Origin of the sequence: Providencia sp. Me31A (assembly GCF_050487165.1) — a bacterium.
In the GTDB taxonomy this organism is placed as follows: Bacteria; Pseudomonadota; Gammaproteobacteria; order Enterobacterales; family Enterobacteriaceae; genus Providencia.
In genome coordinates this window covers 1-94,016 of record NZ_JBKQGZ010000021.1, presented here as the reverse complement: position 1 = coordinate 94,016, position 94,016 = coordinate 1, and the positions used below count along the sequence as shown (strand labels likewise).

The following is a 94,016-nucleotide window of genomic DNA, read 5'->3' as shown; positions in this document are numbered from 1 at the left end:
AAAGAATGTTTACTGTCGTTTGATTTCCGAAGAAACCAAATTACCTATTAGTTCATATATATGAATTAACGTGTTAGTCACTCTTCAAGACTTAAAATCAAATATTTTTTTGATAGTGTCCTGTGAGCGCCCACACAGATTGTCTGATAAATTGTTAAAGAGCGTTGCAACTCATCTTTCGATGTTCGACACCTAATTTCGTTAACCGGGTCGTTGTTGCGAGGTGTCGTATATTACGTTTTTTATTTAGAAAGTCAAGCATTTATTTTTAACTTTTTCTTTCTCACCTCTGTTATCACGGGGCTTTAAGATTTTCTTCGAGCCGGTTTATCGTGACAACGGATGCGCATTATAGGGAGCCGAAAAAATCTCGCAAGTGTTTTTTTAATATTCTTTATCGACAGCTGGTTTATTAAACAAAAAGCGTAAAATAACTACGTATTGTTGATAATACCACCTATAGACCGTCAAACTCATCGGCAAATATCGCGACACTATCCCAATTGGTATATTCAATTTCAGTGCTAGGGTCAGTGGGGCCATCCGTCATTTTCATGATTAAGCGGATCATTGTCCTATCAAACCATTTATAACGTGGATAAAAGAGCGCTCCAGCGAAAACCGATTTCAATGTTGGCTTCCACGGACAAGCTTCTAAAAACTTACGAGTATATGCGTTAGTTTCTACCGTGTTTTTACCTTCTTTTCTCGCCGTCAGGTTTACAGCAAAAAAAGCCGTTTTCATTGCATTTAGTTGAGTCTGATGCGAAGTTGCAAAACGCAGTAATTTTTTATTGAAATGACCATAACGAATTGATGCGCCCACCAGTACCTTATCATAAGCTGATATGTTAAAACCTTGGTCTGTATTCAAATCACGTATATCACACTCACGCCCTAAGTTACGTAACTGTTCCGCTATTTTTAAAACTATTTTCTTAGTTTGCCCATCCGTACTTGAATGTAAAAGTAAATAACTCATTATCATTCCTAGATTATTATCATTTCTATTATAATTAGAGTGCACTAATAAATAGACTGTATTCAACTATTCACGCCAGAAAGTTGGAGTCAGTAGCACTAATAAAGTAAATACTTCCAAACGCCCAAATAGCATTGTCACCACAAGAATCCATTTACCTGTTGGATTCATGGACGTGAAGTTGTCTGCTACAGTCCCAAGACCTGGCCCCAGATTATTAAGCGTGGTCGCTATCGCTGAAAATGCAGAAAATTCATCGACACCTGTTGCGATGAGCAATAATAAGCTAACGACAAAGACAAGGGCATATGCGGAAAAGAACCCCCAAACGGCTTCGATGATCCTTTCAGGAAGTGCGCGCTGTCCCAATTTGATTGTGTAGACCGCATTTGGATGAACTAAGCGTTTTAACTCACGCGAACCTTGTAAGAAAAGTAATAAGATACGAATAACTTTTAATCCGCCCCCTGTTGAACCCGCACACCCCCCCACAAATGCAGCACATAATAGTAGCATCGGTAAGAAAAGAGGCCAGCCAGAAAAGCTGTCTGTCGTAAAACCTGCCGTTGTCGCCATTGATACAACTTGGAAGAATGCCTGATCAAGAGTTTGTCCAAAGGTTCCATAAACTGAGTGGTACATAAGTACTAAGGTACAAATCACCACTAAAACAAACTGGAAGCTGATAAACATTCTGAATTCAGTATCACGCCAATAAATTCCTAGACTGCGCCCTGTTAATACAGCAAAGTGCAAGCCAAAGTTACACCCTGATATAATAAGAAAGACACCAATGATAGTGTTTATCGCAGGGCTATTAAAATAGCCAATGCTTGCATCATGCGTAGAAAAACCACCAATTGCAATTGTCGAGAAGCTATGAGAAATAGCATCAAAAACGTCCATGCCCGCAATCCATAAAGCTACGGCACATATAATCGTCAATAAAACATAAATAAGCCACAACGTTTTTGCTGTTTCGGCAATTCGGGGGCGCATTTTATTATCTTTCAAAGGCCCTGGCATTTCAGCTCGATAGAGCTGCATCCCCCCAACCCCCAGTAACGGTAAGATAGCAACTGCAAGTACGATGATACCCATACCGCCCAACCACTGAAGCATTTGTCGGTAAAATAATATGGCCTTAGGTAAGGCATCGAGGCCAGTTAGGGTCGTTGCCCCTGTTGTAGTTAACCCTGAAAAAGATTCAAAAAAGGCATCAGTGACAGATAAGTTAGGCCTTTCTGAGAAAATAAAAGGTAATGCTCCAACACTTCCCAATACAGTCCAAAACAAGACAACAATGAGAAAACCTTCTTTTGCTTTGAGTTCATGTCGACTATTTCGAGTAGGTAACCACAGAAAAAGCCCAATCAACAAAGCGGTGATAAAAGTTTGGCTAAAAGCACGCCCTGCACCATCGCGATAAATTAACGCAACAATACCCGGTATGACCATGGTAAAAGAGAAGATAATGACAAGCAGCCCGACTATACGGGTTATTGCACGAAAATGCATTCGGCAGGTTCCTTGCTAAAACAGTTTACTATTGAGGTTCTGACGTAAGCGTTAAAGTACCACGACTTATATCACGTAATTTATCATTAGCCTCCTGCTCAAGAGTAGCAGGAATTGCAATTTGCAAAGAGACAGTTTCATTATAATCACTGTGCAAGATCACGCCATTTACCTGAACGAGTAACTGTTCAATCCCATTAATTAACGAATAGTCACAAACTAGGTTAAATACTTTTTGTGGCACTTTAGTTTGCGTTGGTAAAATTTTCAACGCTTGTTGTGCCCCATTACCATATGCTTTAACTAACCCGCCCGTTCCAAGTTTGATTCCACCAAAGTAACGCACAATTACACAGGTGACTTCTCCTAAATTACTCCCCAGTAATTGAGCAATAATCGGTTTACCTGCTGTTCCTGTTGGTTCACCATCATCAGAAAATCCTAATTGTTGAGAGTCATCAGGTCGACCTGCGACAAATGCCCAGCAATGGTGCCGAGCATCTGGGTATTGAGCTTTGATAGATTGAATATAATCTTTCGCAGCCTCAATACCTTCTGTATGTGCTAAATATGTAATAAACCGACTTTTTTTAATTTCCTCAGTAAAGGAGACTGTTTCGGCCGGCACTAAATAAGGTTTCATTAACGTAAGTGTAAATCTCGTGTCATATTTTCAATACTATCCGAATAGATCACGATATTGTCTTCAATACGGATCCCGCCATACGGTTTGAAAAACTCGATTTTATCCCAATTAAAATGTTGGCTAAACTCCCCGTTTCTCCATTCAGATAACAGAGATTCAATAAAGTAGAGTCCCGGCTCAATCGTTAACACCATTTTAGGTTCTATTACACGAGTGCAACGTAAGAATGGATACATTTTAGGAGCGCTAAGATGTGTACCGCTATCATCTTGCATAAACCCTGCTGCATCATGAACTTGCAAACCTAAAGGATGACCTAAGCCATGAGGAAGAAATGGTGTTGTCAGGCCATTTTCTACCATAGACTCTTCGCTAATGTCTTTAATAATATCATGCTTAGTAAGGATTTTAGCAATTCGATGGTGCATATCCACATGGTAATCGGTATAGCGGACACCTGCTTTGATAGTATCGATAAGTGCAAGTTGTTCCGTATTCATGTCTGCAACTAATTCAGCAAACTCATCTTTACCTTTAGCTGCATACGTTCTAGTTATATCAGCAGCATAACCGTTATATTCCGCGCCTGCATCAATCAAGAAGCTACGGAGTTCATTAGGAGCAGTTTGTTGTAACTTGGTGTAATGTAGTACAGCTGCATTTTCATTCAATGCGATAATGTTGCCATAAGGAACATTCGTATCGCGATGACCAGTTGCTTGCAGGTAGCTAATATTAATATCAAATTCACTCATTCCAGTGTGAAATGCTTCTCGTGCCGCAAGATGCCCATTAACCGCCATTTTTTGCGCTTCACGCATGCAATAAAGCTCATAATCTGTCTTATAAGAACGGTGAAAATGATAATAATCGAGAACAGGTTTTGGATTGATATTATGCAACGAGATCCCTAATGACTCAGCTCTTGCTGTTGCAGAACCAATATATGCCACATTTTCTTTCGGTAGATTTGCTAGGAAGACTTTGATGTCATCCGCATTTTTTAAGTGGATAAGCTCTACATCGTTTGTCCAGAAACTATTAGGTAGCGGTTCAACGCTGTGCCAATAGTCAACAGGGGAATAGAACCAGAGCTTCGGTTTATTGATGCCATCAACAAGTAACCATGAATGAGGAACATCCGTAATAGGAACCCAAGCTTTAAAATGTGGATTAACTTTAAAAGGGTAGTCACTATCATCAAGAAAGATGCGTAGTGGTTCACCTGAATGAATCAATATGGCATCTAATTTGCTGCGCTGTAAAACTTGCTGAGTTCTGTGTTGTAGCGTTTTAATATGATCAGCGTAGAGTGCAGTCAGTTTTTCCATTTCCTTCAACCTTTCAGCATTAATTAGAAAATCCAAGCTTACCACGTTCTATTATTAACGGATATGCACCCTATCATGGATCGTTATTAATTAATTGATATATAATACATTTATCATTTAGACCTTTAATTATTTCACTTAATTGCTGTGACCAATCTTCCATTTTTGTCATTAACCATTTGCAATTAATTAACATTCTAGTCACACTCTTTTCATCTGGTCATACCAGATAATATCATCACGTAAAGGAGAGCAGAATGCTTTATCAAAGTGAAACAATCTATGTTCAATGGTTGAAAAAAGGGATTGCAGAACTGGTTTTTAACTCACCAGGGCCAATTAATAAATTGGATACCCACACCGTTGCTTCACTTGATGAAGCCGTGTCTGTACTTGAGCAACAAACCGATCTGCAAGGTGTTATTTTTCGTTCTGATAAACCCACTTTTATTGTCGGAGCTGACATTAAAGAGTTTTTGTCACTGTTCGATGCATCAAAGGAAACACTCAGTGGTTGGTTAGAATATGCAAATAGTATTTTCAATCGTATTGAAGATTTACCCGTACCAACCATTTGCGCCATTAATGGCTATGCCTTAGGCGGTGGCTGTGAATGTGTCCTATCTACAGATTTTCGTATCGCCTCACCAGATATACGCATTGGACTTCCTGAAACTAAACTTGGGATTATGCCTGGGTTTGGCGGATCAGTACGTTTACCTCGATTAATTGGTTTGGATAGTGCTTTAGAAATTATCACTGCGGGGAAAGACGTCAATGCATCCCAAGCATTAAAGTTGGGTCTTATTGATGCGATTGTCGAGACAGAGGTATTGTCACAATCTGCATTATCAGTCCTTGAATCTGCTATTGCAGGTAAGCTCGATTGGCAGAAGAAGCGCCAACCAAAGCTGTCGGCTCTACAGTTGAGTCCGATTGAGCAAACCATGAGTTTTAATGTGGCTAAAGGCATGGTGTACCAAGTTGCAGGAAAACATTATCCTGCACCAATGGCCGCCGTAAACACCATTGAAAAAGCGGCAAACTGTACACGTGATGATGCTTTAAAACACGAAACGGCCACATTCGTTCCCCTTGCACATAGCGATGTTGCCCGAGCATTAGTCAGTATTTTCTTGAATGACCAATTAGTTAAATCCAATAGCAAGAAAATATCACAACACGTTAGCGCTCCTGCACATGCTGCCGTATTAGGTGCAGGTATTATGGGCGGTGGCATAGCCTACCAATCAGCAAGTAAAGGCGTACCTGTTTTAATGAAGGATATCAATGAGAAATCATTGGACTTAGGCGTTAAAGAAGCACAAAAACTGTTAAATAATCAATTCGAAAGAGGAAAAATTACTGCGGCTAAAATGGCAACCACCCTAGCTGCAATACATCCTTCACTTTCTTATGCAGGTATTGAAAATAGCGAGATCGTAGTCGAAGCCGTTGTTGAGAACCCTAAAGTTAAAGCCACGGTATTGTCAGAGGTCGAATCACTCATTTCACCGGATACATTGCTAGCGTCAAACACATCGACTATCCCAATTTCGATACTCGCCAATTCGTTAAAACGCCCAGAAAATTTCTGTGGAATGCATTTTTTTAACCCCGTACACCGTATGCCATTAGTTGAGATTATTCGAGGAAAACAAACCTCTGACGATACTGTCGCGAAAGTGGTTGCCTATGCAAATAAGATGGGGAAAACCCCAATCGTTGTTAATGACTGCCCTGGATTTTTTGTTAATCGTGTTCTTTTTCCTTACTTTGCAGGTTTTAACCTACTACTGCAAGATGGTGCGGATTTCAGGGAAATTGATAACGTCATGGAAAAAGAATTTGGGTGGCCAATGGGGCCTGCTTATCTTCTTGATGTAGTCGGTATTGATACTGCTTTTCATGCTGAGCAAGTTATGGCTCAAGGTTTCCCTGAGAGAATGAGCAAAACAGGTAAAAACGCCATTGATGTTATGTTTGAGCAACAACGTTTTGGGCAAAAAAATGGTAAAGGTTTTTATCAATATGAAAAAGATAAAAAAGGTAAGCCTAAGAAAATTTATGACCCTAAAACCGATGAGTTGTTAAATACGATTAGCCAAACAAAACGTTCATTTACTAAAGAAGAAATTATTGCTCGCATGATGACTCCGATGATCAACGAGGTCGTTCGTTGTTTAGAAGAAGGCATTATTCAGAGCCCATCTGATGCAGACATTGCGCTTGTTTATGGTTTAGGTTTCCCACCATTTAGAGGCGGCGTATTTTGCTATTTAGATACCTTAGGTAGCCAATCTTACTTGAAAACTGCCGAGTCATTAGAATATTTAAGTCCACTTTATCAAGCACCTGCTGGCTTAAAAGAAAAAGCAGTTACTAATGCAAGATATTACCCACTGCCACCTGTAGTGGCCATCGATGTCAAAAAAGTTGCGAGGGGTTAATTTTATGGAAAATGTCGTCATTATTGATGGAATACGTACACCAATGGGCCGTTCAAAAGGTGGAGTATTTCGCCATGTAAGGGCTGAAGACCTTTCTGCGCACCTCATGAATGCTATTTTTGAACGTAATCCAAACGCCAGTAAAAAAGAGTTAAATGACATCATATGGGGCTGTGTTCAACAAACACTGGAGCAAGGGTTTAATATTGCCAAAAATGCTGCATTACTAACTGATATCCCACATACAGTTCCAGCAGTTACAGTGAATCGCCTTTGTGGCTCATCGATGCAAGCTGTGCATGATGCCAGCCGGCTCATTATGACTGGTGATGCAAACTCGGTATTAATTGGTGGAGTTGAACATATGGGGCACGTACCAATGACCCATGGTATTGATTTCAACTCCAAATTAACATTGCGTGTCGCAAAGGCCGCGGGAGCCATGGGTCTGACCGCTGAGATGTTAGCAAAAATGTACAAAATTAGTCGTGAAGAACAAGATTCCTTTGCCCTACGGTCTCACCAATTAGCAGCACAGGCAACAAAAAATGGAAAATTTAATAATGAGATCGTTTCTATCAATGGACATGATGCCAATGGCAATCTTATTTCGGTTGATTATGATGAAGTAATCCGTTTTGATGCGAGTCTGCAAGGTTTGGCTGCGCTTCGCCCCGCATTTGACCCTGTAAGTGGTACTGTCACCGCAGGAAATTCATCAGCTTTATCCGATGGTGCATCTGCCATGTTATTAACCAGTGAGCATTACGCCAAACAAAACGGAATAAAGCCCAGAGCTAAAATTCGAGCAATGGCCGTAGTAGGTTGCGATCCGTCGATAATGGGTTTTGGCCCAGTACCCGCCAGTGAATTAGCGTTAAAACGTGTGGGGCTGTCACTGAATGACATTGATATCATTGAGTTAAATGAGGCATTTGCGGCACAATCTATCGCCTGTCTAAAAGGGTTGAAATTAACCGAAAATCAATTAGATGAGAAAGTAAATCTTAGTGGAGGAGCTATTGCTTTAGGTCATCCTCTCGGGTGTTCAGGAGCAAGGATCACAACAGCTTTACTCAACCAGTTAGAACAAAAAGACAAGCAATTTGGTTTAGCAACCATGTGTATTGGATTTGGCCAAGGTATCGCCACAATTATTGAACGTGTTTAGCATTAGTTTTCGCAAACATTGCGTTTTGTCGATGTTCCCGCCTAGTCAGGGGCGGGTTTTTTTATCTTTTTCTGACAGAATATCTGTAACTCATTACCCGATTATAGGTAGGCGGCAAACGAAGATATCACTAGGCGCGTAGATAACGACGTGACTAGAAGAGCTGGGTGAAGCTAGCACTCCTACCGTTTGAAATACTTCTATTTTAAACACAACCCAAGCAGGCTTAACCCTCATCGTTCAGATTGTAGGTAGGCGGCAAACGAAGATATCCCTAGGAGCGTAGATAACTACGTGACTAGGGGAGCTGAGTGAAGCCAACAACCCTACAATTTGAAATATGGCTATTTTAAAAACAATCCAATCGCAGGTTTAACCCTCATAGTTCAGATTGTAGGTAGGCGGCAAACGAAGATATCCCTAGGAGCGTAGATAACGACGTGACTAGGGGAGCTGAGTGAGGCCAACACCCCTACAATTTGAAATATGGCTATTTTAAAAACAATTCAATCGCAGGTTTAACCCTCATAGTTCAGATTGTAGGTAGGCGGCAAACGAAGATATAACTAGGAGCGTAGAATAACTACGTGACTAGGGGAGCTGAGTGAAACTAACCCCTTGCAATTTGAAATATGGCTATTTTAAAAACAATTCAATCGCAGATTTAACCCTCATAGTTCAGATTGTAGGTAGGCGGCAAACGAAGATATCCCTAGGAGCGTAGATAACTACGTGACTAGAGGAGCTGAGTGAAACTAACCCCTTGCAATTTGAAATATGGCTATTTTAAAAACAATTCAATCGCAGATTTAACCCTCATCGTTCAGATTGTAGGTAGGCGGCAAACGAAGATATCCCTAGGAGCGTAGATAACTACGTGACTAGGGGAGCTGAGTGAGGCCAACACCCCTACAATTTGAAATATGACGGGCTAAATGAATTCGTAAGCATCACCAAACAACTGCTCAGCTTTAGCATTACGCTCATTACAAAAACGGTCTCTGGCGATTTTAGCCATTTCAAAACGCCCGGCAATATAAATATCATGAGCAGATAAATCACCAAAATCCTCTAATACTGCGCTAAGCACGGTACCTGTTCGCCCCCGCCATAACTCATCTGGCTGTTCAACGACTGGCGTAATTTTTAGGTTTGGATGGTTTTCACTTAAGGCTTGGAGTTCTCCAAGATCATACAAATGCTCTAATTGACGACCACCCCAGTAGAAAGTGATATCACGGTTAGGGTTTTCAGCTAAAGCCGCCAATAGTACTGAATGGGTATAAGAAAAACCTGTACCACCTGCAATTAAAATCATTGCATTAGAGCTGTTTGCTCGAAACCATGCTTTTCCGTGAGGTATATCAATATCAATACGCTTACTCTCTAAAATTCTATCCATGACAGCCATCGCATATAAATTGATTTCGGATGCACCTATATGTAGTTCAATAGTTTCTTTATTATGAGGAGTGGAAGCCATTGAAAATGGTCGCTTATCTCGCTCATCCATCACGACCATTAAATATTGCCCCGCTTTAAAGTGAAAGGGACCATCTGGCAACAAAATAACCCGATAAACCGTATCCGTGATAGATTCGACAGATGTAACTTTACAGCTTAAAGTTGCCATGATTTCCCTCTTATTTTTCAAAAATATTTAATTGTTCCCAAATATCATCAATACGAGATTTAACGCTATCTGTCATGACAATAGGACGCCCCCATTCACGATCAGTTTCACCGGGCCACTTATTAGTAGCATCGAGCCCCATTTTTGAACCTAGGCCTGAAACTGGTGAGGCAAAATCAAGGTAGTCTATCGGTGTATTTTCCATCATGACGGTATCGCGGGCAGGGTCCATCCGCGTTGTAATGGCCCAAATAACATCTTTCCAATCACGCGCATTGATATCATCATCACAAACAATAACAAATTTAGTGTACATGAATTGACGCAGGTATGACCAGACCCCCATCATGACTCTTTTTGCGTGCCCTGCATATTGCTTCTTCATTGTAACCACCGCTAGGCGATATGAACAACCTTCCGGAGGCAAATAAAAATCTACAATTTCAGGAAATTGCTTTTGTAAGATAGGAACCAATACTTCATTTAAGGCTTCCCCCAGCACCGCTGGCTCATCTGGTGGCCTACCGGTATAGGTGGAATGGTAGATGGCATCACGGCGCTGAGTCACATGCGTTACTGTAAATACGGGAAAATGATCTATTTCATTATAGTAACCAGTATGGTCACCATAGGGACCTTCTGGTGCCACTTCACCTGGCTCTATATACCCTTCTAAGATAATTTCAGCACCAGCGGGGACTTCAAGATCATTCGATATACACTTCACCACCTCAGTCTTATTACCCCGTAATAGACCGGCAAAGGCGTACTCAGATAACGTATCAGGTACAGGCGTTACTGCCCCCAAAATTGTTGCAGGATCTGCGCCTAAAGCAACTGCCACAGGAAATTTTTCACCTGGGTGTGCCTGACACCATTCTTGGAAATCAAGCGCACCACCACGATGAGATAACCAACGCATAATGACTTTATTCTTACCAAGTACTTGTTGACGATAAATACCTAAGTTTTGGCGCTCTTTATGGGGACCTTTAGTGACGGTCAGTCCCCATGTAATTAATGGTGCTGCATCTTCCGGCCAACAATGCATTACAGGGATTTTAGTAAGGTCAACATCCTCGCCAGCCCAAATTTGCTCCTGACAAGGAGCCGAGCTTAGGCGCTTCGCAGGCATATTCAAGACTTGCTTGAATTTTGGCAGTTTATCGAAAAGATCACGGAAACCTTTTGGAGGGTCAGGCTCTTTTAGAAAGGCCAGTAACTTGCCAACATCATGAAGCGCTTTTATGTCTTCCTGCCCCATCCCCATAGCAACACGCTTGGTTGTACCAAAAAGGTTACATAACACTGGCATGTTATACCCTTTGGGGTTTTCAAATAATAAGGCCGGCCCCCCTGCTCTTAGTGTACGATCGGCAATTTCAGTCATTTCCAAATAGGGATCGACTTCCATTGTAATGCGTTTTAACTCGCCTTGTTTTTCAAGCTGCGAGATGAAATCTCTAAGGTCACGATATTTCATTATCTTCTTTCATTGTTGCAGAGGGAGTCCTATTATAAGACGTCCGGCCAAGGTTACAAGTTACTGCCTAAAACACCTTAAAATCAATCTTTTTCTCGCTAAACATACTATTTCAAAGGCAATCAAAAGGGACTAATTTTTTTAATGATAATGTGTCGAACTGCTCAGGGAACGTTTTATTGTGCTGGAATAATTTAAAACCTTCACCTTTTCCGCTGAAATAATGAAGTTCATTACCTTTAATTTGTAAGCCACTTCCTTCACGTAAAGCAATAACCACCTCATGGGGATTAATCACACAAAATTCTTGTAATCTTTCATCACGAGTTTCCCCCATATGTCCTGAAATATTAGCATCAATATAGTGGGGGTTAATTTGCATTGGGAATAAGCCAAGTGATGGCATAATCGCAGCATTACTTACTGGCATATCATTTGTTGTACGAATGCTTGGTGTAGCAACATTACATCCAGCACTCCAGCCAATATAAGGTACACTGCGCTCTCTAACAGCTCGTTGGATTGCAACAATTAGGCCATTTTCATGTAAACACTTATTAAGCCACCAAGTATTACCACCACTGACCAGAATACATTCTGCTTGTTCAATCGCTTCAACTGGACTGGAAAAATGCTCAATTGAAGTCACTTTGATACCTAAAGCTTCTGAAAGTTGTTCAGCTCTTTCATCATGTGAACCACGCAGGATAGCATAAGGAACCAAAACCGCTGATTTGATATTTTTACCGGTGATCATTTCGTTAATACGAGGTAAAGCGTAGCTGAGCCATACAGGGTTACCTGGTAGCTTGCCATTACTCAACAAAAAGATATCCATTGTATCTCCTATTAATTGACTTTTATGTTACAAATGTACTTGAACCCATATTAGATTAATATCGATTTAAGGATATAAATAATATTGTGCTACTACGCATTAGTCACACTGTCATGTCGTAATTTGCTATCATAGCTATAATGTTGCCATCTGGAATTAAAATAATGGAAAAGTGGTATCTGCTTTATTGCAAACGAGGTCAAATCGAGCGCGCTATTGAGCACTTGAATCGACAGGATGTTATATGCATGACCCCTATGACAGAAATGGAAAAAATTGTTAGAGGTAAGAGAACAACGGTACAAGAAGCGTTGTTCCCAAACTATTTATTTGTGAAATTTGATCATAACGAGATCCATACCACAACCATTCAATCAACTCGTGGAGTCAGCCATTTTATTCGTTTTGGACAACTGCCTGTAGAAGTCCCTGAAAAAATTATTGAATTGTTACAACAAACACCACTTAGCCATTTTGTTGCTCCTGATATGCCAATGAAAGGTGATAAAGTTACGATTACAGAAGGCATTTATGCAGGGGTTCAGGCTATTTTTGATGAACCTAACGGTGAATATCGGTCAATACTTTTACTGAATATTTTGAATAAAAGTGTACCTAAAGTAGTTGAAAACACGCAATTTAAGAAGAATGTAGATTAAAACCTTTTACCTACAAAAAAGCCCTTCATATCAAGGGCTTTTAATATCCATTGAGATAAACCGTCGTTTAAGACTCTTGGTTCTCTTCTTCGTCACTTTCTTGACGATTCCGCCCTTTACCTACATAGAAATTAGAAAGTAAAACTCCTAGCTCAAACAGTAAATACATGGGAACGGCAAGCAAGGTTTGGGAGAGAACATCTGGTGGTGTTAGGAACATCCCCACAATAAATGCCCCTACTAAAATATAAGGACGCTTACGTTTTAGTGATTCCGGTGTCGTAACGCCAGTCCAACACAATAAGATAATTGCAATTGGAACCTCAAATGCCGCGCCAAAGGCCATAAACAACGTCATGACAAAACTGAGGTATTTACTGATATCTGGAATAAAGTTAACACTATCTGGTGTTGTTTTTACAAAGAAGCCAAAGGCTAATGGGAAAACAACAAAATAGGCAAACGCCATCCCTAAATAAAATAAAAAACTACTTGAAACAAGCAATGGCAACATCAGTTTACGTTCATGCTTGTATAAAGCCGGTGCAATAAACGCCCAAATTTGATAGAGAATAACAGGGATCGATACAAATACCGAAACCATCATTGTCAATTTAATTGGGGTAAAAAATGTTGACGCCACATCTGTCGCACTCATTTGCGAGCCCACTGGCAACTTATCAATCAAAGGAGCAGCTACCAATCGGTAGATATCATTTGAAAAATAAGCAAGCGCAGCGAAAACAATCAAAACTGTAATTAAACAGTTGAGCAGTCGTTTACGAAGCTCAATGAGGTGGCTAATAAGTGGTTGTGTATCATTTACAGCCATGTGTTATTTTTCACTTTCAATTTGATTTGAGTTTTTTGCTTTAGCATCAAGCGGCTCTGCTGCTTTTACGACGGTTGAATCTTCTTCTCTTTCATCCTCAACAACGGCGGCCATTTTAGCTGCATATTCAGGATCGGGGTCAGATTCTTGAGTTTGCTGAGGGTTATCCTTCGCATCTTTTACAGCACTATCGTAACTGTCAGTGAGCTCTTTTGCTTTATTTAACTCTGTTTCAATATCGTTCGTTGTTGCTTGATAGCCACTTTTAAGCGACTGTGCTGCTGTACGCAATTCTTCCATAGACTGCTTAAGTTCAGGAGAAAGCGCTTCAAGATTCGCTTTTTCTTCAACTTTTTTCAGAGTATCTTGCAATTCTTGTAACTTCAGTTCTTGCGATAACTCATTTTGTACATTAGCTGCCATAGAACGCATTGCACGAATCCAACCAGCAACAGTTCTCACTGCCACTGGTAAGCGCTCAGGCCCCAGAACAACAAGACCAATAACCGCAACAAGCAATAGCTCACTAAAACCTATGTCAAACACGGTTTAACCCTGCTCTTTATTTTTGCTCTCAACTGGGCTTTCTTTTTTTTCAGTAGCCTGTTGTTCAGTAATGTTTTTAGTCGCAAAGTCTGCGTCTTGTTTTTCTTGCTCTACTTTTGCTTTTTCATCATCATTCATAGCTTTTTTAAAGCCTTTAAGAGATTCACCCAAGTCAGAACCTAAAGAACGTAATTTCTTGGTGCCGAAAATCAAAATAATAAGCAAAGCAATAATAATTAGTTGCCAAGGACTACCGAAAGCAGCCATTGCAATAGTTGATTCCATTGTTAATACCTCTATAGTTTTGGGATCAATGTTGTTGGATCTATTATATACAACCAACACAAAATACGGAAATGTTCACAGCCTTATAAACTTGTCGCAAAACAAAGTTTACTTAACTTTCCTCTGTTTTACACCAGCCAAACAACCAAGATAAGACACCCGCGGTCATAAACACGACGGCTAACTGCTTAAAATCCGAAATAAAAAACAAACTACCGCATAAGATAAATGTTGCTCCTATTCCTAGAAGGAATTGGGACTTACGCTGTTTATTTCGCTGATTTTTCAATTGTTGCGTTAATTGATCAATATTTGACTGCAAGTATTTATGCTGTCTCAAAGCACCGTATATTAAATCAGGAATTTCTGGCATTTTTTCTGCCCAATAAGGTGCTTTTTCTTTTAATGCTTGGGTGATCGCAGGCAACCCGACTTGGCTATGAACCCAGTCCTCTAAGAAGGGTTTCGCTGTTTTCCATAGATCAAGTTGAGGATATAACTGGCGCCCTAAACCTTCTACGTATAATAGCGTTTTTTGTAATAATACTAGCTGTGGTTGAACTTCCATATTAAAACGACGTGCTGTATTAAATAAGTTTAATAAGACATGTCCAAATGAAATTTCAGCTAGTGGTTTTTCAAAAATAGGTTCACACACGGTACGGATAGCAAATTCAAAATCTTCTACGTTTGTGTCTGGTGGTACCCAACCAGAGTCAACGTGTAGTTCAGCAACTTTCCGGTAATCACGGTTAAAGAAGGCAATGAAATTTTCCGCTAGGTAACGTTTATCTTCTTTATTTAATGACCCAACAATCCCACAGTCTATACCAATATAGAGAGGATCTTCTGGGTGTTCATAACTCACAAAGATATTACCAGGATGCATATCCGCATGGAAAAAACTGTCACGGAAAACTTGGGTGAAAAAAACTTTTACGCCCCGCTCCGCGAGTAACTTCATGTTTGTTCCCTGCGCTTTTAAAGCAGCAATATCAGAAACAGGTATCCCATAAATACGTTCCATCACCATCACATTTTCACGACAGTAATCAGGATAAACTTCTGGTATATAAAGCATTGAACTATTTTCGAAGTTACGTCTAAGTTGAATTGCATTTGCGGATTCACGTAATAAATTTAGCTCATCTATTAATGTTTTTTCATATTCACGTACGACTTCTTTTGGACGTAAACGTCTACCATCTGGTAACAAAGGAACCCAGTTTGCAATACGATACATTAATTTAATATCTGCCTTGATGATCGGTAGGATATCAGGGCGGATCACTTTAATGACAACATCTTTGCCATTTTCTTTTAGCTTAGCAGTGTGGACTTGGGCAATGGATGCCGAAGCTAAAGCTTGCTCATCAAAATCATCAAACCACTGCTCAAGTGGTCCACCAAGAGATTCCTCTATATAACCTCTCGCCAATTTACCATCAAAACTAGCAACTTTATCTTGTAAAAGCGAAAGTTGATCCGCAATTGCGGGGGGGAAAAGATCACGGCGAGTCGATAACATTTGCCCAAACTTAATCCAAACTGGCCCCAATTCTTGTAATGCCAGACGAAGCCTCTCACCTAACTCTTTGTCTTTATGCTTATTTCTGATCCAAAAAAAACCTAAACGCCCAATTCTTAGTGGGAGTGTTAGTTTAATTTTAGGAATTAACTCATCTAATCCGTAAGAGAGAAAAACCCGAACAATGAAGTAAAGTCGTTTTATTTCACTGGGCGTCATTCTTCTCCTCCAGTTGGCTTAAGCGTTGTTCAAGCGCACTCATTGAGCTTTCAACTTGTTCAACCTCATCACTAAAGTGAGCAAACTCAAGTTGGCTCGGCGCCATTTTCCACTCTTCAATTAATGCATCTTTGACATAGTTCTTTTGTCGTTTGACAATATTAGATGCCAAGCAAGCGCCTTTGTTTAACAACTTACTTAGCCCTTCAGCTGCAACATCACCAATATAAGGCGAGAGATAATGGGCGGGGTTCCAAATGGCTAAATCTAACAAAGAAGACCAATGCTGAACTATCTGCATGTCTCCTTCAATTACGATATCACCACAATTGATAAGCTGGGACAGTTGCTGTTTATCTTTCAATTTCACTAACGTAAAGAGTGATGTTTTGATCGTACAGTCTGCGGGTTCATACCACTGACTGAGCACATCAACATGATTTTCAGCAAAAATAAGCGTCAACGTTCTATTGAGTTCTTTAAGTTCAATCGACATTACTTTTCCCGCTAAGCGCATCCTAGCGGGCTGTAGAACTTTTTCTTTGAACAACATGTGATTGAGTGAGGTTTCCATCAATGCTGTAACCAAAGAATACAAAACTGTATTTTGCTTTTCGCTATGTGTTGACGTTGCTTCCATCTTAGAATTTAAACCCTTTATGCAGTGCGACAATCCCGCCTGTCATATTGGTATAAGAAACCTGCTCAAACCCTGCATTTTCCATCATACCTTTTAGCGTTTCTTGGTTTGGATGCATACGAATAGACTCAGCTAAATAGCGATAGCTATCTGGATCGTTCACAATCGCCTGCCCAATACGTGGTAATACATGAAATGAATAAGCATCATAAGCTTTATTCAAAGGCTCAAGAATAGGTTTTGAAAACTCTAATACTAGTAAGCGCCCACCGGGTTTTAACACACGGAACATGGAGCATAGCGCTTTATCTTTATCGGTAACGTTACGCAGACCAAAAGAAATTGTGATGCAATCAAAATAGTTATCGGGAAATGGCAGTTCTTCTGCGTTAGCTTGAACATAATTAACATTACCAACAATGCCAAGATCACGTAATTTCTCACGTCCCATCTTTAACATTGAGTCATTAATGTCTGCCAGTACAACCTCGCCTTTTTCACCAACTAATCTTGAGAATTTAGCCGTCAAATCCCCCGTTCCACCAGCAAGATCGAGTACACGTTGATTACGACGCACACCACTTGCTTCAATAGTGAATCGTTTCCAAATACGGTGAATACCAAATGACATTAAGTCATTCATTAAGTCATATTTTGACGCTACAGAGTGAAAAACATTCGCTACTAGACCGGCTTTATCTTCTTTGCCGACAGTACGGAAACCAAAATCAATGGTTTCTTTAGTTGGTTCAGTCATTTCTCTTGTGCCTGTTTATAGTTCAAACTTTTGTACGAAGTGTAACAGTCTTTGAGGCAAAACCCTATCAGAAGTCTAAGATTCCGCACAATTAGACGTATCTGAACGCTCAACCAATTGAGGTTGAATCGGCTGTTTAATTTCTACCCCAAGCTCTTTAAAACTTTCTGCCTGACTAATTAAATTACCACGCCCTTGAGCAAGGCGTTTCATTGCCGATAGATAAGTATTATTTGCTTTATCAAGACTGGAGCCTAAAACCTGCATATCATCCACAAACAGACGCAATTTGTCATACATTTTTGCTGCCCTGTCTGCAATCTCTTGAGCATTCTGCCCTTGGCGTTCATATCGCCAAATATTATTGATTGTTCGCACAGCCACTAGCAATGTGGATGGGCAAACTAACATAATATTCTGTTTTATTCCTTCATCAAGTAGTTCGGGCGCTTCTTTTAAAGCGAGTAAATATGCAGGTTCAATTGGGATAAACATTAGAACATAATCTAATGAACGTATACCCGGTAATTGATGGTAATCCTTGCGACTTAGCATACGCATGTGGTTACGAATAGAAGCCACATGGTTTTTCAATGCTTGTTGCTGCTCATTAGGGTCTTCGCTATTGAAGTAGTGTTCATAGGAAACCAGTGACATTTTAGCATCAACAACCACATCTTTACCCTCTGGAAGATGAATAATGACATCAGGTTGATACCGGCTATTATATCCCGTATTGATGCTAACTTGGGTTTCAAATTCACTCCCCTCGCGTAGACCAGAAACCTCTAGGATACGAGTCAAAATCGTTTCCCCCCAATTCCCTTGTATTTTGTTATCCCCCTTTAGTGCGCGAGTTAAGTTTACCGCCTCTTTCGTCATTTGATTATTGAGCTGCTGTAGTTGCCTTATTTCAAAGGCCAATGTATGACGTTCTTTGGCTTCCTCACCAAAACTTTGTTGAACTTGCTGACGAAAACCTTCTAATTGCTCGCGAAAAGGTGACAACATCGCCAATAAACTTTTTTGCTGTTGTTCTGAGGCTCTACGCTCATTTTGTTCAAATATTCGGTTCGCAAGATTTTCAAATTGTGCAGTAAGGCGCTGTTCACTATTTTGTAAAATACGTTGTTTCTCTTCGTTGGCAAGTTGATTTTGCTCAAAGCGCGTGATGACCTCACGAAGTTCAGCTTCTTGCTCACGATTGATATCCCGTTGTGTGCGTAGTTCTTGGTCGAGTTTATCGTACTCTTCTTTCCATTGAGCAAGATGGATACTTTTTTCATCACTAGCAGCGAGTTGACGATTCACTTGCTGTAGTTCCTGATCTTTTTGACCTATTTTTTGTGCGATAGAAAACCAAGTCACTAGCCCACCGACTAAAATGCCACTTAATACACCAATAACCGCATATAAAAGAGAAGTATCCACGATTAAATCCTTACTTTACAAAACATAGAGTAAGGTAATTGGATACTGTATAAGTGTCCAGAGGTAATTTTAGCTATCAAGTGAATTTTGTGAAACGCTACGCAAGCTTGGCTACCCTATCCAGCTCGCAAACCACTTCAAACCGAGTGCCCCGGGAGCTAATATACCGAAAGCCCAAATCATAGCGGAGGCAAAGTTCGCAAGTTGAAAATAGCGTTGAGGCATTGCGCAGATCCCTGCAACCAGAGGAACAACAGCTCGCAAAGGCCCAAAAAAGCGCCCAAAGAAAATTCCCCATACACCCCAGCGATCGAAAAAATGCTGTCCTTTATCAATCATTTGTGGATTTCTGGAAATGGGCCACATTTTGCGTACATTTTCTTTATAGTGAAAACCGAACCAATAAGAGAGCCAGTCACCAAAAAATGCCCCTAATGCCGCAGCAAGCCATATAGGCCAAAATGTAATATTGCTTTCACCTATGAGCGCCCCTAGCGCCAATAGGATCACCGTAGCGGGTAATAGCAATGATAAAAATGCCAGCGACTCACCGAAAGCAAGAAAGAAGATAATAGGGAGAGCCCATATTTCATTTTCACGAGTAAAGTCAGTCACTAGGGTAACGATTTCATTAAGCGTCAAAGTAAGCCCCTATTATCATTGGTTCATTGTATTACAATAGCCAAAGTGTGATAAATCAAAAGTAAACAAAGTACAAGTTCTTTCACATAAATCAATGGGTAACCCATAGCTTGTATTGTGGATTACCTCATAGATGGAAATAGGGTTAGAAAAATTTAATCAAGGAAGTGGCTTTTCAGAATGTCTCTTTGCTGTATTCCTAAGCCAAAATCCTTTTCTAGCCATTTATCAACACTGCCATAGTGACTTTCGATGCTTTTTAATGCGGTCATCAAAAAGTCTTCTCGCACCGAGTAAACGTACTCAAACTTCTTCACTATGTGTTCATCCATGGTTTTTGCATGCTCTTCAAGCAGATGCTTACGGTATGGCGCTAATGTTTCATTGGTTAGTAAATAGTCTTCCATCACGGTATCTAAATCAGCACCTAAAGCAAAAAGCACCAGTGCAGAACCTACACCTGTACGATCCTTTCCAACCGCACAGTGCTGAACGATCCCACCTTTTTCAGGTTGTTTCAGTAAATTAACTAGTTGGTTGTAAGCAGGGTTATTCAAAGGCAGCAGTTCGTACAAACGGAACATGAAAGCCTGCGGGTCAAATTTTTCTAATATTTCTGGGGTTAATTTGTCCAAGTTTGCAGTAACTTCTTTCGCTAGTGGGTTTGCAGGTGCATGGAGGTAATTCGCCCCCTGCCAAATCACATCAGGTTTATCTATAATCTCAGCTTCATCACGGTAATCGATGATTTGGAAAAGATTTTGTGAACGCAATACTAATTCATCGTCCTGTGTTAGGCGATCTAGAGCTCCTGAACGAAATAGCACGCCGGGCTTGATTTTACTGCCATTAGACAGTTTTTTACCACCTAAGTCTCGGAAGTTAATTCCCCCCTTTAAGGGAAGGACTGAAGGGTGAAGGGAAGGTGTGGTTGACATAATAATTACTTTTCGCTCCATATCTTTCTATTCAGGTCATAATAGAATAAATGTAGTCTGTATCATTTAAGGGCACATAATATTGATAATTGCTTTTATGACAATAACATAACAGATCTAGAAAATAAGAGGATCAGAATCTTCCCTGTAAATTGAACAAAAATTGCTAAATTACAAGGCGGATAGACGTAAGAAAATGAATAAAAAGAAAATAGCGAGGACTAAGCTCGCTTACTTTATGTCCACAACCGAGTGAAATTTAAGTAAGCGAGCCAGTAAATTCTTAATTACAGTAAGCGACGCGCAGCTTCAACAACAATGCCTAACACGTTACCTTCAGTTTTCTTCAGTAACGCTTCATTTGGAATTTCTTGTTGTGTACGGTTTACAATAACGCCAGCAACCATACCTGCACGCAAGCCTTTGCTACTTGAGCACATAGTTAACAACGTTGCTGATTCCATTTCATAATTCATGACCCCCATGTCTTGCCATTCTTTCATAGAGCCTCTGAAATGGCGCATGACACGGCCGGTATAGGTATCATAACGCTCTTGACCTGGGTAGAAAGTATCTGAAGATGCAGTCACGCCCACATGAACCGTTGCCCCTGCATCTTTAGCTGCCGCATATAGCGCATTTGTACAATCAAAATCGGCGACTGCTGGATATTCTAATGGTGCGAAGTGCTGACTAGCACCGTCTAGGCGTACCGCACCTGTTGTGACTAAAACATCACCAACATTAATATCTTCCTGAATGGCGCCTGTTGTACCGATACGTAAGAAGGTACGAATACCTAACTGAGCAAGTTCTTCGACAGCGATAGACGTTGATGGACCACCGATACCTGTTGAACAGATAATTACGGCTTTACCATCGAGCTCACCACGCCAAGAAGTGTATTCACGCAATGACGCTAGGTGTACAGGGTTATCCATCAGGCGTGCAATTTTTTCAACACGGTTAGGATCACCAGGAACAATCGCTACGGTTGCACCCTGTAAGTCACTTTTCTTTAAACCTAAGTGGAAAACATCGGACATATCAAACTCCTTTACACAATGGCATCATTGAATTAATTAGCTTTCGTTAATATAGCGCTAAGCATAAGTCAATTTAGTGACCAATATCTCTTTTAATGAAAACTTGATTGATTTAATTTCAACAAAACGTGATTTTAATCACAAAAATTACATTCATGGCTGTTTCTTGCCGAGATTAAATCAGTATAGATGAATGTATGCGATTATCGAAAATGTATCTTGATGAATCCAACTTGTCATATTATCAGCAGAATATTGTGACATTCTTATCTTTATAAGTACAAATAATAATCGATAACATTATATTTTTTATAATAAGTTGCAGAACACCGCCTATTTTCATTGACCTATGACTCAAATGACTCAAAATAGCCAACTACAAATTTTTGAATAATGCTCCATACAGTGAGTAAGAGCATCAACTGGCATATTATCTAGGAGTTATAATGGGGCTATTCGAGCAAATGATGGGAATGGTTGCTGGCGACAAAATGCAACAGTTTCAATCTGTTATTGATTGGGTTGAAAATCAAGGTGGCCTTACTGGCGTGGTTAATAAATTTAATGAACAAGGCTTAGGTGGCATCATTGCATCATGGATTAGTGAGGGTGAAAACTTACCTATCAATATCAGCCAGCTGATGCAAGTATTTGGCAATACCAATATTCAAGATTTAGCACAAAAAGTAGGTCTTGAGCCACAAGCAACGTCTGAAATGATTGCAAAATACCTTCCACAATTAGTGGATAGTGCAACACCAAATGGCGAAGTACCAGAGAATATCGATCTTGCTTCTATTGGTATGAACCTACTGAAAGCTAAACTATTTGGTTAATATCTCTATCAGTAAGCCCAAACTTGGGCTTACTGATTATATCAGTTACCGATACTTATTTTATTGTGCGGTCACCAGCAGAAAAGCCAGAAATTGTGATGTTATTTGGGTTACCACCAAATACCACAATACTCGTTAGTATTAATAATTTCTTATTGTGTACCCTTAACATATTATTTCCCTTACCATTCAATACAGTGCCACTAATATTTAGTGTTATTGCTGGCTAAGAATCAACTCACTAAAAGTGAATAACCGTCATTGTTTAGTTATTAAGCTAAATTTTAGTTTATAACAAAACTACAAAAGGGCAGGTTTTCCCGCCCTCTGTAACTCATTGAATTAAATTCTAGTGTTCGCTTCTAAGTTGTTTCGCAGCCTCAACCATGTTGGCCAATGCTTGGCGCGCCTCTGTCCAACCTCGTGTTTTTAATCCGCAATCTGGATTTACCCATAAACGTTCAACTGGAATTCTTTTTGCTGCTTTTCGCAATAAAGCCACTATCCACTCGACATTTGGTACGTTAGGTGAGTGAATATCGTACACCCCTGGACCAATTTCATTTGGATAATCAAAATGTTCAAATGCATCCAGCAAATCCATATCTGAACGTGATGTTTCAATGGTGATAACGTCTGCATCCAATGCTGCAATGGAGTCCATGATGTCATTGAATTCGCAATAACACATATGAGTGTGAATTTGTGTGTCATCCTCTGCAATTGCCGCGCTGAGTTTAAAGGCATCAACTGCCCATTTTAAGTATTCCGCCCACTCATCTTTGCGCAAAGGTAAGCCCTCGCGTAATGCAGGTTCATCGATTTGGATGATCCCAATCCCTGCTTTTTGTAAGTCATCCACTTCATCGCGCAATGCTAAAGCGATTTGTTTTGCAATAGTTTCACGACTAACATCTTCACGTGGGAATGACCAGCACAAAATAGTCACAGGGCCCGTTAACATACCCTTCACTGGCTTTTCTGTTAGTGACTGAGCATATTTGGCCCATTCTACTGTTATCGCCTCTGGGCGACTAATATCACCAATAATCACAGGCGGTTTTACACAACGCGAGCCATAGCTTTGCACCCAACCATTTTGCGTGAAAACATATCCATCAAAATGCTCACCAAAGTACTCCACCATGTCATTACGTTCCGCTTCGCCATGTACCAGAACATCAATATCTAAAATCTCTTGTTCTTTAATCGCTTGTTTGATGTGCTCGCTGATATTGGTTCGATAATAGGCTTTATCCACGTTACCTTTTTTGAAATCTAAACGTAGAGTTCTAATTTCGCTAGTTTGTGGAAATGAACCAATGGTAGTGGTTGGCCACAGAGGTAGATTAAAACGCTGACGTTGGCGCAGCGCACGCTGGGTATATGGGCTGTTACGTTCAGCATCCCCTTCACGAATAGCAGCTAAGCGTTTTGCAACGGCTGCATTATTCACACGAGCTGATGTTTTACGTGCACGAATTGGCTTGCTGTATGTTTCTAAGGCCGCAATGTTATTTTCTATCGGTTGATTCAAGGCTTTTGTGAGTAACGCTAGTTCTTCACATTTTTGTAGGGCAAAAGCAAACCAACTTTTCACTTCTGCATCTAAACGCGTTTCATCATTAAGATCGATTGGGCTATGCAGCAATGAGCATGATGTCCCCACCCATATATCACGTTTACCTAATAGGGGTTGTAGTCGTGAGAATTTTTCCCCTAAGTCAGCTTTCCATACGTTGCGCCCATTGATAACGCCTAGCGATAATACCCAGTCAGCGGGTAAGGCTTGATGTAGTTTTTCAATATCATCGTTACCCGCAACCACATCAACATGTAAACCTTGAACTGGTAGTTGTTTGATTAAATCTAAATGATGGCTAATTCCATCAAAATAAGTTGTTAACAGTAATTTCGTTTTACCTGACAAGGCTTGATAAGCCTGCTGATAAGCTTGTTGCCACTGAGAAGGTAAATCTAAAACCAATGCAGGCTCATCAATTTGTACCCATTCAATGCCCTTTTCAGCTAAATGTGCAAGGATTTCCTGATAAACCGGTAACAGTTCATTAAGGAGCGATAGGCGGTCAAAAGCTTCTCCCTTAACTTTCCCTAACCATAAGTAGGTAATAGGGCCAAGAATGACGGGTTTTACTTTGTGACCTAATGCAATGGCTTCATCAACTTCGTCAAATAACTGACTCCAAGACAATGCAAATTTTTGCCCTTTTTGAAACTCTGGAACAATGTAGTGGTAGTTAGTATTAAACCATTTTGTCATTTCACCCGCTGGTGCAGGTGTTCCTGTTGGTGCACGGCCTCTAGCAACGCGGAATAATGTGTCTAAGTCAATGGAACCATCTTCATTTTGGTGACGAGGTGGTACGTTGCCCAACAATAAACTTGTCGTCAGCACTTGGTCATACCAAGCAAAATCACCAACTGGCAATAGTTCCACACCCGCATTTTTTTGTTGTTTCCAATGGCGAACACGTAGTTCATAACCGGTTTCTAACAGAGCAGCCTGATCAATCTTGCCTGCCCAATAATCTTCTTGTGCGCGTTTTAACTCTCTTTTCAGCCCTACCCGTGGAAACCCAAGCGTATGATTTATAACAGACATATTGACCCCTTAAAATTTTTAGCCGTCTAGATGTTTACACATCTATAATCAACAGGTACTGTATAAAGCTCAAGCGCAAATTATTCATCGTCATCTTGAAGGTTTCTCATGATCGAATTAAAACATTTAAAAACATTGCAAGCGCTCAGCCAACACGGATCATTAGCAGCCACGGCGACTCACTTGCATCAGACACAGTCTGCTTTATCACATCAGTTTAGTGATTTAGAGCATCGGTTGGGCTTTCGATTGTTTATTCGCAAAAGCCAACCCTTGCGCTTTACACCACAAGGGGAAGTCTTACTGCAACTCGCACAACAAGTGCTGCCATTAGTAAAAGACGCAATCCGTATTTGTAATGAACCGAGTGTCTGCGCCTTGCGTATAGCTATCGAATGCCACAGTTGTATTCAATGGCTCACACCTGCGTTGCAACAGTTTAGGCAAACTTGGCCCCAAGTTACGGTTGATTTTAAATCTGGAGTCACATTCGACCCTCAACCGGAGCTGCTTTCAAGGGAATTAGATATTGTGATGACGTCTGACATCTTGCCTGACCAAGAGTTGCACTATACGCCAATGTTTGATTATGAAGTGAAATTGATTGTCGCTAATGACCATCCTTTAGCTAAAAAGTCACAAATTGAGCCGCAGGATCTCGCTGATGAAACGTTGCTAATCTACCCTGTTCAACGGGATCGCTTCGATGTTTGGCGCCATTTTCTACAACCTGCGGGAGTGTCCCCGAATGTGAAAAACGTGGATAACACGTTAATTTTAATTCAAATGGTTGCAGCGAAGATGGGGATTGCCGCACTTCCTCACTGGGCGGTTGATTCTTTTGAGAAACAAGGACTCATCAAGACAAAAACGTTGGGAAATGGTTTATGGAGCCGACTATACGCTGCATGCCGTGAAGGAGAGCAGCGCCAGCCAGCCATTGAAGCGTTTACTGAGACTGCGACGAGCCACGCTGTGGAGAATTTATCCTATGTGAAGGCCGCGAGAGGATCCAGCGCTTATGCACCCACAGAGAAGCAACTATCAGGCTCGATCCTATGATAAAACTCAGCCAATCAGGATGTTGTTGCCAGATAACAAAATTCACTAGTAGCCCCGCTGGGACCATCATATTATTCATGATAGCGAGAGTTCCAGCGTCTACTTTTGTCGCGCCATAGTTCCACATGAAATAACCGATCCCTGATGCTGCAACACCAAGCCACAGCAAGACCCCCCATTGAAGTGTTGTCGTTGGCATCATTGATTTATTGCCAAATAATAACCAACCAACTAGCGCCACCAACGTTGCCCCAAGATAGAACCATGAAAAAGCCTGATGTTGGGGAATAGGGTGGACTTCCATCAAGCGCTTATATCCCACTTGCCCAATAGCAAAAAAGATATTTGCTAACTGCACAAACAGTAAGCCAAGCCAAAAAGACTCACTCAAGTGGTCATAACGAATGATTGCCGCACCGATCACTGCCAATAGCGAACTAAACAGATACCCTTTACGTAAAGGTTGTCGCTCTAAGAGGTCATAAATTAATGTCACATACAGTGGCGTTAAAACAGTAAACAGTAAAAACTCAGCAACTGTTAAATACTGATAAGCATGAAATACAAAAAGATACATGATCCCGAGTTGGCAAGCACCAACTAGCATATACAGCGCAATCACTTTCGCAGTAAATTGACGCCAACGCAGGAAAGGCAAGAAAACTAACGAGGCGAGCGCCACACGAATTAATACCGAAAACCAGCTATCCACTTGGCCGGCAAGGTATTCACCAATCAGACTAAAAGACGCTGCCCAAAGCAGCGTCGTAATAACAAGTAACCACATAATGCTGTATTCTGCCTCAAACTTAAGAATGTTGAATAGAATACTCGGTTTTTAGCTTTAGTGCTCTTTTTCAATTAATACGGCTTCTAATAAATCCAAATCAACCAATAAAGATTGCAGCGTTTCATTACTGATTTTCTTTGTTGCACGTAAATGGTAAAGTTCACCACGTTCAGCCCGTAAAGCAGTCAGGCGAAAGCGTCGCTCAAGGTCCTCAATCTGTAAATTATGCTCAATTTCATCCAACCCTGCGGTACGTCGTCTTAAATACCCCGTAACGCGAGAAGCAATTTCACTGATATCTTCAGGATCGAGTTTTTCATCCACGTCAGCGGATAAACGCTCTTCCATTTTGTTTAAGCTAACAATTGCAACTTCAGCCATTTTTGCTTTTGCCATGCGAATTTCATTGGCATCGGCTTCTTTATCGCCAACTTTGAAATTACGTAATAGCAGTGGCAGCGCTATCACACCTGCAAAAATAGAGAATAAAATAACCCCTGCGGCAATGAAGACCAACTGATAACGCGCAGGGAATGGCGAACCATCCGTTAAAAATAGCGGGATCGACAATACACCAGCTAAGGTAATTGCCCCTCGAACTCCCGCAAAAGAAGCGAGCCAAAGTTCACGTATCGTATAATGAGCAAATTGCAGTGGTTTTTTCTTTAAGAACAAACGGCTAAACCTTTTCATTAGCCATAACCAACAAAAACGCAGTAACAATAAAGCAAAGTAAATAATTGCCACCGCGGTAAAAAGCATCCAGGTTTCCACGCTTGGGTCTAGCTCAGCTTGGATAACTGACGTTTGCCAGATCCCTGGCAACTGTAGTCCTAACATTATGAAAACTAAACCGTTAAATACGAACTCAAGCATCGACCAAACACTATCAGCACGTAAGCGCATGGCGAGAGGAGCATTACGGATAACGCCAGATTTGGTGATGGTCATCCCCGCAGCAACTGCGGCTAAAATACCTGAAAAACCAATGTGTTCCGCAATCATATAAGACGCAAATGGCAACAACAGCATAAATACAATTTGTGTCGCTGGATCATCACCACTCCAACGGCTCATTAAACGCAGGGACTTACTGTATAGCCAAGTCACCACAATCCCCGCTAATAAACCACCAACCGCGACTTTAAAGAATTCAATGGTGACACCTGAAGTACTAAATACCATCGTGCCCATTGCAATGGCTACCGCAAACTTCAATGCCACCAGACCGGAAGCATCATTCATTAGAGCTTCGCCCTCTAGCACACTCATCATGCGTTTAGGAATGCGCCCTTTACCGACGATGGAAGATAATGCAACAGCATCCGTTGGGGATAACACAGCGGCAAGTGCAAAAGCGGCGATCAAAGGGATACCGGGCATTAACCAATAAATTAAATAACCAATCCCTATCACTGTGACCAGCACTAATACCAGTACTAAAATAAAGATTTCTCGCCCGTTTTGGAAAAATTCACGTGTTGGTGTTTTCCAGCCATCAACAAATAGCAAAGGTGGGATTAACAGAACCATGAACAACTCTGGATCAAAGGTGACATGTAAGCCAAATTGAGGCCATGCCAATAATGCACCAATCGCTATTTGTATAAGAGGGAGTGGAATGCGTATGGGGAGAACTTTAGCGGCAACACCAGAGATAGAAACCGCTAAGATTAGAATAAGAATAGTAAAGAAAATTTCCATGTTGCCCTTACTGATTAATAAGACGACCAAAGCCTAAAATTAGCCTGCCGCCGCATAGTAAGAGATAGCACCGTCCAGACCATGATTATTTGCAATCAAGCCGGTAACGGGTGGAAGCGATGGACTTCCACCTGATTCACCGCTTTATCTCTATTTTATCCTCCGTATCTATTTTTCGGGAAAAAAAATCAGATTTAGCGATTAATTAGCACAATAAATCAAATAGATGACAAAACGAGACGTAGGGACAATACAATATTTCTTAAATTGCAAGACCTGAAGAATAAAACGCCACCAAGAGCACAGCAATAACTACAGTTCCAACATTTAGTTTACGCCACTCACCCGCACAAATACGACCAATGACCAATGCAGCGAAGCCTAACATGATACCTGTCACGATATTACAGGTAAGCACGATGAATACCGCGCACAATAAACCCGACATGGAGTCTACAAAATCATCGAAATTAAGCTTAGAAACATTACTTAGCATCAGTAACCCAACATACATTAAGGCAGGTGCAGTCGCATAAGCCGGGACTAAGTAAGATAATGGCGATAAAAATAGGATCAGGAGAAATAACACCCCAACCACGACCGCCGTTAAGCCTGTACGCCCTCCGGCCGCAGTACCTGCAGCCGACTCAATGTACACCGCCGCAGGTGAAGCCCCGATTGCACCAGCAAAAATACTACTGACGGAGTCGGCTGTTAATGCTTTGCCTCCATCAATAATTTGGCCATCTTTATCCAATAAATTCGCCTGCCCAGCAACAGCACGAATAGTTCCGGTTGCATCAAACACCGCTGTCATTACTAATGCAAGTAGGCTAGGTAGTACCACTGGCTGCAACGCCCCCATGATGTCCATGTTAAAAACAAGAGACAACCCATCTTCACCTAATGAAGGCAGCTTAAAGAAGCCTTGGTATTTCACTGCGGGATCAAAAACTAGACCAATAATTGAAATTGCAACGATGACCAGTAAGACGCCCCCCGGAACACGGCGCTTTTCTAAACCAAAAATAACAGCTAAACCAGCAAGTGACATCAGCACAGGAAATGACGTAAATTCACCTAATGCAACAGGTAGGCCAGCATTTGGATTTTTTGTCACTAAACCAACCCCATTGGCGGCAATCAGTAGCAAGAAGAGACCAATACCAATCCCTGTACCATGAGCGATCCCCATTGGCATATTGCGCAAGATCCAAGTGCGAATACCGGTAATTGAGATGATGGTGAATAAGCACCCCATGAGGAATACTGCTCCTAAAGCCACGGGAATACTAATTTGTTGCCCTAATACTAGGCTAAATGCAGTAAATGCAGTCAATGAAATTGCACAGCCTATTGCCATCGGCAAATTCGCCCATAACCCCATCAATAAAGAACCGAAGCCAGCCACTAAGCACGTTGCAATGAAAACTGCGGTAGTAGGGAAACCCGCTTGCCCTAACATTCCAGGAACGACGATGACAGAATAAACCATCGCTAAGAATGTAGTTAAACCTGCAATGATTTCACGACGAACGGAAGAACCGCGTGCAGTTATCTTAAAAAATGAATCCAATTTGCAACTGGATGAAGCCTGTTGGCCTGACATGGTGTACCTCTGCTGTTAATGGTAAACGAAGGCTTTCTTATATTACTGACGCCTAGCGCATACGTTGACGTAAACGATTACGTTTTTTTTGGAAAATCAAATCATCTGAGAAAAATTCTCAATAAAAACAATGGCGCAATCGTTTGGCTTTAAAGTTAGAATGAAACGTATTATGAGGGAAGCAATTATCGTTCTAAAATGCACCATGGATCAAGTGTTTTTAGCTTTTTTCACACTTAAATACCTTTCTTGTAGAGACGAAATAAATCAATTCATAGCCTCGTTGGAGTGTTATGTCAAAAAAGTCACATGTATTCTCAGCCCCCATATTCTAGGTAAAAATCATTAATTAGCTTTCATATAACTTTTGTTTAAACTGTACGGTTATTTTTATTGATATAATTACAGAATATTTCCTTACATAACGGTTCACTAAAGAAATATTTATTTATGGTAAAGTAACCCGTGCAAACAAAATTATTTTTCTTTGTTTTTATTAGAAAAAATGCACATGAAAAATTGAGTAAATATTATTTATAATATATAAATTCAATTATTATTTATCATAGTTATTATTTCGATAAACTCAAAATAACGAACACTAAAAATATATTTCCATGTCAAATAAAAATACAACAATAATCAATTTCCAACGAGGTATTTTACTGCTTTTTATTTGCTTCCTCACTCTGTATCTCTTGCCGGGTATATATAGCCACAGCCCTTGGAAGCAAGATGAAAACTACAGTTTTGGTATTATCCAAACTATGTATGAAACGGGAGAATGGTTAGTTCCAACCAATGCTGGAGAACCATTTATGGAAAAACCCCCGCTTTATTACTGGGTTGCCACTATCACCTCTCATTTATTTTCTGGTTTTATGCCTCTTTATAATGCAGCTCGCAGTGCAACTTTGTTCTTTTCTATTATTAATTTTTCCTTCTTTGTACTTTTAGCACGCCGTTTTTTCCAAGTGCATACTTTTTCTGATGCACGTATTTGGATTGCTTTTGCGCTCTATGCTTGTGCGCCCGGTGTTGTGCGCCATAGTCATGATATGTTCACTGATGTTTCGCTTATGGCGGGTGCGACGATTGGTCTCTATGGACTATTAGGGCTGATACAGCAGAAAAAAATGACGATGTCTGCGTTTTGGCTTTCACTCGGGACCGTGATCACCATGCTTTCAAAAGGGGTTTTCATTCCAGGTGTACTCTGGATCTGCCTCTTTATATCCCCAATCTTTGTTACACAATGCAGAACAAAATCGTTTTGGCTGCACTGTTTAATTGCAGGTTTGCTTGCATTGGTGGCGATTTTACCTTGGCCCATTCAATTATATTTGCATCACCCAGATTTATTTATAGTTTGGTTTTGGGAAAACAATATTGGTCGTTTTTTGGGGTTCTCTGTCGAAAAACTAGGGGCTAAAGCAAATTTAACTCGCATCCCAGCTGCCGTTTTACTGTTTGCTTTCCCTTCCGGCTTGCTAGCTGTGGTCTATTTTCTAAGGCATCCAATAAAACGCTTATTTAACTCTAGCGAATATTTGCTTTGTTTATTCCCTTTATTGGGCATTGTATTTTTGCAGATTTCAGCCTCTGGCCGCGCCTTGTATCTACTGCCTTTTATTGCGCCTATGGCGGTTTTAGGCACCCAGACACTACTTGCAGTTCCCGAGAAAATCCTGCGGTTTGTTTCACGGTTTGCAACCGTGTTCTGGTCTGTTTTGATTGTATTTCTTTGGGGAAGCTATTTCATTGTATTAACGGGACACCAGCAAGACTGGCTGACTATTTTTAGCCGCTGGCTACCTATGAGTTATCAAATGCACTTTTCATTAATTGCATTTGTCAGTGGTTTACTGATTACTTTCGTTTGGTTTGCACGAAATAAAATCATCCCAAACTTAGTATCACCAGCATTTCAGATGATGAAAAATTGGCTGCTCGGGTTATGCGCCGTTTGGGGCATTATTCTAACCTTGTTTCTTGGGTGGATTGATTATACGAAAGGGTTTGAAAGTGTTTTTACTGACCTAAACCAACACCTTGCAGGGCAATTTACAAAAAACGATTGCATGGCTTCCGATAATATTGGCGAGTCAGAAGCCCCAATGCTCTACTATTACACTGGGATATTACATCAAAGACAAGATAAGTTCGAAAAACCGGAGCAATGCCGCTGGTTGATTGTACTATCAAAACAGGTAAACCCTGCCCCACAAGGTATGGAATTATTCTGGCATAATCATAGACCTGATGAATACCGTGAGAACCTTGTGGTCTATCGCGTTATTGAATAACCCATTGGCAGTGTTCTACACACTGCCAAGTGGCTAACTCGTTAATTGCTCAGATACTTGTGCACTGTATTTTTCACGCGTAAACCATAAAAAAACAGCGGCTGAAAGAATAAGTAACACCGGTAAACCCGAGGGTGAAATCGACGTGGCTATCCCCGCCAGTAATGGCCCTGAAAGGTTGCCAATTCCCCATAGCATGGCAGCAGCGGCATTAGCAATAATCAACTCATTTCCCTTAAAGTACTGGCCAATTTGGACTAAAGCGATAGTGTAAATCGCTCCAGCCGTGGCACCTAAAATAAACAAGAGAACCCAAATTAGGTAAGGCTGAGTGATTAAAAATGGTAATAATAGGCTAGCGGCTAACGTTACCACTCCGCAAATACGATACAATTTTACCCTATTCATATGATCTGCGAGCCACCCAAATGGCAACTGCATAATGGCATCACCAGCAAGTATTGCACTGATCATTAAAGCAGCAACCGCTTCAGTATGCCCCATTCCCATTCCATAGATTGGAAACATCGATAATATAGTGCCATCAAAAAAAGCAAAAAATAATATCCCACCACAAATACCCGGTGCAATTTTCACAAACTGAATAATAGAAAAATGAGATTTAGCTGCTGTTTTGGCTAAGCGGTCACCTACCTTTTGATCCATTAAAATAAATAACACAACAGAAATTAAATGGATCAACGTACAAATCAATAAAGGAGACTTATCTTCCACGCCATAATAAGCAATAAATGAGGGGCCAAGTAATTGGCTAACCGTGAATACCGTCGTGTAAATCGCCAAAATGCGTCCACGTTTATTTTCTGGAGATAGCTCATTAATCCAAGTTTCGCCTAAGCAAATCATCACCCCACTTGCTAACCCTGTTACTAAACGCAAAGGGAACAATAGCCATAGAGGGAGTGAACTTAATAATGGTAATAAGCTAATGGCTGAGATAACAGTGGCAATCAACATCGCCTTACGTTTACCTGACCATTGCACAATGCGTTGCACCAATGGAGCAATTAAAAACATACCAAGTGCAGGTGCCGCAGAAATAATACCAATGTATAACTCATTGATACCATAGTTATTTAGCCTAAGTGCCACCATTGGAATACTTAAACCAATAACGATACCAATAACAGCAATGCTCATGGTGATCGTAAAAATAGCAAAAGAAGCAGAACGTCGAAAGTGTTGTAAACGCTGATTATCAGAGCTCATTTTTAAATTAATCTGTTGACTTTACCTAATAAAACAGATTTTAACCCCATAGAATAGATTGTTATTAAAAATAAAAAACCACAGTATTACTATTAAATAAAATAATGCATGAACAGATTGTAGCACGCCTTATGTATTCTGCTATTTATCTTAAAAAAAACAAATATTCATATCTGTTTTTGATATTTAATAAATACTACAGAACAAAGAAGTATCGATATAACAAAGCAATACCTGATACTAAAATGACAATATTAATCACCTTTAAGAAGGCTTCGCGGGAAATTTTCAATGTGATGTGCCGACCGACCCAAGTTCCAATTAACATTGCGGGGGAAAATGCTAATGCGATTAATAGGATATCTGTATTAAGATAAACGCCCATCACCAGAAATATGATCACCCTTGTTAAGGTACTAAACCCGATTAGTGTCATTTGAGTAATACGAAAACGTTGCTTATCCTCAATGCGACTCGATAAATACATCGCATAAATAAAGCCACCACTGCCAAATAAAGCACTAAACACACCACCGACTAAGCTAAATGGTACAACTAGAACCTTAGAAAAGGCCGATTTCGCTTTCTTAGAAAAGAACGAATTTAAGACATAAGCTATAACAAAAAGCCCCAGTAATAGTACTAAAATATCAGGTCTTGTTTTTAATAAAATAGCAGCCCCGATTAAACTCCCAACGACCATTAATGGAATAATCCATTTAATTTCCTGATAGTCTGCGTTTTTTCCATCTTTTAATAAATTTAAAATAGCCGCAGTTAAATCTATTAAAGCCAATATTGGAACAATCATATTTAGCGGTAAATACATTGCTAGGACAGGGGTTGCAATAAGCGCGGAACCAAACCCTGCCATACCAAATACTAAATAAGCAAAAAGCAAAGTTGCAAAACAAATCACCATTTCTAGTGAAAGTAATTCAAACGGCATAGAGGCTAACTCCTGTAATTTTTAACGCTATCACTATAGTTTTTTTAAAAAATATTAAATAGCTTTATTTTTGGTTCTTGAAAAATTCAAATCCCTCTCAAAAAATGAAATGACCGCTTTAAATACAATGTGTAATGAAGAGTATGTGATTTGATTCACTGAGTGATGTAGAATTAGCAGAATAAATTAAAATTCGGATAAAGACATATTGTGGATAAAAAAATTAATATAAAAATCGGGCAAAAAGTGCGTTTACTTAGACAAGCAAGGGAGCTTTCACTCAATGAGCTGTCTCGCTTATCAGGGATATCAAAAGCAGCCTTATCCAAATTAGAATCTGGCGACTCTAATCCTCGTATAGATACATTAGAGTCCATTGCTTTGGCATTACGTTTTCCTTTAAGCGATTTATTCATCCGTCAACATGAAGCCTACCCATACTTTATGAAAGGTATGCCATGCGAAGAAGACTACTCGCAACAATTTAAATTTCGCATAAGTCTTGGCAATATTTCCGAGATCTGGCAATTAACTATGAAAAGAGGGGCCATTATCAATAGCCCTGCCCATATGGTCGGCACTCATGAACATATCATGGTGAACTCCGGCTCACTGATGCTACGCTTGCACAATGACCAAAATGTCGTTTTAGAGGCTGGAGATTTTTATGCATTTAGTGGTGATTTTCCCCATTCTTACCTATGTATAGAAGGGGAGATGCAAGCCACGGTCGTCATGACCTATTCCCATATCAGTGATGGAGTTTAGATCGCAATATGCTGAGCATCATAACTAATACGCAGTATCCCTTTTTTAAGTTTCATCGATTTAATTGAGAAATGTTCAATACAATTTAATGAACTAACATGGGTGCCTCCACATGGCATCTCTTCTGTTTGGTCAATATAACTGGTACGTAATGTTCCGTTTTGCTTTATTTCAACCTTTCTACCGCTATTAATACTTTGATTCACAATATCTTCAATTTGCTGACTATCTAATTGCTCAAAAGGAGTCACATTCGTTTCCATCATACAAAACTCCACCCTTGATTCATCAGGGAAGTGATGACCTTTTTGTGCCATCCAGCCAAAACGGCGTAGTTCCCAGTTAAGTAAATGCCCAGCAGTATGTAAGGCTGCATATCGCTGGCGCTTTTCACCATCAATACTGGCGGTTACTTTTTCTGATGGAGAAAAAGTAACCCCATTTGGTAAATAAGCAATGACCAAACCACTTGATTGTTTCTTAATACGAACACTTTTATTATTAACCCAAGCAGTATCTGTGGGTTGTCCACCACCTTGTGGATGAAAAATATTGTCTTTCAATGCAATCCAACACCCTTCATCATCTTTCCCTTGTTCTAACAGGGTTGTTTCAATTTCATATTGATAAGTATTGGTTAGATAGATATTATTTTGCATATTTTTTCACCTTTTTCTATCAGTGTTAGCGGCATAGATCTATTCGTCCATAGCTAAACCATTTTTCTCTTATCTAATAGTTATATCATTAACCGTTCGCTTTAAGAAACCCTAATTTGCTATTTATTGTATTTTATTTTTAGCTATAAAAATAAAATAACCCATGCGATTACATGGGCTATTGAAATTAGAGATTTAGGATAAGAGCTACTGCAAATAATTCTGCATTGTCTCAAAGAGGCGTAAATCGTCACTAAAGCGAACTTCTCGGACATCTTCTAGTTTTTCGACTTGGTTAATCATTTGCGATAAACGCTCATCTTTTTGCACTAGTAACCAAATTCGACTTTCTTCTTTATCTTTAATTGGCATACAAAGGATGCCATCAACGTTAAACGCACGACGAGCGAACAAGCCACAAATGTGTGACATTACACCAGGATGGTTGCGAACAATTAACTCTAAAGCGATTGGGTGATGTTCAAGTGCCATAATTATGCTCCGATCATATCAATATTAGCTGCGCCTGGTGGAACCATTGGATATACCTTTTGGTTTACATCGATCAAGGCATGGATCAAGCAAGGGCCCTTCGTGTTCATAATAGCTTCTAGCGCCATCTCTGGATCTGCTTCATTATTTAAGTCACAAGTTTGCAAACCAAAACCAGAAGCTATCTTAATAAAATCAGTTTGATACGGATAAGCTGCAGCAAATATACGATTTTCGAAAAACAAGTCCTGCTGTTGATGTACCATTCCTAGAGCTTGGTTATTCATCAATATAATTTTGATATTTAATTGGTGCTCAGCGGCAGTTGCCAGCTCCTGAATGTTCATCATCAAGCTACCGTCACCCGAAAAGCAAACAATCGTTTTGTCTGGCTCAGCTAATGCAGCACCAATTGCTGCTGGCAACCCAAAGCCCATAGTACCTAATCCGCCAGAGGTTAACCATTGACGAGGGCGCGACAACGGATAAGCCTGCGCTGCCCACATTTGGTGTTGACCAACATCCGTTGTCACTATGGCATCTTCCCCAGCAGCACGAGCGGTAGAAAGCACCAACCCATAATGATTTAATGGATTATCTGCCTCATTCATATTCAGCGGATATTTATTTTTTAGCTCACTCACTTGCATCATCCACTCGGAACGATCGTTACGCTCAACTAAAGGTAACAATAATTCCAATATTTGCCCTGCATCCGCATGGATAGCAATATCTGGACGCTTAATCTTACTGATTTCGGCTTTATCGATATCCACATGAATAATTTTGGCACTAGGACAAAACTTTTCAGCTTTCCCTATCGCTCTATCGTCAAAGCGGGCACCAATAACAATTAATAAATCTGACTCTTCCATAATCATGTTGGTACTCGCGGCAGCATGCATTCCCAACATACCCAAATACAGTGGGTGGCGCATAGGGATAGTTCCCAGCGCCATCAGGGTCATAGTCGTTGGTAACGAGGCCTTTTCGGCAAATGCAATGGCCGTTTTTGTCGATGCCGAGCTAATAACGCCGCCGCCAAAATACAAAACTGGGCGCTTAGCCTGATTAATCATTTCAGCCGCTTGCAGGACTTTTTCCATATCAAAAGAAGGTGGCTTATCTTTTGGTAATACTTCTGGTATTTCAGTTAGCTCAATTGTGGCTGTCTGCACATCTTTTGGAATATCAATCCAAACAGGGCCAGGGCGCCCTGACTCTGCAATACGAAAAGCATCACAAATGACCTGAGGCAGTTCATTGATACTCCGAACCAAGTAATTATGCTTGGTGACTGGAATAGAAATACCATAAGTATCAACTTCTTGGAATGCATCAGTTCCAATCATCGACGAAGAAACCTGAGCCGTAATACAAACCAGTGGAATCGAATCCAGTTTTGCATCAGCAATAGCAGTAACGAGATTCGTCGCCCCCGGCCCACTGGAAGATATACAAACAGCTGCCTTCCCTGTTGTCCTCGCAATACCTTGGGCAATAAAGCCGGCACCTTGCTCATGGCGAGCTAATATGTGGCGAATTTGCTTACTTTGACCCAATGCATCATAAAAAGGTAAAGCAGCTCCTCCTGGAATGCCGGCAACAATGGTAATACCGTGCTTTTCCAGTAAATGTACGATTAACTCAGCCCCTGTAAAACGACTTTTTTGTGGTGATGTTATGTCCGACTCGCTCATCATATTTATCCTTTGCTTGCCTGCGGACCTGAGCGAAAGGTGATAAAAAACCCCGCTCGGTTTGCGCCGGCGGGGTTTCTAAATCTGCGTTGATTTGTACCCGTTACGGCGCTAAGCCCACGACCACCACCACACGCACGACCACCGCAGCACGTGGCGCGGTTAGTAGTAGGTTTGAGTGATTAAAAGTCATGTTCACGGGATTTTCCTGTATAATTTATTGATTATTGTTTTTCACTTTCTTTAAGAAAACATAAATTTTTAGCCCTGACAATCATTATTTCTTATTTTATTTGCTATTCACCTCAAATGAGATATTAATCACATTCTGTATTGTTAGATTAATAAACTGGGTTTGGTTTAAATTTCAAAATTAAATTTCAGTCAAATATTCGTGTTTTTCACTTAATTTAACGTCAATTTCCATACCGTATGAAGTATGGCACGTATGTATTATGTATAGATAAAGTTAAAGGCCTCACTAGGAGGCCTTTAACTGTGTTTAATTTTATTCTAATGATGATTGGCAATCAGAATGGAATATCATCATCGAAATCCATTGGTGGTTCATTGGTTTGTGGTGCTGGAGCTCCAGAACGTGCTGGTGCAGCACCGCCACTGAATTGTTGCGCTGCTTGAGGTTGTTGAGGTTGACCCCATCCCCCTTGACCACCTTGGTTTTGTGATGAAGCATCACCACCACGGCCACCTAACATTTGCATTGAGCCACCAATATTGACAACTACTTCTGTCGTGTAGCGATCTTGACCGCTTTGATCCTGCCACTTACGTGTTTGCAAAGAACCTTCGATATAGACTTGTGAACCTTTTTTCAGGTATTCCCCTGCAACTTCAGCTAATTTGCCGAAAATAACTACACGGTGCCATTCGGTTTTTTCACGCATCTCACCGGTTTGCTTGTCACGCCAACTTTCAGAAGTCGCCAGAGTCAGGTTTGCCACAGCTCCGCCGTTAGGCATATAACGGATTTCTGGATCTTGTCCTAGGTTACCGATAAGAATTACTTTATTTACGCCTCTGCTGGCCATTTAATACTCCTGATGCATTGAATTTAATCTCTGGATTAGCCGTGGAGTTTACCAACGACCGAGACGATTTGCACCAACAATTGAAATTACGCGGTTAACTTGCGAAACGCTTTCCAAATTTAAGTGGTATTACATAGTGCCTTATTAATATAAGCACAAAATAATTCATACTACATCTATCTTTTCAATAAATTCTGACTTTTGCTTTCCAGTTTCACTATTAATATTTTACTCTAAATAATTCAATCTGAAGCTAGGCGGCAAACGAAGATATCACAGGGAGCACTCAAAAGAATGTGGTCTGCGTCGCTGAGCACGGCCAACAATGCCACGGTTTGAAATATAATCGAGTAAGGAAATATGACAAGTACTGTATATCCATTCAGCCATAAATATGTGATAATAGTTTCTTGCGATTGTTCAATATCAAATCATCTGGGAAGTGGTAAATGGATAATATCGAAGTACGCGGCGCACGCACGCATAATCTGAAAAACATCAATCTCGTTATCCCTCGTGACAAACTAATTGTTATTACAGGTTTGTCAGGCTCAGGTAAGTCATCTTTAGCCTTTGATACCCTTTATGCAGAAGGTCAGCGCCGCTATGTAGAGTCTCTATCCGCGTACGCACGTCAGTTCCTTTCCTTAATGGAAAAGCCGGATGTCGACCATATCGAAGGGCTATCCCCTGCGATATCTATTGAACAAAAATCAACATCTCACAACCCACGCTCTACTGTAGGGACTATCACTGAGATCCATGATTATCTGCGGTTACTTTTTGCCCGTGTTGGTGAGCCTCGCTGCCCTGATCATGATATCCCTCTTGCTGCACAAACTGTCAGCCAAATGGTCGACAATGTCTTGGCTCAGCCAACCGACCGTAAAATGATGTTACTGGCTCCGGTGGTTAAAGAGCGTAAAGGGGAGCACGTTAAACTGCTCGACAACTTAGCCTCTCAAGGTTATATCCGAGCTAGAATTGATGGTGAAGTGTGCGATCTATCAGATCCTCCAAAACTCGAGTTACAAAAAAAGCATACTATTGAGGTTGTTGTCGACCGCTTCAAAATCCGTGAGGATATTGCTCAGCGTTTAGCCGAATCCTTTGAAACTGCACTAGAACTTTCTGGTGGTACCGCTATTGTCGCGGATATGGATGATCCAAATGCTGAAGAATTGGTTTTCTCTGCCAATTTTGCCTGTTCCATCTGTGGTTATAGCATGGTGGAGCTTGAGCCGCGCCTCTTCTCCTTTAATAACCCAGCTGGTGCTTGCCCAAGCTGTGACGGCTTAGGTGTTCAACAGTTTTTCGATCCTGAACGTGTGATCCAAAATACCGAGATCTCACTGGCAGGCGGTGCTATCCGTGGTTGGGATCGCCGCAATTTTTATTATTTTCAAATGCTCATGTCGCTCGCTGAACATTATAAGTTTGATGTTGAAGCGCCATATGACTCGCTCAGTCCCGCTATCCAAAAAATTATTTTGTATGGCTCCGGCAAAGAAACAATCGAGTTTAAATATCGCAATGACCGAGGCGATGTCACTGTACGCCGCCATCCATTTGAAGGCGTGCTCAATAATATGGAACGTCGCTACAAAGAAACAGAGTCAACAGCGGTACGGGAAGAATTAGCCAAATACATCAGTAACCGCCCATGTGTTTCTTGTCATGGAACTCGTTTGCGTAAAGAAGCGCGCTTTGTATTTGTCGAAAATACCACATTGCCTGAAATTGCTGACTATAGCATCGGTCATGCCATGGAGTTTTTCCAAAACTTAAAGCTCACAGGCCAACGTGCTCAAATTGCAGAAAAAGTACTCAAAGAAATTGGCGATCGTCTAAAATTCTTGGTTAACGTAGGGCTGAATTACCTAAGTCTTTCACGCTCTGCTGACACGTTATCTGGTGGTGAAGCCCAGCGAATCCGTTTAGCTAGCCAAATAGGTGCCGGTCTAGTGGGAGTGATGTATGTCCTTGATGAACCATCAATTGGCTTACATCAACGCGATAACGACCGCTTGCTTGAAACCTTAATCCACCTACGTGACCTAGGAAATACCGTCATTGTCGTTGAGCATGACGAAGACGCTATCCGCGCTGCTGACCATGTAATTGATATTGGCCCTGGTGCTGGTGTCCATGGCGGGCAAATTGTTGCCCAAGGTACGTTGACAGATATTGTTAATAATCCAGACTCGCTAACCGGTAAATTTCTCAGTGGTGAGCGCAGAATCGATATTCCAGCCAAACGCGTTCCCGTTAATAAAGATAAAATGCTGACGGTGTTTGGGGCGAAAGGCAACAACCTGAAGAATGTGACATTGAAAATACCTGTAGGTTTATTTACATGTATCACAGGGGTTTCTGGCTCTGGTAAATCAACTCTAATTAATGACACATTATTCCCTATTGCTCAGCGTCAATTAAATGGGGCAACCACCATCACTCCAGCCCCTTACTTGGATGTTGAAGGTTTAGAGCACTTTGATAAGGTTATTGATATTGACCAAAGCCCAATAGGCCGTACGCCACGTTCAAACCCTGCCACCTATACGGGTGTGTTTACACCTGTTCGTGAGCTGTTTGCTGGTGTCCCTGAATCACGGACTCGTGGCTATAACCCTGGGCGCTTTAGTTTTAACGTCAAAGGTGGGCGCTGTGAGGCTTGCCAAGGTGATGGTGTTATCAAGGTTGAGATGCACTTTCTACCTGATGTGTATGTCCCATGCGACCAATGTAAGGGTAAACGCTATAACCGCGAAACCTTAGAGATCAAATATAAAGGGAAAAATATTCACGAAGTGCTTGATATGACTATTGAAGAGTCTCGTGAGTTTTTTGATGCAGTGCCAGCACTTGCCCGTAAGTTACAGACATTAATGGATGTGGGTTTATCCTATATTCGTCTTGGCCAATCAGCCACCACATTATCTGGTGGTGAGGCACAACGCGTAAAATTAGCCAAAGAGTTGTCTAAACGCGGCACAGGGCAAACCATCTATATTTTGGATGAACCAACAACGGGGCTGCACTTTGCTGATATTCAGCAGCTTTTAGCTGTTTTACATCAGCTACGCGACCAAGGAAATACCATTGTCGTCATTGAACATAACCTTGATGTCATCAAAACTGCCGATTGGATTGTGGATTTAGGTCCTGAAGGCGGTAGCGGAGGCGGTGAAATTTTAATTTCTGGTACACCAGAAGAAGTAGCAGAGTGTGAAAAATCACACACGGCAAGGTTCTTAAAAACCATTTTAGAACGCGGCTACTAATGTGCAATGAATACCCTTGTGTTGTAAGCAGGGGTATTCGATACATTCTCCGTGAACACATTCAAAATAACGATATTGATTCGCCTTTAAAGTTCCTCTATAGAAAAATGTATCTTCAAGGCATTAGGCTAAAGTGGTGCCCTTATAAAAAATAAAAATTCTTAGACAAAAATCTCAAGAAATAAAACGAGAGAAAATAAATTTAATCGCATCATAAATCATGGCTATTTCATTCAGTTATAGGCACTGATAAAAAACGCAGGGCTTAGCCTGCGTCAGACTGCTGACAAACATATTATGTTTGGACGGCAAGTCATATAGGTTTTTAAAATAAACTAGGAAAATCAATTCATTGATTTTCGGCTGATAACACAAAGCGGGAAAAACCACGCTTTTATCCCGCTTTGTCAACAACCTCACGCAGGGCTTAGCCTGCGTCTATTTACCTACTATTGAATTAGCTTTAATTATTGGCTAACCGCAGCAAATGCCTCAACAATACGTTTTACATTGTGGCGGTTCACACCGGCCATACACACGCGGCCTGTCCCCACCAAATAAACGGCAAACTCGTCTTTTAGTCGAGCCACTTGTTCCTTAGAAAAACCGGTATAACTGAACATCCCGCGTTGTTTCAATAAGTGATCGAAGTTTTTGGTTGGTAACGCTTTTTTCAGCTCTTCCACTAAAACCGTGCGCATGTCTAAAATACGTAAACGCATTTCTTCCACTTCCGCTAACCATTTGGATTTTTCTGCACTGTCAGTCAGTACAGCCGCAACAATTTTAGCGCCATTGGATGGTGGGCTTGAGTATAAGCGGCGAACTCCCGCTTTCAGTTGGCCTAATACACGGTCGCGCTCGTCTTGGTTTTCACAGATAACGGATAACCCCCCAGCACGCTCGCCGTAGATCCCAAAAATTTTGGAGAATGAGTTACTTACAAATACAGTCAAGCCAGCTTTAACCATCGCTCTGATGGCATAAGCATCTTCATTGATACCTTCCGCAAACCCTTGATAAGCAATATCTAAGAATGGGATCAGTTTGTGCTCAATCGCCACCTTAGTCACTTCATCCCACTGTGCAGGCGTCAAGTCAGACCCTGTTGGGTTATGGCAGCATGGATGCATTAAAATGATGCTGTTTGCTGGCAATTTTTTGAATGTTGCCAACATTTCATCAAATTTTACCCCTTTAGTTTTTTCATCAAAGTACGGATAATAATGTACTTTGGTTCCTGCACCAGAGAAAATGGATGCATGGTTTTCCCATGTTGGATCGCTGCACCAAACTTCAGAGTCTGGGTAGTAATTATGCAAAAAATCGGCGCCAATTTTTAATGCCCCAGAGCCACCAATCGTTTGTATCGTAGCAATACGTTCTTGAGCAATTAATGGGCAATCCTCTCCGAACACTAGTTTTTGCAGTTCGATACGATAATCTTTCAGACCTTCCATCGGTAAATATAGCGATGCACTTGCTGGCAGTTTGTTTAATGTCGCTTTCGCTGTACCTACAGTACCTAGCTCAGGGGTTTTACCTTCGCCATCATAGTAAAGACCGATACTCAAATTGATTTTGTTATCTCGAGTATCTTTATTAAATTCATCCATTAACGACAGGATCGGATCGCCAGGATAAGCATCGACATGTTCAAACACAGGATATCTCCTAATCATTATTGTGCGCTAAATAATTCGAACGATTAATAATCTTATTCAACGTTGTTATTACATTGTTATTTGAAAATAACCCTTTGCTGACTATTCGTCTACATATTCCATCGCAACGCGTGAGGTTAGTTTTGTTAATAACTCATAGTTAATGATGCCTGTTTGTGCGGCAATTTCTTCAACTGGCAGACCATTCCCCCACATAATGGCTTCATCACCAACTTTATCTGTGGCATTTGGCCCTAAATCCACGACGGTCATATCCATAGAAATTCGCCCAATGATCGGCACTTTTCGCCCATTAATTAACACTGGTGTACCTGAAGGGACATTGCGTGGGTAACCATCACCGTAACCTATGGCGACAACCCCTAAGCGTGTGTCTCTGTCACTACACCAAGTTTCACCATAACCAACACATTGGCCAGCAAAGTGTTCCCTAACTGCAATTAGGGTGGATTTTAATGTCATTACGGGCAGCAAACCAAAGTCATCGGCGCTTTTGTTTTCTTGTGGAGATGCACCGTACATCATGATCCCAGGCCTTACCCAGTCATAATGTGCTTCTGGCCACAATAAGATTCCAGCGGATGCAGCAATCGATTTTTCGCCATCTTTGCCTGCAATAAACTGTTCAAAGCAAGCTATCTGATTTACTGTTGTAGGGAGGTGGGGGGCATCTGCTTGGCAAAAGTGACTGACAATATTGATAGGAAGTTCAATATTTTCACAACGTTGTAGTCGTTGGTAAAAACCTTCAGCATCCTTTGGTAATACCCCAAGACGGTGCATACCCGTATCGAGTTTCATCCAAACTTTCAGTGGTCGTGGTAAAACTGCGGCTTTCAGCATGTCCAACTGTTCTACACAATGGATCACGGTATCAATGTGGTGTGCCGCCATTAAAGGCAAATCCGAGGGTTCGAAAAAACCTTCTAATAGAACAATAGGCTTCGTTATGCCCTGTTGTCTCAGTAATAAGGCTTCATTGAGCCTCGCCACACCAAAACCATCCACCAGTTCTTGAACTGCGGTGCCTACCCCTACTAATCCATGACCATAAGCGTTTGCTTTTACAACTGCAATTAATCGGCTATTCGGTGCAATTTCCCTAACCCGTTGCAAGTTATGTCGCAGAGCGCGGCGGTTTATCAATGCGGTTGCCGCTTTCATTATTTCCTCGTTCGATTTTTCTAAATCCGCTAAAAATTAAGCTGCACCTTGGCAGCCTAATGTGTTCTCTTACTTTCTTATACGCTAAAAAGCATCAATTTCCACCCAATATTTAGTCTTCATCATTATACGCAGGCCCCGCATAGTTATCGAAGCGCGACCACTGACCATTAAATGTCAAACGTACCGTACCTATTGGCCCGTTACGCTGCTTACCGAGGATGATTTCCGCAACGCCCTTGAGTTCACTATTGTCATGATAAACTTCATCACGGTAGATAAACATAATCAAGTCCGCATCCTGCTCAATAGACCCAGACTCACGCAAGTCAGAGTTTACAGGCCGTTTATCAGCGCGTTGCTCAAGGCTTCGGTTCAACTGGGATAGTGCTACCACTGGTACATTGAGCTCTTTTGCTAATGCCTTGAGTGAACGTGAAATTTCAGCAATTTCTAACGTACGGTTATCAGAAAGCGCAGGAACTCGCATTAATTGAAGGTAGTCAATCATGATCAAACTCAACCCACCGTGCTCACGGTAAATCCGTCGTGCGCGAGAACGTACCTCGGTTGGTGTCAAGCCAGAAGAGTCGTCGATGTACATATTGCGTTTTTCCATCAAAATGCCCATCGTACTTGAAATTCTTGCCCAGTCCTCATCATCTAGCTGCCCAGTACGAATGCGGGTTTGGTCAACTCGAGATAATGATGCCAACATACGCATCATGATTTGGTTACCTGGCATCTCCAAGCTAAAGATTAAAACAGGTTTTTCTTCTGTCATCGCTGCGTTTTCACATAAGTTCATCGCAAAGGTCGTTTTCCCCATAGATGGACGCGCAGCAACAATAATTAAGTCAGAGCCTTGCAGACCCGCGGTTTTCTTATCAAGGTCTTGGTAACCTGTAGAAACCCCCGTAACCCCATCGTGGGGCTGCTGGTACAGTTGTTCAATCTTTTCAACGGTTTCAGACAAAATAGCTTCGATGCCTTTCGGCCCTTCGTCTTTATTCGCGCGTGACTCTGCAATTTGGAAAACTTTGGTTTCGGCTAAATCCAGTAAGTCTTCGCTACTACGTCCTTGAGGGTCATAGCCCGCATCTGCTATTTCATTTGCTACCGAAATCATATCGCGAACAATTGCACGTTCGCGGACGATGTCAGCATAGGCATTAATATTCGCCGCACTTGGCGTATTTTTTGATAGCTCAGCTAAATAAGCAAAGCCCCCAACGCTATCTAACTCTCCTTGCTGCTCTAAAGACTCAGATAACGTGATTAAGTCAATGGGTTTGCCTTGTTCGAGCAAAAATTGCATCTGAGAGAAAATGGTACGATGTGGGCGGCTAAAAAAGTCTGCATGAGTAACACGCTCTGAGACTGTATCCCAACGCTCATTGTCTAACATTAACCCCCCTAAAACAGACTGCTCCGCTTCGAGAGAATGAGGTGGAAGTTTCAAACCTTCCATTTGATGGTCTCGTGGGGTATCTGTCTTAAAATTCGATGAGGGTTTTTTAGCCATACATTAATATCCAAGTCTATAATTAACCAAGAAAGCCTTAGTATACGCCAATCTGCTTTGAGTTGTGTTTTTCTTTGCGTCTTTCCTTTGCAAGATATAAATCGAAGTCAACAATGCAAAGCACAAACCAATAATTCTTATGATTGAAACGTAGCGTTATGATGGAACGATTGATATTGTAATTAAAATAAATGATCCTTATTGGAGATTGTCATGGCAAAACGTATTGAGTTCGCGCAACATGGTGGCGCTGACGTACTTAACTTAGTGGATTATTCCCCTGCAAATCCTGCAGATAACGAAATTCAAATCGAAAACCGTGCTATTGGGATTAACTTCATCGATACCTACGTCCGCAGCGGTTTATATCCTGTCGCAAAACTGCCTTGTGGCCTTGGTACAGAAGCCTCTGGCGTAGTTGTAAAAACTGGCGCTCATGTCACGGGCTTCAAACCGGGTGACCGTGTTGTTTATGCTCAAGGCCCTCTAGGGGCTTATAGTGAAGTTCATAATGTTCCTGAAAGTGCCGTGGCACACCTTCCCGATGGTATTACTTTTGAACAAGCCGCTGCTAGCTCATTAAAAGGCATGACGGTTTATTATTTATTCCATCAAACTTATCAGCTAAAACGCGATGAAGTCTTTTTGTTCCATGCCGCAGCAGGTGGCGTAGGCCTAATTGCTTGCCAATGGGCAAACGCGCTGGGCGCTAAGATGATAGGAACGGTTGGCTCAGCAGACAAAGCATTAAGAGCAAAAGAGGCTGGGGCATGGGAGGTCATCAACTACCAAACAGAAGATATCGCTGCTCGCGTTAAAGAAATCACTAACGGCGAAAAAGTGAATGTTGTATATGACTCTGTGGGGCAATCCACATGGCTTGCTTCGTTAGATTCCCTCAAACGTCGCGGCTTAATGGTGAGTTTTGGTAATGCATCAGGCCCCGTTACTGGCGTGAATTTGGGTATCTTAAACCAAAAAGGCGGCTTATACGTTACACGACCATCCCTTGGTGTCTATGTCACTAACCGTGCAGAACTTGACCAAGCCAGTAATGCCCTGTTTGATATGATTTTAAGTGGTAAAGTGAATGTGGATGTGCCGCAATCACAAATTTTTGCGCTAAAAGATGCACAAAAAGCTCACACCACAATTGAATCAAGAAAAACGCAAGGCTCAAGTTTGCTTATTCCATAAGAAGCAAAGCTGCGATAAAAAAAGCGCCTACCGGCGCTTGAGGTTGTTGACAAAGCGGGATAAAAACGTAGTTTTTCCCGCTTTGTGTTATCAGCCGAAAATCAATGAATTGATTTTCCTAACTTATTTTCAAAACCTATATGATTTGCTGCCTAACAGAGCTTTTCTATTTATTACAATGAGTTATTAGCATCGGGTCACAAATTCTAACGCTTGTTCCACCACAGTTAAGTCAGCCCCTTTTTTATGGGCATTCTCACTTAAATGACGGCGCCATTGCCGTGCCCCAGGGATGCCTTGGAAAATGCCTAACATATGGCGAGTCATATGGCCTAAATAAGCGCCTTTCGCGAGTTCACTTTCAATGTATGGATACATTTGTCGTACAGCATCCACACCATCAATGATAGGGTAGTGCTCACCAAACAATTGATTATCTACCGCCGTTAAAATCGATGGGTTCTGATAAGCCTCACGCCCTACCATCACACCATCTAAATGTTGCAAGTGCTGTTTCGCTTCTTCCAATGTTTTAATTCCCCCATTAATCGCCATCGTAAGATGGGGAAAGTCGCGTTTTAATTGATAAACACGCGGGTAATCTAGTGGTGGAATTTCACGATTTTCTTTTGGACTAAGACCCGATAACCATGCTTTACGTGCATGAATAATAAACATTTCACAACCGCCTTGGTGAGAAACGGTCTCAATGAAATCACATAAAAATTCGTAGCTATCTTGTTCATCAATACCAATACGAGTTTTGACTGTAACAGGAATAGAAACAACGTCTTGCATGGCCTTTACACAATCAGCAACCAGTTGGGCATCTCCCATTAGGCACGCACCAAAACGCCCATTTTGCACACGATCAGAAGGGCATCCCACATTTAAATTAATTTCATCATAACCACGTTCTTGTGCTAGTTTAGCGCATTGCGCTAAGGCGGCGGGATCGCTACCACCAAGCTGTAATGCCACTGGATGTTCTTCCTCACTAAAAGCAAGATAATCCCCTTTTCCGTAAATAATCGCCCCCGTTGTCACCATTTCGGTATACAACAAAGTATTTTTACTCAGTAAGCGATGAAAATAGCGGCAATGGCGATCTGTCCAATCGAGCATAGGAGCAACGGAAAATCTATTAATGTTCTTGTAGCCTGTCATACCTTGAAAACCCTTGTTTTCACTGTTTTTTATATTTGTCGTGTTTCCGTGCATTTTGACCTATTTCAGTGTAATTCTACCTTATTAGGACGCCTTTAATTGGAGACATCAGTGTCTAAAACTGTCATGGAAAGCATTAAGATGCTGTATTATAACATAGACAAAAGCATGAGAGCAGATGGTTCTGGATAACACATACTGCTATTCCTTTTTCTAAACGTCACCTCATTCTTACCTTTAAAATTCGGCTAATTGGTACTTTTCTAATATTTAGACATATCACGGTCTCTTAAAATAGCTACCTATTAAATAGAAAACAGTAACAATTATATTGTTTTAGACAAAAAAAACCCCGATGTGTTAATTCACATCGAGGGGTTCAAAATTGCTGAAAACGACACTGAATTCACTCAGTGTAAGAAATGGATACTAAAGAGGCTTGCGAGAATTTAAATTAGCTACAACACTACTTTTAGATAAAATATTTCAATAATATATTTAGGCGCTTTTATTATTTAGTTTCAGCACTCATGGTCACGAAATTTCCCATGCGAGCACTAGTAATAGTATAGCTATCTGCACCAGCGGCTTTTGCTTTTGCAGCAATAATAGCTTCTGTTGAATCCAAGGTATCGCCTGTAGCTGTGATTGTTGCTGCGGATGCACCAAATGCTGCCATTGATAATACAGAAGCTGCCATCAGAGTTTTAAACATATTCATAATATAATTCCTTTATCCGTTATTAGGGGAGAGACAACTCATGTTGTCTTCGATGTACGTATCATACAAGTAAAACCAATTTAGGATAAAGCAAATAAAATCGCTGATGATATTCAAATTAACTGAATAAGAATGATAACTTCAAAACAACCTAATTGAAGCAACATTAAAAAAGCCTTGCAAGGTATTGTAGTTGTCTCAATAAGCCATTTACACCGTTCTTAGCATTCTTCCGCCTAGAGTGAACTACCCTAATAAAGTTGGGCTGTTCACTAAGCGGAATGCAAACACTAGATTTGTTGAAGAGAAATATCACCAAATGTCATGTATATCAGTGTGTGACCTACAACGCCACGATAACACCCTTGCTGAGTGTTTAATTCGCAAGCCAATGCTGTTAATTGCCAAGCATCATATTCCTCAATTTGACTGACTCGAGCAGTCAATAAAGCATTATCATTACGTTCACCATAGGCTTTTACTGCAATTGAATCCTGAGCTAAAGATGTTTCAATCGAGCTATTTGCCCAACTCCACATCCAACTTCCTTTGTTTTGATCATAGGTTCCAATGATCTGTACAGGGGCCGTCACCATGATATTGTCTGGCACATGGAAAATAATCGAACCTTGGGTCTGATCGACCGACCAATCTGCCTCATCCAATTTCCATGTATCACAATGAAATTGGTTTTTGGCTTGTAGCGCATTCATACTACGCTCAATCAGCACCTCATAGGGCATGTTTTCTAATTCATTATTCATTGATTACCCTATATTTTTTAATGCATTAATGATCAGTTGCCAAAACTTATGGTGATTTAATTTAACAGCAACTTGAGTGTGGCAGTCTGTCGGAGCTGGGTGACGGAAATCTGCAACTGTCATCCCTAAGGTCAATGATCCTGTTAATTCAATGTCTACAGGCACTTTTTGAGTCGTCATCACGGAGGGATCAATCACATAAGCTACGGCACAAGGGTCGTGTACTGGCGGAGCATCAAAGCCTTGAGCTTGCTTGTACATTTTCCCAAAGAAATCCAGTAATTCGACAACAAATTGCGAACAATCGCTACCAATTTCAGCAATTTCTTTTACGACGTCTGGGGTTGCAAGTGCTTGGTGGGTTAAATCTAGTCCCACCATCGTTAGTGGCCATTTTTCATTGAAAACAATATGAGCCGCTTCTGGATCGATTTTGATGTTAAATTCAGCGACGGCACTCCAATTCCCAACATGGTAGCCTCCCCCCATGAGTACTACCTCTTTAACTCGCTCAACAATACGCGGTTCCAGACGAGCAGCAAGAGCAATATTGGTTAATGCTCCCGTAGGAACGAGAGTCACCGTTTTAGGTGGGTGGGTCATAATAGTTTCGATTATCAGTGAAACTGCATGTCTTTGATCAAGCTTCAATGTTGGCGTAGGTAGTACAGGCCCATCAAGTCCTGAGTCCCCATGAATGTCAGGTGCAACTTCGATATCACGGACTAAAGGACGGACAGAACCTGCGGCAAATGGAATACCGGTGATTTTCGCCATCTCTGCAATAGCGAGTGCATTATGGGTGACTTTTTCGAGGGTTTGATTACCAGCAACGGTTGTTACTGCCAATAAATCAATATCTGGGTTGCCATAAGCCAGTAATAACGCGATGGCATCGTCATGGCCGGGGTCACAATCGAGGATTATTTTCTTGCTCATACCTTACCTTATTAAAATTGGAGTCAGAAATGGCACTGACTCCAATTTAGCGAGCTAGCAAGGTAAAATCTATACTTACTATCTGAATATCCAAAAATTTATTTTAAAACATGTGCATAGATACGTTTCTTCTCACCTTCATTTTTGGAAATATAAACGCCCTGCACTTCAGGAGCAAAGCCGGGTAATGCATTGATACCGGTTTCTAACGCTTTGAAATAACGTAGCACAGGCCCTGACCATACTTCGCCGGGAACAACACATAGCACGCCCGGAGGATACGGTAAGGCCCCTTCAACAGCAATACGCCCTTCTAATTCATCTAGTGGCAATAATTCACAATTACCACGAATAAACGCTAAATGTGCTTGTTGAGGTGCCATTTTCACTTCAGGAAAATGGTCTTTGCGAAACATTTCCTTTTGTAGCTGCTTAATGTTGTCATTCACACTAAGCTGATGCATTTCTTGGCATAAACGGCGTAAAGTATAGCCTTGATAATGATCTTGATAACGTTGATAAATAGAGGGCAAAACATCCTCTAATAATGCATTTTCATCAAGTAGCTGCTCAAAACGCACTAAATGAAAGACCAATAACGCTAATTTTTCCTGAGTTTCCGCAGGTGTTAACAAAAACAGTATCGAATTTAAGTCACATTTCTCTGGGATCACACCATGCTCGCGTAAAAAATGTGCCAAAATTGTCGCAGGAACACCGAAAGCTTCATATTCACCAGTTTCACTATCGATACCCGGTGTCGTTAACATCAGTTTGCAAGGATCTACAAAATATTGATCCTGTGCATAACCGTCAAAAGCATGCCAACGCTCTTGCGGAATAAAGTTAAAAAAGCGTTGCTCGGCAGCGATTTGCTCCGTTGGGTATTCATGCCACAATACGCCATCAACCTTTTCAGGAACAAAGGGTTTAAAATAACGACAGTGCTGGAAAATGGACTTTCTTACATCAATCCCCACTTTCACACAATCCATCCACATTATTTGACCTGCATCACCTTCGTGAATACGTGCATTGACATCTAAAGATGCAAACAATGGATAAAAGGGACTTGTCGAGGCGTGTATCATAAAGGCGTTATTGAGTTTTTTGTGTGAAACAAAACGCTCTTGCCCCTTGATATGGTTGTCTTTTTTATGGATTTGTGACGCCTGAGAGAAACCGGCCAGTTGCTTGTGAACAGATTGAGTCACCATAATACCTGGGTCGTTTTCATTTAGTTCCAATAGTAATGGAGAGCATTGGCGCATCATTGGAATGAATTGTTCGTAGCCTACCCATGCAGAGTCAAATAAAATGTAGTCACATAAATGACCTATTTTATCAACAACTTGCCTTGCATTATAGATAGTACCATCATAGGTTCCAAGCTGAATCACCGCCAAGCGGAATGGCCGTTTCGCTTGCGCTTTTTCCGGCATAACTTCTCGGATAAGTTCACGTAAATAAGTGTCTTCGAAACAATGGGCATCAATGCCACCAATAAAACCAAAAGGGTTACGCGCAGTTTCAAGGTAAATAGGGGTTGCACCAGCCTGAATCAGCGCCCCATGATGGTTTGACTTATGATTGTTACGATCAAATAAAACCAAATCCCCCGGTGTTAATAACGCATTTAGCACCACTTTGTTGGATGAAGATGTACCATTAAGCACAAAATAGGTTTTATCTGCATTAAACACTTTCGCTGCAAATTTCTGTGCTTCTTTCGCTGCACCTTCGTGGATCAACAAATCCCCCATCGCGACATCTGCATTACACAAATCTGTACGAAATAGGTTTTCACCATAAAATTGGTAGAATTGCTCCCCCGCAGGATGACGGCGGAAAAACTGCCCACCTTGGTGTCCAGGGCATGCAAAAGTGACATTATGCCCCGCAGCATAATCCATCATTCGAGCAAAAAATGGAGGTAATAGCTGCTCAATATATTGATTTGCTGCATCAAGTAATTGGCGGCTATTTTCTTCGCGCAAAGAAGGTGCTGGCGGCAATAATGCCGTCAAATAGGGCGGAATATTTTCTTCTGATGGCAGCTGTTTATCACTGATGATAAACAGCGGAATACTGAGCTTACTCTCAACAACCCTTTTCCACAGCCCTTGATTGGCATCTTGTTCAGATAGCACCACCGCAGCAATATTGTTTAACTGTGCATCGCGAATATCTACCCACTGAAATTCACTCGTAAAATAGATTACGACCCCCTGGCTACATGCCACTTTGATTTTGTTCATAGCAGTCTGGATCTTAGTTAGCTGAGGAAAAAGAGGCGGTCAATATACTTGATAGGTAGGGGAATTGGAATGACTCACGCAGATACAAAAAAATAGATAATCCGAAAAGTTAATTATTTTTCATAAGTTATTGGTTAATAGCATAAAAAACCCAACCATTAACATTTAGTTTACTGAGATTTTATTTCAAAAATATAGTTGAAAACAGATAAACCAACTAATTAATGATTTTTTGGCCATCAATTAGTCGGTCAATATCTTCTGTACGGGACGTTAGTTGTTTTTTTCCACATACAATGTTTGAGATGGGTATGCAAAGTCAGCATCATGGTGTTTGACGATATCAATAATCTTCAAATAGACCTTTTGCTGAGCAGCCAACCACTCTGCCCATACCGTCGTTTTGGTGAAACAATACACCATAATATTCAACGATGAATCCGCGAAGGCATCAAAATACACCAGCAACGTTTGCCCTGTATCAATATTTTCATCTTGTTGTAACATAGTACGGATATCATCGACAATCACACCGATTTTGTCGGCATCTTCATAGCGTAGACCAATTTCCGTTTTAATACGTCGATTCGTCATACGCCCTGGGTTTTCCACACTGATGGAAGAGAAAACGGAGTTTGGAATATATAAAGGACGGTGGTCAAAAGTAATAATCTTGGTAATTCGCCAACCAATTTCAACAACGGTTCCTTCAATATTTCTATCTGGCGAACTGACCCAATCACCAATGTTAAATGGCCTGTCAAAGTAGAGCATCAACCCAGAGAAAAAGTTACTTAAGATATCTTTACCGGCCATACCGATAGCGATACCACCAATACCGCCAAATGCCATCAGCCCTGATAGACTCATGCCAAAGTGCTCACCAAATAGTAGCACCATGACGACAATCATCGCGGTTTTAAACACGCGAGCCACAATACGGGCGGAGGTAGGGTCACTCCCTTTTTTTATCTGCGTTTTTTCCAAGCGGTTAGCTAATTGAAAAAGTTTTCGCATTAAGAGCAATGCTATCAATACTACCGTAACAAAACTCACTAACGATGTAGAAATAAACGTCAAATCAAAGTCACTTGCTGCCATGTCGACATATTGTGCAATAACAATAATGACACCACAAAGCACAAGGGTTTGAATAAAATGAACAAGAATGCTTTTGTGTTTGTGTTTACGTCTTTTATGAAGAATTTCAAAAACCAAATAAATAGCGAGACAGGCCGCTATCAACGTCATTCCTATGGCATATTTTTCAAGTAATGCTTCTATCATGTCTAACCGCCCTAAAATTCATCTGATAGATATATTTTTAATCATTTTACTGTACGTTGTTTTACATTATCGTATTATTAAGATAACAATTATAAATAATATTTTCCCAATAATTATCAATTACTTTTTAGACTATCCAATAATGAGCTTCTCTATGTTTTTACCTAATGAAAAAGAAATTCAACATGTTTTGGCGCTCGCGTCTTCACAAAAATATACCTATTTTATTAGTAAAATTGCTGACTGGGAGCAAGTTTGGAGTGTCGGTGATGGGCAAAATTTAGCCACCTCATGGGATGATGAAAAGCACCTCTCCCTACCTCTATGGGCTGCCAAAGCCTATGTTGAGCTATGTTTAACCGATGAATGGGCGAACTTTACACCAATGCAGTTTAGTCTTGAACACTTAATGACAGAAATTTTACCTGATATGCATGAAGCGAATATTAGCGTTGCGTTGATGATGCAGCCAGATGGAAGAAAAACACCTGTTTATAATGCGGCGGCATTGCTTGCGGATTTAAAAGCAGAGTGCCAACAATATGAATAAAAAGCAGCAACTTGCTGCCTCAGACTGCTGACAAACCTATTATGTTTGGCAGCAAGTCATATAGGTTTTGAAAATCAACTAGGAAAATCAATTCATTGATTTTCGGCTGATAACACAAAGCGGGAAAAACTACGCTTTTATCCCGCTTTGTCAACAACCTCAGGCAGCAACTTGCTGCCTTTTGTCACGAAAAACTACCGTTCAATACCCGTTGTGACAGCAAACTCTCGTGTCTGCCCTGCCTCTAACCAAATCAGGGTTTGACTCTTCTTCGCCGCTAAAAAACCTTCTGGCCGACAAGTGGCGGGTAAAACAAATGCACCAACCTTTTGGTCACCATTGTATAAAATCCAACGAGTCGCGTAATTTAGCTCACTCGATTTAAAACGCGTGACAAACACGTTTCCTGTTGGTGAAGTCATTCTAAATTCAGGCTCGGCCGTATATTGACTAAGATTATCCATAAAAAACACAATTTCAGGATCGCACATATTTGGCTGATTAAGCTGACTTAGCGTGACTTTTCCTGATTTTAAAGCCTCATTAAACTCAAGCCATTTCTCCGTTGGCTGTACATGCCTCGGTATCGACTCACGCAACTTAATTGCCTGTTCTGGGATATTTTGAGTCAGTGTTGCATTATCCACATAGGCATAATTCATATGACACATATATTGCAGAGGCATGGGGACAGAGGCTAAGTTCTTGACAGACATATGAATATCAAATAATGCGCTACCGGAGGTTAATTGCACCGAGGGTGTTGCTCGGTAATGATGACCAAAACCCATCACATACTCATATTCCCCGACCACTTTTAGACTTTGGTCAGCCAACTCAAGCCATGCACTATCCATTGATGCGCAAGGCATTTCTCCATGTAATGGGTGAGAATCTTCTGGCGATGGGCAACCGTTACTGATTAAACCTGAATGGAATGCAAAACAACCATAAGTTTCAACGACAGTTGGAACCAGTTTTGGCGCTGAAAACATATTTTCCATTTTCAGATTTTGGCCACAAAATTCCGCATCCCAAATCATCTGCCCTAAAAAAGGCAGAATCGTTAAGTAACCTTGCTGATTTTCAATTCTGAGCCCTTCCACCCCAGTATGATAACGAAATGTGGTGGCGGTAAAATGGTCATTTTTTAAAATAAGCGTTGGCTTTTCCGTAAATAAGCTTTTGTGAAGAGGTATTAATGTATTCATTTTCATACTCACGGTTTAATAAGGTAAATGGGATTGGGTAGTTCACACTACCCAATTTGAGCACTATTTTGCGGATTGTTTCGCTTTAAAGCGGCGTTCCCCCACAAAGTAAATACCGACATACACAAAGCACAGCATGGAAACGAGGAATGAAAGCTGTAATGAATGCAGCATATCTGCAACGTAACCTTGGACAGCAGGGACAACAGCCGCACCGACAATCGCCATCACGATGACGGCTCCCGCCATTTCAGTGTGTTCATTATCAACCGTGTCCAAAGTGCCTGCATAAATGGTTGCCCAGCAAGGCCCAAACAGAATACTGACCATCACCGCTGCATAGACAGCCGTAAAACTCGGAATAAATGCAACATAAATCAAAAATAATGCACCAATAATCGAGTAAATAATCAATACTTTTTCTGCGTTAAAACGAGTCATTAAAATATTGGCGATAAACTTTCCAATAAAGAAGCAGGCAAAGCTATACACCATAAAATTCGATGCATCGCGTTCGTTAATATCCCCCATCTCTAGTGCTAAACGGATAGTAAATGACCATACTGCGACTTGCATTCCAACATATAAGAATTGGGCAATGATCCCTTTTCTAAAGCGGCTATTTTTCGCTAAATATTTGAGTGTATCCAATGCTGATGGACGTTTATGATCTTGCGTTTCCGCGACCTTACATTTAGGAAACTTAGTAATCAGGAATAGGATCATCACAACCACCAATACCATAATCATATAGCGGTACGGTTCCAGCGTGTTTTCTAACATGGCTAAACGGAATTCATGGATTTGATCAGCGTTCATTCCTGCCATTTGATTTTGTAAGCTATCCCCTTCAGAAAAGACGAGGTATTTGCCCAGCAGAATCCCACCCGCGGCACCAATTGGGTAGAAAGTTTGGCTAATATTTAAGCGCAGTGTGGCGTATTGTTTAGGGCCAATCATTGAACTATAAGTATTCGCCGCAGTTTCAAGGAAACTTAAACCAATTGCAATCGCAAAAATAGCGGCTAAAAACATGGTGTAAGTCGCCATATGAGAAGCAGGGAAGAACATACTGCAACCGGCGATATACAGGATCAACCCAACCATGATCGCATATTTATAGCTGGTTTTTTTGATAACCAAAGAGGCTGGGATCGCAATCAAAAAGTACCCACCATAGAATGCGCTTTGTACTAAAGCAGAGGCGAAGTTACTGAGTTCAAAAACACTTTTAAACTGTGTGATTAAAATATCATTCAATGCTGCGGCACATCCCCACAGGGGGAATAGGCACGATAGTAGGATAAATTGGAATAGAGGAGTCTTACTCAGGTAGCCATCCGGTAACTGAGTGATGTTCTTAATGTTCATAGTAAGCCTTATATTTTTATAATTTATACCCTGTGAGATTTTATTCAGCTCTAAGGGCTGATTTATACATCAAAGGGTATATAGCTACGTTGGACTATTATTATTTAGCTACTCATTAGCTGTGTTGATTTGTACAAATTCGTTAAATTGCTCAACGCTTGGATAAGAAGATTGAGTGCCTTTTCCTGTCACACTGAAAGCCGAAAACATAACCGCTTTTTTCAGCGCTTCTTCAATATTCCCTGTATGCACATAGTAATGAGAGAAGCAGCCGATAAAGGCATCTCCCGCACCACTGGTGTCAATGGCATTCACTTTGATTGCAGGTATCAATAGCTCGCTATCACGAGTCATCCATAATGCCCCTTTATCTCCTAATGTTACGATGACATTTTTTAATCCTTTATCCAGCAACGACTGTGCAGCACAGCGAATATTGTCCATCGTATCTACTGGCATATTAGTTAAAATCTCTAATTCCGTTTCATTAGGAACAAAGAAGTCACAACGGCAAGCAAAATCCAGATCAAGCGTACGCTGCGCGGGTGCAGGATTAAGCAACACTGGTATCCCATTTTTATTACCGAATGAAATCGCGTGATAAACCGTCTCAAGCTGTACTTCTAATTGCAGGACGATCAATTTACATTTTTTCAGATCTTCTGCCGCGCGATCGATATCTTCTGGGGATAAAAACTTATTCGCACCTTTGACAATCAAAATACTGTTTGATGAGTTTTGATTAACAAAAATAGGGGCTACACCGCTTGAAGTACAAGGCACTTTTTCAACATAACGGGTGTTAATGCCATAAGACTCAAGGTTACGAATAGTATTATCTGCGAAAATATCATCACCGACTTTCGTTAACATGATCACTTTTGAGTTCAACTTAGCAGCAGCAACTGCTTGGTTTGCTCCTTTACCGCCGCAACCAATTTTGAAAGCTGGCGCTTCTAACGTCTCGCCTTCTTTTGGCATTTGATCGATGTAAGTGATCAAATCAACCATGTTTGAACCAATAACTGCTATATCCATAATGTCCCTCGTGTTAAATAAATCACATAATGATATGATAATAACATTATCATGTTGCAAAAATATCATTTGTGATTAGGATCTCGAATAACGAATGTTCAAGTGTTATATCTACCACATTTCCTCATTCTTTGTTGTCTATTCCACATTTATATAGGAAAGTTGAAAATGCAAGACTTAGCAAAATATATTGATCACACTTTACTCGCAGCTAATGCCACTGTTAGCGATATTAAAACATTGTGTGCCGAAGCGGCAGAGCACCATTTTGCATCCGTGTGCGTGAACACGGGTTACGTCCCTTTAGCCAGTGAGCTTTTAAAAAACAGCGACGTTAAGGTTTGCTGTGTGGTAGGCTTTCCATTAGGGGCTTGCTTAACAGAAGCGAAAGCATTTGAAGCCGCTGAAGCTGTTCGCCGTGGAGCCGATGAAGTGGATATGGTTATCAACATCGGGATGCTAAAAAGTGGCGACCTTGAGTTTGTACGAAAAGATATTGAAGCCGTTTTCACCGCTTGCGGTAAAGCAACACTAAAGGTTATTTTAGAAAATTGCCTGTTAACTGACGAAGAAATTACTCAGGTTTGTGAAATTTGCCGCACAATTAAAGTCGGTTTTGTGAAAACTTCAACAGGTTTCAGTACAATGGGCGCAACCGAGCACCATGTAGCACTGATGCGTAAAGTGGTTGGCAGTGAAGTCGGCGTGAAAGCATCCGGTGGTGTACGTGACCGCGAAACAGCGATTAAGATGATTGAAGCTGGCGCAAATCGTGTTGGTGCAAGTGCTAGCGTTGCCATTGTCACAGGCAATCATACCAAACCAAGTGACTATTAAGTGATGGGGCGCGGGTCAACCGCGCCAATTTTGTGTATTAAAAAAGGATTGTAGGGTGATAGAAACTAAGCAAAAAGAACGCCTTCGCCGCTTAAGTGAATGTTTAAAACGTTCGGGACGCATTCATCTTAAAGAAGCCGCCAGAATACTCGAAGTTTCAGAGATGACCATTCGTCGAGACCTTAGTGCAGACACTGAAGGGCCGATCCCCATGTCACTCCTTGGTGGTTATATTGTTTCTGTTACTCAACCTGCTAATTTCATTCCCCAAGAGCCTCAAGCCGACATTTTCACCCCCGATCAAACCGAAGAATTATATATTCCTAACCTTGCAGCAAGTATGGTCACTGAGGATGACGTGATCTTTTTTGATAATGGTATTGAAATGGCGACGTTGATATCCCTCATTCCTGATGAGATCAATTTCACCGGTATTTGCTATTCACATAACGTTTTTCTCGCCCTTAGCCAAAAGAAAAATGCTACGGCGCTATTATGTGGTGGGGAATATCACCCTAAAAGTGATTCTTTTTATAACCCCTCGTTCCCTTCATTACTCGATTCAATCAATCCGAAAAAAGCTTTTATTTCGGCGGCGGGAGTACACAGCAGCTTTGGCGTAACTTGCTATAATCTTGATGATTTACTCATGAAGAAAAAAGCGATGGAAAAATCTATTCGTAAGATTTTACTCGCCCCTTATAACCTATTTGATGAAGTCGCTACGGCCAATATGGGCGAATTGTCACAATTTGATGTGATAGTCACAAATAGGCAGCTTTCTGATGAGTATGAAACATATTGTCGCAATGGTTTTGTGAAAGTAATTTATTAAAATTATCAATCGATTAAGCGGACAACATCTTGCCCGCTTACATTAAATTTTCACCGTTAAATAATCTTCTGCAATTTCGGTTGCAGGAAACACAGATTGGCACTCTGCCAATAACTTTGGAATATCCTCACTTGTATAGCGGCCACTCAAGTGTGTCGCAATAAAACGCTTTACCCCTGCTTCACGCGCTAATTCAGCCGCTTGTACCGTTGTCGAATGTCCTCTTTCATTGGCTTTTTCCGCGAATTCCGCTTCTAAGGTCGTTTCATGGATCATGACATCCGCATTTCTCGCTAATGCCAATGCTTGTTCCGTCGGTTGAGTATCCCCAAAAATAGCAATAACCTTTCCGGGGATTGGCTCACCAAGATAATCAGCCCCATTGACTGAACGACCATCATCAAGAACAATCGTTTCCCCTGCCTTAAGTGCCTTCATCCAAGGGCCGCGAGGAATATGGTCATTGGCTAATTTAACTGCATCTAATGCACCACTTTTCGGATGTTCTTCAATACGATAGCCATAACACTCAACACGGTGGTCAAGGGCATAAGCCGTCACAATCAGCTCCCCATCATCAAATAACTGACCAGCTTCAATTTCAACAATCTCCAATGGGTATGTCATATAAGACACGCTCACGGTTAAGACTGTTTCAATGTAATGTTTTAACCCTTTTGGCCCATAAACAATCAATGGTTCTGTTGTCCCACCCATTGAGCGACTACATAATAAACCGGGTAAACCAAAAATATGATCCCCATGTAAATGGGTAATAAAAATTTTCTCAATTTTTGGGGTTTTAAATGGGCTGTTTAGAATACGGTGCTGTGTCCCTTCGCCACAATCAAATAACCAGTAGCTTTTACGAACACCGACTAAATTTAATATCATACTGGTGACATTTCTTTCTTTTGTTGGCACGCCTGCACTGGTACCCAGAAAAGTTAATTCCATGTCTTTACTCCTTTTTCTTACTCTCTATTGCTCATTGTCTGACAATTATTTGATAGTCTCCCAGTCTAAACCAAATTTCGCCAGATACTTTCTCAGCCTATCTGCATCATTCGGTTGTTTTTTTTGCTGCCTTGAAACTGAAAATAGTGTTCGTCCCGCTTCTGATAATGATGAAGAACGACGGCACACATCAAGTACCGTCTCTAACTGTTGTCTATCAAATAAATCAATTTCACCAATATGTTTAGGTAATGTATTACTAGACTTCACCTGCCATTGGGATTGCAAACGGCTGATTTCTTCTTCTACCACCATTTTGTTAATACGCCCACGTTCAGCAAACGTCGCCATTCGGCTAATTGACGCGCCCAATTCACGAAAGTTACCGCGCCAAAGTGCCTGTTCCGAGCACGCAAATTTCACGTACAGGTTACGGGCTTCACTATCAAAACGGACCTGCGTTTGCTGGTCTTGGCTAAACTTCACCAGCTCATAATCAATATTGGGTTCGATATCTTCACGGCGGTCACGCAAGCCCGGTAAGGCAAACGTCCACATATTGATACGGGCAAACAAGTCTTCACGAAATTTTCCCTCTTCCACTTGCTGCGCCAAATTGCGGTGAGTCCCTGCAATTAGTTGAAAATCACTGTAAATTTCTTCATCTGAACCATAAGGAAAAAAGCTTTTTTCTTCAATGGCCTTTAATAACATCGCTTGTTCATCTAGCCCAAGCTCCGCGATTTCATCAAGAAATAAAATGCCACCATCCGCTTCTTTCAAGAGTCCACGCCTTGGATTAATTGCCCCTGTGAAGGCCCCTTTTACATGACCAAACAGTGTCGACATTGCGTTATCACCACGCAAAGTGGCACAGTTGACCTCAACAAAGCGCCCTTTGACTTGGTGGCGGCTTTCCCGTAATTGATAAATACGGCGAGCAAGAAAAGATTTACCTGCGCCTGTCGGACCATTGAGCAGAATCGGCGCTTTAGAACGCAATGCTACACGCTCAATTTGCTCTATCATTGAGTTAAACAAGGCATTACGAGTCGCAATTCCTGATTTTAAAAATGAAACCTGTTGTTGCTGTTCTTTCTGAAAACGGCTAGTAATGTGTGCATAGCGGCTTAAATCTAAGTCAATCACCGCATGAATACCAACAGGATCTTTCTCTCTTCCCTTTTCGCTTGGAGAAGTCTGGATCAATTTTGCAGGCAAGTAATGGGCTTCGGTTAATAAAAACCAGCAAATTTGCACCACGTGAGTCCCTGTGGTGATGTGTACAAGGTATTCTTCATTATCCGTGTCGAATGGATAACTCCCTGAAAAATCGAGCAATGACGTATAGACTTCTTCAAAATCCCACGGATCGGCAATATCAACCTCATGTAAGATAACCTCTGTTTGAGGGGAGGCTTGCTCGATGTCTTCTTTAACTCGATGAGCCATTTGGTAATCATTTACCTGATGAATTAAATCAAAGCGATCAATATTCAAATCAGGCTGCTGACAAAGCCCTACCGTAGGTCGCCACTTATTCCAACGATTGGCTTTTTTGCCTCGCCTATCGAGAACAGTCCCCAGCACGCCAATTACAACCTTACGTTTTTCAATCATGATGTTTATATAAATTTATAATTTACGATATAAAAAGATAATAAATAGCATAATCCATTTATCACATCAATATTAACCGCTTTTATCTTAAAATTATTTTTTATTTATATTTCAATTGGATAAATATTTTTATTTCATTTTTAAAAAAGTTGGCACGCTTCTGGCAATTAGATATTCATCTACTGCCGGAAATTGTCTGAACTTCACGTTCAACCGGTGCAGACATGGTGGCTTAGTCACTACATGATCTGTATACCGCCGTCGGTAAGATACCTTTTGGTAATAGCAAAGCTATCAGGTTCGACTCCTGAAATTAACGTCTCCAAAACGTAAACATAAGCTGAAGTTAAGCTTAAAGCCGCCACTCGAGAACTACGCCGAGTGATGAGCAGAAATTTAGACAGCCACACTCGGCGCTCTATTTTTCCCCTCACCACTTCGCTTTTTTCTTCAGTGCCGGATAAATATTGAAAAAGGAAAAAATAATGAAAAAAATAATTGTAGCTCAAGGACTTATCGCATTAACCGAAAAAAATGGCGATTTTCAGCACCTATTAATGGCTGGTGAGCACAAGGTAAATGATTGGTTCAACAAATTAACCGTCACTATGTATCCATTAAATGAAGAGCCGATTGAAAATAAACTGGCAGAACATTTACGCCAATATCATCAGCAGTGGGTTGCCGACTATTGCATTGATATTAATTTATCCGATGATGAAGTGGCATTTTTATACTTACATAATCATTTAATTGAGATCATCGCGCCACAAACGCGCCGTTTATATTGGAAAAATGCCAATACATTACGAGTAGAAAAACAAAGTATCGCTGACTTTAAAATGTCCAATGAATTAACCACTGCGTTAGTCCACAAGAAAGACATTAAAGGCCGTGAACTGTGCCTGATCACACAAATTTCCGCAGGGAAACTTGGCTTATTTAAAGTCGATGGGGAAATAAACAGTTTATTAGAAACTGGAACTTATGGGTATTGGAATGTAAAGCAGAAACCAGAAATACAGGTCATCGATGTTTGCTCACAATCTATTGATAAACCAATTGATTACACATTGGCGGAGCAAATTCGCCAATATCACCCAGATTGGATAGCATCTCATGGGGTCGATATTGATTTATCAGATGATGAAGTTGGCTTTTTATATTCACACCATAATTTGGTTGAAATTTTATCCCCTGCGACTCGACGTTTGTACTGGAAAGTCGGTGATAATTTGAAGGTCGAGAAACAGAAAATCGGTGAAATCGAGTTATCAGAAATCTTGATACAACGTTTAAATGGCAAAAAGCGTATTAAAGGCAATGAGTTATGCTTAGTGGCTCAAGTACCTGCTTGGCATATGGGCGTGCTGAAAATTGACGGTGAAATCGAAAACTTACTTGAACCGGGTACTTATGGCTACTGGCGTATCGAACGTACACCGGAAATTGAGGTGATTGATACCCGTTTACAATCATTAGAAGTCAGCGGGCAAGAGATTTTAACTAAAGACAAAGTCACACTGCGGATCAACCTGTGTGCTAACTGGCGTTATCACGATATTTTGTTGGCATTCTCAAAACTGAGTCAGCCTGTAGAACATTTATACCGTGAGTTACAGTTTTCGCTAAGAGAAATCGTCGGTACCCGAACCTTAGATGAGCTCTTAGAAAACAAACAATTAATCGATGAGCTGATGTTAGCTCAAGTAGTGCAATGCGTGGCTGAGTTTGGCTTAGAAATAGACAGTATCGGTGTAAAAGACATCATTTTACCGGGAGATATGCGCACAATTTTATCTCAAGTGGTAGAAGCAGAAAAATCGGCACAAGCAAACGTGATCCGCCGCCGCGAAGAAACCGCCGCGACTCGCTCACTGTTAAATACCGCGAAAGTGATGGAAAACAACCCTGTCGCACTGCGTTTAAAAGAGCTTGAAACCTTAGAAAGTATTGCACATCGAATCGACCAAATTTCCGTTTACGGTGGATTAGATCAAGTATTAAACGGATTGGTAAAAATTAAGGAATAACAATGAATAACAATAACTTTAATCAATTAATTCAAGAAAATGGCGTACCTGTAAAAATGTGGACTAACGGTGTACCCGTTGACCCTAAAGCGGTAACACAGTTACAAAACACCGCAAAAATGCCGTTTATTTTTAAGCACCTTGCGGTAATGCCTGACGTGCACGTTGGGAAAGGTTCAACCATTGGGAGCGTGATCCCAACCAAAGGCGCCATTATTCCTGCAGCAGTTGGTGTGGATATTGGTTGTGGGATGATTGCTGTAAAAACATCCTTAACAGCATCTGATTTGCCAGATAACTTGCAAAACATCCGTTTTGCTATTGAGGCTGCGGTACCACATGGGCGAACCACACATCGACATGGACGTGATAAAGGGGCTTGGCATCGTACTCCTGATATTGTTGATACCCATTGGGCGCACTTAGATGAAGATTTCAAACGTATTTGTGATAAATACCCAAAACTGCGTGGAACTAATCATTACAACCACTTAGGGACATTGGGAACCGGAAACCACTTTATTGAACTGTGTTTGGATGAACAAGACCGCGTGTGGGTGATGTTGCATAGTGGGTCGCGTGGAGTGGGAAATGCGATTGGTAACTTATTTATCACATTGGCACAAAAAGATATGCAACAGCATATCGCTAATTTGCCGGATAGAGACCTTGCGTATTTCGAAGAAGGAAGCGTGCATTTTAATGACTATATGGAAGCGGTAGGTTGGGCGCAAGACTTTGCCCGTCATAACCGTGAAGTGATGATGCACCGCGTTCTGGAAGCGCTATCGCGTGAAATTCCAAAACCGTTTATCACAGAGCAAGAAGCCGTAAATTGCCACCATAACTATGTGCAAAAAGAGCAGCACTTTGGTGAAGAAGTCTTGGTAACCCGAAAAGGCGCGGTATCAGCACGAAAAGGCCAAATGGGGATCATTCCAGGGTCAATGGGGGCGAAAAGTTTTATCGTACGCGGGTTAGGTGACGAAGAAAGTTTTTGTTCCTGTAGCCACGGAGCCGGACGTGTAATGAGCCGAACAGAGGCCAAAAAACGTTTCTCCGTAAGCGACCAAAAAATGGCGACTGCCCATGTTGAATGCCGAAAAGACAGTGATGTGATTGATGAAATTCCAATGGCGTATAAAGACATTGATGCGGTTATGGCTGCGCAATCATCACTGGTAGAAATTGTTCATACCCTACGCCAAGTGGTGTGCGTGAAGGGGTAAATATCAAAAAATAACAGGAGGAAGCATGGAAACTGCCCATGAAAGTGTATCCGTGCTAATGAGGGAACGGATAGGCAATAAGCTCAAAGAAATCGAAGAAAGTCATCACGTTAAAATACTGTTTGCTTGTGAATCAGGAAGTCGCGGCTGGGGCTTTGCCTCCCGCGATAGCGACTATGACGTTCGATTTATCTATGTTCACAAACTTGATTGGTACCTAACACTGGATAAAAAACGCGATGTGATAGAAAAACCGATTGATGATGAGCTGGATATCTCAGGTTGGGAGTTATCTAAAGCATTGAAATTAATGCGTAACTCAAACCCTGCATTAATCGAGTGGTTGCATTCACCGATTGTTTATTTTAAAGATGAGGCATTTTTTACTCAACTAGAGCGACTTGCCGCACAATTTTATTCACCGTTAAAATCACGTTATCATTACTTATCAATAAGTAAGCGTAATTTACATACTGATTTTAAAAACAAGCAAGTTAAGCTGAAAAAATATTTTTACCTTTTACGGGCTATATTAGCATTACATTGGATAGAGAAGAGTAAAGGTATGCCTCCAATGGCATTTTCAGAGCTTGTTGATACAACGGTTACAAATAAATGCGTACGGTTAGAAATTGAGGAGTTGTTAACGATAAAAAGCCAAGCAGACGAAAGTCATTATGGTTCAAGGCGACCTGCGATAGACCAACTTGTGTTAGAGACTATTGCTAACGTAGAACGAATGCAATTTCCTGAGCCTGCTTGTCGTGACAGCCGATTATTAGATAACTTTTTCCGTACAATTGTGCTAAAAAATAATTAACCATCTACATTCAAAAAAGAAGACCATCAGAAAATTTTTTGATGGTCTTTTTTCAAAGGCAATGTCAAACACTTAAAAAAAACTCACTTATCGCCAGCACGGGTTTTTGATAATTGATAATTTCCCTGCTCCCATCAATGCCAGCGCAATAGAACTGAGGAAAAAATAGACAATACTTTCGATAGCCCATGCCCCCGTTTTATCGAGTACAAACGTTTTATCTAACCCGATCATCAACCATGCAACCACCATCGTGAATGCCACTAATAATGCAGATGGACGAGTTAAAATACCTAAAATAATGAATATAGGCGCGACCACTTCACCTAAAATAGTGCCGTATGCAATAAATTCAGGTAAACCATAAGAAGCCAGTAATGCCTTAATACCACTGGCTCCTGTCAATAACTTACTCATTCCATGAAATAACATTAACCCACCAACAGCAAGGCGTAACAGCAACTTTCCTGCATCTTCATGGGACAACAGCCGATTAAATAGATTGACCACTTTATACCCCTTTAAGTTTTCATATACCGCATTAAGTCGTATGGCTTAAAAATGTATTATGGCTTAATAATATAAAGTGATAATCATTTAAATTTGCATTTCTTATAACTAAATCAATTTTTATTTGATTAATTTTCGTTAACTTTTTATTCGTTCAAATATTACGTTTAATTAATTATTATCTGACCAAAAATATTGAATAAAGCACTATGTACATGACCTAACAGTCACCAATGCTAATTCGGTTAACGCATTATAAAACGGGCTCTGCGTTGTTCGATTTAATTGCTGAGAAAACTGCGGTAACCAATTACCCAGATGATCATTCAACAACTCTTTTAGTGCGCTCTCTCTGACTTGTGAAGCTAAAACGGCTGCTTGAAATAACATTAAACCAACATGATCTGACGGCTCTGGATAATGTGTCTGAATTTTTAAACGCTCCCGTTTTAAAAACTCACTTAATGCCACGGTAGAGGAGCCTTGCAGTAGACCTTCAGGGTCAAGATATACCGAGCCCCACGGTGGGGCTGGTAATGCTTCTGGTCCAATAAACAAATCCATCCACTGAGTATGCAGTGTCGCCATTTCTATTTTTAGCGATGCTGAAATACGCTCGCTAATCTGAGTACTGATTTTGCAAGGCCACTGGGATGCAAAGTCATCTAACTTGAAAAAACTTATCGCATAGTGACTCGCATCGTCATTCGGTGAAAATAAATAGCAAGTACCTAAGATATTAAACGCGGCTGCATAATGTGAAAAATGGATCATAAAAAGATAATTTCCTAAGCGATAAGCTGTTATTTATTTACAGATGAATAGTGTAAAAGCAGTAGCGCAACATAAACTCAGCAACAATCGCCGCCGTACAACCAACGACTAGATACCCTTTACTGTGTGAGGTAATAACCCCATTCTCCGTTTGTCTAATATGACGAAATAGCCCATATCCCAACACAATCACCGCAAATATCCCCACGATCCAACTGCTGATACGTAGTGACCAAATTGCTTGGTAGGCTTGAATAGAGTTGATAGGAAATGTAATGGATTCATTATTATAACTAGTATGAACCAAGTAGCTTTCATAAGTAGGTTGATAAACCAAACGCACCACTAAGCTCATCCCAATAACCGCCCATAAGATCCATAATCCACGCGTTGAGATTTGAGCCTCTACAGAGCCGACGTTAAACCGTAATAATAAATTGGTTAATAAATAATACCCTGCGGCTCCTGCTGTAAACATGGTGCCGTAAAACATCAAATAAGTATTATCATTCATCCACGTTAACATTGATGTATAACGATAAATTGAAGCCATAGCATACACATCGCATAGCCCCGCAATAATCGCTAAGCCAAGTAGTAAGTATGACAATTCCTTTTTGAACCAGAGCCATAGAAAGGTCAGCCCAAGGAAAGCAAAATAGGTGGCGGTAAACACCACTTCACGACTTAACCACGATGAAAAAATATTCAACAGTGAGTTAGGTGCATTCAAAGGAACCCCTAAGTGGGTAATTGAAGACAACAAGCCAATACCTGCAAATACACAAGAAACAAACACATACCACAACAAAAACTGGGTACGAATTTTACCCGTTAAATTCGCGGATAGTTTTTTTGCGAAAAGCGCTAACATCACACTCAACCCAATGGATGTTTGCATTAAAAATGTGAATAACAATAGCGGCCATTCATTCATTTGGCTTCTCCTTGTGAGTCTTGAGTACGACCAGCCCCAAGATGCGGGTGGATCACTAAATTTGGATGAGTGATTGATGAGTCTGGTAATCCGCGGACATCCGCCTGATCGCCATAACGTTTTCGTAACTCATCAATCGGCCCAAACTGGATCGCACCTAACGGACAAGTGGCAACGCAAACGGGTTGCTCTCCTTTTAGTTGCAGGTCGATACAAAAATCACATTTCGACATTTGCTGAGTTTCAGGGTTCATTTGCGGCGCACCATATGGACAAGACCACGCACAGGTTCCGCATCCCACACACTTATCTGTATTGACCATCACAATGCCATCCCCATCACGCTTATGCATGGCTGTTGTTGGGCAATTTTTCACACACAAGGGGTCGGCACAGTGGTTGCATGAAATAGATAACGTATAGGCAAAGACGTTATTTACCAGTCCCCCTGTGCCGTTTTCGATAAACTCACCGCCGGCCACTTCGTATACACGACGATACTTGCGACCCACGTCGAGGTTGTTTTTATCTTTACACGCCACTTGGCAAGCTTTACAGCCTGAGCAACGTGCAGAGTCAATATAGAAACCAAGCTGTTTGTCACTTACAGCAGGATAAACGTGAAATTTACTCATGCTTTGCTTACCTCCACCAATAAGGTTTGATGGGCATTTCCGTGAGCCATCGCCGTGCTACGGGCTGATGTTAAAACGTTGGCACAACCACCTTGGTCAACCCCATTTTCATCCGGTTGCCACCACGCCCCCGCCTGTAAAGCAACAACGCCGGGCATAATACGTTGGGTTATTTTGACTGGCACCATCGTGATACCTCGGTCATTATTCACTTTGACTCGCTCCCCATCAGCGATATTGCGTCGCTTTGCATCGATAGGGTTGATCCACAGTTCTTGCCGCTGTACTTCTTGTAACCACGGGTTAGCAAATTGCGTTGAATTAGCACGATTACGGCCTTTCCAAGTAATTAATTGCAATGGATAGCGTGAAACTAGCTCATCCTCAGGCCCTTCAATGGCGGGCACATAGTGGGATAACGCGGGTATATCCACATCATTACGCTCATAAAGACGCTTAGAAAAAATTTCAATTTTTCCTGATGGTGTTTCAAATGGGTTATTCTCAATGTCGTCAATATTTTTCTTAAAGGCAACGTGACCAACATGAGGCTTATGTTTTAATAGATGGCGGCGTTTAACCAATAACTCATCAAAGGTAGGAATACCATCTTCAGGGCGTTTCTGATGGGCATCGTTAACTAAATGCTCGATCCACTCTTTCTCTGTGCGGCCTTCACTGAATTTCTCACCGACTCCCAGTTTATCTGCAACCTCTCGTAACCATTCATAATCACTACGGCGCTCAAACTCAGGTTCAATCACTTTTTCAGATAAAATAATGTAATTGCCCGTTCCCCATGTGCCCCCCACATTCCAACGCTCTAAGAAACTGGTTTCCGGCAGTAAAATATCGGCGTACTTGGCACTGGGTGTCATGTATAAGTCGCTATAAACGATAAACTCAACTTTACTTTCATCTTCCAGAACTTTAGCTGCGTGCAAAATATCGGGGTTCTGGTTGGTCATATAGTTACCCGCCAACGAGAAAATCATTTTGATTTCCGTATCGAGTTTTTCCGCATTTTTCAAACCATTTTCTGGGGTTACAAGGTCTTTGTTTTCACAGGCTTGTACCCAATTGGTAATATTAATTTTTGCTTTAACAGGGTTTTCAAATAGGCTTGGACCCGCTATGGTTTTACGTAAATCAGGGGTTACCGCCACACCATAGCCCGCAGCCCATCCCCCTTTCACTCCGACATTTCCAGTGATAGTGGCTAACAATGTGGCGCCCCTCGCTGAGCGTTCACCACAGATATGTCGTTGAGGCCCCCAGCCTTGCATTAACGCCGCAGGTTTGGTGTTGGCATATTCACGTGCTAACTGACGAATAGTTTGTGCTGGCACTTTGGTTATAGGCTCTGCCCACTCAGGCGTTTTCACTACCCCATCTTTTTTTCCCATTAAATAAGCCATCAATGACTCATTTTCAGGAACGCCTTCAGGCATTTGGTGCTCATCAAACCCCAACGTGTATTTATCGATAAATGTTTGATCATGTAGGCCTTCACTGATGATCACATACATCATGGCATCCATCATCGCGTTATCTGTGGTCGGTAAAATAGGTATCCACTGATCCGCTAACGACGATGCGGTATCTGAATAACGGGGATCGACAACAATGAATTTGGTGCCATTTTTCTTCATTTTTTGGAAGTAATGGTTGGTATGGCCAAAAATGGTTTCATTCGGGTTATGTCCCCATAAAATCACCAGTGGCGTATCTTCAAGTGTGTCTAACGTGCTGCCACTGGCTGACGTTCCATAGGTATAAGGGGTGACCGCCATCGTATTACCGTTACTCACTGAGTGGTAATTTTCCAGAAAGCCACCGGTGATATTAAATAGGCGACGCAACATATTCGCGCCTGAGAAAATGCCTCCCGTTACCCCAGTACTGAGGCTCACAAAACGTGAGGCTGGGCCATATTGTTCGTTAATGCGCTGCATGTTGTCGGCAATCAGTGTGGTTGCCTCTTCCCAGCTAATGCGTTCGAACCGCCCCTCACCACGTTTGCCTACCCTTTTCATTGGGTATTTCAAACGGTTAGGGTGATAGACAAATTTGCGATAGCTACGGCCACGCACACAAGCCCGCATAATGGGCATTTCTTCATCAAGATCCGCATCAGGTCGGGTGCTAATACGGGTCACAACGCCCTCTTTCACATGGGCACGAATATCACATTTCCCACCACAGTCAAAACTACTGCAAGTCGATACCACTCGCTCACCGTCATTTTGCAATGTAGTCGTAGGAATAATGTTGGCGTCTTCTGGTGTTGATGCGACCGTATTAGCAGCAATAAATGGGACAGCCATGAGCGCAGAGCTGCCTTGAATAAACCGACGACGGGTTAGTGGTTCAATCAGGTGAGTTTCACATTCACGCTGATCGTTATAATTTGTCATGATAGCTCTACCTCAGGCATACATTAGGTTTCCGCGATAGAGTAAACATTTCCCTCATTGCCAACTTTCGAAAAATAGCCAAAGACATTAGAATTTCAGCCAACCACGTAAAACATGTGGTTATATCAATAAAAATTGCCTATATTCGAAAAATACGTAATGATGTTTGAATATCAGCCAAGAAAAAGACCCATGCGAAATATCCCTCTAAAAACTGTCGATGCAACGCCTCGCGATGTTTTAGCTATCGGTACAGATTACTTACCTAACGTGCTACTGGACTCCCATGTACATCGTCGCGCCCAATTTTTATATGGTGCAACAGGGTTAATTGAAGTCAGCACCGCAGATGGTGAATGGGTGATCCCCCCTGATAGCGGGGTTTGGATCCCTTGCAATACCCCCCATGAAACACGGATGTTGAATGTCAGTACACGGAGTTTGTATATCGAGCCAAGTGCTGCGCCACGAAAAGGGAATAAGTGTGAAGTGCTAAGAGTTTCTCCTTTGCTACGCCAATTACTACTCGAAGCGGTTGATACACCAATAGAATATGACTTGAATGGCCGAGATGGCGTTATGATGCAGTTGATTTTACATGAAATCACCCGAGCAGAACCGCTACCTTTCTACGCTCCAATCCCCAGAGATGAACATTTAGCTAATCTATGCCGTGAGTTCTTAAAAGCACCACAAATCACTTCGCTCCCCCAAGAGTGGGCCGCTAAATTACACAAAAGCGAACGCTCGTTTAGCCGCTTTTTTGGCGCACAAACGGGGCTCTCTTTTTCTGATTGGCGACAACAAGCTTGCTTATTAAGTGCCATTACACATATTTCTGCGGGTAAATCCATTACCGAAGTGGCGTTTGATTTGGGTTATAGCAGCGTTGGAGCGTTTTCTACTATGTTTAAGAAATGGTTAGGGCAAAGCCCGTCAAGTTTTATTCAGCGAGTTGCTGGGTAGTCGATAAGTACGGATGTACTCAATAACTCATTGAGTATTATCCAGTAGTTGCAAAGTTTTTACATTAGCCGCCTTTTTCATTTTTTTACCTAACGTCTTTTGCAGTTATTCGTTAGGATAGAGTAAAAAGGAGCTTGTAATGACAACCAAATTCTATAGCTATCAACCAACTAAAGGCCACGGCCTTCCTCATGACCCTATCCCATCCTTAATTAGGCCTAGACCAATTGGTTGGATCTCCACTTGCGATAGTCAAGGCAGGACGAACCTTGCTCCTTATAGCTTTTTCAATATATTCAACTACTCGCCACCGATTTTAGCGTTTTCTAGCATCGGAAAAAAAGATTCCGTCACCAATGCCATCGAAACGGGAGAGTTTGTTTATAACCTCGCAACGCTCCAACTTGGCGAGCAAGTCAATATGAGTAGTGCGACCCTTGAACGCGGTGAAAGCGAGTTTGAATTGACACAATTGTCCACGTTACCTTCCACATTAGTTTCCCCACCGCGTATCGCGCAGACTCCTGTTTCTATGGAATGTGTTGTCACTCAATATCAGCAACTTAAACGGGCTGATGGGCAATTGCTGGATACTTGGATGGTGATGGGGGAGGTCGTTATGGTGCATATCGATGAATCGACATTAATAGATGGGCTATACGATTGTGCAGGACAAAAACCATTATTACGAGCAGGAGGCCCTGCTGATTACTACTGGATAGAGCAACAACAAAATTTAAAAATGTACCGTCCTAAATGACCTAAAATGCGAGTGGTCAATATTTCTAGCTATCGACCACTCTAGTACTATCCCTTTATCAATAGAATTTACACGTTAGTTGTTCACTGCTATCTGGGTAGGAAAAGTGCGCCGTAATTAAGTCAAACTGTGCTTCTGTAGTTTGAAATGGGTTTTCCCCTGTTAAATTACGTGCCGCCAGCCTTGCTTTACATTCTTGATTATCCACCTTTAATACATGAAAAACATAAGATGCATCGGATGATTGCGCTAAAGACTTTAACCATTGGCGCTGAGTAGGCGTATTTGCAGGGAAATCCATCACGACGGTATTTCCTGCTTTAACCAGTTGCTGGATGTGCTTTTCGAGCACTTTTTTCACTAAAGCACTTTTTTCAATATAATCAGATAATTCTTTGATTTTGTCAGGGTAGAGTACGGAAAGCCATTCATCTTCACACAGTAAAACTGTACGAGGCTGCTGTGATAATGTTTTCGCTAAAGTCGATTTGCCCGACGCTATTTTGCCACAAAGAAAATGTAGCTGAGGTTGATTGTCTGGCTGTTGAGGCGCTTGTACTGAGCACATAATAAGTTCCTGATTTGTGAGCCAGCCAAGAACAAAAAAACCCGCCTTGATTGGTGGGTTACGGATGTAGCTTATCCCCACCACGATGTGATGGTAATAATAATGTTTAAGCCTACTACAACCTGTGACATATTTTTTCTTCACTAGATAGATAACTGAGCCAATTTATCAATATCAACATATATGTCAACAATATGATTACTCTAAAAATGAGAATGGCAGTTTCACCGCGCTAATCAATGCATCTACCGCAACATCCGCTGCATCCACAGCAATATCAAGTGCATCCCAAGCAGTCCACTCCTCTTCGCTATTTTGCCCTAAACCCAGTAGTTCTTGCATGTAAGGTAAATTGATTGGTAGCATTTCCAGCTGTTGTGAACCATTAATACTTTCCGACGTATCGACTAAGACCACACACCACGAAAACGGACTACCTTCCTCTCCATACTGCTGCCGGCCAATCCAATGACCGAAGATATCAACCCGATACCCTTTTTCTTCATTCTCTGCAGAGTCAATCTGAGCAGATAGCCAAAGGTTATCACGTTTTTCCGGCGCAATATCGTCAAGAGGGAGCATTTTTAGCTTGATATTTTTCCTCTCAAAACTCAATTCTTGTTTCTCTACAATACGCCAGTGGCACGGAATATAATCACTAATATCAAACTTCTCATTTGTGTTTTTAATTCTCAATAGCGACCAACCATATTCACTATTTTGATTGCCAAACTCACTACGACGAATCCATTGCCCATGCTCATCTTGGCGAAAGCCTTTATTCTCATTAACATGGGAAATAAATATGGCTTCATCCCATAATAAATTTAACTCTCGTTCTGTCAGTTGATATTGTTTCATCGCCCTATTCCTTTAGATCAAAAACTAGCCCAAGTATTGATTACTTGGGCTATAACAATTTAGTGCTTCGCTTTTTTATGATGATTGAGCGTTTCTTCTTTTAAATCAAGCTCATCTCGCAAGCGGTGATAAACTCGTTCGTTAATATTCTTGTTTTTACGCATCAAGTAAAGCGCGTCGCGTTTGGCTTTCAGCGCTGACTTAGACATGTCTCGTTCCATCTCAATCATTTTATGTAAATCATAAACATCCGACTCTGTTTCATCAGAGTTATCGAGTCGTCTGCCATAAATTTCTAACAATTGAGCCCCCACTTCCGTTCGCATGGCAATTTCATCCATGTCTTCTGAGGGATAGTTCATTAGTTCACGTAGATGTGCCATTGCGGCTTCGTTTAATGCCAAACGAGCACGAATTTCGTCATTATCATACGGTAAATCTTGCACCAAACCTTTGGTCAGGATTGGCAAAGCGATACTCGCAATTAATAGCGAACATAAAATCACACCCATTGCCAAGAATATGGCTAAGTCTCGATTTGGAAATAACGAACCGTCTGGCATTAATAATGGTAATGTCAAAATACCCGCTAACGTAATAGCTCCTCGTACACCCGCTGTTGCCATAACAGCCATCATACGAATATGAACCACGTCCCCATCTTTACCACGGCGTCGATTATGGAATACCGTCAGCGTCATCGATATCCATACCCAACTAAAGCGCAAAATAGCCAGCGCGACCGTAATCACTGCCACATACACAAATAGCATCCAAGGATGGCTTGCGCCTGCGGCCTCTGCAACTTCAGGCATATTGGTCCACATACCCGGTAATTGCTCACCCAATAGGATAAAAATCATCCCGTTCAAAGCGGTTTGAACCGTGTCCCAGACGGCTTTACTTTGCATGCGTGTTGCAGCTTGCATTCTCCCCGCAATTTTCTCGTAGTGCATCGCAATACCAGCGACAACCGCAGCTAAAATCCCCGATACATGTAAATGCTCAGCCAATAAATAAGCCGTGAATGGCATTAATAAGCTGATCATAATTTGGATCGCAGGCTCTTCCCCTGTTCGCTTCACTAAAAATTGGTTTAACCAGCCGATTGCCCATGCCACCAGCAAACCAATAAAAATCCCGCCAAATGCTACCAATACGAACTGGCCAGCAGCTGACGCAAGTGAAAAAGTGCCCGTTAAAGCGGCCACTACCGCGAAGCTAAAACAGACTAAACCTGTTGCATCATTAAGTAGAGACTCCCCTTCAAGAATGTGTGCCATACGGGATGGTAATGGAGAGTTTACGGTCATTGCTGATACTGAAACGGGGTCTGTCGGTGATAAAATAGCCGCTAATGCAAAAGCAACCGCTAAGGAAATCGCTGGAATCAACCAGTGAATAAAGAACCCCATACCAATTACGGTGACGACAACTAAGCCAATTGCCAACGACATGATAGGCTTAATTTCTTGAAATAAGGCTTCTTTTGGTATCCTCCATCCATCAAGAAATAACAACGGAGGAATAAATAAAAATAGAAATAAATGGGGTTCAAACTCTACAGTAAAACCATATAGAGACAACCCAGCCCCTAACGCTATCTGGATAAGAGGTAATGGGATGATATCCTTTAGCAGTCGTGAAACAAAAACGCTCACAACAACCGCTAATAAAAAAACGAGTACAAGTGTCACTACTGACATTGATTGCTCCAAGTTTAGCTAATCATTAATTATCAGCCATAAAGTAAATAGATAAATTGAATCAATGTAAAGTACCTATTAATTATCCGAAGCAAAAAAAAATAAAATTAAGAAATAGCCTATCAATCATTATGTTACAGTATTATATAAACCCCATAGAAATCCCCCCCCAAAAAGTAGATTGTTCATAAGTGAAATTTTCTCTTCACATAGTTCAGGGAGACTAAGAAGCTTCGAGGCAAAGCTATCAAATATACGCTCGGACAATGGCCTAAGATCATTCGTTATCTCGATGAGGGACACTTATCTATCAGCAATAATCGGATCGAATGCGATACTTTACAGTATCGTCGATGCCACAAAGACCAACGGTCTTATCCTCTACGATTATCTGATCAAGAGCATGAAAGAATTCGCGAAAACGGAACTCGGTATTAAGTCGCTGTTACCTTGGAACTTCAAATACTCGCTATGCTGCCTAGTGGATTCATGGAACGGGGAGTAAAAAAACAAATAATATTAAATTGATATATCTGACCTCGTTATCCAACTTAAAAAGTTCCCCCTCATTCAAATTTCAAAGATGAGGGGGTTATTTTAATAGAGGTAAAATAAAAAAAGGAATATCTATTTTCGGTGTGGCTTAACTACCTATATGAAATAGTTGTAATTGCTGAATTTATTGATATTTTAGATAAATAAATATCTGAAACTTTCACAGAATCAATTTTTATTATATTTTCATCTAATGATGATAGTTGGTAGCTATGGTGTTTATCATTTTTTCTCTCACTACAGATTAATGTAATCTGGCTATCCGTTGTATTATAGCCGCAAGGTTCTTCAAAGACATGCCCACCAAAGTAAACCATTCCTCCATTATTTTCTATACCATGTGCAAAAATAGAAAAGAAAAAAGTAAACAAAAATATAATTTTATTCATTGTAACTCACTCTATTCATTAAATTAATCTGATAAATGTTTTCATTACAAGGATAAATACAATCAAATATATAAAATAAAATTCAATGAGTTCAAATAACATGCTAGGAAATTAAATGAGTTAACATCAGTAAATATATTTAAAACTAAGTAATAATACGTTTAATATAGATTACATTCCTCCTTAGTTAACTCGATTAAAATGATACTAAGTTAAATTCTCATGTCAACACACTTTTTAATAAATAATTACATTTGGTAAAATTAGCTTACCATTTATTTATAACAAATAAGAAAATTACTAAGTGGTTATTTTTAGAGCACACATTTAACCCTATCCATATCAATAAGATATATAGGGTTGATTAACTATTGCATTCAAACTAGTACACTGAGAATATTAGAAAGCACTTATAAAAAAATAACCCTCTAATAAGAAATACTAGAGAGTTATTTTTATTTAATTGAAATAGATATATTTACTAATCGTACGAGATATTAAAAATCATCTTTGCTTGGACATTGCCTGGTGTGATCTCTTTTTTATACTGATAATATTTCGCTATATAGTTAAGATTTATTGTTTTTTCCTGGATTATACCAACACTACCCACTAAATATTTTTTATCCCACTCTAACGGTTTATCCTCTAAGGTCAGAACTTGTACGCCCACCCCATTCGCAGCTTGGAGTTCTGTCGAACTATTTTCTAAAACACCTTGTGTATTATTCGTATCCTGAGCCAGTTCACCATTAAAAGACATATAAATATTAGATGTATTTGCGATATTAACCCCCCCACTACATAACATGTTAATAGAAAATGGGGTTTTTCCAGCCGTTGAGCCTAAACCTGAGAAATCACTTTTCTTTACAGACTGCATAATTACATTTTGATTTACACCAGATGTAATTTTACATGAGGGAGAAACAATGGTTATCGCATCGGCTGTCAAACGCGTAATTAAAGCCGGTGTCACTGAGTCAGGTAAATAGCCATAACGTGTATACTCACCTTCATGTAGAGAGCCTGACCCTGTTTTATCAGCAATCTTGATAACTTGGATCGTAAATGTAGACCCCGCTAATAAAACATGCTTTAACCCGCTTCCTGGTACTTCAAATGTTCCAGGGTAGGTAATTTTTATTTTCCCGCCATCGGCATTACGGATAAATCGCAAGCCGATACCAGGAACGTTCGTTTCAATAATGTTATCCCCGGATATCGGCTTATTCGCAACTATCTTCGCGTCTAATATGGTTCCCCCCTGACACTCGCCCCAGGCTTTTGTTGCCATATCCATGCTCCAGGTACGTTCTCGAATAATCGTTCCCACTGGTAAATCGGGGCTCACAATGACACGACCTAGCTCCATATTTATATCAACAGGAGGTATAGGTAAGCGCTTACACTCCGCCATTGCTGCAGTACTTATGCCAAATAGGGCAGAAAAATAATATAAATAAATTATTCGCATATTAAATTCCTATTCAATTCACTTTGTTGATTGATCAAAAATGAGCATTCTCCCTCACGCCAAACAACTGTTGCTTTTCCGTGATAGTCCCCATTCACAAATACACTACTCCCCTGCCCAACGCTTCCTATAGAGGTATCCGAACTCCCCTTAATTTCTGCACCAAATGGAAGCGGCTGATTGTTCGCACGTTTCACCTCAAATATATTGGTTTTTTCAACTTTGGTATCAAAACTAACTTTGACGATGCTGCCTTCATAAGGGACAATATTTTTCAGCGTATTAGTGAAAATTACGTCTTCGGAACTTCCTTTAGGATCTAACTCAATGGTGTTAACTCGATACGGACGCATATAGGATGCCAATGCATAGCCATGACCATCAATCTTCGTTCCCGGTGAACCAACAATTGACGCACCTTCGGCATCTTTTGCTTCAATTAAAGCCATTGTTTGTGATGTATTAGGAGATAACGTCACACCATCCGCATGAACTACGACTGAACCATTCGCGCCTAATGAATATTGTCGATATTTCTTTCCATGACTGTAGCTCGCATTTAAAGCAGAGTACGGGGTACGGTAAGCTGTATTTAAGGCAATATTGTTATTACTGTTATTAGAGAAAGAAGAGTTGATACCATAGACCCAATTATTTTCTTCATCCAAAGACCCATTGATACCAAGCTGAGTAGCATCAAACGTAGAGTTATTAAATATCGTATTTGATGTTAATGAGACATGTTGATTATTACCAAAATATAATGGGTAACTCAGATTAATACTTATCCTGTCATCTTTATTATCATAATAGTTATCAGAATAAACACGCATAAAAGAGACGGAGTAAGATAATTTATCAAAGCGATTGTAATAGTTAAATTGATATTGCTTCTCTGCAGATCTATGATCCCAGTAATAAACCATTCGACCGGTGAAATAGAACCCACCATAATTACTCGGTAACTCTTGATTGATCGTATAATTTATACTTTTCTTTTCATGCCTCAAGCGGTTATCGGTTTGACGCTTCTCGTTATCAATGACATAAAGTGACTCATTTAAGTTATAGTAGGACTCACTAGAGCTAATCTTGCCATTAATAATAAAATTGGTTTTCGTGTCGGAAAATAATTTGTTTAAAGTCAACTGATGTTTAAAACCACTTTTATTCTTATTTAACATTTTAGTTTTTGCACTTGTGATGTCATAAGCTAATGCCCCGATTTGTGTATTAACCGCGGTACCCAGCATGTAAGCTTGATAGTCATCATAGGCATTAACACCTGTATAAAATGTAAAATAATTATTGTAACCGTGCTGTAATGTACCTTGAATAATATGAGGTCGGTGGTGGTAAGAGTTCTGATCAAGTTTACCTGCGGCGATTTGATAACGAGTAAATTTAGGTCTTAATAATTGAGGTAATGAAGAATAAGGAACGATAAAAGAACTTTCGCTTCCATCTGCCTCTTTGACGGTGACTTCAAGATCATTACCATAACCTGATGGATTCACATCTTGTAAATCAAAAGGCCCCGGAGGAACCGATGTTTGATAAATCACGACATTATTTTGGCGAACCGTAACTAATGCATTGCTTTGAGCAATCCCGCGAATTTCAGGGACATAGTTTGTAACCCCGTCTAGATACATACTGTCATCTGTAGCAAGTTTTACCCCGCGTAAGCTCACACTATCGAATAAATTTCCTTCTGTATAAAATTGCCCAAGTGTCATGGACGATTTTAACGGAACAATCGGAGCTTTAAGGTAAGTTTGGTTGCTATCCCATTTTAAACTTTCCCCTTCTTGCCATGCAGCATTCCCAATATGCTTTAATTGCCAACCGTTATATGAAAAACCTGAATTAATGCCAAGGTACATCATAGAATAACGGTCAACAGATGAATCCGACAGATTATTACTGTAATAATTTGCCTGATAGGCTGTATTTAATGCAAAGATCCCTTTGTCCCAAAATTCGGGCGGAACATAGCCTGCTTGTGATTGCATTACATAGGCTTGTGGTAACATCAGGTCTAATCGCAAACGCGTAGGATCAAATACCTCCTTAATATTGCTATCGTTACTCCATTCTTTTAGAAAATGACATGGCTGATTATTACTACTTAATGCTTTATTTAATATTGTTGTATTAATCGATAAACTCATTAACAGAGAATTAGAATAGCAGGCGGCCAACCCCTGCCCCCCATTTTTACTTAGCTGTATTTCATGACGTCCTTTCCAGTTATTATTAACATAAATATCAATAGAATAGAGGCCAGCTCTTAATTCACTTTCATTAAAATGCGTTAAATCGATATTTTCTCTGCTTCCAACGATAAAGCCACTATTGAACTCGTAAACTTCATCTGTTTTTTGTTCTTCCGCCTGTACTTCACTCGTAGTTATTATCCCAATTGGTGTAAATAATAATGTGAAAAACATGATTTTATTTTTTTTTAATATGATTCTCATACTTGTATCCGATTATCTCACTTTTATTTTAGCGGGAACCTCTGCACCATAATCGTTGATATTATTGACTATTAAATTATCTCCCGAATTCACTGCACTATTAACTTTAATTGTTTTCAATTCTCCTGGTGCTAACATAAATGCTTCCGTATTGATTGTTTTGTTACCCGCATTTATCGCCGTAATAGTGATAAAAAAAGGAGTAGGATTCTTTATTTGAATGCTTTCTTTACCTGAAAAAACCTGCAATTGGTCTGGCGCTAATTCACGGCTTCCAATTTTATTAGGACGATATATAAATTTAAAACGCGAGCGTATAGCTAGTTGCAGCATATTCTCCTCTGCACTTTTTTCTGATTTTGTAATAGGAGGAATATCCAGTAAATTTAGCCAATATAAGGCCTCTTTATCTGTAGGTAATTGTGATTTATCGACCAATTTTATACGAATTGTTTGCCCACCATTCGCGGACAATTTTGATATCGGGGGCATTATCTGAAAAGGAGTTTTGATTTCCTCAGGGAGAGTTTTAGGATTACCTTCATCAAGCCAAATTTGGGCAACAGCAGGCCTAGTCGCTGTATTATTTAACTGAATGGTAATCTCTTTGTCGTTTTCAGAGTAAACAAATCGAGTCCCATTAACAATAATATTATTAGCGAAAGAAAAATGGCAAACAAAAAGTAGTAATATATTCAACACACTCAGAAGTTTCATTTTTACCTCTTTTAAAGGCGGTAGTAAAAACTACCGCCAGAAACAACAAAAATGTAAACATTATTGATACGTTATCTCATAGGTTGCATAGCTATTAACTAAACCTGTAGAAACATCTGCTGGTGTTGGAGTTGCATATCCAATAAAATATGTAAATCTTGCACCATCTTTAATAGATGTTAAATCGCTAGTGACTTTTGGTTGATTTGGGTCACCTGGAATGATTTTAGTGCCTGTTAAAGAAGCCGCATCTTTTGTAGCTAAAACAAGTTGAATATTTTGAGCACCCGTTGATTCTGTATTCGCTAAATACCCTTCAGCGCCAGCTGGTGGGTTTTGTAATATATTACCACCGTCCCAATACACGCCAATCCGGCTCATTGTTAAATCAACTTCAATGTCTTCACGGGTTAACGTGGCGGTTTGTTTACAGTTTGTCACATCAATAACAAACGACTTTGGTTTTAAATAAGTATGAGCCGCAGCTGCTGTCACTTCTTTAATTGAAACAGGGGCTAAATATACACTTGCATTACTGCCTTGCCCATCAACTGAGATAGTACAGGAAATATCAGTGACCTTTCCGAAGAAATTGACCTGCCCACCACCAACTGTATCTGTTGCAGCTAATGAGTTTAGGGAAAAACAGCTTGTTACAAGAATCGCAGTTAATAATAGTTTTTTCATGATATATCCCTCTAATTAGAGAATATAATTCACATACATTTAATTATTAAATAATATCCCAAAATGGGACTATTTAAACATCAACAAATGTTAGTAAATATTTCCCTATTGATAATTTGAAAACTAATACTAGATATTACTTAGTGATAAAAACCATTTAAAATATTATCTTCAAGATAATATTAATCATAATACAGAATTTATAATCAAATAAAATACTTTATTTATTATTTAATCCTTACTCGTAAAATAAATAAAAATAACCTTGATAAACAAAAGGATAAGAAACTATTATTTATATAGAAATAAAATTATATAATTCCATTAAGTAAGAAATTTAACCCGTAAATATACATAAAAAGTGTTTTTTATTAAGTTAATATACATAAAAAACACGTAAATGTACGCTATATAAAATCATAGATACTAAATCATATAAATATAAAATAATTATCTAATTAATAGGAAAAATACCATATCATTTTCAATCAACATGGTGTTGGTAATAAATAAAATTAAATAATTAGAACAGAATTGATGTTTTCAAATAAACTTGAAAACCAGTGAAAAGATTTTTTACGTCAGAGTCCTTTACCCATTTAGCGGTAAATAGCCATCTTTACATGTTTGTAAACATGTATACTCACCAACATCTGCATTTAAACCAGTACTAGAATATAACTTATCATCCAAATAGACGGTAAAGCTACTATCCTGAAAAACAAGGGGTTACTGTATCGTGACCACGTATAATAGCAATACGGCGCATAGTGTTATCCTCTGCAAAATTTTTTGAATGGTGTCTTATTATGCAAAACAAATTATGCACAACAAAGAATGGCGAATTTAACCTGTTTAGCCCCTTAATGAAGTAACCGCAATCAACAGGGTGAGCCGTACCAATAACAAAACTCGCCAGATCAGAACGTAGGAACGCAACAGCTTAGGTAATATCTTCAAAATCACGTCCCCCTTAATAAGTGACAATCTGCAGCTACTCAGTCGATTATGTGAAAAGAACTTTACGGACGCTCCAAAATCCGTGCCCCCGGTCCTCTTTTTCCTAATACGTCATCAGGATTACGAAGTGGGCAATCACTCAGTGATAAACAACCGCACCCAATACAGTTATCCAATTCATTGCGTAAACGTGTTAGCTGGCGGATGCGCTTATCCAACGAAACTCGCCATTGTGTGGACATTTCCTTCCATTGTTCTGAAGTTAACGCACTATTGGCAGGAAAACGCCCCAATGCCTCTTGGATTTCCTGTAATGGTATCCCCGTGCTTTGTGCCACTTTAATAATTGCAATATAACGCAATACTACGGCAGGAAAACGCCGTTGGTTGCCCTGTGTGCGGGTACTTTGAATTAATCCCTTTGATTCATAAAAATGTACTGTCGATACCGCAACGCCAGCCCTTTTTGCGACTTCACCAACCGTTAAAGCCCTTGTAAAATCGACCTTTTTACCACTCTCTTTTTGTGGTTTTATCGTTTTCGTGTCTTTTCCTACCATTTTACCCCCCCCTTCACTTGACCTCAACTTAACTTAAGGTTTTATAGTGCCACCCTGCGAGTTTGTCAATTGCGTTTTTTGAGAAAAAAGGAGATAGGCTTATGCCATTGGTGATCGCTAAGTTATTAGAAAGCAATAGCTTATGGATTATTGCTCGTTTACTTATCTTGGTTTTATTTATTTCATCGGGTTTAGCCAAAGTTTTTGATTATGAAAACAGTCTGGCAGAAATGCGCGCAGCAGGGCTACATCCAGATTGGTTTTTTAATATTGCATCTGCGGTTGTCATGTTAGGGGGTTCTGTACTGGTGCTTTTTAACCGCCTCCTGTGGCTTGGTACAGGGGCTCTAGCCGTATTTTTGTTCCTCACTATCGTTGTCGTTCACACATTTTGGAATTACACGGGTGAGCAAGCTCAAATCGCTATGTTCTGGGCAATTGAACATATTGCCGTGATTGGTGGGCTTATCGCTGTTGCCATTGCAGGTCATTTTAGAGGGTGTTATTTCGCGCTAAAAGCGCAGAAATAGAAGGAAAATTCGATGAGTAAAAAAACAATAATCACATTGTGTACTATTTTAATCGCAGCAGGGAGTGGCAGTGCCATCTATTCGACTTACGCTCAAGAGGATGATGAACAAGCGGCTTATCATTATCCTCCGGTTAAAGTGGCTTTAGCGCCAGTAAGTGTAGACATCGCACCTCGTACCTTTTATGGCGTTGGTGAATTAGAGGCGGGCAAACAGGTCTTGGTTGCCGCAGAAACCAACGGTCGGATCACGAAAATTGCATTTGAATCAGGGCAGCAGGTTAAAAAAGGCCAACTATTAGTCCAACTCAATGATGCCGTTGAACAAGCTGATTTATCACGCTATCAAGCCCAATTGCGTAACGCATCTCGCTTATATGAAAGAACGCGTTCGTTATCAGTACGCCATTTAGTGCCCGAAGCGCAATTAGACAGCACCCGCGCTGAGCGCGATATCGCCCAAGGGTTGATCAGTCAAACCCAAGCGCTGATTGCTCAAAAAACGATTCGTGCCCCTTTTGATGGCATTATTGGCATCCGCCAAGTCCATGAAGGACAATATTTAAACCCCGGTGAAGCTATCGCCAGTCTTGTTGATACCCAAACACTGAAGCTCAACTTTTCCTTAGATGAACAAGCTTCACCTGAACTCCATCAAGGGCAAATTGTTGATGTCACTGTTGATGCCTACCCAAATAAAACTTTCCCAGCACGTATCACCGCTATTGACCCATTGATTGGTAAGTCACGTACTGTCGCCTTGCAAGCCACGTTGGAAAATAGCGATGGCACATTGAAAGCCGGTATGTACGCCAATGTGAATGTGGTTCGCCAAGCCAGCAACGAAGTGCTAACTATCCCCGAAACTGCGGTCACTTATACCGCTTATGGAGACACCGTCTTCATCACTCAAGGTGAAGGTAATGCCATGACCGTCAAGCGTGTATCCGTTAAAACGGGGCAACGCTGGGATGGGAAAGTAGAGATAGAGCAAGGCCTTAGCGCAAACGATCATGTGGTGACCTCTGGGCAATTACGCTTGAACAATGGCTCCGCAGTGACACCTGTTGCACACGACACATTATCTGAACCCGTAACTAATACTGCGCAAGGTTCATAAGGAAGGCGTCATGAAATTTACTGATATTTTTGTTCGCCGACCTGTTTTAGCTCTGGTTGTCAGCGCCCTAATTGTACTAATTGGTTTATTTGCGTTAAGCAAATTGCCGATCCGCCAATACCCACAGTTAGAAAGCGCTACCATTACTATTACCACTCAATACCCCGGTGCATCCGCAAAACTGATGCAAGGATTTGTGACGCAGCCTATTGCGCAAGCCGTCTCATCGGTAGAAGGGGTGGATTACCTTTCGTCATCATCGGTACAAGGTAGCAGCCTTGTCACCGTGCGTATGGAGCTAAACCGAGACTCAACTCAAGCCCTTGCACAAGTGATGGCAAAGGTGAATCAAGTCCGATATAAATTACCTAAAGAAGCCTATGACCCCGTGATTGAGTTATCTTCAGGGGAATCAACCGCCGTCGCTTATATCGGCTTTTCCAGCAGCGAATTATCCATTCCTGCATTAACTGATTATATTTCCCGTGTTGTCGAGCCCATGTACTCCTCCATTGAAGGGGTCGCTAAAGTGCAAGTATTTGGAGGACAGCAATTGGCAATGCGTTTATGGCTCGACGCCGATAAACTGGCTGGCCGTGGCTTAACGGCCGCTGATGTTGCGCAAGCTGTGCGCCAAAACAATTACCAAGCCGCTCCCGGTAAGGTCAAAGGGGAATACGTCCTTTCTAATGTATATGTGAACACTGACCTGACTAACGTGGATGAATTCCGCGATCTGGTTATTCGCAATGACGGTAATGGATTAGTCCGCCTAAAAGATGTAGGAACGATTGAGTTGGGTGCATCTTCCACTGAAACCAGTGGTTTGATGAATGGTGAACCGGCTATTTACCTCGGCTTGTTTGCCACCCCAACAGGTAACCCATTGGTGATTGTTGATGGAATGAATCAATTGATGCCAGATATCACTAAAACATTGCCGCCTGGTGTAAAAGTGGAGATGGCATTTGAAACGTCCCGCTTTATTAAGGCATCTATCGATCAAGTAATCAGTACCCTTGTCGAAGCCTTACTGATCGTCATCGCCGTGATTTACCTGTGTTTAGGATCGATCCGCAGTGTGATTATCCCAATCTTGGCAATCCCATTATCCATGCTCGGAGCTGCTGCGCTCATGATGGCATTTGGCTTCAGCATCAACTTACTGACCTTATTAGCGATGGTATTAGCTATTGGGCTTGTGGTGGATGATGCGATTGTGGTGGTGGAAAATGTTCACCGCCATATAGAAGAAGGGAAATCTCCTATTTTAGCCGCGTTAATTGGGGCGCGTGAGGTCGCAGGGCCGGTGATTGCCATGACCATTACATTAGCTGCGGTGTATGCACCTATTGGTTTAATGTCAGGCTTAACAGGTGCGCTCTTTAAAGAGTTCGCACTCACACTGGCAGGAGCCGTGATTGTCTCAGGTATTGTGGCATTAACGCTTTCCCCTGTGATGAGTTCCTTTATGTTAAATTCCAAACAAAATGAAGGCCGTATGGCGCGTATGGCAGAAACGTTTTTCTCTGTCCTCGCCCATTATTATACAATTGTTTTGAATTTTTCTTTGAAAAACCGTTGGTTAACAGGTGTTCTGGCAGTGGCTGTTTTTGTCAGCTTACCGTTGCTTTACCAGTCGGCTCCCAGAGAACTCGCCCCCGTGGAAGACCAATCAAGCGTTTTAACCGCGATTAAGTCACCACAACATGCGAACCTCGAATACGTCGAGCGCTTCTCCCGTAAATTACATGATGTTTTCATGGAATTACCAGAAACCGAAAGCACATGGATCATTAATGGTACGGATGGCCCTTCCGCCAGTTTTGGGGGAACCAACTTATCATCATGGGAACAGCGCGACCGTCCCGCTTCCGCTATCCAATCTGATTTGCAAGCCCGTGTTGGCGATGTTGAAGGGAACAGTATTTTTGTTTTTCAATTACCTGCATTACCAGGTTCAACGGGAGGTTTACCTATCCAAATGGTATTACGCAGCTCACAAGATTATTCCGTGCTTTATAAAACGATGGAGGAAATTAAGCAACAAGCACGTGAAAGTGGATTATTTATGGTTGTAGATAGCGACCTCGACTATAACAATCCCGTTGTTGAGATCCGTATCAATCGCTCTAAAGCAAACAGTTTAGGGATACGTATGCAAGATATTGGTGAATCGCTCACTTTATTAGTGGGTGAAAACTATATCAATCGCTTTGGAATGGATGGACGCTCTTATGATGTGATCCCGCAAAGCATTCGCAGTCAACGCCTGACGCCAGATGCCCTTTCACGCCATTATGTGAAATCTGAAGCAGGCGCTATGATCCCACTATCTACCGTTGTGGATATTAATACCCAAGTTGAACCCAATAAGTTAACTCAGTTTAATCAACAAAATGCGGCCATTTTCCAAGCTATTCCTGCACCCGGCATCACTTTAGGGCAAGCTGTTGCCTATTTAGATGAAGTCGCTAATGAACTCCCTGCTGGCTTTAGCCATGACTGGCAATCCGATTCACGCCAATATAAACAAGAAGGAAACACCCTCGCCTTCGCCTTTATGGCGGCGCTGATTATTATTTACTTAGTGTTAGCAGCACAATATGAAAGTTTAGTCGACCCATTGATTATTTTGATCACGGTACCGTTGTCGATTTGCGGAGCACTTATCCCTCTCGCGTTGGGCTATGCCACATTGAATATCTATACCCAAATTGGGTTGGTTACTCTCATTGGTTTGATCAGTAAACACGGTATCTTGATGGTGGAATTTGCCAATGAACTACAGGCTAACGAAGGCTTAGATAAACGCCACGCTATTTTAAAAGCAGCACAAATTCGTTTACGCCCTATTTTAATGACAACAGCGGCGATGGTTATCGGCTTAGTACCATTGCTGTTTGCTACTGGTGCAGGTGCCAATAGTCGCTTTGGTTTAGGACTCGTGATCGTAACCGGCATGCTGGTTGGCACACTGTTTACGCTGTTTGTTCTACCCACTATTTATTCATTACTTGCACGAAACCATAGTGCGACTGCACTGACTCCTAGGCGTTATGAACTTGCCGAAGCCAATCGTTTGATAAAAGAAACTGAGGAGACTTCCCAATGAGAGATGCATCAGCTAGCCGTTCGCGTGATAACCGAATACCCAATGACGCAGAAGTCAAGCCCATGACCAACAGCATGACGATGCTATTGATTTATCATGGACTACCAACTGCAATAAATAGGCCGAATACCCCAATTAGCACTAAGCCAACCCGCTAATTAACCTGAACTCGAGATAAAAAAACAAAAAGGAAGGGAACTAAAAGCGGGTTCTGTGATTAGATCTTTCGACCAAGAAATAACTTCTCACAGAGGAACCCGCTATGCGTAATCTACTGCATTTCATTTTGCAACTAAAGTACAGTTTTTAGGGCACCCACAAGACACACGATGTCCTTCCAGTGCAATCGCTTTACCTGCAATTTGAGAAAAATTGGAACCCTCTGCGATATTTCCTGTTTTTTTGCAAGCAGGACAAAATACTTTCATTCCAACAGTTGCAATAGCCGCACCTTGGCTAGCAAAAGAACTCCCTTCAAGCACAATGCCCCCTGTTGATGTTGTATCGCCTTTTTGGATCACTTTACGGTTATCAATTGTGCAGCGCATAATATTTTCTCACGATTAATCATCCCGTTTCCCTTCACGCACTAAATGCCAAAGAGTAGTACCTTCGGGGTTATTATTCACATCAAACGCAATATCCCCTTGTTCAAAATAAGCCTCTTTTAACCCGCCTTTTTCACTGTGGTAGTAACCTGCTACTAATGCAGGTTCTCCTGCTGCAATCGGGGTGATTTTTAAAGGTGCTCTATCTAAACGGGAATACCAAGCTTTAGTAGCGGGAATATCAAAATGGCCGTAGCCTCGAGTATGTAGGCTATCGTCAGGTACAAGCCGAATAGGTCTGAGTAAGTCATTCACCGCATAATAGCTTTCTGGCACTGATGCCAACGAGTCACACAAAATAGGATAGTCGCCAATTTGAATAACGAGTGAGTCTTTAGTCTCCGTTAGTTTAATTTCTGGGTAGGGTGAGAGTTTTTTACGTACCCATTCAATGCCACCAACACATTGAAGCAGATAGGGAGAAATAATCGTAATCCAATTGACTCCTCGGGCTGCTTTGCCAAACTCTGCCGCATAGACATGAATACTTGAGTTCACCGCTAATAACGGATAGCGTTCTGCCAGCATACGCTCTTGAGCTTGGTATTCATGTTGATTACGAGGCACAATGACCCCAAAATCACAATACCCAGCATCAGGAGATAGCTGCTCTTTGAGAAAATCAAACCACTCTTGGAGTTTAGTTTGCTCGTTTTCTTGAAATAAATAATCCCAAGGTAAGGTTAGTTTCAAATATGAGCGGTCATACGACCCACTACCTTCTCGGCTTAATAACATTGACATGATATATGTTGCAGCAGTGTCAGCATCAAATGCATCACTCACATGCCACTCTAAATCATCTTTGTCTGTTCCTGCTAAAAATTTGGTTTCAAACTTCTCAATATTCGCCTCATTGTATTTTTTTAGCCCTGAAAAACCGTGGGTATGAAAACGCAGCTCATAACCAAATTCTTCACGAAAGCGACGAAAACAATTTAACGCATTTTGTTTTTTTTCAGCGGTATAGCCGAACGGATAAATCATAATGATGGTGATACCCAAACGCGTCACCGCCATCCCTTCACTATTAAGTAATGAAAAATTCGCCAGTTGTTGTTCGATATGCTGTTTTTGTGCTTCGAATGCCATGTTTCCCTCTCAGCTAATCATCCCGTTTCCCTTCACGCACTAAATGCCAAAGGGTAGTACCTTCGGGGTTATTATTCACATCAAACGCAATATCCCCTTGTTCAAAATAAGCCTCTTTTAACCCGCCTTTTTCACTGTGGTAGTAACCTGCTACTAATGCAGGTTCTCCTGCTGTAATCGGGGTGATTTTTAAAGGTGCTCTATCTAAACGGGAATACCACGCTTTGGTCGCGGGAATATCAAAATGGCCGTAACCTCGGGTATGTAAGCTATCATCAGGGACATGTCGAATTGGTCTAAGTAAGTCATTTACCGCGTAGTAACTCTTGGGTACAGAGGCTAATGAATTACAGAGTATGGGATATTCACCAATTTGTATCACTAATGAATCGGGACTTTCAATGAGTTGGATTTCGGGGTAGGATTTAAGTTTTTTGCGTACCCATTCAATGCCACCAACACATTGAAGCAGATAGGGAGAAATAATCGTAATCCAATTAACACCGCGAACAGAAGTACCAAAATCATCAGCATCCATATGTATGGTTGAATTGACAGACAGCAGTGGATATCGTTCAGCAAGAGACCTTTCTTGTGCTTGATACTGATGATAATCTCGTGGTAATGTTAAACCAAATCCAGAATAACCCGCATCAGGAGATAACTGTTCTTTCAGAAAATTAAACCACTCTTGAAATTTAGTTAAACCTCTTTCCTGAAATAGGTAGTCCCACGGTAGAGTAAGGCTCAAATATGACCTATCGTAATGACCACTTCCTTCCCGAGACAATAACATAGACATTAAATAGTTAGGGGCTGTATCTGAATCAAAGGCATCACTCACATCCCATTCCAAGTCATCTTTTGCTGTTCCAGCCAAAAATTTGGTTTCAAATTTTAGAACATTTGCATCATTATATTTCTTAAATCCTGAAAAACCGTGCGTTTGAAATCGTAATTCATAGCCAAATTCATCACGAAATCGACGAAAGCAATTTAACGCATTCTGTTTTTTCTCAGCAGTATAACCGAACGGATAAATCATAATGATAGTGATACCCAAACGTGTCAGCGCCATACCATCATTATTGAGTAATGAAAAATGAGATAGTTGCTTTTCAATATATTGTTTCTGTTCTTCTAATGTCATGTTTCCCCTCAGCTAATCATCCCGTTTCCCTTCACGCACTAAATGCCAAAGAGTAGTACCTTCGGGGTTATTATTCACATCAAACGCAATATCCCCTTGTTCAAAATAAGCTTCTTTTAAGCCCCCTTTTTCACTGTGGTAATAACCTGCCACTAATGCGGGTTCTCCTGCAGTAATCGGGGTTATTTTTAAAGGTGCTCTGTCTAAACGGGAATACCACGCTTTGGTGGCAGGGATATCAAAATGACCGTAGCCGCGGGTATGTAAGCTGTCATCTGGTACTAACCGAATAGGTCTAAGCAAATCATTCACCGCATAATAGCTTTCGGGTACAGAGGCTAATGAATTACAGAGTATGGGATATTCGCCAATTTGGATCACTAATGAATCGGGACTTTCAATGAGTTGGATTTCGGGGTAGGGGGATAATTTTTTACGCACCCATTCTATTCCACCAAGGCGTTGCAATAAATATGGCGAGATAATGGTGATCCAATTAACGCCGCGAACTGAGGTTCCAAATCGGCGCTTATCACCGTGGATCGTTGAGTTGACTGTCAATAATGGATACCGTTCTGCCAGCATTCGTTCTTGAG

At 40.9% G+C, this 94,016-nt stretch carries 81 protein-coding genes and 1 pseudogene; 22 read left to right on the top strand and 60 right to left on the bottom strand.

All coding sequences use genetic code 11. The features are described 5' to 3' along the window. Nucleotides 1-457: 457 nt before the first annotated feature. The 4 genes from hemG to pepQ all read right to left on the bottom strand — a co-directional run bounded on the left by hemG (nucleotide 458) and on the right by pepQ (nucleotide 4,477). Entirely contained in the window at nucleotides 458-982 is a 525-nt protein-coding gene (gene hemG / locus ACLPIE_RS17140; RefSeq protein WP_430262929.1) for a menaquinone-dependent protoporphyrinogen IX dehydrogenase, read from the bottom strand. A gap of 66 nt (nucleotides 983-1,048) precedes the next feature. After that, nucleotides 1,049-2,500: a Trk system potassium transporter TrkH gene (gene trkH / locus ACLPIE_RS17135; protein WP_430262928.1), complete on the bottom strand. Its 1,452-nt coding sequence runs from the start codon at nucleotides 2,498-2,500 to the stop codon at nucleotides 1,049-1,051. Nucleotides 2,501-2,528: 28 nt separating this feature from the next. Continuing rightward, nucleotides 2,529-3,143 (bottom strand): IMPACT family protein, encoded by a 615-nt coding sequence (locus tag ACLPIE_RS17130; protein ID WP_430262927.1) that lies wholly within the window; start codon nucleotides 3,141-3,143, stop codon nucleotides 2,529-2,531. Next, nucleotides 3,143-4,477 (bottom strand): Xaa-Pro dipeptidase, encoded by a 1,335-nt coding sequence (pepQ, locus tag ACLPIE_RS17125; protein ID WP_430262926.1) that lies wholly within the window; start codon nucleotides 4,475-4,477, stop codon nucleotides 3,143-3,145. Before pepQ ends, ACLPIE_RS17130 begins: the two co-directional genes overlap by 1 nt. Before the next feature lie 257 nt (nucleotides 4,478-4,734). On the opposite strand from pepQ, the gene fadB reads away from it, so the two are divergent. Next, nucleotides 4,735-6,927 (top strand): fatty acid oxidation complex subunit alpha FadB, encoded by a 2,193-nt coding sequence (fadB, locus tag ACLPIE_RS17120; RefSeq protein WP_430262925.1) that lies wholly within the window; start codon nucleotides 4,735-4,737, stop codon nucleotides 6,925-6,927. Nucleotides 6,928-6,931: 4 nt separating this feature from the next. Beyond that, nucleotides 6,932-8,098, top strand: a complete 1,167-nt coding sequence (gene fadA, locus ACLPIE_RS17115) for an acetyl-CoA C-acyltransferase FadA (protein WP_430262924.1) — start codon at nucleotides 6,932-6,934, stop codon at nucleotides 8,096-8,098. Nucleotides 8,099-9,029: 931 nt separating this feature from the next. Here the strand turns inward: fadA and fre are convergent. The 3 genes from fre to pepE form a co-directional block, all read right to left on the bottom strand. Then, nucleotides 9,030-9,731, bottom strand: a complete 702-nt coding sequence (gene fre / locus ACLPIE_RS17110; RefSeq protein ID WP_430262923.1) for an NAD(P)H-flavin reductase — start codon at nucleotides 9,729-9,731, stop codon at nucleotides 9,030-9,032. A 10-nt stretch (nucleotides 9,732-9,741) separates the two neighbouring features. Next, on the bottom strand, nucleotides 9,742-11,214 hold the full coding sequence (gene ubiD / locus ACLPIE_RS17105; protein WP_430262922.1) for a 4-hydroxy-3-polyprenylbenzoate decarboxylase: 1,473 nt from the start codon (nucleotides 11,212-11,214) through the stop codon (nucleotides 9,742-9,744). 112 nt (nucleotides 11,215-11,326) lie between these two features. Beyond that, nucleotides 11,327-12,052, bottom strand: a complete 726-nt coding sequence (pepE, locus tag ACLPIE_RS17100; RefSeq protein ID WP_430262921.1) for a dipeptidase PepE — start codon at nucleotides 12,050-12,052, stop codon at nucleotides 11,327-11,329. Between the two features lie 164 nt (nucleotides 12,053-12,216). On the opposite strand from pepE, the gene rfaH reads away from it, so the two are divergent. Next, nucleotides 12,217-12,711, top strand: coding sequence for a transcription/translation regulatory transformer protein RfaH (rfaH, locus tag ACLPIE_RS17095; RefSeq protein ID WP_430262920.1), 495 nt, complete (start codon nucleotides 12,217-12,219; stop codon nucleotides 12,709-12,711). A 67-nt stretch (nucleotides 12,712-12,778) separates the two neighbouring features. On the opposite strand, the gene tatC is transcribed toward rfaH, so the two are convergent. The 10 genes from tatC to udp form a co-directional block, all read right to left on the bottom strand. Continuing rightward, nucleotides 12,779-13,543 carry a Sec-independent protein translocase subunit TatC gene (gene tatC / locus ACLPIE_RS17090; protein ID WP_430262919.1) on the bottom strand — a complete coding sequence of 255 codons (765 nt, stop codon included), beginning with the start codon at nucleotides 13,541-13,543 and terminating at the stop codon, nucleotides 12,779-12,781. Nucleotides 13,544-13,546: 3 nt separating this feature from the next. After that, complete coding sequence (gene tatB / locus ACLPIE_RS17085) at nucleotides 13,547-14,089, bottom strand: Sec-independent protein translocase protein TatB (protein WP_430262918.1); 543 nt, start codon at nucleotides 14,087-14,089, stop codon at nucleotides 13,547-13,549. A gap of 3 nt (nucleotides 14,090-14,092) precedes the next feature. Further along, entirely contained in the window at nucleotides 14,093-14,374 is a 282-nt protein-coding gene (gene tatA, locus ACLPIE_RS17080; RefSeq protein ID WP_430262917.1) for a twin-arginine translocase TatA/TatE family subunit, read from the bottom strand. Nucleotides 14,375-14,486: 112 nt separating this feature from the next. Beyond that, nucleotides 14,487-16,121: a ubiquinone biosynthesis regulatory protein kinase UbiB gene (ubiB, locus tag ACLPIE_RS17075; protein ID WP_430262916.1), complete on the bottom strand. Its 1,635-nt coding sequence runs from the start codon at nucleotides 16,119-16,121 to the stop codon at nucleotides 14,487-14,489. Then, nucleotides 16,108-16,761 carry a ubiquinone biosynthesis accessory factor UbiJ gene (locus ACLPIE_RS17070; protein ID WP_430262915.1) on the bottom strand — a complete coding sequence of 218 codons (654 nt, stop codon included), beginning with the start codon at nucleotides 16,759-16,761 and terminating at the stop codon, nucleotides 16,108-16,110. The genes ubiB and ACLPIE_RS17070 overlap by 14 nt, the downstream gene beginning before the upstream one ends. A gap of 1 nt (nucleotide 16,762) precedes the next feature. Then, nucleotides 16,763-17,518: a bifunctional demethylmenaquinone methyltransferase/2-methoxy-6-polyprenyl-1,4-benzoquinol methylase UbiE gene (ubiE, locus tag ACLPIE_RS17065; RefSeq protein ID WP_430262914.1), complete on the bottom strand. Its 756-nt coding sequence runs from the start codon at nucleotides 17,516-17,518 to the stop codon at nucleotides 16,763-16,765. A gap of 75 nt (nucleotides 17,519-17,593) precedes the next feature. Next, a complete protein-coding gene (gene rmuC, locus ACLPIE_RS17060; protein WP_430262913.1) occupies nucleotides 17,594-18,949 on the bottom strand; it encodes a DNA recombination protein RmuC in 1,356 nt (451 codons plus the stop codon). 111 nt (nucleotides 18,950-19,060) lie between these two features. Continuing rightward, a complete protein-coding gene (locus ACLPIE_RS17055) occupies nucleotides 19,061-19,591 on the bottom strand; it encodes a DedA family protein (RefSeq protein WP_430262912.1) in 531 nt (176 codons plus the stop codon). A 155-nt stretch (nucleotides 19,592-19,746) separates the two neighbouring features. Further along, the gene (locus ACLPIE_RS17050) at nucleotides 19,747-20,529 is read right to left on the bottom strand and encodes a tyrosine-protein phosphatase (protein ID WP_430262911.1); all 783 of its coding nucleotides are present in this window, start codon (nucleotides 20,527-20,529) and stop codon (nucleotides 19,747-19,749) included. 287 nt (nucleotides 20,530-20,816) lie between these two features. Beyond that, nucleotides 20,817-21,575 (bottom strand): uridine phosphorylase, encoded by a 759-nt coding sequence (gene udp, locus ACLPIE_RS17045; protein ID WP_430262910.1) that lies wholly within the window; start codon nucleotides 21,573-21,575, stop codon nucleotides 20,817-20,819. Nucleotides 21,576-22,021: 446 nt separating this feature from the next. Here udp and ACLPIE_RS17040 point away from each other — a divergent pair, with 446 nt between their 5' ends. Continuing rightward, nucleotides 22,022-22,411 carry a YidB family protein gene (locus ACLPIE_RS17040; RefSeq protein WP_430262909.1) on the top strand — a complete coding sequence of 130 codons (390 nt, stop codon included), beginning with the start codon at nucleotides 22,022-22,024 and terminating at the stop codon, nucleotides 22,409-22,411. 349 nt (nucleotides 22,412-22,760) lie between these two features. Here the strand turns inward: ACLPIE_RS17040 and metE are convergent, their stop codons facing one another. Then, nucleotides 22,761-25,034 carry a 5-methyltetrahydropteroyltriglutamate--homocysteine S-methyltransferase gene (gene metE / locus ACLPIE_RS17035; protein WP_430262908.1) on the bottom strand — a complete coding sequence of 758 codons (2,274 nt, stop codon included), beginning with the start codon at nucleotides 25,032-25,034 and terminating at the stop codon, nucleotides 22,761-22,763. A 108-nt stretch (nucleotides 25,035-25,142) separates the two neighbouring features. On the opposite strand from metE, the gene metR reads away from it, so the two are divergent. Then, nucleotides 25,143-26,096, top strand: a complete 954-nt coding sequence (metR, locus tag ACLPIE_RS17030) for an HTH-type transcriptional regulator MetR (RefSeq protein ID WP_430262907.1) — start codon at nucleotides 25,143-25,145, stop codon at nucleotides 26,094-26,096. Here the strand turns inward: metR and ACLPIE_RS17025 are convergent. From ACLPIE_RS17025 to ACLPIE_RS17015, 3 genes are all read right to left on the bottom strand, one after another. Further along, entirely contained in the window at nucleotides 25,984-26,883 is a 900-nt protein-coding gene (locus ACLPIE_RS17025; RefSeq protein WP_430262906.1) for a carboxylate/amino acid/amine transporter, read from the bottom strand. The two genes, metR and ACLPIE_RS17025, sit on opposite strands and share 113 nt — an antisense overlap. 57 nt (nucleotides 26,884-26,940) lie before the next feature. Then, nucleotides 26,941-28,590 carry a Na+/H+ antiporter gene (locus ACLPIE_RS17020; RefSeq protein WP_430262905.1) on the bottom strand — a complete coding sequence of 550 codons (1,650 nt, stop codon included), beginning with the start codon at nucleotides 28,588-28,590 and terminating at the stop codon, nucleotides 26,941-26,943. A 262-nt stretch (nucleotides 28,591-28,852) separates the two neighbouring features. Next, complete coding sequence (locus ACLPIE_RS17015; protein ID WP_430262904.1) at nucleotides 28,853-30,199, bottom strand: NCS2 family permease; 1,347 nt, start codon at nucleotides 30,197-30,199, stop codon at nucleotides 28,853-28,855. A 617-nt stretch (nucleotides 30,200-30,816) separates the two neighbouring features. Here ACLPIE_RS17015 and ACLPIE_RS17010 point away from each other — a divergent pair. Next, entirely contained in the window at nucleotides 30,817-32,505 is a 1,689-nt protein-coding gene (locus ACLPIE_RS17010; protein WP_430262903.1) for an ArnT family glycosyltransferase, read from the top strand. Between the two features lie 33 nt (nucleotides 32,506-32,538). Here ACLPIE_RS17010 and ACLPIE_RS17005 read toward each other — a convergent pair whose 3' ends face one another. Both ACLPIE_RS17005 and ACLPIE_RS17000 read right to left on the bottom strand, forming a co-directional pair. After that, on the bottom strand, nucleotides 32,539-33,735 hold the full coding sequence (locus ACLPIE_RS17005; protein ID WP_430262902.1) for an MFS transporter: 1,197 nt from the start codon (nucleotides 33,733-33,735) through the stop codon (nucleotides 32,539-32,541). 196 nt (nucleotides 33,736-33,931) lie between these two features. Then, the gene (locus tag ACLPIE_RS17000) at nucleotides 33,932-34,684 is read right to left on the bottom strand and encodes a sulfite exporter TauE/SafE family protein (protein ID WP_430262901.1); all 753 of its coding nucleotides are present in this window, start codon (nucleotides 34,682-34,684) and stop codon (nucleotides 33,932-33,934) included. 210 nt (nucleotides 34,685-34,894) lie between these two features. On the opposite strand from ACLPIE_RS17000, the gene ACLPIE_RS16995 reads away from it, so the two are divergent. Further along, complete coding sequence (locus tag ACLPIE_RS16995) at nucleotides 34,895-35,452, top strand: helix-turn-helix domain-containing protein (protein ID WP_430262900.1); 558 nt, start codon at nucleotides 34,895-34,897, stop codon at nucleotides 35,450-35,452. Here the strand turns inward: ACLPIE_RS16995 and ACLPIE_RS16990 are convergent. The 5 genes from ACLPIE_RS16990 to ACLPIE_RS16970 form a co-directional block, all read right to left on the bottom strand. Next, on the bottom strand, nucleotides 35,449-36,111 hold the full coding sequence (locus ACLPIE_RS16990; protein WP_430262899.1) for an alanyl-tRNA editing protein: 663 nt from the start codon (nucleotides 36,109-36,111) through the stop codon (nucleotides 35,449-35,451). The genes ACLPIE_RS16995 and ACLPIE_RS16990 overlap by 4 nt on opposite strands. 207 nt (nucleotides 36,112-36,318) lie before the next feature. Further along, a complete protein-coding gene (gene ilvN / locus ACLPIE_RS16985; protein WP_430262898.1) occupies nucleotides 36,319-36,603 on the bottom strand; it encodes an acetolactate synthase small subunit in 285 nt (94 codons plus the stop codon). 2 nt (nucleotides 36,604-36,605) lie between these two features. Next, a complete protein-coding gene (ilvB, locus tag ACLPIE_RS16980; RefSeq protein WP_430262931.1) occupies nucleotides 36,606-38,303 on the bottom strand; it encodes an acetolactate synthase large subunit in 1,698 nt (565 codons plus the stop codon). A 103-nt stretch (nucleotides 38,304-38,406) separates the two neighbouring features. Continuing rightward, nucleotides 38,407-38,496: an ilvB operon leader peptide IvbL gene (ivbL, locus tag ACLPIE_RS16975; protein ID WP_219249565.1), complete on the bottom strand. Its 90-nt coding sequence runs from the start codon at nucleotides 38,494-38,496 to the stop codon at nucleotides 38,407-38,409. A 337-nt stretch (nucleotides 38,497-38,833) separates the two neighbouring features. Next, nucleotides 38,834-39,352 carry a single-stranded DNA-binding protein gene (locus ACLPIE_RS16970; RefSeq protein WP_430262897.1) on the bottom strand — a complete coding sequence of 173 codons (519 nt, stop codon included), beginning with the start codon at nucleotides 39,350-39,352 and terminating at the stop codon, nucleotides 38,834-38,836. Nucleotides 39,353-39,801: 449 nt separating this feature from the next. Between ACLPIE_RS16970 and uvrA the strand changes: the two genes are divergently transcribed. Then, nucleotides 39,802-42,636 carry an excinuclease ABC subunit UvrA gene (gene uvrA, locus ACLPIE_RS16965; protein WP_430262896.1) on the top strand — a complete coding sequence of 945 codons (2,835 nt, stop codon included), beginning with the start codon at nucleotides 39,802-39,804 and terminating at the stop codon, nucleotides 42,634-42,636. A 467-nt stretch (nucleotides 42,637-43,103) separates the two neighbouring features. Here the strand turns inward: uvrA and ACLPIE_RS16960 are convergent, their stop codons facing one another. From ACLPIE_RS16960 to dnaB, 3 genes are all read right to left on the bottom strand, one after another. Continuing rightward, nucleotides 43,104-44,300 carry an amino acid aminotransferase gene (locus ACLPIE_RS16960; RefSeq protein ID WP_430262895.1) on the bottom strand — a complete coding sequence of 399 codons (1,197 nt, stop codon included), beginning with the start codon at nucleotides 44,298-44,300 and terminating at the stop codon, nucleotides 43,104-43,106. A 102-nt stretch (nucleotides 44,301-44,402) separates the two neighbouring features. After that, nucleotides 44,403-45,485, bottom strand: coding sequence for an alanine racemase (gene alr, locus ACLPIE_RS16955; protein WP_430262894.1), 1,083 nt, complete (start codon nucleotides 45,483-45,485; stop codon nucleotides 44,403-44,405). A gap of 112 nt (nucleotides 45,486-45,597) precedes the next feature. Continuing rightward, nucleotides 45,598-47,010, bottom strand: coding sequence for a replicative DNA helicase (gene dnaB / locus ACLPIE_RS16950; protein WP_110592477.1), 1,413 nt, complete (start codon nucleotides 47,008-47,010; stop codon nucleotides 45,598-45,600). A gap of 213 nt (nucleotides 47,011-47,223) precedes the next feature. Here dnaB and ACLPIE_RS16945 point away from each other — a divergent pair, with 213 nt between their 5' ends. Beyond that, nucleotides 47,224-48,207, top strand: a complete 984-nt coding sequence (locus tag ACLPIE_RS16945; protein WP_430262893.1) for a quinone oxidoreductase — start codon at nucleotides 47,224-47,226, stop codon at nucleotides 48,205-48,207. A 186-nt stretch (nucleotides 48,208-48,393) separates the two neighbouring features. On the opposite strand, the gene dusA is transcribed toward ACLPIE_RS16945, so the two are convergent. From dusA to ACLPIE_RS16915, 6 genes are all read right to left on the bottom strand, one after another. After that, nucleotides 48,394-49,374: a tRNA dihydrouridine(20/20a) synthase DusA gene (dusA, locus tag ACLPIE_RS16940; RefSeq protein ID WP_430262892.1), complete on the bottom strand. Its 981-nt coding sequence runs from the start codon at nucleotides 49,372-49,374 to the stop codon at nucleotides 48,394-48,396. A gap of 511 nt (nucleotides 49,375-49,885) precedes the next feature. Then, the gene (locus ACLPIE_RS16935; protein ID WP_430262891.1) at nucleotides 49,886-50,095 is read right to left on the bottom strand and encodes a YdgH/BhsA/McbA-like domain containing protein; all 210 of its coding nucleotides are present in this window, start codon (nucleotides 50,093-50,095) and stop codon (nucleotides 49,886-49,888) included. Nucleotides 50,096-50,385: 290 nt separating this feature from the next. Continuing rightward, the gene (locus tag ACLPIE_RS16930) at nucleotides 50,386-50,859 is read right to left on the bottom strand and encodes a DUF6882 domain-containing protein (protein ID WP_430262890.1); all 474 of its coding nucleotides are present in this window, start codon (nucleotides 50,857-50,859) and stop codon (nucleotides 50,386-50,388) included. Between the two features lie 3 nt (nucleotides 50,860-50,862). Next, nucleotides 50,863-51,798: a uridine-preferring nucleoside hydrolase UriH gene (gene uriH, locus ACLPIE_RS16925; RefSeq protein WP_430262889.1), complete on the bottom strand. Its 936-nt coding sequence runs from the start codon at nucleotides 51,796-51,798 to the stop codon at nucleotides 50,863-50,865. 98 nt (nucleotides 51,799-51,896) lie between these two features. Further along, a complete protein-coding gene (locus ACLPIE_RS16920; RefSeq protein WP_430262888.1) occupies nucleotides 51,897-54,056 on the bottom strand; it encodes an ornithine decarboxylase in 2,160 nt (719 codons plus the stop codon). 273 nt (nucleotides 54,057-54,329) lie between these two features. Continuing rightward, nucleotides 54,330-55,343: a mechanosensitive ion channel family protein gene (locus tag ACLPIE_RS16915; protein WP_430262887.1), complete on the bottom strand. Its 1,014-nt coding sequence runs from the start codon at nucleotides 55,341-55,343 to the stop codon at nucleotides 54,330-54,332. Nucleotides 55,344-55,497: 154 nt separating this feature from the next. Between ACLPIE_RS16915 and ACLPIE_RS16910 the strand changes: the two genes are divergently transcribed. Then, nucleotides 55,498-55,893, top strand: a complete 396-nt coding sequence (locus ACLPIE_RS16910; protein WP_430262886.1) for a DUF2750 domain-containing protein — start codon at nucleotides 55,498-55,500, stop codon at nucleotides 55,891-55,893. A gap of 194 nt (nucleotides 55,894-56,087) precedes the next feature. On the opposite strand, the gene ACLPIE_RS16905 is transcribed toward ACLPIE_RS16910, so the two are convergent. The 3 genes from ACLPIE_RS16905 to rbsK all read right to left on the bottom strand — a co-directional run bounded on the left by ACLPIE_RS16905 (nucleotide 56,088) and on the right by rbsK (nucleotide 59,513). Then, nucleotides 56,088-57,104, bottom strand: a complete 1,017-nt coding sequence (locus ACLPIE_RS16905) for an aldose 1-epimerase family protein (RefSeq protein WP_430262885.1) — start codon at nucleotides 57,102-57,104, stop codon at nucleotides 56,088-56,090. Between the two features lie 63 nt (nucleotides 57,105-57,167). Next, on the bottom strand, nucleotides 57,168-58,475 hold the full coding sequence (fucP, locus tag ACLPIE_RS16900) for an L-fucose:H+ symporter permease (protein WP_430262884.1): 1,308 nt from the start codon (nucleotides 58,473-58,475) through the stop codon (nucleotides 57,168-57,170). 108 nt (nucleotides 58,476-58,583) lie between these two features. Then, nucleotides 58,584-59,513, bottom strand: coding sequence for a ribokinase (gene rbsK, locus ACLPIE_RS16895; protein WP_430262883.1), 930 nt, complete (start codon nucleotides 59,511-59,513; stop codon nucleotides 58,584-58,586). Between the two features lie 168 nt (nucleotides 59,514-59,681). Between rbsK and deoC the strand changes: the two genes are divergently transcribed. Together deoC and deoR are read left to right on the top strand one after the other, a co-directional pair. Then, nucleotides 59,682-60,350, top strand: a complete 669-nt coding sequence (gene deoC, locus ACLPIE_RS16890) for a deoxyribose-phosphate aldolase (protein ID WP_430262882.1) — start codon at nucleotides 59,682-59,684, stop codon at nucleotides 60,348-60,350. 55 nt (nucleotides 60,351-60,405) lie between these two features. After that, nucleotides 60,406-61,185, top strand: a complete 780-nt coding sequence (deoR, locus tag ACLPIE_RS16885; RefSeq protein ID WP_430262881.1) for a DNA-binding transcriptional repressor DeoR — start codon at nucleotides 60,406-60,408, stop codon at nucleotides 61,183-61,185. Nucleotides 61,186-61,227: 42 nt separating this feature from the next. On the opposite strand, the gene rnz is transcribed toward deoR, so the two are convergent. Together rnz and rtcR are read right to left on the bottom strand one after the other, a co-directional pair. Continuing rightward, complete coding sequence (rnz, locus tag ACLPIE_RS16880) at nucleotides 61,228-62,142, bottom strand: ribonuclease Z (RefSeq protein ID WP_430262880.1); 915 nt, start codon at nucleotides 62,140-62,142, stop codon at nucleotides 61,228-61,230. A gap of 45 nt (nucleotides 62,143-62,187) precedes the next feature. Next, complete coding sequence (gene rtcR, locus ACLPIE_RS16875; protein ID WP_430262879.1) at nucleotides 62,188-63,762, bottom strand: RNA repair transcriptional activator RtcR; 1,575 nt, start codon at nucleotides 63,760-63,762, stop codon at nucleotides 62,188-62,190. Between the two features lie 899 nt (nucleotides 63,763-64,661). Here rtcR and ACLPIE_RS16870 point away from each other — a divergent pair. From ACLPIE_RS16870 to ACLPIE_RS16860, 3 genes are read left to right on the top strand one after another with little or no spacing between them, the layout of a single operon-like run. After that, nucleotides 64,662-65,795: a slipin family protein gene (locus ACLPIE_RS16870; protein WP_430262930.1), complete on the top strand. Its 1,134-nt coding sequence runs from the start codon at nucleotides 64,662-64,664 to the stop codon at nucleotides 65,793-65,795. 2 nt (nucleotides 65,796-65,797) lie between these two features. Beyond that, complete coding sequence (locus tag ACLPIE_RS16865) at nucleotides 65,798-67,024, top strand: RtcB family protein (protein ID WP_430262878.1); 1,227 nt, start codon at nucleotides 65,798-65,800, stop codon at nucleotides 67,022-67,024. Nucleotides 67,025-67,049: 25 nt separating this feature from the next. Then, nucleotides 67,050-67,844 (top strand): nucleotidyltransferase domain-containing protein, encoded by a 795-nt coding sequence (locus tag ACLPIE_RS16860; protein WP_430262877.1) that lies wholly within the window; start codon nucleotides 67,050-67,052, stop codon nucleotides 67,842-67,844. Between the two features lie 87 nt (nucleotides 67,845-67,931). Here ACLPIE_RS16860 and ACLPIE_RS16855 read toward each other — a convergent pair whose 3' ends face one another. The 5 genes from ACLPIE_RS16855 to ACLPIE_RS16835 form a co-directional block, all read right to left on the bottom strand. Further along, a complete protein-coding gene (locus ACLPIE_RS16855; RefSeq protein ID WP_430262876.1) occupies nucleotides 67,932-68,354 on the bottom strand; it encodes a DoxX family protein in 423 nt (140 codons plus the stop codon). A gap of 207 nt (nucleotides 68,355-68,561) precedes the next feature. Then, nucleotides 68,562-69,128, bottom strand: a complete 567-nt coding sequence (locus ACLPIE_RS16850; RefSeq protein WP_430262875.1) for a molecular chaperone TorD family protein — start codon at nucleotides 69,126-69,128, stop codon at nucleotides 68,562-68,564. A gap of 37 nt (nucleotides 69,129-69,165) precedes the next feature. After that, nucleotides 69,166-70,065 (bottom strand): dimethyl sulfoxide reductase anchor subunit family protein, encoded by a 900-nt coding sequence (locus ACLPIE_RS16845; RefSeq protein WP_430262874.1) that lies wholly within the window; start codon nucleotides 70,063-70,065, stop codon nucleotides 69,166-69,168. Continuing rightward, nucleotides 70,062-70,700, bottom strand: a complete 639-nt coding sequence (locus ACLPIE_RS16840) for a DMSO/selenate family reductase complex B subunit (RefSeq protein ID WP_430262873.1) — start codon at nucleotides 70,698-70,700, stop codon at nucleotides 70,062-70,064. Before ACLPIE_RS16840 ends, ACLPIE_RS16845 begins: the two co-directional genes overlap by 4 nt. After that, nucleotides 70,697-73,117: a DMSO/selenate family reductase complex A subunit gene (locus ACLPIE_RS16835; RefSeq protein WP_430262872.1), complete on the bottom strand. Its 2,421-nt coding sequence runs from the start codon at nucleotides 73,115-73,117 to the stop codon at nucleotides 70,697-70,699. The genes ACLPIE_RS16840 and ACLPIE_RS16835 overlap by 4 nt, the downstream gene beginning before the upstream one ends. 192 nt (nucleotides 73,118-73,309) lie before the next feature. Here ACLPIE_RS16835 and ACLPIE_RS16830 point away from each other — a divergent pair, with 192 nt between their 5' ends. Both ACLPIE_RS16830 and ACLPIE_RS16825 read left to right on the top strand, forming a co-directional pair. Continuing rightward, nucleotides 73,310-74,083, top strand: a complete 774-nt coding sequence (locus tag ACLPIE_RS16830; protein ID WP_430262871.1) for an AraC family transcriptional regulator — start codon at nucleotides 73,310-73,312, stop codon at nucleotides 74,081-74,083. A gap of 139 nt (nucleotides 74,084-74,222) precedes the next feature. Next, nucleotides 74,223-74,843, top strand: coding sequence for a flavin reductase family protein (locus ACLPIE_RS16825; protein ID WP_430262870.1), 621 nt, complete (start codon nucleotides 74,223-74,225; stop codon nucleotides 74,841-74,843). Between the two features lie 58 nt (nucleotides 74,844-74,901). Here ACLPIE_RS16825 and ACLPIE_RS16820 read toward each other — a convergent pair whose 3' ends face one another. The 3 genes from ACLPIE_RS16820 to ACLPIE_RS16810 form a co-directional block, all read right to left on the bottom strand. After that, complete coding sequence (locus ACLPIE_RS16820) at nucleotides 74,902-75,411, bottom strand: AAA family ATPase (protein WP_430262869.1); 510 nt, start codon at nucleotides 75,409-75,411, stop codon at nucleotides 74,902-74,904. Nucleotides 75,412-75,609: 198 nt separating this feature from the next. Next, nucleotides 75,610-76,272, bottom strand: a complete 663-nt coding sequence (locus tag ACLPIE_RS16815; RefSeq protein WP_430262868.1) for a hypothetical protein — start codon at nucleotides 76,270-76,272, stop codon at nucleotides 75,610-75,612. Nucleotides 76,273-76,331: 59 nt separating this feature from the next. Then, nucleotides 76,332-77,978 (bottom strand): Na+/H+ antiporter, encoded by a 1,647-nt coding sequence (locus ACLPIE_RS16810; protein ID WP_430262867.1) that lies wholly within the window; start codon nucleotides 77,976-77,978, stop codon nucleotides 76,332-76,334. Nucleotides 77,979-78,215: 237 nt separating this feature from the next. Between ACLPIE_RS16810 and ACLPIE_RS16805 the strand changes: the two are divergent. Further along, nucleotides 78,216-78,483, top strand: a pseudogene (locus ACLPIE_RS16805) (IS66 family transposase); the annotation flags it as partial. A 142-nt stretch (nucleotides 78,484-78,625) separates the two neighbouring features. Here ACLPIE_RS16805 and ACLPIE_RS16800 read toward each other — a convergent pair. From ACLPIE_RS16800 to soxR, 6 genes are all read right to left on the bottom strand, one after another. Further along, complete coding sequence (locus ACLPIE_RS16800; RefSeq protein ID WP_430262866.1) at nucleotides 78,626-78,922, bottom strand: hypothetical protein; 297 nt, start codon at nucleotides 78,920-78,922, stop codon at nucleotides 78,626-78,628. Nucleotides 78,923-79,403: 481 nt separating this feature from the next. Continuing rightward, nucleotides 79,404-80,399 carry a fimbrial protein gene (locus ACLPIE_RS16795; RefSeq protein WP_430262865.1) on the bottom strand — a complete coding sequence of 332 codons (996 nt, stop codon included), beginning with the start codon at nucleotides 80,397-80,399 and terminating at the stop codon, nucleotides 79,404-79,406. After that, nucleotides 80,390-82,882, bottom strand: coding sequence for a fimbria/pilus outer membrane usher protein (locus ACLPIE_RS16790; RefSeq protein ID WP_430262864.1), 2,493 nt, complete (start codon nucleotides 82,880-82,882; stop codon nucleotides 80,390-80,392). The genes ACLPIE_RS16795 and ACLPIE_RS16790 overlap by 10 nt, the downstream gene beginning before the upstream one ends. A gap of 12 nt (nucleotides 82,883-82,894) precedes the next feature. Then, nucleotides 82,895-83,599, bottom strand: a complete 705-nt coding sequence (locus tag ACLPIE_RS16785; protein WP_430262863.1) for a fimbrial biogenesis chaperone — start codon at nucleotides 83,597-83,599, stop codon at nucleotides 82,895-82,897. A gap of 60 nt (nucleotides 83,600-83,659) precedes the next feature. After that, nucleotides 83,660-84,286, bottom strand: coding sequence for a fimbrial protein (locus ACLPIE_RS16780; RefSeq protein WP_430262862.1), 627 nt, complete (start codon nucleotides 84,284-84,286; stop codon nucleotides 83,660-83,662). Between the two features lie 1,022 nt (nucleotides 84,287-85,308). After that, nucleotides 85,309-85,806 carry a redox-sensitive transcriptional activator SoxR gene (gene soxR / locus ACLPIE_RS16775; RefSeq protein ID WP_430262861.1) on the bottom strand — a complete coding sequence of 166 codons (498 nt, stop codon included), beginning with the start codon at nucleotides 85,804-85,806 and terminating at the stop codon, nucleotides 85,309-85,311. A 101-nt stretch (nucleotides 85,807-85,907) separates the two neighbouring features. Here soxR and ACLPIE_RS16770 point away from each other — a divergent pair, with 101 nt between their 5' ends. From ACLPIE_RS16770 to ACLPIE_RS16755, 4 genes are read left to right on the top strand one after another with little or no spacing between them, the layout of a single operon-like run. Beyond that, nucleotides 85,908-86,336: a DoxX family protein gene (locus ACLPIE_RS16770; RefSeq protein ID WP_430262860.1), complete on the top strand. Its 429-nt coding sequence runs from the start codon at nucleotides 85,908-85,910 to the stop codon at nucleotides 86,334-86,336. Between the two features lie 12 nt (nucleotides 86,337-86,348). Further along, nucleotides 86,349-87,455: an efflux RND transporter periplasmic adaptor subunit gene (locus ACLPIE_RS16765; protein ID WP_430262859.1), complete on the top strand. Its 1,107-nt coding sequence runs from the start codon at nucleotides 86,349-86,351 to the stop codon at nucleotides 87,453-87,455. 10 nt (nucleotides 87,456-87,465) lie between these two features. Continuing rightward, nucleotides 87,466-90,570, top strand: a complete 3,105-nt coding sequence (locus ACLPIE_RS16760) for a MexW/MexI family multidrug efflux RND transporter permease subunit (protein ID WP_430262858.1) — start codon at nucleotides 87,466-87,468, stop codon at nucleotides 90,568-90,570. Beyond that, nucleotides 90,567-90,728: a hypothetical protein gene (locus ACLPIE_RS16755; RefSeq protein WP_430262857.1), complete on the top strand. Its 162-nt coding sequence runs from the start codon at nucleotides 90,567-90,569 to the stop codon at nucleotides 90,726-90,728. The genes ACLPIE_RS16760 and ACLPIE_RS16755 overlap by 4 nt, the downstream gene beginning before the upstream one ends. Nucleotides 90,729-90,851: 123 nt before the next feature. On the opposite strand, the gene ACLPIE_RS16750 is transcribed toward ACLPIE_RS16755, so the two are convergent. From ACLPIE_RS16750 to ACLPIE_RS16735, 4 genes are all read right to left on the bottom strand, one after another. Continuing rightward, nucleotides 90,852-91,118, bottom strand: coding sequence for a PAAR domain-containing protein (locus ACLPIE_RS16750; protein WP_430262856.1), 267 nt, complete (start codon nucleotides 91,116-91,118; stop codon nucleotides 90,852-90,854). Between the two features lie 15 nt (nucleotides 91,119-91,133). Further along, nucleotides 91,134-92,270 (bottom strand): type VI immunity family protein, encoded by a 1,137-nt coding sequence (locus ACLPIE_RS16745; RefSeq protein WP_430262855.1) that lies wholly within the window; start codon nucleotides 92,268-92,270, stop codon nucleotides 91,134-91,136. Between the two features lie 13 nt (nucleotides 92,271-92,283). Further along, nucleotides 92,284-93,420, bottom strand: a complete 1,137-nt coding sequence (locus ACLPIE_RS16740) for a type VI immunity family protein (RefSeq protein ID WP_430262854.1) — start codon at nucleotides 93,418-93,420, stop codon at nucleotides 92,284-92,286. A gap of 12 nt (nucleotides 93,421-93,432) precedes the next feature. Further along, nucleotides 93,433-94,016: type VI immunity family protein (locus ACLPIE_RS16735; protein WP_430262853.1), on the bottom strand; the 584-nt coding region annotated here is incomplete at its 5' end.

Coding starts and splice junctions, on each gene's coding strand:
- hemG (WP_430262929.1), bottom strand. CDS start 982: ATGAGTTATTTACTTTTACATTCAAGTACGGATGGGCAAACTAAGAAA.
- trkH (WP_430262928.1), bottom strand. CDS start 2,500: ATGCATTTTCGTGCAATAACCCGTATAGTCGGGCTGCTTGTCATTATC.
- ACLPIE_RS17130 (WP_430262927.1), bottom strand. CDS start 3,143: ATGAAACCTTATTTAGTGCCGGCCGAAACAGTCTCCTTTACTGAGGAA.
- pepQ (WP_430262926.1), bottom strand. CDS start 4,477: ATGGAAAAACTGACTGCACTCTACGCTGATCATATTAAAACGCTACAA.
- fadB (WP_430262925.1), top strand. CDS start 4,735: ATGCTTTATCAAAGTGAAACAATCTATGTTCAATGGTTGAAAAAAGGG.
- fadA (WP_430262924.1), top strand. CDS start 6,932: ATGGAAAATGTCGTCATTATTGATGGAATACGTACACCAATGGGCCGT.
- fre (WP_430262923.1), bottom strand. CDS start 9,731: ATGGCAACTTTAAGCTGTAAAGTTACATCTGTCGAATCTATCACGGAT.
- ubiD (WP_430262922.1), bottom strand. CDS start 11,214: ATGAAATATCGTGACCTTAGAGATTTCATCTCGCAGCTTGAAAAACAA.
- pepE (WP_430262921.1), bottom strand. CDS start 12,052: ATGGATATCTTTTTGTTGAGTAATGGCAAGCTACCAGGTAACCCTGTA.
- rfaH (WP_430262920.1), top strand. CDS start 12,217: ATGGAAAAGTGGTATCTGCTTTATTGCAAACGAGGTCAAATCGAGCGC.
- tatC (WP_430262919.1), bottom strand. CDS start 13,543: ATGGCTGTAAATGATACACAACCACTTATTAGCCACCTCATTGAGCTT.
- tatA (WP_430262917.1), bottom strand. CDS start 14,374: ATGGAATCAACTATTGCAATGGCTGCTTTCGGTAGTCCTTGGCAACTA.
- ubiB (WP_430262916.1), bottom strand. CDS start 16,121: ATGACGCCCAGTGAAATAAAACGACTTTACTTCATTGTTCGGGTTTTT.
- ACLPIE_RS17070 (WP_430262915.1), bottom strand. CDS start 16,761: ATGGAAGCAACGTCAACACATAGCGAAAAGCAAAATACAGTTTTGTAT.
- ubiE (WP_430262914.1), bottom strand. CDS start 17,518: ATGACTGAACCAACTAAAGAAACCATTGATTTTGGTTTCCGTACTGTC.
- ACLPIE_RS17050 (WP_430262911.1), bottom strand. CDS start 20,529: ATGTCAACCACACCTTCCCTTCACCCTTCAGTCCTTCCCTTAAAGGGG.
- udp (WP_430262910.1), bottom strand. CDS start 21,575: ATGTCCGATGTTTTCCACTTAGGTTTAAAGAAAAGTGACTTACAGGGT.
- ACLPIE_RS17040 (WP_430262909.1), top strand. CDS start 22,022: ATGGGGCTATTCGAGCAAATGATGGGAATGGTTGCTGGCGACAAAATG.
- metE (WP_430262908.1), bottom strand. CDS start 25,034: ATGTCTGTTATAAATCATACGCTTGGGTTTCCACGGGTAGGGCTGAAA.
- metR (WP_430262907.1), top strand. CDS start 25,143: ATGATCGAATTAAAACATTTAAAAACATTGCAAGCGCTCAGCCAACAC.
- ACLPIE_RS17025 (WP_430262906.1), bottom strand. CDS start 26,883: ATGTGGTTACTTGTTATTACGACGCTGCTTTGGGCAGCGTCTTTTAGT.
- ACLPIE_RS17020 (WP_430262905.1), bottom strand. CDS start 28,590: ATGGAAATTTTCTTTACTATTCTTATTCTAATCTTAGCGGTTTCTATC.
- ACLPIE_RS17015 (WP_430262904.1), bottom strand. CDS start 30,199: ATGTCAGGCCAACAGGCTTCATCCAGTTGCAAATTGGATTCATTTTTT.
- ACLPIE_RS17010 (WP_430262903.1), top strand. CDS start 30,817: ATGTCAAATAAAAATACAACAATAATCAATTTCCAACGAGGTATTTTA.
- ACLPIE_RS17005 (WP_430262902.1), bottom strand. CDS start 33,735: ATGAGCTCTGATAATCAGCGTTTACAACACTTTCGACGTTCTGCTTCT.
- ACLPIE_RS17000 (WP_430262901.1), bottom strand. CDS start 34,684: ATGCCGTTTGAATTACTTTCACTAGAAATGGTGATTTGTTTTGCAACT.
- ACLPIE_RS16990 (WP_430262899.1), bottom strand. CDS start 36,111: ATGCAAAATAATATCTATCTAACCAATACTTATCAATATGAAATTGAA.
- ilvN (WP_430262898.1), bottom strand. CDS start 36,603: ATGGCACTTGAACATCACCCAATCGCTTTAGAGTTAATTGTTCGCAAC.
- ilvB (WP_430262931.1), bottom strand. CDS start 38,303: ATGAGCGAGTCGGACATAACATCACCACAAAAAAGTCGTTTTACAGGG.
- ivbL (WP_219249565.1), bottom strand. CDS start 38,496: ATGACTTTTAATCACTCAAACCTACTACTAACCGCGCCACGTGCTGCG.
- ACLPIE_RS16970 (WP_430262897.1), bottom strand. CDS start 39,352: ATGGCCAGCAGAGGCGTAAATAAAGTAATTCTTATCGGTAACCTAGGA.
- uvrA (WP_430262896.1), top strand. CDS start 39,802: ATGGATAATATCGAAGTACGCGGCGCACGCACGCATAATCTGAAAAAC.
- alr (WP_430262894.1), bottom strand. CDS start 45,485: ATGAAAGCGGCAACCGCATTGATAAACCGCCGCGCTCTGCGACATAAC.
- dnaB (WP_110592477.1), bottom strand. CDS start 47,010: ATGGCTAAAAAACCCTCATCGAATTTTAAGACAGATACCCCACGAGAC.
- ACLPIE_RS16945 (WP_430262893.1), top strand. CDS start 47,224: ATGGCAAAACGTATTGAGTTCGCGCAACATGGTGGCGCTGACGTACTT.
- dusA (WP_430262892.1), bottom strand. CDS start 49,374: ATGACAGGCTACAAGAACATTAATAGATTTTCCGTTGCTCCTATGCTC.
- ACLPIE_RS16935 (WP_430262891.1), bottom strand. CDS start 50,095: ATGAATATGTTTAAAACTCTGATGGCAGCTTCTGTATTATCAATGGCA.
- ACLPIE_RS16930 (WP_430262890.1), bottom strand. CDS start 50,859: ATGAATAATGAATTAGAAAACATGCCCTATGAGGTGCTGATTGAGCGT.
- uriH (WP_430262889.1), bottom strand. CDS start 51,798: ATGAGCAAGAAAATAATCCTCGATTGTGACCCCGGCCATGACGATGCC.
- ACLPIE_RS16920 (WP_430262888.1), bottom strand. CDS start 54,056: ATGAACAAAATCAAAGTGGCATGTAGCCAGGGGGTCGTAATCTATTTT.
- ACLPIE_RS16915 (WP_430262887.1), bottom strand. CDS start 55,343: ATGATAGAAGCATTACTTGAAAAATATGCCATAGGAATGACGTTGATA.
- ACLPIE_RS16910 (WP_430262886.1), top strand. CDS start 55,498: ATGTTTTTACCTAATGAAAAAGAAATTCAACATGTTTTGGCGCTCGCG.
- ACLPIE_RS16905 (WP_430262885.1), bottom strand. CDS start 57,104: ATGAATACATTAATACCTCTTCACAAAAGCTTATTTACGGAAAAGCCA.
- fucP (WP_430262884.1), bottom strand. CDS start 58,475: ATGAACATTAAGAACATCACTCAGTTACCGGATGGCTACCTGAGTAAG.
- rbsK (WP_430262883.1), bottom strand. CDS start 59,513: ATGGATATAGCAGTTATTGGTTCAAACATGGTTGATTTGATCACTTAC.
- deoC (WP_430262882.1), top strand. CDS start 59,682: ATGCAAGACTTAGCAAAATATATTGATCACACTTTACTCGCAGCTAAT.
- rnz (WP_430262880.1), bottom strand. CDS start 62,142: ATGGAATTAACTTTTCTGGGTACCAGTGCAGGCGTGCCAACAAAAGAA.
- rtcR (WP_430262879.1), bottom strand. CDS start 63,762: ATGATTGAAAAACGTAAGGTTGTAATTGGCGTGCTGGGGACTGTTCTC.
- ACLPIE_RS16865 (WP_430262878.1), top strand. CDS start 65,798: ATGAATAACAATAACTTTAATCAATTAATTCAAGAAAATGGCGTACCT.
- ACLPIE_RS16860 (WP_430262877.1), top strand. CDS start 67,050: ATGGAAACTGCCCATGAAAGTGTATCCGTGCTAATGAGGGAACGGATA.
- ACLPIE_RS16850 (WP_430262875.1), bottom strand. CDS start 69,128: ATGATCCATTTTTCACATTATGCAGCCGCGTTTAATATCTTAGGTACT.
- ACLPIE_RS16845 (WP_430262874.1), bottom strand. CDS start 70,065: ATGAATGAATGGCCGCTATTGTTATTCACATTTTTAATGCAAACATCC.
- ACLPIE_RS16840 (WP_430262873.1), bottom strand. CDS start 70,700: ATGAGTAAATTTCACGTTTATCCTGCTGTAAGTGACAAACAGCTTGGT.
- ACLPIE_RS16835 (WP_430262872.1), bottom strand. CDS start 73,117: ATGACAAATTATAACGATCAGCGTGAATGTGAAACTCACCTGATTGAA.
- ACLPIE_RS16830 (WP_430262871.1), top strand. CDS start 73,310: ATGCGAAATATCCCTCTAAAAACTGTCGATGCAACGCCTCGCGATGTT.
- ACLPIE_RS16825 (WP_430262870.1), top strand. CDS start 74,223: ATGACAACCAAATTCTATAGCTATCAACCAACTAAAGGCCACGGCCTT.
- ACLPIE_RS16820 (WP_430262869.1), bottom strand. CDS start 75,411: ATGTGCTCAGTACAAGCGCCTCAACAGCCAGACAATCAACCTCAGCTA.
- ACLPIE_RS16815 (WP_430262868.1), bottom strand. CDS start 76,272: ATGAAACAATATCAACTGACAGAACGAGAGTTAAATTTATTATGGGAT.
- ACLPIE_RS16810 (WP_430262867.1), bottom strand. CDS start 77,978: ATGTCAGTAGTGACACTTGTACTCGTTTTTTTATTAGCGGTTGTTGTG.
- ACLPIE_RS16800 (WP_430262866.1), bottom strand. CDS start 78,922: ATGAATAAAATTATATTTTTGTTTACTTTTTTCTTTTCTATTTTTGCA.
- ACLPIE_RS16795 (WP_430262865.1), bottom strand. CDS start 80,399: ATGCGAATAATTTATTTATATTATTTTTCTGCCCTATTTGGCATAAGT.
- ACLPIE_RS16790 (WP_430262864.1), bottom strand. CDS start 82,882: ATGAGAATCATATTAAAAAAAAATAAAATCATGTTTTTCACATTATTA.
- ACLPIE_RS16785 (WP_430262863.1), bottom strand. CDS start 83,599: ATGAAACTTCTGAGTGTGTTGAATATATTACTACTTTTTGTTTGCCAT.
- ACLPIE_RS16780 (WP_430262862.1), bottom strand. CDS start 84,286: ATGAAAAAACTATTATTAACTGCGATTCTTGTAACAAGCTGTTTTTCC.
- soxR (WP_430262861.1), bottom strand. CDS start 85,806: ATGGTAGGAAAAGACACGAAAACGATAAAACCACAAAAAGAGAGTGGT.
- ACLPIE_RS16770 (WP_430262860.1), top strand. CDS start 85,908: ATGCCATTGGTGATCGCTAAGTTATTAGAAAGCAATAGCTTATGGATT.
- ACLPIE_RS16765 (WP_430262859.1), top strand. CDS start 86,349: ATGAGTAAAAAAACAATAATCACATTGTGTACTATTTTAATCGCAGCA.
- ACLPIE_RS16760 (WP_430262858.1), top strand. CDS start 87,466: ATGAAATTTACTGATATTTTTGTTCGCCGACCTGTTTTAGCTCTGGTT.
- ACLPIE_RS16755 (WP_430262857.1), top strand. CDS start 90,567: ATGAGAGATGCATCAGCTAGCCGTTCGCGTGATAACCGAATACCCAAT.
- ACLPIE_RS16750 (WP_430262856.1), bottom strand. CDS start 91,118: ATGCGCTGCACAATTGATAACCGTAAAGTGATCCAAAAAGGCGATACA.
- ACLPIE_RS16745 (WP_430262855.1), bottom strand. CDS start 92,270: ATGGCATTCGAAGCACAAAAACAGCATATCGAACAACAACTGGCGAAT.
- ACLPIE_RS16740 (WP_430262854.1), bottom strand. CDS start 93,420: ATGACATTAGAAGAACAGAAACAATATATTGAAAAGCAACTATCTCAT.